The sequence below is a fragment of the Streptomyces sp. NPDC007971 genome (assembly GCF_042958635.1).
Lineage (GTDB): Bacteria > Actinomycetota > Actinomycetes > Streptomycetales > Streptomycetaceae > Streptomyces.
This window is the reverse complement of record NZ_JBIBJK010000001.1, coordinates 1-115,343: the sequence shown is the minus strand read 5'-3', so window position 1 is coordinate 115,343 and position 115,343 is coordinate 1. Positions and strand designations below refer to the sequence as shown.

The window sequence follows — 115,343 nt, the reverse complement described above, 5'->3', positions numbered from 1 at the left end:
GCATCGTCTGCGGCATCGGCCAGCTGCTCGTCTACCTGTCCCCGTTCTGGGACAAGTCCGGCCGCCAGCAGGGCTGGCACGACAAGGCCGCGAGCACCATGGTCGTCCAGAACTGACGCACGCCACGCGACAGAACAGTTCGCGCCATTCACCGTCGAGGGCCGTGTCTCACCCGTCCAGGGGAGACACGGCCCTCGTGTGTCCGCCTAGTCTGGCTGGGTAGCCGTTCCGGCCGGGGCAGCCGTCAGGCACGGGGAGACGCACCTTGTACAGCATCATCGTCGTACCTCCGCCGACCCCGGAGGACCGGAACCACCGCGCCCGGATCCGGCTCGCCCCCGGCGAGCGCCTCACCTTCGGGCGGGCGCCCGGCAACGACCTGCCGATCCCGCACGACGGGGTCTCGCGCCGGGCCGGCGAGCTGAGCGCCCAGGGCGCCTTCTGGATACTGAGCAACCTCTCCGCGCACCAGACGTACGTCGTGGAGAACCCGGAGGGCGCCGGCGAGCACATCAAGGTCGGCCCGGGCCGGCTGGACGCGCCCGTCCCGTTCGAGTTCTCCCGGATCGTGCTGCCCGCCGCCGGGGACCTGCTGACGATCGAGGTGTGGGCGCCGCGCCACGACTACCTGCGCGACGGCGGCCCGGCGGACGGCGACACCACCGCCCCGGCCTTCTCCGTCGACCGCACCAAGCGCTACTTCGCCGTCCTGGCCGCCCTGTGCGAACCGCGGCTGCGCGGCGACCCGCACGCCCCGCTGCCCACCGTGGACCAGGTCGTGGAGCGGCTGCGCCCCGCCTGGCCGGCCGCCTCGCGCACCTCGGTGCAGTGGAACATCGACTACCTGGCCGTGAAGCTGCGTCTCAAGCCGGGCCCGGAGACCGCGGACACCGGTCCGCGCCTCAACGGCAAGAAGGAGTCGTTGGTCTCCCTGGCGCTCCGCTTCGACCTGGTGCGCGAGGACGACCTGGTCGTGCTGTCCGCGTCGACCAGCCGGGCGGCGCGGTGACCGAACCGTTCGCCGTGCCGGTGCCCAGGGGCTACCGGGTCGGCGCCTGGGAGGTGCGCGAGCCGATCGCGACGGGCGCCTTCGGCAGCGTGTACGCGGGCCGGCGCACCGGCGACCGGCCCGCCGCGGGGACACGCCGGCGCCGGGAGGCCGGGCTTGCGGAGACCCGCGAGGCCGGGCGTGCGGAGGCTCGGGAGGCCGAGCACGCGGAGACCCGGGAGGCCGAGCCCGGGCGGGGACGGAAGGCCGAGCACGCGGAGACCCGGGAGACCGAGCGCGGGTGGGGACGGAAGGCCGAGCACGCGGAGACCCGGGAGACCGAGCCCGGGCGGGGACGGAAGGCCGAGCACGCGGAGACCCGGGAGACCGAGCGCGGGTGGGCTCACGGTACCGGCGCCGGCGTCCCGGAGGCGGAGGCGGACACCGGCGGCGGCGATCCGCCCCGGACCGCCGCCCTGAAGTTCCTGCCCACCGGCACGGGCACCCCGCGTCAGCTGGCCCACCTGCGCGAACTCATCGACCGCGAGATCGACCTGCACCGCCGGCTCAGGCGGCCGCGGCTGATCCGGATGTACGAGACCCTCGTCGTCGACGACCCGGAGCACCCCGACCTCGACGGCGCCACCGTCCTCGTCCTGGAACGGGCCGAAGGCTCCCTGTCCGCCCTGCTCGCCGCGTCCCCCCGCCCGGCCGCGGGGCCCGCCCTGCTCGCGCAGGTCTGCGAGGGACTGGCCCAGCTGCACCGGGCGGGCTGGGTGCACGGGGACCTGAAACCGGCCAATGTGCTGCTGATGGCGGACGGCTCGGCGCGGCTCGCCGACTTCAACATGGCCGCCGAGCTGGAGGGCACCCACGCCTACACCCCGGCCTTCTCCACCCCCGACTACACCCCGCCCGAGCTCCTGTGGTCGGAGATCGGCGAACGCGGGCGGCGGATCCGCCCGTCCGCCGACGTCTGGGCCTTCGGCGTGCTCGCCCACCTCGTCCTCACCGGCTCCTTCCCGCTCTCCGGCGGCACCCCCACGGCCCGCCGCGACGCGGCGGCCGCCTACGCCCGCGGCGCCGACGAGCTGCGCCTGTCCACCGAACTGCCGGACGCCTGGCGGGAGATCGTCCGTGACTGCCTGGCGCGCACGCACGCCGCGCGCATCACCACCCAGGCGCTGCTGCGCCGCGTCGAGGCGGCCGCCGGTACGGGCCGCTCGCCGCGCCTGCCCCGTCTGGTCCCGCGCCGCAGACGCCGGCCGGCGGTGATCGCCGGTGCCGCGGCCGCCACCGTCGCCGTCGCGGCCCTCGGCTACGGCATCAGCAGCTGGGCCGGGAACGGCGGCGACCGGTCCCAGGAGCGGACCCACGGTGTCACCCAGGCCGCCTACGGCGCCGCCGAACTGCGCACCGACAGGGGCATCCCGGTGGTCTACCGCAAGCTCATCGTGGACTCCGCGCACGCCTGCGCCCGGCCCGACGTCTCGCCCGCACTCGTCGCGGCGATGCTGAAGGCCGAGAGCGACTTCGACCCGAATCTCTTCGACCCCGGCAAGCAGGAGTACGGCATCGCCCGCTGGACCCCCGCGGTACTGCGCTGGTGGATGCGGGACGACGGCGTCCCCGCGTCGGCGACGCCCACGCCGCCGCTGTCCCCCTCCGTGTCCGTCCCGGCCATGGGCCGCTACCTCTGCTACATCGACTCCCATCTGAAGGCCGGCCTGCCCGGCGACAGGCAAGTGCTGACCGCGGCCGGATACCGGACCTCGTACAAGAGGGTGAACGACGCGGGCGGAGTCCCCCCGGAGTACCGCACCTACGGCGCCCGCGTCGCGCACTACCTCAAGGAGTACACGCCCCCGGGAAAGAAGTGACCCTGAGACTTCCGAGGTACCGGCGGGCGGGCGCCGCTGGGACGGTGGAACCACTCCGCCACGACGGAGTGACCAACTCGTCGTTCACATGGGGGAACACGTGAACATCGCCAAGCCCGCCGCGCTGCTCGTCGCGGCCACCGCCCTGCTCGCCGGCTCCACGGTCGCGGCGACCGCCGCCGTCCCGGACGGAACCCGGGTCACCGCCCTCCAGCGGACGGCCGACCAGGTGCTCGCGGGGCACCCCAAGCCCCTGAAGGTCACCGCCGACACGGTCCGGTACGACGGCCTGACCCTCACCGCCGCCCCGCGCGGGAAGGCCGCCGCCAGGGACCTGGACTGCGCCTACGGTCACCTGTGCATGATCGTCAAGGGCACCAAGTTCGACTTCTACAAGTGCCAGAGCTGGGACGTCCACAACTGGACCGGCGACGGCCCGTTCACCAACAACCAGACGCCCGGCACGGTCGCCAGGTTCTACAACCAGGACGGCAGTGTCCGCTGGACGTCGACGGCCTACCAGGCCGGCACCGCGACCTGGGACCCGATCTGGTCCCTGCGCCCCTGCTGATCCGGCAGGAGGAGCGACGGCCTCCGGCTCCCTCGGGGGAGGGCCGGAGGCCGTCGGCGTGCGTCGGGCGGGACCCCCTGGGGTCCCGCCCGGCGGCATCAGTGGAAGAAGTGGCGCGTGCCCGTGAAGTACATGGTCACGCCCGCCTTCTTGGCGGCCTCCACGACGAGTTCGTCACGGATCGAGCCGCCCGGCTGGACGATCGCCCGGACGCCGGCGCCGATGAGGATCTCGGGGCCGTCGGGGAAGGGGAAGAAGGCGTCGGAGGCCGCGTAGGAGCCGCGCGCCCGCTCCTCGCCGGCCCGCTCGACGGCGAGCTTGCAGGAGTCGACCCGGTTGACCTGGCCCATGCCGACGCCGACGGAGGCGCCGTCCTTGGCGAGCAGGATCGCGTTGGACTTCACCGCGCGGCACGCCTTCCAGGCGAAGGCCAGATCCTCCAGCTCCTCGCCGGTGAGCGCCTCACCGCTGGCCAGCGTCCAGTTGGCCGGGTCGTCGCCGTCGGCCTGGAGCCGGTCGGTGGCCTGGAGCAGCACACCGCCGTCGATCTGCTTGGCCTCCAGCCGGTTGCACGGGCCGTTCGGGGCCTTCAGCACGCGGATGTTCTTCTTCTTGGCGAGGGCCTCCAGGGCCCCCTCCTCGTAGTCCGGCGCCACGATGACCTCGGTGAAGATCTCCGCGACCTGCTCGGCCATCTCCTTGCTGACCGGGCGGTTCACGGCGATCACACCGCCGTACGCGGACACCGGGTCGCAGGCGTGCGCCTTGCGGTGCGCCTCGGCGACGTCCGCGCCGACCGCGATGCCGCAGGGGTTGGCGTGCTTGATGATCGCGACACAGGGCTCGTCATGGTCGTACGCGGCACGGCGGGCGGCGTCCGTGTCCGTGTAGTTGTTGTACGACATCTCCTTGCCGTGCAGCTGCTCGGCGTCGGCGAGGCCGCCATGGCCGTCGACGTACAGGGCGGCGTCCTGGTGCGGGTTCTCGCCGTAGCGCAGGGTGTTCTTGCGCTCGTAGGTGGCGCCGAGGAAGTCCGGGAAGCCCGACTCGTCCACGGGGGCGTAGGAGGCGGCGAACCAGGAGGCGACGGCCACGTCGTAGGCGGCCGTGTGCTGGAAGGCCTCGGCGGCCAGACGCCCTCGGGTGGCGAGGTCGAAGCCGCCGGCCTGCACGGCGGCGAGGACGTCGGCGTACCGCTCGGGGCTGGTCACCACGGCCACCGACGGGTGGTTCTTGGCGGCTGCGCGCACCATGGACGGGCCGCCGATGTCGATCTGCTCGACGCACTCGTCGTCCGAGGCGCCGGAGGCGACCGTCTCGCGGAACGGGTAGAGGTTGACGACGACCAGGTCGAACGGCTCCACGCCCAGCTCGGCGAGCTGCTCGCGGTGGCTGTCCAGACGCAGGTCGGCGAGGATGCCGGCGTGCACCTTCGGGTGCAGGGTCTTGACCCGGCCGTCCAGGCACTCGGGGAAGCCCGTCAGCTCCTCGACCTTGGTGACGGGGACGCCGGCGCCGGCGATGCGCCCGGCCGTGGACCCGGTGGAGACCAGCTCGACACCGGCGTCGTGCAGGCCGCGCGCGAGGTCTTCGAGGCCGGTCTTGTCGTAGACGCTGACGAGCGCCCGGCGAATGGGCCGCTTGGTGCTCTCGGCGGTGGCGGTCACTGGATAACTACCTTTCGTCCCTCAATGCGATAGCCGTTGCGGGCGAGCCGCCCCACGACCTCGACGAGCAGCCTTCGCTCGACTTCCTTGATGCGCTCGTGCAGCGCGCTCTCGTCGTCCTCGTCCCGGACCTCGACCACGCCCTGGGCGATGATCGGGCCGGTGTCGACGCCGTCGTCGACGAAGTGGACGGTGCAGCCGGTGACCTTGACGCCGTACGCGAGTGCGTCCCGCGCGCCGTGAGCCCCGGGAAAACTGGGCAGCAGGGCAGGGTGCGTGTTGACGAACCGCCCGCCGAAGCGCGCGAGGAATTCCTTCCCGACGATCTTCATGAACCCGGCGGAGACCACCAGGTCGGGCTCGTACCCGGCCACGGCCCCGGCGAGGGCGGCGTCCCACTCCTCGCGCGTCGCATGGTCCTTCACCCGGCACACGAAGGTCGGCAGCCCTGCCCGCTCGGCACGGGCGAGCCCCTCGATACCGGTGCGGTCCGCCCCGACGGCGACGATCCGCGCACCGTACGAGCCGGCTCCGGTGCGCTCGATCTCGTCCAGCAGCGCCTGCAGATTGGTGCCGGATCCGGAGACCAGCACGACGAGGCGCTTGGCCGCTGGGCCAGCGGGGGTGGCGGCCACGGTGGGGCCCTTTCTCGGGGAAGCGGGTGTCCGGCCGGCGGTTTGTACAGTCGTACGAATGCATCGCACTCCCGTATACGGGGAAGTCTACGAAGCGGCCGACCGCCAGCAACGATACCGGCACTGCGGAAGGCCCCCACGGGACGGGTGCGTGGCCGGAAGGTAGCGTTCGGGAGGTATCGAGAACGAGCAGCCTCGGGAACGTGGTCGCCGTGCGGCGCGTTCACGGGGTGGAAGCTCTCGTCGGACTGCCGTATCCACCTAGGGGAAGACGCTCTTTTGATGCCCGATCGCAGCCTGCGACTCCTCACGTTCCCCCCGCGCCCGGCCCAGGGGGGCGAGCGTGGCTCCGTGCTGCTGCGGGAACGGCCGGCTTCGCCGCCCGAGGCGCCCACGGGCGGGCAGGACGACGACCGGCGCAGCGGTGAGCAGCAGGACGACAACCCCTTCGCGCCACCGCCCGAGGGCACACCCGACCGGCCGTGGCAGCCCCGCCACCCCGACGGATCGTCCGGCTCCGGGGGCGGCTCCCACTGGGGCAGCCAGTGGAGCGACCGCCAGCCCGGCGGTTCCCCCGACGGCTTCGGCGAGCGCCCCGGCGGCGGCCCCGGAGGCCCGGGCGGCCCGGGCGGGCCCGGCATGCGCTGGGACCCGACGGACCCGGCCCAGCGCCGCGCCCGCTATGCGCTTCTGTCCGGCATGTGGGCCGTCTTCTTCGTCCTGTTCAGCTGGCCGTACGTGGCTCTGCTGCTGGGTGCGCTGGCCGTGTACTGGGGCATCAGCGCCCTGCGCGCCAAGCCCCGCACCCCCGACCCGGACACCCCGAACACCCCGGCCGGCCCGGCGGCCCCCGCGGGCGCCCGTCCCCAGACCACGGCGGCGATCGGCGGCCTGGTCACGGCCGCCCTGGCCCTGGCCCTGGTGGGCACGTCCTTCGCCGTGCAGTTCGTCTACCGCGACTACTACACCTGCGTCAGCGACGCCCTGACCCACGAGGCCAAGCAGTCCTGCGACCAGCTGCTGCCGAAGGAGCTGCGCGGCGTCCTGGGCGTCGGCAACAGCTAGGGCCGCCCAGGCCGCTCCGGTCCGGCGGATCACGCCGGATCCGGGGCCCGCGCGCCTGGATGTGCGGGGTGTGTGCGGGGTGGGGTGCGCGCATGCGTCGGGGCGTGCGCCTGGGGTGGGTGCGCCCTTGCGTTGGAGTCCGCGTGTGGGGTGGGGTGCACGCTTTCGTTCGGTGGGGCGTGCGTGGGGGTTTGGGCACGCGCTCCTGTTGGGGCGGCGTGCGCGTGGGGTGCACGCTCTCGTTGGGGTGCGTGCAGCCTTCGGGTGCGCGCATTCGTTGGGGTGCGCCGTCCACGGGAGGCCTACGGGGTGCCCGGTGAGTCGGGTGGCTCGGCGGGCGGGCGAGGGGCGTCCGTCGGAGGTGACGGCCTCGGCAGGGACGGCCGGTCGGCAGAGGCGGACTGCTCCGCACCGGCGGGCATGGGCGCGTCCGCCGGCGGGCCCGACGCAGGTGATGGATCCGGCAGTGCCGGGGCGGGGGACGGTTCCTGCGGGGCCGGGGGCGGCGGCGACTGTTCCTGCGGGGCCGGGGTGGGCAACGGTTCCTGCGGGGCGGGAGCACGTGACGGATCCCGCGGAGCCGGGGCAGGTGACGGATCCTGTGCGGCCGGGCCGTCGGACGGAGCGGGCGAGGCGGGCGAAACCGGGGGCGCGGAGGCCTGGGACGTCGGGGCTTGGGACGTCGAGGACGGGGACGTCGAGGACTGAGGCGTCGGGGCCGGAGGTGGGGAGGCCTGGGACGTCGAGGCCTCAGGTGTGGAGGCCTCGCGGACGGCCGCCCTGCGGGAGGTCCGGGGGAGGTCGTCGTGCCAGGCCGAGGCGAACGGGTCGGCGGCCGGCAGGAAGTCGTACAGCTCGGCCTCGTCCGGCTCGGCGCCGGTGGAACCGGGCTCCGGACGGGCCCGCCCCTTCCCCGCCTTCTCCCCGGCACCCTGCTGCAAGCTCTCCTGCGCGGTCGCCGTCGCGGCCTTGCCCACGCTCTCCGTCCCCTGTCCGGGAACCGTGACCCGGGCCCGCCGGCCCCGCATTCGCCACGCTCGCACCACGAGCACCACCGGCATCCCGATCACCGCGACCCAGAGCCCGGCCGCCGGCCCGCTCTGCCACCACAGCGGGCCGAAGCGGGCCAGCGCGGCCGCACCCAGTGAGCCGCCGGACAGACAGGCGAGGAGGCCGAAAGCGGCCGCGCACACGAGCGAGGCCATCAGGTGCACCCCGGTGGTCCGCAGTGCCGACCAGCGCACCTGCACCTGCACCTGCCCCACCTCGACCGCCCTGCCGGCGGCCCCGTGGGACGTCCCTTCGGCCTTTCCTCCAGCCTGCCCTTCGACCTCTCCTTCGGTCTTCCCGCCGGGTTTCCCTTCGGCCTTCCCACCCGGTTTCCCTTCGGCCTTCCCGCCCGGCTTTCCTTCGGCCTTCCCACCCGGCCTTCCTTCGGCCGTCCCTTCGGCGGCACGTTCCGGCTGCTCATCGCGTGCCACGGCCGCCCGCGCCACGAACCACGCGACCGTCACCCCGGCCGCCACCGGCACCAGTCCCGCCGCCCAGTTCAGCGGTGTCCCCGCACCCGCGTCCGGTACCGCCGCGAGCAGCGGGAACGGCGGCAACAGCGGCGCGGGGTCGGAGACGAGCGGCTGCACCAGGTGTCCGGTGCCGAGGACGAAGCCGGGGCCGAGGGCGTAGGAGGCCGACCACACCGCCCCGTTGGGGATCAGCGCGGCCCCGAGCAGCAGCACCGCGAACCGTCCGGTCCAGCCCTCGGTCAGCTGCACGAAGGACACCCGCGCCGCCTCCCCGTGCAGGACCAGCGACACCCCGAGCAACACGGCCCCGCCCCCGAAGAGGACCGCCGTCCCGGCAACCGCGGCCCGTGCGGCCGCGCCCAGTCGTGCCCCCGCGTCCGCCCCGGACAGCAGCCGCCGTGCCGGACCCGGCAGCGCCCGCAGCAGGGCGAGGACGGGCTCGCTCGGGCAGCCGTGCGCCGACCAGATCCCGGCCGCCGCCGCGCCCGCGGCGACGAGCGGCAGGCACACCATCACCCAGCCCCACTCGGGCCGCAGTTCACTGGCGGAGCAGTACAGCGCGGCGGCGACGCCGACCGTCAGGTAGCCGAGGACCACCCCCGTCCACGCCGTGCGCGCCAGGACCGGCGGCGGCCCGTCGGGCTCGGGGGACACGTCGGTCGCGTCCCGCGCCGCCCGGTACAGCAGCCACACCGGCACCGCGAGGAGCAGCAGCGGGGTCAGGCCCACCGGCTGGGGCACGCCGGAGAGCGTCTCGGTGCGGGCCAGTTCGACCCCGTGCGCCAGCAGCCACAGCGCGGCGGCGATGTGCAGTGCGCCGCCCGGCCCGCTGTCGGGGTACGGCGAGCTGACCCACAGCGCGAGAACGAGCACGGCGAGCGAGCCGAGTCCGAGCCCCGCGGCGACCGCGCCGCCCACGAAGCTCTCGCCCAGCCCGGGCGAGCGGTTGCGCATCCGGTGCAGCAGGAACGACAGCAGCATGCGGCGAGCGGTCATCAGGGTCACGCCCGCCATGCTCCCAACGACACGCGCTTTCCCGTCGTAACAGGCGAACCCCCGATGTGTCGCTCAATATATGTTTATGTTCTTTTTCGTACGAAGGGGTGTCTTGTGACGGAGAGCCCTGTCGACCGGCTGCCATCGCCGAAGGAACGCCGACGCGCCCGCGAGTCCGGGGCGCTGACACAGACTCAGGACGCGCACGCCCTGACACCCGCTCAGGCCTTCGACGCGCTGTACGCGTTCTGCGCCCCCGCCCTCGTACGGCAGACCTACCTGCTCACCGGGCGCCGGGAGCTGGCCCGGGAGGCCGTGGAGCGTGCCTTCCAACTCGCCTGGCAACGCTGGCCCGAGGTGGCCCGCGACCGGGACCCGGCCGGGTGGGTGCGGTCGCTGGCGTACGAGTGCGCCCTCTCCCCCTGGCACCGGTTCCGTCCGCGCCACCGTTCCCCGGAACCCCCGCCCGCCGATCCCGACGACCGCGCGCTGCTGCACGCCCTGCTGGAGCTGCCGCCGTCGTACCGGCGCACGCTCGTGCTGTACGACGGCGTCGGGCTCGACCTGCCGGAGACCGCGGCGGAGACGGAGGCGAGCACCCCGGCGGCGGCGATGCGCCTGACCCACGCGCGCGCCGCCGTGGCCGCCCTGGTGCCGGAGGTGGCCGACCCGGCCGCTCTGCACCGCCGGCTCGCGGAGCTGGCCGCCACGGAGCACCTGCGCGCCGCCAAGCCGCCGACGGTGCGGACCTGCGGCGAGCGCCGGAGCGCGTTCTGGACCCGGGCGGCCATCGCCTTCACGGTCACGATCGTCGGAGCGACGACACTGACCCTGCGCACGGCTCCCACGCACTACGTACCGCCCATCGCCCCGGCCCAGGCCGTACAGGGCGTTCCCCCGCCACCGGCCCTGGGCCCCCTGTCCCAGGACGACCTGACCCTGCGCACCAAGCTGCACCGGGCCACGGCGAACGGGCCGGAACGCATTGCACCGACGGCACGCTGACGCGCCGTGAGCACGCACGGACGGTCGCGCCTCCCCGGCGTTCCACAGCCCGGGGAACTCGCCGGCGGCGGCACGGGGGGGCGCGGCGGTACCCGCGTGGCGCGGACCGGTGGAAACGGCGGTGGGCCCGCCCCTGCAAAGGGAACGGGCCCACCGACGTGCAGCTGGGAAGCTCAGGCGCTCAGGATCTCCCGCGCCAGCTTCGCCGTCTCGGTCGGCGTCTTGCCGACCTTGACACCGGCGGCCTCCAGGGCCTCCTTCTTCGCCTGGGCGGTGCCGGACGAGCCGGACACGATGGCGCCGGCGTGGCCCATCGTCTTGCCCTCGGGCGCGGTGAAGCCCGCGACGTAGCCGACGACCGGCTTGGTCACGTTCTCCTTGATGAAGGCCGCGGCCCGCTCCTCGGCGTCGCCACCGATCTCACCGATCATGACGATGATGTCGGTCTCGGGGTCGTCCTGGAACGCCTTGAGCGCGTCGATGTGGGTGGTGCCGATGATCGGGTCACCACCGATGCCGACGCAGGTCGAGAAGCCGATGTCGCGCAGCTCGTACATCATCTGGTACGTCAGCGTGCCGGACTTCGAGACCAGGCCGATGCGGCCCGGCTTGGTGATGTCGGCCGGGATGATGCCGGCGTTCGACTGACCGGGCGTGATCAGGCCGGGGCAGTTCGGACCGATGATGCGGGTCTTGTTGCCCTTCTTGCCGGCGTACGCCCAGAAGGAGGCGGTGTCGTGCACCGCGATGCCCTCGGTGATGACGACCGCCAGCGGGATCTCGGCGTCGATGGCCTCGACGACCGCGTCCTTGGTGAACTTCTCCGGGACGAAGATGACCGTGACGTCGGCGCCGGTCTTCTCGACGGCGTCGGCCACGGACCCGAACACCGGGATCTCCGTGCCGTCGAAGTCGACGGTCTGGCCCGCCTTGCGCGGGTTCACACCACCGACGATGTTCGTGCCGGAAGCCAGCATGCGCTTGGTGTGCTTCTGGCCCTCGGAGCCGGTCATGCCCTGGACGATGACCTTGGATTCCTTGGTGAGGAAGATAGCCATGGTTTTCTGTGACCTCGTCCCTTACTTCGCGGCAGCAGCCAGCTCGGCGGCCTTGTCGGCCGCGCCGTCCATGGTGTCCACGCGCTGCACGAGCGGGTGGTTGCGGTCGTCGAGGATCTTGCGACCCAGCTCGGCGTTGTTGCCGTCCAGACGGACGACCAGCGGCTTGGTGACCTCTTCGCCCTTGGACTCCAGGAGCTCCAGGGCCTGCACGATGCCGTTGGCGACGGCGTCGCACGCCGTGATGCCGCCGAAGACGTTGACGAAGACGGACTTGACGTCCGGGTCGCCGAGGATGATCTCCAGGCCGTTCGCCATGACCTCGGCGGAGGCACCGCCACCGATGTCGAGGAAGTTGGCCGGCTTGACGCCCTTGTGGTTCTCACCGGCGTAGGCGACGACGTCCAGGGTGCTCATGACGAGACCGGCGCCGTTGCCGATGATGCCGACCTCGCCCTCGAGCTTGACGTAGTTGAGGCCCTTCGCCTTGGCGGCGGCCTCGAGCGGGTTGGCCGCGTCCTTGTCGTGCAGCTCCGCGTACTCGGGGTGGCGGAACTCGGCGTTCTCGTCGAGCGACACCTTGCCGTCGAGGGCGATGACCTCGCCCGAGGCGACCTTCGCGAGCGGGTTGACCTCGACGAGGAGGGCGTCCGACTTGATGAAGGTGTCCCACAGCTTCACGAGGACGTTGGCGACCTTGTCGGCGACCTCGGCCGGGAACTTGGCGGCCGCGACGATCTCGCGGGCCTTGGCCTCGTCCACGCCGTCGATGGCGTCGATCGGGGTCTTGGCGACGGCCTCCGGACGGGTGGCCGCCACCTCCTCGATCTCCATGCCGCCCTCGACGGAGGCGATGGAGAGGAAGGTGCGGTTGGCACGGTCGAGGAGGAAGGAGACGTAGTACTCCTCGACGATCTCCGGAGCGGTCTCGGCGATCATGACCTTGTGGACCGTGTGGCCCTTGATGTCCATGCCGAGAATGTCCGTCGCCCGGGCGACGGCCTCGTCCGCGGAGGCAGCCAGCTTGACGCCGCCGGCCTTGCCACGACCACCGACCTTCACCTGCGCCTTGACGACAGACTTGCCGCCCAGCCGCTCGGTGATCTCGCGCGCCGCCTCAGGCGTGTCGATGACTTCACCGGCCAGCACCGGTACATCGTGCTTGGCGAAGAGGTCCCTCGCCTGGTACTCGAACAGGTCCACGCGCTTCCGTCCCTATCAGTGATCTCGCGGTTCGTTGGATGCGTGGGCGTGCCGCGAAGGGCAACGTGACGTCCGCTGTCACTAGGGAGGCGCACACGGTGTCCGAGCGCGCGGCATGTCCGTCTCGCAGGTTATCGCCGCTCGCATGGGCTCTCTAAATCAGGGGGTCACACCTGAGCGGTGATACCTGTCACATGATGCCGCGCTTACTGGCACGGCGTGCCGCACAGGCGAGGCCTCACCGGGCTGGGGTTGACCCGGTGAGGCCTCTGTTGGGCCCTACAGGGGCCGAAGCGGCTGATCCCCACCCCAATGGGGACCAGCCGCCCTGTCCCGCGGGGCCCGGCCGAACGGGCCGACGGCATTCGGCCGTCCGGGTCGGTCACCCCGCGGAGTTCTTCCGGGACACTCAGTCCTGCTGCTGCACGCCCCGCTGCTCAATGCCCCGATGCACGTCGCCCTGCACGTCGCGCTGCACACCGTGCGCATACGCGCCGTACGCAGGAACGTCGTGCGCAGGAACGTCGTGCGCGTAAACGTCGTGTGCGTAGAGGCCGTGCGCGTAAAGGTCGTGCGTATTTGCGCCGTGCTCATACGCCAGGCCCTGGACGTGGCCAGGAGTCGCGGACCGGGCCACTGCTCCGGCACCGGTGGCGGCATGCGCAGCCGCCGGACCGCCGGCCACCCGGACCGTGCCGGCGACGCCGTACGCGAAGGACCCGGCCTGCTCCGCGACCGGCCCCGTCGCGCCCACGACCCCGCCGACGAAGGGCTGCACGTCCCCGCCCACGCCGTACACCAGCCCGTCCGCGCTGCCGCCGACACCCTCGACAGCCGGCCGCACGGATCCGGTCACGCCGCCGACGACCGGCCGCACGGTCCCGCTCGCCCTGTCGACGAGGGGCAGCACCGTCCCGGTCACCGCGTCGGCGACCGGCCGTACGGAACCGGTGGCTCCGACCGCGAACACGCCCGCCCGGCCGGCCACGCCCTCCGCGAAGGCACCGGCCTGCCCGGTGACCCCGTGCGCGAGCGGCGGCACGGCGCCCACGACCCCGCCCGCGAAAGGCCGGACGTCGTCGGTCACGCCGTACGCGAGCGTCCCCGCGTCCGCCACGGCATGCCCCGCGACCGGTGCGACCCCGTGCACGGCGGTCCCGGCGACCGGCGGCAGCACGGCGTCGGCGGTGTCATGGGCGACCTGCCCGACCGGCCCGGCGGCGTACGCAGGCACGTCCGCGACCAGCCCACCGTCGACGGAGTACGCATCGCCCGCGGCGCTCGCGGCGACGCCGTGGACGCCGGAAACGGTGCCCGTGGCCGTCCCGTGGACACCCGACACGGCGCCCATGACCGTCCCGTGGACACCCGACACGGCGCCCATGACCGTCCCGTGGACACCCGACACCGCCACCGAGGCGGTGCCGCGGGCGCCCGCCACGGCGGGCCCGGCGGTACGCGTCGCGCCTGCCGCCGTGCGCCCCGTGGTGTGTGTCGCACCTGCCGCCGTCCCGTCGGCCACCGGCAGCGCGCCCGCCACGGCGGCGGAGGCCACCGGCGGCACGGTCGCGGCCGTCGTCTCGCCCACGACCGGCGTGACGGTGCCCGGCACGGCCCGCACGGTGCCGACGACCCGCTGCTCGACGCCGTCGGCCGTACCGGTGACGTGCGCGGGCACGGAGCCGACGGCGGTCTCGGCGGCGCCGGTCGCCCGCGCCGCCGCGCCGCCCGCGAGGCCGGCCGCACCGGCGGTCCGGTCCTGCGCCCCGGCCACGCTCTGGTGTGCCGTCGTCCGTACGGCGCCCTCGATGCCCTCGGCGCGCAGTCGCGCGGCCGCCTGGGTGGCCTGGAACTTGCTCTGGGCAGCGGCCAGGGCCTCCTCCACCTCGGGGGCGAAGGAGGACAGAGGGCCGAAGAGGTAGTCGATCTCGTCCGGGGAGGCGGGCGTGGAGGGCCCGGCGAGGTGGGTCACGGGGTGAGCGGCCTGGGCGGCCTCGGCGGTGGTGGCGGCGGCCATGCCGGTGGCGGTGGTCCGGCTGCCCTCCGCCTGCGCCTTGGCCGCGCGGGCGGCCCGGGCGCCGTTGACGGCCTGGCCGCCCCTGATCTTCGCGGCGGCCGGGACCTTCGCGGCGGCATCACCGCGCGCGCGATCGGCCGAACGGGTGACGGTCCGCGCCTGCTGCCGCGTCCTGGCCACGGTGTCCGAGACGGACGTGGGCGTCGACGGCGCCGAGTGGGCTGCGGCAGCCGTACCCGTGAGGCCGGTGACAGTGTCGTGGACGTCGGCGAGGACACCGTCGACGGTGTCGGCGTTGGTTCCGGTGTCAGTTCCGGTGTCGATTCCGGTGCTGGTGTCCGTGGTGGCGGCACCGGTGACGGTGTCGGTGTCGGGTACGGAGACGGCCGGGGTGGACAGCTCGTCGGCGCTGGCCGCGGCCGAGCCGAGCGCCCATGCGCCGGTGACACCGGCGGCTATCACGATCGAGCGGCGGATGTTCTTGTTCATGTGTGCGTCAAATCCTTCGGAAACGGCTGGGGTTCCGTCCGGAGCGCGCCGGGGAGTCCGGCGGATCCGGCGGGGCGGGCAGTCCTGTTCCGCCCCCGCGCGACAGCTCAGTGGCGGGGAGGAGGGGTCTGCTGCCTAGCCGGGGAAGACCGGGATGTCCCTGTGCCGTTCCAGGGTTCCCGGCGCGTCGGCGCGCGCGGCGGCGCCGGACAGGAGCCGCAGGGGCGCCCGGCCGTCGAAGGTGACGGCCTGTGCGTCACCGTGCCGGGAGGCGGAGCCGTCGGCCGTCTGCTTGCCACCCTCCGTGTCGCCGCCGGGCGCCGGCTGAGCGGGCGCGTCGACGGGTACGGCGGTGCGCTGAGCGCGGATGTGCACCGCCGACTGCGCGGAGACGCGCGTGAAGCCCGGCCCGTACGCGAGGGCATGCGGCCGCGCGGGCACGGCGGTACGGGCCTTCGTACCGGACCCCGTACCGGTGTCGCTGTGACCGGACTTGCCCGGCGCCGGCGCCGGTGCCGAACCGCCGTGCCGGTGGGTCCCGGGTTCCGGGCCGACCGGTACGGGCACCGGATCCGCGGGCAGCTCGGACACCCCGGGAAGCTTCGGCAGAGGCACGGAGGGAGCGGCGGGCAGCGCCGGCGCCTCGGCCCGGGGCTCCTCAAGGGCGCGGGGGGCCGCCGTCCGCGCGACGTGAACGACGTCCCGTACGGGTGTGACGACCCGTTCCGTGACCACGCCTGCCGCGCCTGCCGTGCCCACCGTGTCCCGTACCGCGTCTCGCGTTCCGTCCCGTACGGCATCCGCTACGGCATCCCCTACAGCTTCCGGTGCCGCGTTGCGTGCCGCACTTGGTGCCGCGCCCTGCTGTCCGGTGATCGAGCGCACCGCATGCACCGCGTGCACCGCGTGCACCGCGTGCACCGCGTGCACCGCGTGCACCGCGTGCACCGTGCGCACCGCGTGCACCGTGCGCACCGCGTGCACCGCGTGCACCGTGCGCATCGCGTGCACCGCGTGCATCGTGTGCATCGTGTGTGCCGGGGCCACCGGCGTCCCCTCGGCCGCGTGGGCCTGTTGCCCGCCGAGGAGCCCGAGCAGCGACAACCCGCCGACCAGCAGAATCAGTTGCAGCGTGCGCCGCCCGGACACCGTACGCAGCGCGCGTACAGCGGTACCGAACAGGGCTGCTGACAGGGTCAAGAGGCTGAGCTTTCTCAGGTCGGCGGAAGGCGAGCGCACGTCCCGTGTGAGTTTGCGGGGCTTGCAGGGCTTGCTCGGCGTCGATCCTCGCACGGGCGGACCGAGGTAGCGCAAGCCCCCTGTTACCGATGGGTACTCATGCCCCTTTTGCAGCCCGCCGTCACACGGTGTCCGGTATCGGCAAGGGCCGCTTCTCGATCGCCGCCGCCATCACCTCCGGGAACAGATCGGGCGTGCAGGCGAAGGCCGGTGCGCCGAGCGCCGCGAGCGCCGCCGCGTGCTCCCGGTCGTATGCGGGCGCTCCCTCGTCCGACAGCGCGAGGAGGGCCACGAACTGCACCCCGGACGCCTTCATCGCCGCGACCCGTTTGAGCATCTCGTCGCGTATACCGCCCTCGTAGAGGTCACTGATCAGTACGACCACCGTCTCGGCGGGGCGGGTGATGTGCGACTGGCAGTGGGCGAGCGCCCGGTTGATGTCCGTGCCGCCGCCTAGCTGAGTGCCGAAGAGGACGTCCACCGGGTCGTCGAGCTGGTCCGTGAGGTCCACGACCGCCGTGTCGAAGACGACCAGCCGGGTGCTGATCGACCGCATGGAGGCGAGCACCGCCCCGAACACCGACGCGTAGACCACGGACGCCGCCATCGAGCCCGACTGGTCGATGCAGAGCACGACCTCCTTCTTCACGGACTGCGCGGCTCGCCCGTACCCGATGAGCCGTTCCGGCACCACCGCGCGGTACTCGGGCAGGTAGTGCTTGAGGTTGGCCGCGATGGTGCGGTTCCAGTCGATGTCGTGATGGCGCGGCCGGTTGATGCGCGCGCTGCGGTCCAGGGCGCCGGTGAGGGTGGCCCGGGTGCGCGTGGCGAGCCGTCTCTCCAGGTCCTCGACCACCTTGCGGACGACCGCTCGTGCCGTCTCCTTCGTCGTCTCCGGCATCGCCTTGTTGAGCGAGAGCAGCGTGCCGACCAGGTGGACGTCGGCCTCGACCGCCTCCAGCATCTCCGGCTCCAGCAGCAGGGCGGCCAGTCCCAGCCGTTCGATGGCGTCGCGCTGCATGACCTGGACGACGGAGGAGGGGAAGTAGGTGCGGATGTCGCCCAGCCAGCGGGCCACTGATGGCGCCGAGGCACCGAGCCCTGCCGAACGCTCCCGTCCTGCCTGCGGTTTGTCCCCCTTGCCGTACAGCGCGGCGAGCGTGCCGTCCATCGCCGCGTCGCGGCCGGACAGGGCGCATCCGGTGCCGTCGGCCTGGTCGCCGCCGAGCACCAGCCGCCAGCGCCGCAGCCGCTCCCGGGCGGGGTCGCCGCCGTCGGTCCCGATGTCGTCGGTCCTCGGCCAGGTCGTCATGTGCCCACCCCCGCGTAGCTGTCGGCTTCGGTCGTCTCCTGCGGCTGCCGCGCGTCCAGGCCGAGCAGCAGCCGCAGCACCGGGAGTACGGCGTCGGCGCGCCCGGTGTCCGGTTCCGCGGCGAAGCCGGGTGCGCTGCTGCCCTGAACGGCCGCGCCGGCCGTGTCCTCCGGCCCACGCCGCACCAGTTCGCCGAGGGTTCTGCGCACTCCGGGCTCGTACGCCGAGAACGTGCGCCGCAGCAGCGGCAGCACGTCCGTGAACGCCTCCGCGGGCACCCCGGTCAGCCAGGCGTCGACGAGGCCGAGCAGCCGCTCGTCGTGGACCAGCAGCGTGCCGCCCCCGCCGCCCACGAAACCCTCGATCCACGCGGCCGCGTCGGCGGGCGGTGTCCCCGGCGAGAGCACCAGCCCCATCAGCCGGGCCGCCTCCTCGGGGCCCAGTTCGCCGTCGTCCAGCAGCAACCGCACGGACCGTCCCCGGACGACACCGGGCGCGGTGTCCCGCAGGGCCAGGGCCCGCAGCACGGACCGCCAGCGGGGGCGCAGGTCCCCGTGCCCGGCGGGCGCGGCGCCGGACAGGGTCTCCGACAGCAGCCCCACCGACGTGTGCACGGCGTCCACATGGCCCCGCATCTCCTCCGCCGCGTCCGCGTCCAGGGCGGCGCAGGCCGGCGGGAGGCCGACGAAGACCCGCTCGGCGAGGCCCGCCGCGACGCCGGCCAGGGCGCCCGTGTCGGTGCCGCGCACATCGCCGTACCGCAGGGAGCGGACCAGGGCGGGCAGGGCCTGGGCGAGGTGGCCGACGTCCGTATCCAGCGCCGCCCGGTCGGCGAGCATCCGCATCACCACGGGCAGCGCGTCCGGCAGCCCGGCCAGCAGACAGTGCTCGGCGAGCGCGGTGACGTCGGCCAGGGCCCCCGCGGCCGTCGCGTCCGCCTCGGCCCTGGCCGTCGCGGCCGCGAGCACGGTCGTCCCCCACACTCCCGCCTCGGCGACCCGCACCGACAGCTCCGGCTCCCAGCGCAGCCGCCAGGTCTCCCGGAAGGTGCCCGTACTCCCCCGTGACCGGACCGGCTCGCCCCAGCCGACGCCGAGCAGCCGCAGCCGGTGCAGCAGCCTGCTGCGGCCGGCGTCGGTGTCCTTGCGCAGGTCCAGTTCCAGCTCGCGCTCGCGGGCCTCCGGCTTGAGCCGCAGCCGGCGCTGCTCCCGGGCCAGGTCGCGCTGCAACGGCACCGCCGGTGCCGTCTCCGGCACCTCCCCCAGCACGTCCCCGACCACCAGCCGGTCGTGGACCAGGGCCAGGGGTACGTCCGAGCCGTCGCACATCACCGCCCGTACGGCGTCCGTCATCTCGCTCAGGCCGGGCAGCGGGCGCCCGCGCATCGCCGCGAGGGTCCCTGCGAGCCGTACCGCCTCGATGACGTGCGCGGAGGAGACGACCCGGTCCTCCTCCCGCAGCAGTCCCGCCACCTTGGTCAGCCACCGCTCCACCGGCCGGTCCGGCGCCCGGAACAGATGCCCGTACCAGCCTGGCGAGTCGATCCCGGCGCCGTACCCGCTCGACCGGGCCAGCCGTCGGTGCGTCCACGGCACCCAGGTCAGGTCGGCCTTGAGCCTGGGCAGCCCTTTCAGCAGTGCCCGGTCGGCCGTGACGGCGGCCTTCTCCCGCAGCGCGGGCACATGCCAGGCCCCGCACACCACCGCCACCGCGTCGCCGAACTCGCGCCGGGCCGCCCGCACCTGGAGCCGCATGTGCGCCTCCCGCACCAGGTCCCGGGGCCGCCCGCCGACGCCGTACCGCTCCCGCAGCGCCGTCATGGCCTCCTCCAGAGCGGCGAACGGCGCGAAGGGGTCGCGGCGGCCGGGACCGCGGTGCTCGACGACGTCCTCCCACCACCGTTCGGGATCGTCGTACCCGGCGGCCCCGGCGAGCGCGGCGAGAGGGTCGACCCGGACGTGGTCCTCGGCGCCCCCGACGCCGTCACCCCCTTCGACCCTCCTGCCCTCCCCGGGTCCATCCGTGTCTTTGAGGCTTCCGGGGCTCTCCGCATCCTTGAGGCCCCGGGGGCTCTCGGCGTCCCCGTTGCCCCTGGCGATCTCCGTGTCCTCGTCGGCCGCGGAGCCTTCCGCGTCCTCGTTGCTCTCGGGTCCCTCCGCGTCCTCGGCGTTCGTCGTCCTCCCGGCGTTCCGGGTGTCCGCGAGGCCCTCTGCGCTCTCGGCGGGCTCCGCCTCCCGCGCCGCGGGTGCGGCGGCGGGTCCGGATGCGGAGGCGGACTCCTCCTCCCCCTGCCAGGCCAGGGTGTGCGTGGCCGGCAGGTCGATGAAGCGGGCCGGGACGCCCTGTTCCAGGGCCCAGCGGATGGCCACCCACTCGGGGCTGAACTCGGCCAGTGGCCAGAACGCCGAGCGGCCGGGTTCGTCCACGGCATGGGCGAGCAAGGCGACGGGCGGCCGCAGGTCCGGGTCGGCGGCCAGCGGGATCAACGCGTCGGCCTCGGGCGGTCCTTCGATCAGCACGACGGCGGGCCGGGCGGCCTCCAGGGCGGCCCGCACCGCGCGCGCGGACCCGGGCCCGTGGTGCCGGACGCCGAGCAGCAGGGGTCCGCAGGCGTTGCGCCGTCCCCAGGAGGAGTCGTCCGCGCCGGTGGAGTCGCCGCTCATACGCCCACCTCCCGGCAGGCCCGGTAGAAGTCCTTCCAGCCGTCGCGCTCACGGACGACCGTCTCCAGGTACTCCTGCCAGATCACGCGGTCGGCAGCCGGGTCGCGGACGACGGCGCCGAGGATGCCGGCCGCGACGTCGCCCGGGCGCAGCACCCCGTCACCGAAGTGGGCTGCCAGCGCCAGGCCGCTGGTGACGACGGAGATGGCCTCCGCGGTGGACAGCGTGCCGCTGGGCGACTTCAGCTTCGTCCGGCCGTCGGCGGTCATGCCGTCGCGCAGCTCACGGAACACGGTCACGACCCGGCGGATCTCCTCGATGCCGTCGGGCGCGGCCGGCAGTTCGAGGGAGCGGCCTATCTGCTCGACGCGGCGCGTGACGATGTCGACCTCTGCATCCGCGCTCTCCGGAAGCGGCAGCACCACGGTGTTGAAGCGGCGGCGCAGCGCGCTGGAGAGGTCGTTGACGCCGCGGTCGCGGTCGTTGGCGGTGGCGATGAGGTTGAAGCCACGGACCGCCTGCACCTCCTGGCCCAGCTCCGGGATCGGCAGGATCTTCTCGGACAGGATCGTGATCAGTGTGTCCTGCACATCGGCCGGGATGCGGGTCAGCTCCTCCACACGGGCCGTCATGCCGTCGGCCATGGCCCGCATCACGGGGCTGGGCACCAGAGCGTCGCGGCTGGGTCCGTGCGCGAGCAGCTGCGCGTAGTTCCAGCCGTAGCGGATCGCCTCCTCCGGCGTACCCGCCGTGCCCTGCACCAGCAGCGTCGAGTCGCCGCTGACGGCGGCCGCCAGGTGCTCCGACACCCAGGTCTTGGCCGTGCCGGGCACGCCGAGCAGGAGCAGCGCGCGGTCGGTGGCGAGGGTGGTGACGGCGACCTCGACGATGCGGCGCGGGCCCACGTACTTCGGGGTGATCACCGTGCCGTCCGGCAGGGTGCCGCCGAGCAGATACGTCGCCACGGCCCACGGCGACAGCTTCCAGCGGGCCGGACGCGGGCGGTCGTCCTGGGCGGCCAGCGCGGCGAGTTCGGCGGCGAAGGCGTGCTCGGCGTGCGGTCGCAGCGCCTGCGCCTCCTGGCCCCCGTTCGCTTCGACGGATGTCGTATCCACGGACACAGTCATGGCTGAGGTCCCCTCCAGCTCGGCCGGTTCGGATCTGGCATCCACCGTGCACCACGCCACTGACAATCGCTCGGACCTGCACAAATGCACTCGCCAGACCGATTGTCAGTGGCGGGACCTACCGTCGGTGGCATGACTGAGCAGGGGGTGCGCTGGACCGCGGAGCAGGTGCTGGCACTGGCGCCTGACGCCGCGTCACGCAAGGCGGGAAGCAAGCTGGGTGCGGCCGGGCCGTGGTCCGGGGCGGGCAGCGGGGAGGGGGCGTTGTGGGGACTGTGCAAGGGCAGCGGCAGCAGGCCGTACCAGACGGTGGTGGACCTCGCGGGCGCCGCCGGACCCGGGTACAAGTGCAGTTGCCCGAGCCGGAAGTTCCCGTGCAAGCACGCGCTCGGACTGCTGCTGCTGTGGGCGGACGGGGGCGGCGGCGCGGTGCCGGCGGTGGCGGAGCCGCCGGACTGGGCCGAGCAGTGGCTCGCGGGCCGGCGCCGGCGCGCGGAGACCGGACGGACGGAGAGCGGCGGGGGTTCCGCGTCCGGGTCCGCCGATCCGGAGGCGGCGCGGCGCCGGGCGGAGCGCCGGGCCGAGCGGGTCACGGCGGGTGCGACGGAGCTGGAGCAGCGTCTGGCCGACCTGCTGCGCGGCGGCCTGGCCCCGGCGGAGCAGGCGGGGTACGAGCTGTGGGACGAGACGGCGGCGCGCATGGTCGACGCGCAGGCTCCTGGACTGGCGTCCCGCGTCAGGGAGTTGGGGGCGATCCCAGCCTCCGGGCCGGGCTGGCCGGCTCGCCTGCTGGAGGAGTGCGCCCTGGTGCACCTCCTGGACCAGGGCTGGCTGCGTCGCGACCGGCTGCCGGGAGCGCTCGCGGCCACGATCCGCTCCCGACTCGGCCTGCCCGCCTCGGCGGACGGCCCGCCGGTGCGCGACCGCTGGCTCGTCCTCGCCCAGTACGACTCGGTGGACCCGAAACTCACGACGCGTCGGGCATGGCTCCACGGCGCCGAGTCGGGCCACACCCGGCTCCTCCTCTCCTATGGAGCGGCGGGCCGGGCTCCGGAGCTGTCGCTGCCGGTCGGCCTGGTGCTGGAGGCCGACCTGTCCCTGTTCCCGGGCGCCGGGCAGATACGGGCGGCCCTGGGTGAGCAGTACGCCCCGCCCGCACCGGCGGCGCTCCGCCCGCCGGGCGTGAGCACGGCCGAGGCGATGGCCCGCTACGGCGAGGCGTTGCGCGAGGACCCCTGGCTGGACTCCGTTCCGGTCACGCTGGCCGGGGTCGTTCCGACGCCGGACGCAGAGCCGGGCGGGTGGCAACTGGCCGATGCCGAGGAGGACTCGGCGCTGCCGCTCACCCCGGCGGCCCGCTCCCGCCCGGGCCTGTGGCGGCTGGTCGCCCTCTCCGGCGGCGCCCCCGTCACGGTCTTCGGCGAGTGCGGCCACCGCGGGTTCACCCCGCTGACGGCGTGGCCCCAGGGGCCGGGTGAGCCGGTGACGCTGTGCTGACCGGTCAGCTGACCGGTCCGACGACTCAAGGACACCAGCTGCCCGGTCCGACGACTCAAGGACGCGAGCTGCCCGGTCCGACGACGCAGGGACACCAAGGGAAGGGAACGTGATGGACGCAATCTCGACCGCACCCGACGCCCGGACGACCGACAACACCGCAGGCGGATCCGGGCCGGCGGCCCCCGAGGGCTCCGGCGGCTCCCCGTTCCCGTCCTCCTGGGAGGACCTCGTGACCACCGCGCTCCTCGGCACCGACCGCCGCCCACCGGCGCCCGGCGTCTCGGGCCGGGAGGCTCCGGTACTGCTGCTGGATGCCGCGGCGATGGCGACCGTACGGCGGCGGGCGGGGCTGCGGCCCGCCCGGGCGGCGCGGCGGCCCGAGCGTGCCCCCGAGGACCCGCGTCCGGCGCTGCCCCCTGCCGCGGCCCGCAGGCTCACGATGCTGCTGGCCGACCGTTCCGGCGGCGCGGGCGGAGGCCGGCGGGGCAGCTCACCGGATCTCATGGAGCTGCTCCCGCAATGGCTCGCGACGGCCAACGCCCACGGGTACGCGGCGCCCCCGCAGGCACTGCCCGCCCTGCTGGACGCCGCCCGGGGCCGTACGGACCTGCGGCCGGCGGCGCTGGCGTTCGCGGGGCCGCGGGCGCTGTGGCTGGCCCGGCTGAACGGGGACTGGCGGTTCGCCCTGCGCTCGGCGCCCGGCGGTGGCACGGCGCTGCCGGACACCGAGGACGACGAGGCCGTACAACAGTTGTGGCAGGAGGGGTTGTTCGCCGAGCGGGTCGCCCTGCTGGCCGCGCTGCGGGCCCGTACACCCGCTCCCGCACGGGAACTGCTGACGGCGACCTGGGCGACGGAGCGGGCGGAGGACCGGCTGATGTTCCTCGACTCGCTGCGTACGGGCCTGTCGCCCGAGGACGAGCCGTTCCTGGAACAGGTCCTGAGCGACCGCAGCCGCAACGTCCGGGCGACGGCGGCGGAGCTGTTGTCGGCGCTGCCGGGCTCGGCGCTCGCCGGGCGGATGGCGGCGCGGGCCACGGCCTGCGTGGCCGTCGACCGCACGGAGGCTGCTCCGGCGATCGTCGTGGAGGCACCGCACGAGTGCGATCCGGGCATGGAGCGCGACGGCGTGGCGGCCAAACCGCCCACGGGCCGAGGGGAACGGTCGTGGTGGCTGGGCCAGTTGGTGGAGGCGGCGCCCCTCGGAGCCTGGCCCGCGAGGCTCGACGGGCGCAGCCCGCAGCAGATCGTGGCGCTGCCGGTGGCCGACGGCTGGCAGGGTGAGCTGCACGCCGCCTGGTGCCGGGCAGCGGTGCGGCAGGGGGACTCCGAGTGGTCGAGAGCACTGCTCGGGGCGCCGTCGGCGCCGGAGGCCGGCGGCCCGGGGGCGGTCTCCCTGGCGGAGCGCGCGAAGCTGCTGGCCGCACTGGAGGACGGCGAACGGGCCGCATGGGTGGCGGGTTTCATCGCGACGCACGGCCTGTCGGAGGCGTTCCAGCTGCTCGGAGTGTGCGCGGTGCCCTGGGCCGCACCGCTCGGCCGGGCAGTGGTGGACGCCCTCAACATCGCCCGGGACGCGGGCAGTTACCCCTGGAGCTTCAGCGGGGTGATGGGACTGGCCGAGCGCTGCCTGGATCCGGCGGAGGCCGCGCGCCTGGACGGCCTGCTGGCGATACCGGACGAACGGGAGGACGCGTCACCGGGGGCCGGCGGGTACTGGGCGGAGGCGTTCCAGCGCCTGATGAGCACGCTGCGGTTGCGGGCAGCGATGGCGGACGAGTTGGCACCGGCCGACGGGAACAGCCCGTCCGGTGAGAACTCTTCGTCCGGCGCTTGAGGACGGGGTCGTCCAGGCCGGGAGCAGTGCCCCAGGAGCGGTGACCCGGGAGCAGTGCTTCAGTGGGGTGGTCCGGGCGCAGCGCTTCCGGAGCGGTGGCCCGGGCGCAGCGGCCGGGAGCGCCCCCATGGCCACCACGACAGCTCAGCGCACCGCCGACTCGACAGCCGAGGCATCGGCCCGACCACCGAGGGCCTCAGCCCGACCACCGACAGCCTCGGCTCGCCCCGGAAGGAACCGGCCAGGCCCCGGATGGGCCCGGCTCAGCCTCAGGAAGCAGCCGGCTGGTGCGCGTTCTCCCGTACCCACTCCACGATCGCCCCGGTCGTCGCGCCCGGCGTGAAGATCTCCGCGACGCCCTTCTCCTTCAGCGGCGCAATGTCCTCCTCGGGGATGATGCCGCCGCCGAAGACCAGGATGTCCTCGGCCTCGCGCTCCTTGAGGAGGTCGATGACGGCCGCGAAGAGGGTGTTGTGGGCGCCCGAGAGGATGGACAGACCGATCGCGTCGGCGTCCTCCTGGATGGCGGTGTCGACGATCTGCTCCGGCGTCTGGTGGAGCCCGGTGTAGATGACCTCCATGCCGGCGTCGCGCAGCGCCCGCGCGATGACCTTGGCCCCGCGGTCGTGACCGTCGAGCCCCGGCTTGGCCACCACCACACGGATCGGACCGGCTGCCACACCCATCACTGCCTCCATCAAGCGACCACGGAAGCGACCGCTTCCGCCCGTACCGACAAGTACCGCACATCCGGCGCGTTCCGTCACCCGTCGGCAAGTGAACGAACGTTATCTCCAGCATCCCGCAACCGGCGGTTTTACGGTGCGGAGCGAGGGGGAAATCACACGGTGGGACATGAGGGCACACGGGGGATCGAGCCGTCCCCCTGCGTGCCGACAGGAGGTCGGCCCATGAAGGTCACCGGGGTACTGCCACTCTTCCTCCCGTTCTACCGGCGCCTGTGGCCCGGCAGACTGGCCGACCTCTCCCTGGCCCTCCTCAAGGCGACCGCACTGGAAGCCGCGATCCTCGCCGGTCACCTGGTGCTCTATCCGACCGGTCTCACCCAGGAGCGCCGGATTCCCGCACTTCCGGCGCAGGAGGGGGCCACCCGGCTGCCCGGCAGGACCGCCCCGCCGGTCGTCCTGCTGCACGGGTTCATCGACAACCGCTCGGTCTTCGTCCTGCTGCGCCGCAATCTCGCACAGAACGGCAGGCAGCGCATCACTTCGCTCAACTACTCCCCACTGACCTGCGACATACGCAAGGCGGCGGAGCTGCTGGGCCGGCACATCGAGGAGATCTGCGAGCGCACCGGCAGCAGCCGGGTCGACATCGTGGGGCACAGCCTGGGCGGACTGATCGCGCGCTACTACGCGCAGTGCCTCGGCGGCGATCTGCGGGTGCGCACCCTCGTCACGCTCGGCACCCCGCACTCCGGCACCCGGGCGGTGCCGCTGGCCAGCGCACATCCGATCGTGCGGCAGATGCGGCCGGACTCGGAGCTGATCGAGGAGCTGACCCGGCCCGCGCCCGGCTGCCGTACGCGGTTCGTCAGCTTCTGGAGCGACCTCGACTCCGTGATGGTTCCGCTGGAGACGGCCTGCATCGACCACCCCGACCTGGACGCGCACAACGTCCGTGTCACCGGGATCGGACATCTCGCGCTGCCGGTGCACCCGGCCGTTGCGGCGGGGATACGCGAGGCCCTCGACATCGCGCGTTCCGAGAGCCGGCGCGCCGACGGCCTGACGGTGGCCTGAGGGCGATGCCCCGAAAGGCGGGCCTGAGGAGCGGGGACCTGAGCGCGGTGGGCTGAGCACGGGGAGGAGGGCACTGCCGGGGGCCGCCCGAGGGCGCCCGCACACGCGGGACACAGCCGGGGTACAGCCGGCGCACCGCCACCGGACATCGAACATCACTCGAACACAAGGCCAAACTCGCGTCCGCCGTCCCCCGAATCACGGCCGAATGCCCGTTTCGGTCCAACGCGAAACCAGCCGAAGATTGTCCCGCCCGCATACCGGCGGGTACAGTCGCCGCACTGCTCTGGCAGCCCCTGTTGTCGAGGCGAAAGAGAAGTTGGTGAACGACCGTCACCCGTCGGGGACCATGACCACCCCGGCTCCGGCTTCCGCCGCCTCCGCCGCGCACTACGCGCCGTACGGGGCACAGGAAGTCCCCTACGACGACCTCACCACGTACGGCAGCTACGACGCCACCGGTTTTGCGTCCGCGGCCGGCGCCACCACGGCCTTCGGCACCGACCCTCTCTTCGGCAGCCTCCCGGGCGAGCAGCAGCACACGGGTGCGTACGACACCACCCAGTGGCAGGCCGGCACCGGCCAGACCCTGAACTACGACCCCTACGCGGCCCAGCACCACGCCGCCTACGACTCGGGCGTGTACGACTCCACGGCCTGGACGGTCCCCGCGCAGGCCACGGGCCACGACATCAGCGGTCAGTGGGACGCCAGCGCCTGGCTGCAGCCCGACCAGTCCGCCGGAGCCGCCCCCACCCAGCAGTGGGAGTGGGGCACCCAGACCTTCGACACGGGCGCCTACGACGCCACCCAGTGGAACTCCGACGGCTCGGCCGTGGCGCACGACCAGCTTGCCGAACCGTTCGACCAGCAGGCCACGGCGACGTTCGAGCAGGTCGGCGACGCGCAGCAGACCAGCGCCTTCCAGCAGGTGGCGTACGAGAACCCCGCCGCCGCGGAGTTCGGCGAGTACGACGGCGGGTTCGATGCATCGCCGGCCGATGACGGCGGGCCGGGCGCCACGGGCGAGATGCCCGCCGTGCCGTCCCTGCTCGAGGACCAGGAAGAGCTCTCCCCGGTCACGGCGTCCCGCGCGGGCTCCCGCAGCGCGGCGCGCTCCCGGCGCCGTACGCCCCCCAAGCGGTCCGCACTGCTCACCATCGCCGTGCCCTCGGCCTGTGTGATGGGGGTCGCCGGGATCGCGGCCGCCTCCGTCGGCGGCCTGACCGGCGGCTCGGACGAGACCACCGCCTCCGCCCCGGACGCGCACGCGGTCAAGCCGTCCGTCGCCAACAACAAGTTGGACGACCAGCTCCGGACCCTGTCCGCCGGCGCCGACGACTTCGCCGACCGGGCGAGCCGTACGCAGGACCGCATCGACCTCAAGACCCAGCAGGCGCTGGAGAAGAAGAAGGCCGCCGCGGAGGCTGCGCTCAAGGAACGGATGCGTCCCAAGTTCGTTCTGCCGGTCACGCAGAAGGGCCTCAGCGCGTACTTCGGCCAGGCCGGTGTGAACTGGATGTCCGTGCACACGGGCATCGACTTCCCGGTCTCCTACGGCACCACGGTGATGGCCGCCACCGACGGCGTCGTCTCCACCAAGTGGAACAGCGCCTACGGCAACATGCTGATCCTGACGGCGAAGGACGGCACGGAGACCTGGTACTGCCACCTCTCCAGCTACCGCGTCGCCTCCGGCACGACGGTCAAGGCCGGCCAGCCGGTCGCCTACTCCGGCAACTCGGGCAACTCCACCGGCCCGCATCTGCACTTCGAGGTGCGGCCTGCGGGCGGGGCGGCCATAGACCCGCTGCCGTGGCTGCGCAGCCACGGCCTGGACCCGACCTGAGCCCTGCCACGACGGCGCCCTGCACGAGCCCCGCACCTGCCCCGTACGCGACGAGCCCCGCCGGACCGGCGGGGCTCGCTGCGTCTACAGCTTCTCGACCGGGGCGTACCGCAGCAGCAGTCGCTTCGGCTTGCCGTCCCCGAAGTCGATCGTCGCCTGGGCCTTGTCGTCCGTGCCCGACACCGCGACGACCGACCCGAGCCCGAACTGGTCGTGGGTGACCCGGTCGCCGACCGCCAGGGACACCACCGGCTTCTCGGAGGCCCGCCGAGTGGCGAACCCGGACGCGCCCGCCGCCGACGAGCGCGAGCGGGACGAGGAGAGCGAGGCCGCGATCCCGGAGGCCGGACCGGAGGACACCGGTGCGACCGCTCCCGTCCGCTTCCACTCCACATGGGCGGCCGGGATCTCCTCCAGGAAGCGGGAGGGCGGGTTGTAGGACGGCTGGCCCCAGGCGCTGCGCATCGCCGACCGCGTGAGGTAGAGCCGCTCCCGCGCACGCGTGATGCCGACGTACGCCAGGCGCCGCTCCTCCTCCAGCTCCTTGGTCTGTCCGAGGGCGCGCATGTGCGGGAAGACGCCGTCCTCCATGCCGGTCAGGAAGACGACCGGGAACTCCAGGCCCTTGGCGGTGTGCAGGGTCATCAGCGTGATGACGCCGGAGCCTTCCTCGTCCTCGTCGGGGATCTGGTCGGAGTCGGCGACCAGCGCCACCTTCTCCAGGAAGTCGGCGAGCGTGCCCTGCTCGTCCTCCCCGCGCTCCTGCTCGAACTCCAGCGCGACGGCCGCGAGTTCCTGGAGGTTCTCGATACGGGTCTCGTCCTGCGGGTCGGTGGAGGCCTGCAACTCGGCCAGGTAGCCGGTGCGTTCGAGCACCGCCTCCAGGACGGTCGCCGGTCCTGCCCCGGACTCCACGATCGTGCGCAGGTCCTCCATCAGCGTGTTGAACCGCTTGACCGCGTTGGTGGAGCGCGCGGCCATGCCGTAGGCCTCGTCCACGCGCTTGAGAGCCTGCGGGAAGCTGATCTTCTCGCGCTGGGAGAGGGCGTCGATCATCGCCTCCGCGCGCTCGCCGATGCCGCGCTTGGGGACGTTGAGGATGCGGCGCAGCGGCACCGAGTCCTCGGGGTTGGCGAGGACGCGCAGGTAGGCCAGGACGTCCCGGACCTCCTTGCGCTCGTAGAAGCGCACACCGCCGACGACCTTGTAGGGCAGGCCGACGCGAATGAAGACCTCTTCGAAGACACGGGACTGCGCATTGGTGCGGTAGAAGACGGCGACGTCCCCGGACTTCGCCTCGCCCGCGTCCGTGAGGCGGTCTATCTCGTCGGCGACGAACTGGGCCTCGTCGTGCTCGGTGTCCGCGACGTAGCCGGTGATCCGGGCGCCCTGGCCGGCGTTGGTCCACAGGTTCTTGGGGCGGCGGGACTCGTTGCGCTCGATGACCGCGTTGGCGGCGGACAGGATGGTCTGCGTGGAGCGGTAGTTCTGCTCCAGCAGGATCGTCGTCGCGTTCGGGTAGTCCTCCTCGAACTGGAGGATGTTGCGGATGGTCGCGCCCCGGAAGGCGTAGATCGACTGGTCCGCGTCACCCACGACGCACAGCTCGGCGGGCGGGAGGTCGTGCTCGCCCGGCGGGACGTCGACGTCCACGGCGGCGCGCTCGCCGGTGCCCACCAGCTCGCGCACGAGGGCGTACTGGGCGTGATTGGTGTCCTGGTACTCGTCGACCATGACGTGCCGGAAGCGGCGGCGGTAGTGCTCGGCCACGTCCGGGAAGGCGCGCAGCAGGTTGACCGTCGTCATGATCAGGTCGTCGAAGTCGAGCGCGTTGGCCTCGCGCAGCCGCGACTGGTAGAGCGCGTAGGCCTGGGCGAGGGTCTTCTCGAAGCCGTCGCCCGCCCGGGCGGCGAAGTCCTCCTCGTCGATCAGCTCGTTCTTCAGGTTGCTGATCTTGGCGCTGAAGGACTTGGGCGGGAAGCGCTTGGGGTCGAGGTCCAGATCGCGGCAGACCAGGGCCATCAGGCGCTTGCTGTCGGCGGCATCGTAGATGGAGAAGCTCGACGTGAAGCCGAGCTTCTTGGACTCGCGCCGCAGGATCCTCACGCACGCGCTGTGGAAGGTCATGACCCACATCGCGTTCGCGCGCGGGCCGACGAGCTGCTCGACGCGCTCCTTCATCTCGCCCGCGGCCTTGTTGGTGAAGGTGATCGCGAGGATCTGACCCGGGTGCACGCTCCGCTCGGCGAGCAGATGGGCGATGCGGTGGGTGAGCACGCGGGTCTTGCCGGAGCCCGCGCCGGCGACGATGAGCAGCGGCGAGCCGGCGTGGACGACCGCGGCGCGCTGGTTCTCGTTCAGCCCCTCCAGGAGCGCTGCCGCGTCGATCGCGGGGCGCGGGGCTCCGTCGCGGTAGTAGGCGTCCCGGTCCGGCGGCACGTCGAACTTCCCGCCGAACAGATCGCCCGGAAGCGACTCCGGAGCGTGATCGTCCTCGGGCGGCGGCGGGGGTTCCTCGTCGTTCCCGCGAGGGGGCTGGAGGTCCGCCAGGAAGCTGTCGTCAAAGAGGCTGCTCATCGCTCTCCGAGTCTAGGGTGCCGCACCGACAACCGGTCGCCGTCCCGGGAACACGGCCCCCGCAGGCACCCGCTATCGGACACGGTCCCGGAGAGTCGATCACCACTCCGCTCCGCGCCGATTGCCCCTCACGCTGCGAGAGCGTCTTGTCACGCCTGTATGAAAACGGCCTCAGGTCACGGAAATGTATCGGACATATGACACTCCAACCTTCACAGGAGTCACACGAGTTGGCTAGGTTGCGGTCAGGCCGCACGACCCCCTTCCGGCGAACGTCGCCGAGCGCTGCGGCCTCCGCCGAGTCCGGTACGCCTCCACATGGCCGCCGGAGCCGGGGACCCACCGATCCTGGGGTGAATCGGCCGACTCCCGTCCGGGACGAAGCCGTAGGGCAACCCTTCCGAACCACCCGCCCGAACCCGACAGCTAACCCGGTAGGCGGCCCATTGGAAGGAGTCGCCTCCCTTGGCGTCGCACCGCAAGCCGCGCCCCGGCACAGCCCTCGGAGCGGGCGTCCGCACACCCGCTCTCGCCACCGCCGCCATCACCTCCGTGGCCGTCCTGTCCCAGACGGCCGAGGCCGTCCCCGCACTCGACGGCCGTCCGAGCCCGGCCGAGATCGAGAAGAAGGTCGACGAGTTCTACCGCCGGGCCGACGCGGCGGCCGAGGAGCAGCCGGCGGGCCGGCAGCAGGGGAAGGCGGACGCCCTGGCCGAGGAGAGTGCCCGGCGCCCGGGCCGGCTCGCCAAGGCCCGTGAGGGGCTGGGTTCCTTCGCCACCGCCCCGGACACGACCGCCCTCCTCGCGGAGTTTCCGCAGGACCACTTCGCCCCGCACCGGGTGATGAAGCGGCTGGCCTCGCGTGTGAAGGACGCGGCCGAGCGGGGGCGGACCACCGCGGACCCCGACGCCACCCCTGACGTGGACCCCGGCGTGGCCCCCGAGGCGAGCCCCGAGACTTCGGCGGCACCGTACGACGTGAAGGCGGCCAAGGCCGCCGTCCAGAAGAAGCTCGTCACCGCGCGCGACCTGCTGTCACGGCTCACGGCCCAGGAGAACGCGCAGCCGGCCTCGGCCGGGCAGTGGAACCGGGAGGAGGCCGCATGGCAGACGGCCGAGCAGCCGGACCGGGAAGAGGCCACGTGGCAGACGGCCGAGCCGACGCGGCGGCGGGCACGGGCACGGCAGGAGACCGGGTCGCCGTCCACCGGATCCACCGGATCGCCGTCCACGGCATCCGCCGACTCATCGTCCATCGGATCCATCGGGTCGCGGTCCACCGGGTCGACCGGGTCCACCGGATCCGTCGGCTCGTACGCCAGCCGGGCCGACAAGGCGGTCGCCTTCGCCCGTGCCCAGATCGGCAAGCCGTACGTGTCCGGTGCCAGTGGCCCCGGCTCCTACGACTGCGCCGGCCTGACCCAGGCCGCCTGGAGAGCCGCCGGTGTGGCCCTCCCGCGCACCGGCCGCGACCAGGCCCGGGCGGGCACCCCCGTGCCCCTCGCCGACCTCCTGCCGGGCGATCTGGTCTTCTTCCACGGCGACAGCAGCCATGTCGGCATCTGCACCGGAGACGGCAAGCTGGTCCACGCCCCGACGCCCGGCGGGTGCGTCCGCGAGGAGCCCGTCTACCAGTGGGGCGAATCGGTCGTGCACAGCGTGGTGCGGCCCGTCTGACCGGTGCCCTCCTCCCGACCCGTACCTGCCCGACCCACGCTCTCCCGGCCCGTGCTCTTTTCGAGCCCCACGCGCGCGTGCCCTCCCCCCGCGGGCCGCCCGGCTGCCTAGCATCGGGCGCATGCCCGGCATCTCGGCTCTGCGTGCGTGGTGGGCGGGGCGTCCGCCGGCGGCGGGGGCCGCCGTGATGGCGACCGGCATCGTGTCGGTGGACCTGCACCTGGCAGGCGCCGAGACGCTGTCCCGGGTCTTCCTGTGGCTCGCCTGCATCGCCTGGGTGGCGCTCGCTGCGCACTTCGCCGTACGGCTGGTGGGGCAGTGGGAGCGGTGGGTGACCGAGGCCCGGAGCCCGGGCGCGCTCACCGCCGTCGCCGCCACGACGGTCCTCGGCACCCGGATCTCGGCGCTCGGCCTGCAGCATCTCGCGCAGACGTCACTGGCCCTGGCGGCGCTGCTCTGGCCACCGCTGCTGGTGCTCGTCGTACGGCACTGGCGGCCGCGCATGCCAGGGGCGGTGTTCCTGTGTTGTGTGGCCACAGAGGGGCTCGCGGTGCTGGCCGCGACCCTGGCCGCGGCCACGACGACCGCATGGCTCGCGCGCGCCGCGATGGTGCTGTTCTGGCTGGGCCTGGTCCTCTACGGGCTCGCCCTGGTGCACTTCGACCTGCGGCAGGTCCTGGAGGGGCCCGGGGACCAGTGGATCGCGGGCGGGGCGCTCGCCATCTCGGCGCTGGCGGGGGCGAGGCTGCTGTCCGCCGACAGCGCGCGTCTGTATCTCTGGAACGACGACGACCGCGGTGTGCTGCGTGACACGACGGTCGTGCTGCTGGTGCTGGACCTGGCCTGGTACGTGGTGCTGCTGGCCGCCGAGGCGGTCCGGCCGCGGCCGGGCTACGACACCCGGCGGTGGGCGACGGTGTTCCCGATGGGAATGACGGCGGCGGCCACGCTGTCGGTCGTGGCCGCCGTCGGGGGCGCATGGCTGACAGGGCCGGGGCGGGTGCTGGTGTGGGTGGCCGTGGCGGCCTGGCTCGTGGTCGCGGCGGGCGCCGCGCTCGCGGCCCGCGCCGGGATCAGCCGAGCGGGCTGAGCGTCACGTCCACAGCACGGCGATGAAGATGTTCGCCGTGGTCAGCAGGCCGACCAGCCCGAAGAGGCGCTTGTCGACCTTCTCCTCGTCGCGCTGCACGTAGACCAGCCCGAGGATCACGATCAGCAGGGCCAGCTTCACGCCGATCTTGATGGTGTTGACGTGGTGGTCGTCGGCCTGGTTGAGACCGACCAGGGCGACACCGGTGACCAGCATGGTGAGCGCGCCGTGCAGCATCCCGGGGACGAAGCGGGCGGTGCCCCGGCCCATCGCCTTCATCTGGGTGAGGAAACCGCCGAGCAGGGCCGCGATGCCGATGATGTGCAGGCCGACGAAGAGATGGATGAGTACGTCCATGAGCCCGGAGCCTAATGAGGGGCTCCCAGGGCTCAGGTCACCGGGCCCCCGGAGCATGTGCCGGCCCTGCATATATGCGCCCCATAGCACCCCACGGCCCCCGTGTGTTCCCCGTTCCGCACATCGGTCACCACGCTGCGTGAAGAGGGCGACTCCAGGCGAGCAATTCGGTCACATACCGTCACGGCGCGATCTGTCGCAGCCAGTTCCGTACAGTGCGTTACTTGCCTGTCACAGTCCGGCCTAGCGTCCTCCCCCAGGTGACCGGCTCCCCACCGCCGCCCGGGTCAGGGGCGGCACGCGGCCACCACCCCCGAGAAATCCGGCGGCGGCCCGCTCCCCCTGTACGGGCCGCCGCCGGACGCATCGACCGCTCGGGGCACAGAAGTCCGACGGAAGGACGTGACGGTCCAGGTGGCAGCGCACCGAAAGCCCCGCCAGCGCTCGCTCGGCGGCACCACCGTCCGCACGGCCGCCACCCTCGCCCTGGCGGGCGCAGCCGGCGCGACGGCCTTCGACGGGACGGGACACGCCGAGCCACAGCTGACGCCGGCCCAGGTGAAGACCAAGGTGGACAAGCTGTACCAGGAGGCGGAGGCCGCCACCGAGAAGTACGACGGCACGAAGGAGAAGGCGGACACGGCCCAACGACGTCTGAACTCGCTGCGGGACGAGACCGCCCGCAAGCAGAACGGGCTCAACGCGGCCCGGAACGCACTGGGTTCGTACGCGACGGCACAGTACCGCCAGGGCGGGATCGACCCCGCATGGCAGCTCGCCCTCTCCAGCGACCCGGACCGGTACCTGGAGGGGGCCGCGTTCGCCGAGCGAGCCGACGCGCGGCAGGCCGGGGCGGTGACGCGGGTGCGCGAACAGCTCCGGGAGATCGAGCAGTTGCGCGGCGCCGCCCGCATCGAGGTGAAGTCGCTGCGGGCGCGGCAGACGGAACTGCGGCAGCAGAAGCGGACCATCACCGCAAAGCTGACGGAGGCGCGCAGGCTGCTGGCACGGCTCACACCGCCGCAGCAGGCCCGGGTCACCGGCGACGGCGGCGCAACGGGCCGTGCCTCGCGGTCGGCCTCCGACGCCCGGGCGGCCCTGGAGCACGCCGGGTCCGTCGCCGCCCCCGACACCCGGGCGGCGGCTGCCGTCGCCTACGCCTACCAGAAGCTGGGCAGCCCCTACGTCTGGGGCGCGACCGGCCCGAACGCCTTCGACTGCTCGGGCCTGGCCCAGGCGGCCTACCACTCCGCCGGCATCTCCCTGCCGCGCACCACGTACGCCCAGATCAACGCGGGCCGACGCGTCTCCCGCTCGGAACTCCAGCCCGGCGACCTGGTGTTCTTCTACTCCGGCATCAGCCATGTCGGCATCTACGTCGGCAACGGCCAGATGATCCACGCCCCGAACCCGTCGGCACCGGTCCGGCTCGCCCCCGTCGACCTGATGCCGTTCGCCGGGGCCACCCGGGTGGCGTGAGCCGATGGCCTGGGCCGGTGGTGTGAGCCAGTGGCCAGAGCCGGTGGCGTGAGAGCGGCCGTCGGAGCCGGATCAGACCAGCCGACGGGCAGTCGCCCAGCGCGTCAGCTCGTGGCGGTTGGAGAGCTGGAGCTTGCGCAGGACCGCCGAGACATGGGACTCGACCGTCTTCACCGAGATGAACAGCTGCTTGGCGATCTCCTTGTAGGCATAGCCACGGGCGATCAGCCGCAGCACCTCACGCTCCCGCTGGGTCAGGCGGTCCAGGTCCTCGTCGACCGGTGGGGCGTCGGTGGACGCGAACGCGTCCAGGACGAACCCGGCCAGACGCGGGGAGAAGACGGCGTCCCCCTCCTGCACGCGGAAGATCGAGTCGACCAGGTCGGTGCCGGTGATGGTCTTGGTGACATAGCCACGGGCGCCGCCGCGGATCACACCGATCACGTCCTCCGCCGCGTCCGACACGGACAGCGCGAGGAACCGGACGGGCCGCTCGGCGTCCGCCATCAACGCCGCGCACCGGCGCAGCACTTCGCCCCCGCCGCCACCCGGCAGGTGCACGTCGAGAAGGACCACCTCGGGCCGGGTCGCGGCGATGACCGTGACCGCCTGGTCGACGTCCGCGGCCTCGCCGACCACCTCGACGCCGGTCTGGGCGGTCTGCCCGATCTCGGCCTGGACTCCGGTGCGGAACATGCGGTGGTCGTCGACGAGCACCACGCGCACGTGGCGCCCGCCCGGGCCGCCGGCAGCGGGTCCCGACCCGGCCCCCTCCGCCGCTCCCGCCGTACCGCTCGCCTCGGTCGCGTCGCTCATGACGTCTTCTCCACCCTCTCCATCTCCAGCTCGACCTCCGTGCCGCCACCCGGCACACTGCGCAGCCGTGCGGTGCCGCCGTTGCGCTCCATGCGGCCGATGATCGATTCTCTAACGCCCATGCGGTCGTCGGGTATCGAGTCGAGGTCGAATCCCGGACCGCGGTCACGGACGGACACGAAGACCGTCCTTCCCTCGACTTCGGCGTAGACCTGGACTGCTCCGCCCTCGCCACCGTACTTGGCGGCGTTCACCATCGCCTCGCGCGCGGCCTGCATCTGTGCGGCGGTCCGCTCTTCGAGCGGGCAGTCGCCCACCACCACGACCTCGATGGGCACTCCGTGCTTGTCCTCGACCTCGGCGGCGTTGCGCCGTACCGCCTCGGCGACCGTGTCCGGCTCGTCGGCCTCGTCCTTGCCGGTGCCCTCGGGTTTGTACAGCCAGGTACGCAGGTCGCGCTCCTGTGCGCGGGCCAGGCGCCGCACCTCGTTCACGTTGTCGGCGTTGCGCTGGATCAGGGTGAGGGTGTGCAGGACGGAGTCGTGGACGTGCGCGGCGACCTCGGCACGCTCCTGGGCGCGGATGCGCATCAGGCGCTCCTCGGACAGGTCCTGGGTCATACGGACCAGGTAGGGGCCGGCGAGCAGTGTGATGCCGACCAGGACGGCGAGGGCGGCCTGGAGGACGGCGCCGAGGTGTGCGGCCGAGCCCTGCATGACGAAGATGGCCGAGACACCGGCTGTCACCAGCAGGACGCCGACGCCCGCCCGCAGCAGGCTGAGCGTGCGCCGCCGGCTGCCGACCTCCACCCAGCGGGCCCGGCGGGCGTTGTCCGCCTGGCGCCAGACGAGGGCGACACCGGCCGCGACCAGGACGGCGGGCAGCAGGTACGCCTTCGCCGCGCTGGTCAGGTTGACGCTGCCCACGAAGACCACGGAGACGATGACCATGAGGAGCAGGGCGACGATCTGGCCCTTGTCCGGCTTGCGGGTCACCAGTCTGCGGCGGCCGTCCGGCGAGGTCTCGGTGCCGACCAGTGTCGGCGGCTTGGGCTCGCCGACACCGCCGACGCCGAGCGGGACGAAGAACCAGAAGGCGGCGTAGAGCAGCGCTCCGAGTCCGTTGGCCATGAACAGGCCGACGAAGGCGAGCCGGACCCAGATCACGGGCAGCCCGAGGTGCCCGGCGAGGCCCCGCGCCACTCCACCCAGCCAGCGGCCGTCGCTGCTGCGGTAGAGCTTGCGCGGCGGCTGCGGGTCGTCGAGTGACAGTGATGCGGCTTCCGGCATGCCATCGATGGTCACACGGCCGCGGGGGCGAGGCATCAGGGTCGGCCCCCTAGTCTCCCCTGATCTTCCCTCACCTGCCGCTCTTCCCTTTCGAAACGGCCTGCCGGACAGGGCTCGAACACCTCCCCGCCCCGCCTCGGGGCAGATCTCAGGGTTCGCCCAGGGTCATCCCGACTGCCGTCGCACCCACCGGGCGGTCACCATGGACACATGACGGATCACGAGCACGCCGCGACGGGTCCGGGACCCGGCCCCGGCCCGCGCCCGGCCCCGGGCACCGGACCGACGGATGCCGCGCCCGCCGCGACGGGAAAGACAGGGGCGGCAGAGACGGCAGAGACGACGAGGGCTGCGGCGGGAGCGCCCGTAGCCACCGGCACCGCTGCCGGTGAGCAGCCCACGGGTGCCGACACCGGCCGGCGGAACACCCGCGCCGGCACACCCGGTGCACCCAGTACATCCAGTACGGCCGGTGCGACTCGAGCCGGGAGATCGGTGGCGTCGGAGGAGACGGAGGAAGGGGACGCCGCCGAGGGTCCCCACCGCTTCCGGCGCGACCGCCGGCACAAGATGATCGCCGGCGTGTGTGCCGGGCTCGGACGGCAGACCGACATGGATCCGGTGATCTTCCGGATCACCCTCGCCGTGCTGGCCGCAACCGGCGGCTTCGGCCTCATCTTCTACGGCTTCGCCTGGCTGCTCGTTCCGTACGAGGAGGAAGAGGAGAACGAGGTCCGCAAGCTGCTGACGGGAAGGGTCGACGGCCAGGCCCTGGCGGCCGTGATGTTCGCCCTGGTCGGCTGCGGAATCTTCCTGACCATGCTGAGGAACGGCGGGGTGCTGGCCTTCGCCGTGGTGCTCTCCCTGCTGCTGGCGGGCGCCGGGTACTGGTCGCGGCACCGCGGGGCCCACAGCCCCGACCCGATCACCGCCCAGGCCGCCGCCGACGCCCCGCCGGAGGCCCAGGCACCGCCGATCGCCACCTACTACCCCTCGTGGTGGCGGGACCCGATAGTCAAGGACGGCAGCCATGTCGGCGGCACCGGCTATCTGTGGGGCCCCGGCGACGCCCGGGAGCGGGACCTCGTCCCGGCCATCGACATCGGGATCGCCGATCCCTGGCCGCACGGCGGCTCCCCGCGCCCCTCGCGCACCGAGCCCCCCGTACCGCGCGGGCCCCGCTGGATCGGCGGCTGGACATTCCTGCTCGCCCTGCTGGCCGGGGGCCTGGGTACCGGGCTCACCTGGGACACCCACCCGCTGGGCACCACCCTGCAGACCGGCCTGGCCTGTGCGCTGGGGGTCTTCGGCCTGGGCATCGCGTGCAGCGCGTTCCTGGGGCGGACGGGGGCCATGACGGTGTTCCTGGCGATCGTCACGGCGGCGCTCCTCGCAGGGGCGACGGCTCTGCCCAAGGACATCACGACCCAGTGGAGACGAGCGTCCTGGGCCCCGGCCGCGACGGCGGACGTGCGCCCCGCGTACGAACTCGGCACCGGGGTCGGCACCCTGGACCTGACCCGTGTGCACCCCGCCGGCGGACGGACGGTGACCACGGACGCCGAGGTGGGTGCGGGGCAACTGAAGGTGATCGTGCCGTCGGACGCGGCGGTGCGGATGAAGATCGACGTGGGAGTGGGCGACATCAGGTTGCCCGGCGACAACAGGAGGGACGTGGACGTGCAGCCGGGCAGGCACAGGACCGTGACGCTGTCATCGGTCAAGGGCGGCAAGGACGCGGGGACGCTGGAGATCGGTCTGCGGGTCGGCGTCGGACAGGTGGAGGTCAGCCGTGCTGCGTCATGAGTTCCAGCCCGGGAAGTTGGTCGCCGGTCTCGTTTTCACCACCGCCGGAACCGTGTACGCCGGAGACGCGGCCGGTCTGTGGGAGACCCCCTGGTTCTTGATCGTCCCGCTCGTGGTGGGCGGACTCTTCCTGGCGGGTGCAACCGCGGTCGTGACGCGGGGCATACGCCGGCGCACCGGGGCGAGAAGCAGCTGAAGGGCGCGGCGTCAGCGGCGCCCGGCCCATACCCGCAATCCCCGCCGCACACCAGGAGCCGCCGACCCACGCCTGGAGCGGTCGGCCCGGAGCCGCCGACCGACGGCCGACCCACGCGCAGAGCCGTCGGCCCAGGCCCGGAGCGGTCGGAGCACGCCCGGAGCGGCCGGCCGCCGCGGTGAGCGCGGGGCCTCTCCGGGCGGCCGGCTAGCGGTAGCCGCTGCTGCGCTGTCGCCGTCGTGCGCGCAGGGCGGCGTCCACGGAGAAGTACGGGGCTCCGGCAAGGACGAGGGGCAGCCAGGCCATCAGATAGGCGAGGTCGTTGCCGTAGTAGTAGGGCGTGGAGGACCAGCTCACGGTCAGCCACAGGCTGAGCGAGATCAGAGCGCCGCCGAGGGCGGCCAGGCGGCCGAACAAGCCGATCAGGGTGCCGATGCCGACGGCCAGTTCACCGAAGGCGATGGCGTAGCCGAAGCCGACCGGGTTCTTGAGGGCCAGGTCGACCAGCGCCGGGATGGCGGCGGAGTCACGGGTCGCGCGCATCGTGTCGCCGAGCGAGCCGGCGCCTGCGGACTTCATGAAGGCGCTGTCGGTGAGCTTGTCCAGGCCGGCGTAGATGAAGGTGACGCCGAGGAAGATGCGTAGCGGAAGGAGGGCGAAGCGGGAGGCGAGTTCCCTCCAGTCGTTGCCGCCGTTCAGATAGGAGGTGTGTGTGTCCGTCCGAATGCCGTGAGTCATCGCTCAAGCCCGCCTCTCGCCCATCGTGCCGGACCCCCCATTCGACGATACGCACGGGGGGCTGGGTGCGTTCAATCCCCTCCCGGACGTTTTCCCGGATCCCGGCCCGCTGTACGAGCGAAGGCACGGCCCGCTCCACCACCGCTCGCGCGAGCTGCCGGTGGGGGCCGTCGGTACGACGGACGAAGCGTCGTCGCACCGCCGCACTTCGCGCCGTCGCGTCGTCGCTCATCGGTCGCTCCGACGACTGCGGTTACTCCGTCACCTCGATGATGCACCGGTTGGTCGCCACCCCGGCCGCGGTGATCACCTGTACCTCCGCCGCACCGGGCTCCACCTCGGCCGGTACGGGCACGGTCAGGACGGTGTTCGTCGGGTTGCGGAAGCCACCGGTGACGGGGACCAGCGGGACCTGGACGTCGACCGCGCCGATGCGCACGACGATGCGGGAGAGGCGGTCGGCGTGCTGGGCCCCGGGCGGCACGAAGCCGGTGCCGCGGATCTCGATGTCGTCACCGGTGCGGATCGGGCCGTCCAGGTCGCCGGGCTCGCGGGCGCGGACCACGGAGAGGATCACCGGACGGCCGCCCTCGGCGTACTTGCCGGCCAGGTAGGTCGCGGCCGAGATCAGCACCACGACCGCGAGCCCCCAGGGCAGGTCGGGCAGCTCGTCGGGACGGCGGGCCAGCCGTACGGCGACGAACAGCAGGGCGACGGCGCTGATGACGACGTACTGAAGGTCGGCGAAGGCACCCCGGCCGGCGTCGTCGGTCAGCAGGTCGGCGGCGCGCGGACGGTGGGCGGGCACCTTCTGCACCCGCTGGGCGAGGATGCGCAGCCCGACCACCCGGCGGACCAGCACGGCGATGCCGCACACCACGGCCAGCACGGTCACCACGCCCGCCCCGTGCGCCAGGTCGAGACCAGAGATCAGCGCGTCGCGCTCGGTGTGCTCGGAGGCGAGGGCCAGGCGGCCCGCCAGCACGAGGACCGCGTAGGCCACGACCAGCACCCAGCCGGCCGCCACGGTGCGGGAGGTGGACAGCCGGTTGTCCTCGCCGATCACCGGCGCCAGCACCCCACCGCGCGCCCGGTGGAACCAGGAGGCGGCGCTCAGCGCGCCCCCGACCAGGAGCGCGGCGAGCAGTCCGGCGGTGCGCGCGCTGGTCCAGCCCGCGCCGACCGCGGTCAGCGATTCGGTGAGCAGCAGCACGACGACCGCGCCCCACACCGTGTACACGGTCCGCCGCCACAGCCGGGCGAGCCACACCTCGCCCTCGGCGCGGCCGCGGTCGGCGACCTCCTCCGCCTGCTGGGTCAGCTCCTCGGAGACCCACTGGCGGGAGGCGGAGGCGGAGTGCGCCACGGCCGCCGGCAGGCCCAGCCCGGCCGCGAACTCGTCGCGTGTGCGCAGGAAGGCGGCGACGGCCCGCCGGTGTCCCTCGCGGGCCCCGTGCGGACAGTCCCCGCAGGTGCAGCCGCCGCCGTGTGCCCCGGTGGCACCCGTTGCCGTGCCCTGCCCCGCCTCCCGCACCGCCACGCCCGACGCCCGCCTTCCCCACGACCCGAGACACGGCCGGCGGCCCGCTCCTCGGGCCGTCCCGCAGCCGTGCAACTCCCCTGCGACGACAGCGAATTGTGCCCTACGCGGAGCGGCCCCGGTCCGCCGGACCGGGTCACGGGGGGTGAAGTCCGGGCCTTTGTGTTGACCCGGCTGGGAGAATCTCCCCATGGCCGAGATCATCCAGCGGGACGGCACCTGGGCGTTCGACGGCAGCACGGTGCGGATCGCCCCCGGACTCCACCGCTCGGTACCGCTGTTCCGGCAGACGTACGGAGAGATCTCGGTCCCCCTAGACGCGGTCTCGGGCGTCGTCTACGAACCCGAGCGCAGGCACGGGCGATTGCGCATGCGGCTGCGCGAGGGCGCGGACCCGTTGCTGCAGGCGACGGGCGGGCGGCTGCCGGACGCGGCCGATCCCTACCGGCTGACCGTGGACGCGGACCGTTCCGGGGTCGCCGAATACGTCGCCGAGGAGATCCGCCGCGCGCTGCTGCTCGACGAGGTCCCCAAGGAACCCACGACGGCCTATCTGCTGGCGGGGCCGCCGGTGCCGGTCTCGGTGCGGTCCTCCGACGGTACGGTCTCCTTCGACGGCACCCAGGTGCGCATCGACTGGGCCGACAGCTCCGACCGGGTCAAGCGCGCGACCGGCCCACGGATCATCGCGCTCGGCGACCTGGTCCAGGTCGAGTGGCTGCCCAACTCCGGCTACGAGGACGGCTTCCTGCGGTTCGTGACCCGGGAGACGGTGTTCTCCAAGCTGCCGCCCGAGCGCGACCCCTACACCCTCGACCTGTGGGGCAGCGTCCGGCGTGATCTGCTGACCGCGCTGGTCGCGGCGGCCGTCACCGCCCGGCTGCCGCACCCCTCCGCCCGGGGCGGGGCCGTGTCCGCGCTCCGCGACCGGCCGCAGGCCACCGTGCCGGCGCAGGCGGACCGGGAGCGGGCGGACCACGACCGGACCGGCTACGACGGGGCCGGCCACGACGGGGCCGGCCACCACGATGCGCTGTTGCGCCGGCTGCGGGAGCTGGGCGAGCTGCACCGGGACGGGGTGCTCACGGACGAGGAGTTCGCGATGGCCAAGGCGGTGGTGCTCAGAGGGTTCAGCTGAGCAGGTCCGGTTCGCTGCGGCTGATGTCCTGCCACAGCGGCTGGTAGTTGATCCAGGCCACCAGGTCGCCGCCGAGCTGTTCGCGGGTGGCTACGGCCTGTTTGTGGTCGATGAGGACCGGGCGGCCGGCCGCCCTGGCCATCAACTGCACCTGGCAGGACCGTTCCAGGGACAGGAACCACCAGGCCGCCGCGTCCACCGAGTCCCCGACGGTCAGCGGGCCGTGGTTGCGCAGCACGAGCGCCTTGCGGGAGCCCAGGGCGTCGGCGATGCGGCGGCCCTCCTCGGCGTCGACGGTGACGCCGGTGTAGGTGTCGTAGAGCGCCACGTCCTCGTAGAAGGCGCAGCTCTCCTGGGTGATGGGGTCGACGAGGTCGCCGAGTGCGGCGACGGCCCGGCCGTGCACGGAGTGGCAGTGGGCGACGGCGACGACGTCGGGGCGGGCGGCGTGCACCTGGGCGTGCACGGTGAACGCGGCCTGGTTGACGTGGTAGCGGCCCTCGACCACCTGTCCGTCCTGGTTGGCGAGGACGAGGTCGCTCACGGTGACGTGCCGGAAGGGCATCCCGAAGGGGTTCACCCAGAAGCAGTCGGTGAATTCGGGGTCGCGCGCGGTGATGTGTCCGGACACCCCGTCCTCGAATCCGGCGCGCCCGAAGATCCGCAGGGCGCCCGCGAGCCGCTCCTTGCGGTGCCGGCGTTCGTCCTCGACCGAGTCGTACATCGGCGGCATGGCGAACTGCAGCTGGTCGGTGGGCAGCGGCAGGGGCGGGGTGGGCCCGTGCATAGGTCCTCCAGCGGTGAATGTCTGTACGGGCCGGAAGTTACCGCCGGTCAGCACAAAAAGGCAGAGCTGTTTTGTAAAGATGACGTACGCAGCGAATACACGACAGAGGTTGTCCGGTTTGCCGATGAGACTGGCACGTATGAACTGGGCAGCCTTCACCACCGCAGCACCCGAACTGGCGGAGATCGCCGAGGAGCGCTTCGGCGCCCACCGCCATCACGTCCTCGCGACCCTGCGCAGGGACGGCTCCCCGCGCACCAGCGCTCTGGAGGTCCGTTTCCTGGACGGAGAGCTGTGGCTCGGCATGATGCCGAACTCCCTCAAGGCCCTCGACCTCCTCCGTGACCCGCGCTTCGCGCTCCAGGCCAACCCCGGGCAGGACACCGGGACGGACGGCGGGGACGTCCGGGTCGCCGGACGGGCCTTCGAGGTCGTCGATGCGGCGGTGAAGGGGGCGTACGTGAAAGAGGTGGAACCGCCGCAGCCGTTCCACCTCTTCCGCACCGAGCCGACGGAGGTCGTACGGACCTACGTCGAGGACGACACGTATCTGGTCGCCCAGGTCTGGAAGCCCGGAGAGCCGGTGCGCACTCTCAGGCGGACGTGACCTTCACCAGCAGCGGGACTACTCCCACTCGATGGTGCCCGGCGGCTTCGACGTCACGTCGAGGACGACCCGGTTGACGTCCCGGACCTCGTTGGTGATCCGGGTCGAGATGCGGGCGAGGACGTCGTACGGCAGCCGCGACCAGTCGGCGGTCATGGCGTCCTCGGAGGAGACCGGGCGCAGGACGATCGGGTGGCCGTAGGTGCGGCCGTCGCCCTGGACACCGACCGAGCGGACGTCCGCGAGCAGGACCACCGGGCACTGCCAGATGGCCCGGTCGAGGCCGGCGGCGGTCAGTTCCTCCCGGGCGATGGCGTCGGCGTCCCGGAGCAGGTCCAGGCGCTCCTTGGTGACCTCACCGACGATGCGGATGCCGAGGCCGGGGCCCGGGAAGGGCTGGCGCTGGACGATCTCCTCCGGCAGGCCGAGCTCCTGGCCGACCATGCGGACCTCGTCCTTGAAGAGCTTGCGGAGCGGCTCGATGAGCTGGAACTCCAGGTCCTCGGGGAGGCCGCCGACGTTGTGGTGCGACTTGATGTTGGCGGTGCCGGTGCCGCCGCCGGACTCGACCACGTCCGGGTAGAGGGTGCCCTGGACCAGGAACTCCACGGCGGGGCCCTCGTCGGCGATGATCTCGGCCTGCGCCTGCTCGAAGACGCGGATGAACTCGCGGCCGATGATCTTCCGCTTCTCCTCGGGCTCGGAGACGCCCTTGAGCGCGGTCAGGAAGCGCTCCTCGGCGTCCACGACGACCAGCTTGACGCCGGTCGCGGCCACGAAGTCCTTCTCGACCTGCTCGGTCTCGCCCTTGCGCATCAGGCCGTGGTCGACGTACACGCAGGTCAGCTGGTCGCCGATGGCACGGGCGACGAGGGCGGCGGCGACGGCGGAGTCCACGCCGCCGGACAGACCGCAGATCGCGCGCTTGTCGCCGACCTGTTCGCGGATCGCGGTGACCTGCTCCTCGATCACGTTGCCCGTGGTCCAGGACGGGGTCAGGCCCGCGCCGCGGTACAGGAAGTGCTCCAGCACCTGCTGGCCGTGCGTGGAGTGCATGACCTCGGGGTGGTACTGGACGCCGTAGAGCTTCTTCTCGTCGTCCTCGAAGGCGGCGACCGGGACGACGTCCGTGGACGCGGTGACCGTGAAGCCCTCGGGGGCGGCGGAGCAGGCGTCGCCGTGCGACATCCACACGTGCTGCTCGGCCGGGGTGCCCTCGAAGAGGGTGGAGGACGTGCGGGAGACGTGCAGGTCGGTACGGCCGTACTCGCGGGCGCCGGTGTTGTCGACGGTGCCGCCGAGGACCTGCGCCATCAGCTGGAAGCCGTAGCACATGCCGAAGACGGGGACGCCGGCCTCGAAGATCGCGCGGTCGAGACGGGGGGCGCCCTCCTCGTACACGGACGAGGGGCCGCCGGAGAGGATGATCGCCGCGGGGTTCTTGGCGAGCATCTCGGCGACCGGCATGGTGCTCGGCACGATCTCGCTGTAGACCCGCGCCTCGCGGACGCGACGGGCGATGAGCTGGGCGTACTGCGCGCCGAAGTCGACGACCAGAACGGTGTCGGGGGTGGCGGCAGCGGGAGTCGCTGATGACACGGGGTGCCTTCCGGCGGTGGGGCGGGGGTCTGTACTACCGATTCTAACGGGGCCGGCGTCGGACCCCTCGCCGTCCTCCCGGGGCCCCGCCCCCGACCGACCGGCCTCCGCCCGCCCACCACCCTCCCCACCCCCGGCCCGGTGGGCCCAGAACCGACCGGACCCGCCCGACCCGCCCGACCGAAAAGCAACCGCCCCGCCCTGCTCGACGGGACCGGAGAACCGGGTTCCGCTCGGCCCAGTGGCTCGGGCAGCTCGGTCGGCTCGGCGGACGGGGGACGGCGGACGGCGGACGGGGGGGCGGCGGTCGGCGGTCGGCGGGCAGGGGGCAGGGGGTCGTGCAATACTGGGCCCATGCTTACGCAGACGACCCGCTTCTTTACCTATGGCAACCGGCCCGCCGGCTGCCATGGTCGTGCTGCTTGAGCTGACGCCAAGCGACTTCCCAGGCGCCCCGGGCCGACAAGGCCCGGGGCGCCTGTCGTTTTCCGGGGACTGTCGTTCCGGGGCTTGCACCGATCACCTCCCGAGGAGCCCCGACATGGCCACCGCAACCACCGCAACCACCACGGCCACCACGGCCACCACGGCCACCACGGCCACCACGGCCACCACGGCCACCGGCGCGGAGCAGACCATCGCCGACGCGCGTGAGCGCATCGACGCGCTCGACGACCGGATCATCGGCCTCATCCAGGAGCGGACGGCCGTGTCCACCGTCGTGCAGGAGACCCGTATCGCCTCGGGCGGCCGGCGTGTGCACCTCTCCCGCGAGATGGAGATCCTCGGCCGCTACCGCGAGGCCCTCGGCAAGCCGGGCACCGCGCTCGCGATGGCCCTGCTGGAGCTGTGCCGGGGTCGCATCTGAGTTCGGTCCCGGTCTCACCCGTACGGCGCGTGACCGGTCCGTGCACCGCTTCGTTGAGACGGTTGTCCGTGCCAGCCAGGGGCGGGTCCGAGAGAACCACGCGTGGCTCGCTGGAGCGATGAGACGTACGGGTCGTGCCGTGCGTCGTGGGACCTCGCTCCAGGGAAGTGACCGGACGGCAGGGGACAGCAGCCCGGTCACCGTTGAGAACGGTCGGCTCCGGGGACGCCCGGGGCCGACCGGCGGAAAATTGCAAAAATGCACCAGTGCCGGGTCAAACGGTTGCGGATGCCTCCGCCATCCAGCACGATGCGTAGAAGCCCCCAAGTCCCTGCACAGGCAACGGCATTGCCACACCCGCCTGTCCGCCAGAGGTCGAGACCACAGAGCCGGCGGCGCACCCCCCCCTGCGCCGCTTCCCGGGCACCGGCGCTGCCCTGACGCCGGTGCTGACGAAAGAAGGGCCCCGCGGCTCAAGTCCCGCGGGGCCCTTTCGCCGCGCTCGTCGCGCCCCACAGGCACACCCGGCATGCCCGCCTCGCCCGGCACGCCCCCTCGCCTGGCGCGCCCGCCACATCCGGCACGCTCGCCACGTGCGCCTCACCCGCCTCGCTCGCTACGCCCGGCGCACCCGGCACAGCCGCAATGAGTGACACACCTCACAGAGAAATGGGGCTGGGCGAGGCAACCGTCAGAGGCCCTCACAGATCAAACCTGCTGCCGGATCAAGACGACGGTAAGGAGCGAGTGACCTGCGTTCGGAGGGGGACGCAGGTCACTCGTCGCTTTTCACTCGTCTCTCTCACCCGACGCTCTTCCCGGTCCGGCCGTCGCTTTCCGCTCCCCCGCGCCGGTGCCGGTGCGGCTACAGCTTCTTCGGCGGCACCGTCGGGATCCCCAGGAACGGCAGCTTCAGCGCGCCGAACGCGTCCGCGGGGACCACCGGGTTGCGCGGCTCCACCGGCTTCAGCCGCTCGTACGCCGCTCCCGGCGCCGGACGCGGGTCCTCCTCGCCCTTGTTCGGCCAGTACGACATGGCCCGCTCGGCCTGCGCGGTGATCGTCAGCGAGGGGTTCACGCCCAGGTTGGCCGAGACCGCGGCGCCGTCCACCACCGAGATGCCGGGGTGGCCGTAGAGGCGGTGGAACGGGTCGATCACGCCCGTTCGAGGGGAGTCACCGATGGGGCAGCCGCCCAGGAAGTGCGCGGTCAGCGGGGTTCCCATCAGTTCGCCGACGTTGCTGCCCGCGAAGCCGTTGATCTCGGTGGCGAGGACCGATGCGGCCTGGGAGGCGGCCTTGATCTGCTTGGGGTTGGGCGCGCCGTGGCCCTGCCGGGCCGTGAGCAGCCCCCTGCCCACCCCCGACGGCTTGAGGTACGTGGTCAGCGAGTTGTCCAGCGACTGCATGACCAGGCCGATGATGGTCCGCTCCGACCAGCGCCGGTTGGACAGGGAGCGGGCGAGCATCACGGGGTGGCGGGCCGCGTTCGCCAGCCAGGCCAGGACGCGCGAGGAGCCCTCGGCGTAGGGGACCTGGAGGATCGACAGGCCACCCATCGAGTTCGAGCCCTTGCCGTAGCGGACCGGCTCGATGTGGGTGTTCTCGTCGGGGTGGATCGAGGACGTGATGGCGACGCCGCGCGTGAAGTCGGCCTTCGGCTCCCCGGTGGCCCTGCGGTAGCGGCGGTTGTCGGTCTGCGCGCCGACCAGCGCCTCCGAGTTGGTGCGAGTCAGGTCGCCGAGGCGGGCGGACAGGTACGGCAGTTGCCCGCCGGCCTTCATGCGGTGGAGCAGGGTCTGGGTGCCGTACGTCCCGGCCGCGATCACGATCCGCCGTGCGGTGAAGAGCCGCCCCTCGCCCTTCTTCTTCCGGTCCGTCGGCAGTGTCGCCACCGCGAACCCGCCCCGCGAGTCGTCGGTGACGGACACGACCGTCGTCATCGGGTGGATCACCGCGCCCGCCTTCTGGGCGAGGTGGAGGTAGTTCTCGTTGAGGGTGTTCTTCGCGCCGTGCCGGCAGCCGGTCATGCACTCGCCGCACTCGGTGCAGGCCCTGCGGGCCGGGCCGGCCCCGCCGAAGTACGGGTCCGCGACCTCACCGCCGGGCTTCGCCTTCGCCGTCCCGTCGGAGTCCGCGCCGTCGCCGAAGAAGACGCCGACCGGCGCGAGGTGGAAGGTGTCACCGACGCCCATCCGCTGTGCCGCCGCCTTCAGGTGCACGTCGGAGGGCGTCATGGTCGGGTTGAGCCGTACGCCGAGCATGCGCTGCGCCTGGTCGTAGTACGGCTTCAACTCCTCCTGCCAGTCGGTGATGTCCCGCCACTGGGGGTCGTCGAAGAAGGCCTTCGGCGGGACGTAGAGGGTGTTGGCGTAGTTGAGCGAGCCGCCGCCGACGCCTGCGCCCGCCAGCACCATCACATTGCCCAGCAGGTGGATGCGCTGGATGCCGAACATGCCGAGCTTCGGGGCCCAGAGGTAGTTCTTCAGGTCCCAGGAGTTCTTCGGGAGCGTGTCGCGGGCGAAGCGGCGGCCGGCCTCCAGGACGCCCACCGTGTAGCCCTTCTCGCTGAGTCGGAGGGCGGACACGGATCCGCCGAAGCCTGACCCGACGACGAGGACGTCGTAGTCGTAAGCGTCCTGGGGCACGTTCACTCCTCGTTGAGTTTCGGCTGCGGGTGGGTGGTGGCCTGTCGCGCAGTTCCCCGCGCCCCTGGGTCGGTCACCTGAAACGGAACGCCTTCATGAGCCGGAGACTGCGGCTCATGAACCGGGCGTACTTCTCGTCGTCCATCCCCAGCGACGGCGCCATCGGCAGCAGCCGCTGCTGGGCCACCGTCTGGGCCTCGGTGTACTTGAGGATGCCCTCGGAGCCGTGGCGGCGGCCGAGGCCGGAGTCCTTCATGCCGCCCATCGGGGACTGGACGCTGCCGTAGGCGGGCGCGTAGCCCTCGTTGACGTTGACCGTGCCGGTGCGCAGCCGGGAGGCGACGTCACGGCCGCGGCGGGCGTCCTTGGTCCACACGGACGCGTTCAGGCCGTACGGCGTGGAGTTGGCGCGCTCGACCGCCTCGTCGTCGGTCCTGAAGCGGTAGATCGACACGACCGGTCCGAAGGTCTCCTCCTCGCAGACGGCCATGGAGTCCTCGACGCCGTCGAGGACGGTGGGCTCGAAGAAGTACGGGCCGACGTCCGGGCGGGCCACGCCGCCCGCGAGAACCTTCGCGCCCTTGGCGACGGCCTCCTCCACGTGCCGTTCGACGGTCTTCAGCTGCCGTTCCCCGACCAGCGAACCCATGTCGGCGCCGTAGGCGAGGGAGTTGCCGAGCCGCATGGACCTGGTGCGGGCGGCGAAGCGCTCCAGGAAGGCGTCGGCGACGGACTCGTGGACGTACAGCCGCTCGATGGAGATGCAGAGCTGGCCGGCGGAGGAGAAGCAGGCGCGTACGGCGCCGGCGGCCGCCTTCTCGATGTCGGCGTCGTCGAGCACCAGCATGGCGTTCTTGCCGCCGAGTTCGAGGGAGACGCCGACGAGGCGGGCGGCGGCGCCCTGGGCGACCTCGCGGCCGGTGCGGGTGGAGCCGGTGAAGGAGACGTAGTCGGCGTGCCGGACGACCTCCGGGCCGACGACCGGGCCCTCGCCGAGCACGACCTGGAAGACGTCGGCGGGCAGCCCGGCCTCGATGAGCAGGTCGCGCGCCCACAGCGCCGTGAGGCAGGTCTCGGTGTCCGGCTTCATCACGACCGCGTTGCCGGCGACGAAGGCGGGCAGCGCGTCGCCGACGGACAGCTCCAGGGGGTAGTTCCAGGGCGCGATCTGGCCGACGACCCCGCGCGCGTGGCGCAGTTCGGTGACCTTCGTCAGGGTCGGCATGGCGCCGGCGTGCCGCTTGGGTCGCAGGTAGGCGGGGGCCTTGCGGCCGTAGTGGCGGGCCGCGACGGCGACGGCCTGCACCTCCTCGTGCGCGTGCAGCCGGGCCTTGCCGGTCTCCAGCTGGATGAGGTCGAGGACCTCGGCCTGGCGGGCGAGCACCAGGTCGTGGAAGCGGAGCAGCACGGCGGCCCGCTGCCGCACCGGCGTCCTCTCCCACACCGCCTGCGCGGTGCGGGCGGCCTGGAAGGCCTTGAGGACGTCCTCGGGCGTGGACTCGGGCAGGTCTGCCAGCTTCTCGCCGGTGAACGGGGTGTGGTTGGCGGTACGGCCGGAGCCGACGACGCCCTTGGTCAGCTGGGCCACCAGCTCGGGGGTGACCACGTCGGCGGCGGTGCGGACGCCCTCGGGGGCGGGCGCGAGGGGGTTGGTGCCGGTGATGTCCGGGGCCTGCGAGTCCGTCATGACGCGCAGGGTATGCCGCGGCGAAAGCTTTGGGTACCCGTCGGTAACGGGGATTCACCGAGTGCTCACACAACGCCAGTGATCACTGGCAGCAAATGCGCTGATCAGGGGCTTGGCAGGGTGACGATCACTCGGCCTCGGGTTTTTTCGCGAGAAGGAGACCGAGCGCGGCGAGGGGGGTACGGCGACGGGCCTGCGGGGCGGGGGCGGGGGCCTCGGCGGGAGCGGAAGCCGAAGCGGGAGCGGGAGCCGAAGCCGGAGCGGGCACGGCTACAGGGGTCGAGGTGGAGGCGGGCGCGGAGGTGGCGGCGGGCGTGGAGGTGGCGGCGGGCGTGGAGGTGGCGGCGGGCGTGGAGGTGGCGGCGGGCGTGGAGGTGGCGGCGGGGGTGGGTTCGGGGGGCAGGGGCCGGGGGGCGGTCACCTGCGTCCGCCCCGGCCGCGGCGCACCGTCGCGCGCGGACGCCGCTGCCGCCCCCCGCTCGAACCGGCTCGCCGGAGCGGCGCCGGACGCGGGAGCCGCCCCTGGCCCGGTGCCCTCGCCGGCGAGGGCCGCCAACGCCTCAGCGACCGCCTCCCCGCCCGGCCGTGCCTCGGGCTCGCGCGCGAGCAGCCGCGCCAGCAGCGGCCCGAGGGGGCCCGACTGCGCGTCCTCGACGGCGGCGGCGAGGAGGGCGCCCAGCGACCACAGGTCGGAGGCCGGCCCGGCGCCGGGACCCGAGGCCCGCTCCGGGGCGACGAATGCGGCGGGGGCCTCTTCGGTGTGTCCGTGCCCGGTCCCGAAGTCGGTGAGGACGACCCTGCCGGTCCCGGACTCGACGAGGACGTTGGCGGGTTTGACGTCCCGGTGGACGATCCCGACGGCGTGCGCGGCCCGCAGCGCGCCGAGGACCGCGAGCCCGACCCGGGCGGCCTCGGCGGGCGGGAGCGGGCCGCGCCGAACGATCTCCCGCAGCGACTCGCCCTCCACCAACTCCATGACGATCCACGGGACTCCGTCCTCGCCGACGACGTCGTGGATCGTGACGGCGCAGGGGTGGTGCACCCGTGCGGCGGCCCGGGCCTCGTGGGAGAGCCGGTGTGCGACGCGCCGGCTCTCCTCGTCGTCGGCCGGATCGGCGGGCAGCGCGGGCTCCTTGACGGCGACCTGCCCCTTCCCCCGCTCGTCCGTGGCGCGCCAGACGGTGCCGGTCGGGCCGGACCCGATGCGTTCGACCAGCCGGTAGCGCCCGCCGATCAGACGTCCGTCGGGCGGGAGTTCGCCGTCTGCACTCATGTCACATGAGTACCGTGCGCACCATGCCCTTGTCGAAGCGGACGGTCACGCGGCCCACCGGTGCAGACTGAATCCCCCGTGTCCCGCATGCCTCTTGCGCACCTCCACGGCGCCTCCGCCGCCGAAGTGGGCGGGGACGACCAGGGCGCGCTCGTCGGCGGCGCGTTCCAGCACCCGCTGCCGGGTCCCGGCCGCCTGCCGCGGGTCGAGGCAGAAGCAGCTGCTGCACTCGGGGCGCAGGATCTGCACCGGACTGTGCAGCAGGTCACCGACGAACACGGCCCGCTCGCCGCGCGATGCGAGGCGCAGCACGGAGGATCCCGGGGTGTGGCCGGGGGCGGCCTCCAGGACGAGATGCTCGTCGATGCGGTACTCGCCGTCCCACACCACGGCCTGCCCGGCGCGGTGCACGGGCGCGACGCTGTCCTCGTAGACCAGCCGGTCGTCCACGCGCGCTCCGCCGCCGTAGCCGCCCCCGGGCCCGAAATGGTGGTCGTCCGGGGCCGGAAGGAGGTAACGGGCGCGCGGAAAGGTGGGTACCCATGAGCCGTCGTCGTCCTGGGTGTTCCAGCCGACGTGATCGGCGTGGATGTGGGTGTTCACCACCACGTCGACGTCCCCCGGGTCCACGCCGGCCTGCCGCAGCCGCCCCGGCAGGTCGCCCCGGCGCCGGTGGAACATGGGGCTCCCGGGCCGTTCCCGCCCGCTGCCCACGCCGGTGTCGACCAGGACCGTCCGCCCGGCGCTGCGCACCACCCAGGTCTGGAGCGCGGACACGGCCAGGTCGGCGCCGGGCTCCCAGTGGCCGGGCACGAGGTGTTCCTCGTGCTCCTTCCACACCTGCGGACCGCAGTCCGGGACGAGCTGCCGGGCCGGCGCGAACGGTCCCTGCCACTCGACGACACGGTGGACCTCGACGTCCCCGATCATGAACCTCTGCACGGTTTCTTCCGTCATGACATCGACCGTAGAAGTCCGGGATGAGCATCCCAATGCTCGTCCGGCGCGAGCGAATACGCTGACGTCTCATGGATGTGGTGAGCGATGCGATCTCCGCGATCCGGGTGGGCCGGCCCTCCTCGACCAGGCTCCGGGTGAGCGGCCGCTGGTGCGTGCGGCTGGCGCCGTACGACGGCGCGGGATTCCATGTCGTTCTCGGCGGCGCCTGCCGGCTGCTGCCACAGGGCGGCGGTGATCCGGTGGACCTGGGCACGGGCGACGTCGTACTGCTGCCGCGCGGGGCCGGACACGTGCTGGCGCACGCCGGGGCGGCGCCCGCCGAGGCGCGGCGTGCGGTGCCGTTCGAGGAGGTGCGGGACACGGACGTACGGCTCCCCGGGGGCGGACCCGAGGTGGAGCTGCTGTGCGGCAAGTACCGACTGGACCACAGCCGGGCGCATCCCTTGACGGCGGAGCTGCCGGAGACGGTGCACCTGCGCAACCGGACGGGGGCGCATCCCGAACTGCGTGCCGCGGTGGACCTCCTCGCCAGGGAGCTGACCGGCACCGGGCCGGGGTCGGCGCTCGCCCTGCCGGGCCTGCTGGACCTCCTGCTGATCTACATGATCCGGGCCTGGACGACGCAGGCGTCGGCCGGCGTGTGGCCGGCGGCCCTGAGCGACCCGGCGACATCGGCCGCGCTGCGCGCCCTGCACACCGACCCCGCGGCCCCCTGGACGGCCGACCGCCTGGCCTCGGAGGCGGGCGTCTCCCGCGCCACCCTGGCCCGCCGCTTCACCGCCCTCGTCGGCCGCCCGCCGATGGCCTACCTCACCTGGTGGCGGCTGACCCTCGCGGCCACCCGCCTGCGCGACTCGGACGTACCGCTGGCCACGGTGGCCCGGGAGGCCGGCTACGGCAGTCCGTACGCCCTCTCGCACGCCTTCAGCCGGGAGTTCGGGACGACGCCCGGCCGGTACCGGGAGCGGGCCCGGGCCGCCCGCCCCGCCGTCACGGCTTCCTGAGGTCCAGATCCACGACCGCCGCCTCCGCCACGGCCTGCAGATCTCCAGACCCGCGACCGCCACCGCAACGATCGTCACGGCGTCCTGATCCCCAGACCCGCGACCGCCACCGCGGCCACCGTCATCACGGCTTGCTGATGTCCAGGTTGGCGATGGCCGACTCGGCCACCTCGCGGCCCCGGGCCGTGAAGTCGCCCTTGCCCGGATAGCCGACGGTGAGCCGGTACAGGTCACCGGACTTGCTCCGGTAGTAGAAGATCTGGACTTCGCGGGGGCGCGGGTTCTGGCTGTCCTCGGTCGTGTAGGCGACGGTGTTCTTCGCGGCCTGCCTGCCGTGGTACTCGGCGTTGTCGTCCGGGTGCGTCTTCGCACCCTTGGGCATGTCGAGTTGGTACTCGCCCTCGGTCTTGAACTTCTCGTCGTCGGCCCGCATCTGGGCCACCGCGTTGCTCTTGATGTCGTTCAGCGAGTCGTCCGACTTCCGGGTCAGGTCCAGGACGATCGAGATGCCGCCGCTCCAGTCCGTGTACGACACCCAGGTCCGGTCGGTGGCGTCCTTGTCCGGGTGGCCGGCCTGGTAGGTCGCGGGGACGGCGAGGGTGACACCCAGCCGGGCGTCCGCCCGCTTCGCCCAGCCGTCCGGCAGCGGGCCGGCGAAGGGGTCCGCGAGGACCAGGTATCCGGCCGCGGCGGCCGCGACCACGGCCGCCCCCATGGCCACCCAGGCCTTGCGGCCCGGGCGCCGGGAACGGCCGACGGGTGCGGTGACCTGCACGCGCTGGGTGGGCTCCGGCGCCGGAGGGTTCACGGCCGCCTCCAGCAGGGCCCTGACCTGCGCCGCCGTCGGGCGCCGGGCGGGGTCCTTGTGGAGCAGGCTGTTGATGGCGTCGGCCAGCGGGCCCCGTGCGGCGGCGGGCGCGGCCGGGGTCGCGTGGAGGACGGACTGGAGGGTGGCCGGGGTGTTGCTGCGGCGGAACGGGGAGACGCCCTCGGTGGCCGTGTAGAGGACCACGCCCAGGGACCACAGATCGCTCGCCGGGCCGGGCCGCCGGCCCAGCACGCGTTCCGGCGCGATGTACTCGGGCGAGCCGACGAAGCCGCCGGTCTCGGTCAGGTTCGTCTCGCCCTCGATCTGCGCGATGCCGAAGTCCGTGAGGACGACCCGGTCGTACCGGCCCAGCAGCACGTTGTCCGGCTTCACGTCCCGGTGCAGGACTCCCGCCGCGTGCGCCGCCTCCAGCGCGCCGAGCACCTGCAGACCGATCCGGGCCGCCTCCCGCGCGTCCAGCGTGCCCTCCTGGAGTGCACCGCCCAGCGAGCGTCCGTGCACCAGCTCCATCACGATCCACGGCCGGTCGTCGACCACCGCGACGTCATGCACGTCGACGACCGCCGGGTGGTCGAGCCGGGCCGCGGCGCGCGCCTCGCGGCGCATCCGCTCGTAGGCGTTGGCCCGTTCACGCTCGGGAAGGTGGTCCGGCACCCGGGGTTCCTTGACGGCGACCTCGCGGTCCACCGTCTCGTCCCTGGCCCGCCACACCGTGCCCATGCCGCCGTGGCCGAGCTTGGCCAGCAGCCGGTACCGACCGGCTATCAGCCGCCCGGCTCCAGGGTCCTGGGCCGCCTGCGCGGGCACCGCAGGGGGCTGCGGGGCCTGCGCAGGCGTTACCGGTGCCGGTGCCGGTATCGACTCCGCCACCGGCGCCGCAGGCTCCCGCGGACCCGTCGAGCCGGGGCGGGGCGGTTGCAGAACAAAACTCGTCGTGTCGTCGGCCGTGCGATCCGCGCTGTGATCTCCCATGTGGCCCGCCGTGTGACCCGTGTGGTGATCCGCACCGTGATCCGCGCCGTGGTCCCCCGTGCGGCCCACCATGTGATCCGCCGTGCGGCCGACTCCCCCGTCACTGCTCATGGTTCATCCATATCGCGCCATGTGCGCCCGGAGCCACAGCGAACGCGAAGCGGTCACGAAGCCGTGACCGAGAAGGTGTCCACGGCCACGTCGAAGTACTCGCGCGCCTCCCGTACCTTCCCGACCGGTGCCGACACCCACACGTCGTACATCCGCCCGCGCTCCTGCCAGCACAGGTCGTAGGTGTGGCGGGGGCCCTCCGCGGCGCTGAAGCCGTCCCAGGTGAACTCCCAGAGCGCGGCCGGATGTCCGGCGTGCGTGGTCCCGGTGACCCGGCCGTCGTGGTAGCCGGGGTTGGTGCCCGGTCCGTCGGCCGCCGCCCGGTTCATCACCGCGACGCAGCCGCCCGGTTCGGGCGTCGCGACCTTGATGCCGAGGCGGAAGGTCTGCCCCGCGGACAGGTAGAAGACACGCTCGCCCTGCTGGTCACGGGTGAAGTCCTGCGGCACGGCCAGGGAGAACCCGGCCGGATCCCTGGCGGTGCGGTAACCGGAGGGAGCGGTGTGGGTGCGGGAGGCCGCCGGTGTGCCGCCCGGTGTGGCCGCGCGGCTCGTGGTGGCCGTCGGGGAGGGCGAGGCGCTCCCGGCCGGCCGGGACGGCGAGACGCTCGTCCGCGCCGGCGGGCCGGTCGCCGTACCGCCCGGTGTGCCGCCGCCACCGTCGCCGCCCTTCAGCAGCAGGGCCGCCGCGGAGACGCCCGCCCCGGCCACCGCGGCCACGAGCAGCCCGGCGACCAGCGCACCGCGCGCGGACCGGCCTACTGGCGGGAGCTGTTCGGCGGTCGGCGCCGGCGCGGCGAGGGACTGGTGCGGTACGTCGTGCTCGGTCGGCGTGTAGGGGGTCGTGGGCGTACGGCCCCTGGAGTCATCGCTTCCGGGCGTGCGGCCGGCGCCCGGTGCGCCCGGCGCGTCCGGAGTGCGGCCCGTCTCCAGGAAGGTCCGCAGCATCCGTTCGGCCTCCACCCCGCCCAGCCGCCGGTCGGGGTCGCGCTCCAGCAGGCCCCGTACGACGGGCAGCAGCGGCTCGGCCTGTGCAGGTGGCCGGATCTCGGCGGCGACGACGGCGTGCAGGATGCCGCCGAGCGAGTCGCGCCTGAACGGCGACTCGCCGCTGAGCACCGCGCACAGCAGCGCCCCGACCGACCACAGGTCGGACTCCGGCCCGGTGCGCATGCCCGACATCCGCTCCGGGGCGGTGTATTCGGGCGAGCCGACGAACGAACCGGTCTCCGTGAGTGTGGTGGCGCCCGCGACCTGCGCGATGCCGAAGTCGGTGAGCACGACCCGGTCGGTGCCGGACTCGATCAGCACGTTCGCGGGTTTGATGTCCCGGTGCAGCACCCCGGCGGCGTGCGCGGTGCGCAGCGCGCTCAGCAGGTCGATGCCGATCCGGGCGGCCTGGACGGCGTCGAGCGGGCCGTCGGCGGCGATACGGTCAGCGAGCGAGCCGCCCTCGATCAACTCCATGACGATGTAGGGCCGTTCGTCGTGCTCGATCACGTCGTGCACGACGATGATGTGCGGGTCGCGCAGCTGGGCGACCGCCCGCGCCTCGCGAAAGCTGCGGTCACGGCGGCGACGGGCGTCGTCGTCCGCGAGGGAATCGTCCGGGGCCAGCTCCTTGACCGCCACCAGCCGGCCCAGCACCTGGTCGCTCGCCCGCCACACGATGCCCATGCCGCCACGCCCGATGCGTGCCTCCAGGCGGTAACGGCCCGCGATCAACCGGAAGTCGGCGCCCTCGGTCCCCATGAGCCCATCATGCCCCAGAGGACGCCGGCGTCCTCCAAATCCGGTCGTCGCCCGGCGTCACTCCTGCGGTCCGCCGACCGGTGCGCCTACTGCGGCTGCTGCCAGCTCTGCAGCACCCACTTGAACTGCTTGCTCGTCTTCGCCCAGTCCTTCTCCGGAGTCGACATGTAGATCGCGTACTCGGCGCCCTCCCGCGAGAAGTACGTCTCCTCGACGGCGTGGCGCGGCCCGGCGACGTAGGGCGGGTCCTTGGCCAGCGCGTTCCAGGTGTACTCCCACCGCGCGCCCTTGCAGTCGCGGTAGATGTTCTCCTCCATGGTCACCTGGTGGTAATTGGCGAGCCGTTGGAGCTGCTGTTCCAGGTCCTTCTGGTGGTCCAGGGGGGTGGCGAAGTCCGGGTTGGTGTCGATGGCGATGCGCACGAAGTGCTTGCCGCCGTCGGGCGAGTAGTCGACCTGCCTGATGTCGCCGGGAAGGCCGACGGCCTTCCGCGACCAGCCCTTGGGCAGATAGACGGTGAAGCCCCAGGGGTCGTGGTACGGCTTCCACGAGGCGGGCATGCCCCCGTCGGCACCCGGCGTGGCGCCGCTGCTCGCCGAGGGCGACGTCGTGGCGGGGTTCGCGCCCCCGCTCGTCCCGGTGTTCTGCTCCGAGCCGCCGCTCATCTCCTGGTAGGCGATGGCGGCGGCACCGCCGAGCACCGCCGCGAAGGCGACGACGAGCGCGAGGGTGCGCAGCCGGCGCCGGGGCCGTGCCGCCCCCGAGCCGCCCGCCCGCCTGCCTGCCGGTCCGGACGGGCCCACGGGCGTGGGCCCCACGGCCGTCGGCCCGGTCGCGGTACGGCTCATGCCGGGCGCGGAGTCGGGTCCGTGACCGGGGGTGGTGTCCGCGGAGCCGTGACCGGACGCGGGGGTGCCGGAGTCGCCGCTCGTGTGCACGACCGAGCTCCGGGTCGGGACGAACTCCTGGGCCGAGTACGGGCGGCGGCCCTCCGCCGCCTCGGCGAGCATCTGCTCCGCCTGCTGGGCGCTCGGCCGCTGGGCGGGCTCCTTGCACAGCAGGGCGGCGATGACCGGTCCGAGCGGACCGGCGTGCCGGGGCTCCTGCGCCTCCTCCTCGACGACCGCCTGCATGGTGCTCAGCGGCGAGGTGCGGCGGAAGGGCGAGCGGCCCTCGACCGCCGTGTACAGCGTGGCGCCGAGCGCCCACAGGTCCGAGGACGGGCCGGGGTCGTGGCCGCGCACCCGCTCGGGCGCGAGGTAGTCGACCGAGCCGACCACCTCTCCGGTGCGGGTGATGGTGGTGTCGCCCTCGATCTGGGCGATGCCGAAGTCGGTGAGCAGAACCCGGCCGTCCCGGCCGAGCAGGACGTTTCCGGGCTTGACGTCCCGGTGCAGCACCCCGGCGGAGTGCGCCGCGCCCAGCGCCCGCAGCACCCACAGGCCGATCCGGGCGGCCTCCCGCTGCTCGATGCGGCCGCGCTCCTTGACCGCGTCGGCCAGCGAATGGCCCTCGACCAGCTCCATGACGATCCACGGGCGGCCGTCGTGTTCGAGGACGTCGTGGACCGTGACGACGGCGGAGTGGTTGATGCGCGCGGCGGCGCGGGCCTCGGCCCGGGTGCGGGCGAGCAGGACCGCCTGGTCGCTGTCGGAGACGTAGAGCGCAGCGGTCAACTCCTTGATGGCTACCGTTCGGTGCAGCACCTCATCGTGTGCGCGCCAAACCCGGCCCATGCCGCCGCTGCCGATGGAATCGACAAGCCGGTAGCGGCCCGCTATCAGCAGGCCCTGCATCTGATTCACGTTGCCCCGCAATGCTCTTGACAGGGTCAGACTAAGGACCGGTATGCAAACAGGGAACCAGGGGGGTACCAAGGTGACAGCACTGTGACGGTTGTCGCCGCCGGAATCGGCCAGTACCGGTCACCCCGTATACGGGGCGCTCAACCCGTGTAGCGGTACGTCGCCGTGGCCTGCTCGTACAGCCGCGTCACCTCGTCGCGCTCGGCTTCCGGGCCGCGGACCTGGATCACGTGGTAGCGGCCGTTCAGCAGAACCGCCAGGTTGCGCACGTACAGGTCGCGTCCCTGCCCGTCGGTCCAGGTGAACTGCCCCTCCGCCATGGTCCGTCCACCCACCGTGATGGTTCTCAGGCCGGTCGCCGTGGCCCAGCTGGAGTTCCGGTACGGCTGCAGCTCGCGCTCCTTGTCCCGCTGGTAGACCATCGGGTCGCTGCCGCCCTCCGAGGCGCTGTCCCTGCCCGGCACGACGAGCAGTTCGTAGCCTCCGTGCGCATAGACCACCTGGCCGCTGCCGTTCTTGGGCGTACGGTCCCAGCCCTTCGCAACGGCGATCTGGAAGCCCTCCGGGTCGGTACGCAGGGTGAACCCGTCGGCGACGGAGGGACCGCCGCCGGTCTGCGTCTCGGTGGCGGGCGCGGACGCCGAGGGAGTGCCGTCCGCGGACTGTCCGGAAGTGGGCTGCCGGGTGCGGGAGGGGCTCGCCTGTCCGGCGCTGCCGGTGCGCTCGCTGCCCGCCGCGCCGCTCTCCCCCTGCCTGGGCATGAACAGCATGGCGTACGCGACCGCGCCGGCCAGCAGGAGCAGGATCAGCACGAGCAGCGTCCGGCCGAGACGGCGCGGGGAACGCTCCCCCTCCCGCGCCCGCTTGTGCCGGCCGTGGGCCGCGGGCAGCCCGGCGCGCCGCCGCCGCACCAGCTCGCCGCGGCGCCGGACGATCGGCAGCCGGTTCGGGTCGGCGGGCGGAACGGGGACGACATGGGTGCCTGCGTCCGGTTCGGGTGCGGACCGCACCAGTGAACGCACCCACCCGCTCAGCTCTTCGAAGTCCAGCCGGTCGGTCGGGTCCTGGCGCAGCAGCGACTCCACGACCGGGCGCAGCGGCCCGCACTCCTCGGCGAACGCGGGCGGTTCCGCGCACACCAGCTGGACCAGCTCGGCCGTGGACTCCTCGGGGTAGGGCGCGTGTCCCTGCACGGCCCGGAAGAGCAGGGCGCCGAGGGCCCACAGGTCGGTGGCCGGCCCGATCGGGGCCGCCAGCTGCCAGTTCTCGTGCACGGGCCCGGCCTGCTCCGGCGCCCACCGCTCGGTCACCGGCCCCACCACGGTCATCCGCACCTGCCGCGCCCGCTCGGCGGCCAGCGCGGTGCCCGGCCCCCGGCGTACGGCGTCGCCGGCGCCCGGTCCGTCCCAGTGGGAGGCCGGATGCACCTGGGCGGGGAGAGGCGCGGGAGCCACCCCCGCGGGTACCTGCGGCGTCCGGCCCGGGGCGACGGCAGCACGGTCGGCCGGAGCGGCGCCGGGCGTCGTGCCGGGGCGGCTGCCACCGGCCGCAAGGCCCGGCCGCTGTCCCCCGGCGCCGGGCGCGGTCGAAGGGGCGCCGGGACCGGTGCGGGGCGAGGCTCCGTGCCACGGCGTGCCGCTCACCCCGTACGGGTCGGCTATCCGGCCGGGCGGGGACGTGGCCTGCCCGGTGGAGTAGGGCTGCTGCCCCGTGCCGCCGGCGCGGGTGGCACCGGGGTCGCCCTCGGCGGGCGGGCGGGCCGAGGGCAGGGCGGCGCGGCCGTTCTGCCCGGTCTCCTGGACCCGGGCGGCGGCCCGGGCCCCCGCCCGGTAGGCGGCGATGGCCCCGGCCCGCGCGGCACGGATGTCCTCCCCGCTCTCCAGGGCCTGCCGCCCCTGCGGTGCGGGGGCGGCAGGCCCGCCAGAAGGCCCGTTCGCGCCCGGCACCGGCAGTCCGCCTGCCGCCCGCGCCCGGATGGCGGCCCGTCGTGCGGCCTCGGGGTCGGCATCGGCATCGGCATCGGCATCGGCATCGGGCGAGGCAGCGGGTCCCGCGGCCAGGGCCCCGGCGCTCACCGCACCGGCCGGACCCCCGACGCCCCGGGCACCACGCCCGTCGAAGCCGTCGAACTGCTGCCCGCCGCCGGTGCCGTCACCGGGCCCGCCGCCCGGTCCGAGGGCTCCCGCGGGCCCGTCGTGACCCTCCGGCCCGTCCGGAGCCGGCACCGGGTCGTACCCGCACAGCGCCTCCTCCGCCGCGCCGACCGCGAGGCCGGTCAGCATCACCCGGCCGTCGTCGCAGACGAGGACGGTACGGGCGGTGATGTTGCGGTGCACCCAGCCGTGGGCGTGCAGCACGCGCAGCGCCATGAGGACATCGGAGGCGACCTCGGCCGCCCGGTACGGCGACAGCGGCTGCTCGGCGAGCAGTGCGGACAGCGGGCGCGCCGCCACCCACTCGCTGACGATCCACAGCGAGCCGCCCTCGGCGAAGACGTCGAAGACCTGGTCCAGGCGGGGATGGTCGGGGATGCGGGCCGCCGCCTGCGCGGCCTCGACGGCGCGCCGCACCGCCGGGTCCGAGGGCCGGCGGGTGGCCGTACGGGCCGCCGGGGCCCTGCGGCCCGCGCTCTCACGGGCGGTGAACCCGTCGGGCAGCCCCTCCGCGTCGAGCACCTCGGCCTCGACGACCTCGGGCAGCGGCACCTGACGGACCAGCACTTCCTGGCCGCTGTAGGTGTCGAAGGCCCGGGTCTCGGTCAGCTCGTACTCGTCGGAGGGCGGCAGCGGCAGGCGGTAGCGGTCGGCGAGCACCCGGCCCGCATAGTCGTCCACGTTGCCTCCCCCGGCCGCCTGCCGTTCACATCCGTTCCCTTACGGCCCGTTCCGTATCCACATCCCGCTGCGTACGGTCCGCAATCATTCACGATACGTGCCGGAGGCGAGCCGCATTGAGGGGATGACGGATTCCCACGGCCTCAACCGTAGCCGGACGCCACGGACATGGACCTCACACGCCTCGGCGCCGGGTCCCGCTCCCCGGTCCGGTACGAGTACTCGGGAGTACTCGGATCCGTGCTCCCCGATCCGGTACGAGTGCTCGGATCCGCCCTCCCACTCGTACCGTCCGTCAGCCCGTCAGCTCCCCGAGCCCACTGCTCACTTCTTGGGCTCGAAGGACTCCGTCAGGGTCTTCCAGGTGTCCTTGCGCAGTTCACCGTTCCAGTCCGCGGCCTTCGCGGTGTACATCAGCCCGTAGCCCTGGTGGTCGTTCACCACGAAACCACGGTCGATGGAGCGGTACTCGGTGCCGCCGTCGACGTGGGTGAACTCCCAGTCGGCCGTCTTCCAGCCGTGGTAGTCCGCCTTCTCGATGCGGATCCTGTGGTACTGGGAGAGCACCATGGCGCCCTCCTGGTTCTTCCAGTCCGCAACCGGGTCGTCCTTGGGCGAGCTCGTCCACCCGACGAGCAGCTTCTGCCCGCCCGGCCCCGTGTAGCGGTCACCGGCGCCGTCGGTGGACCGGTACGACCACCCCTTGGGCAGCCCGATCGAATACCCCTGACCGCCCTTGCGGGTGGAGACGGCCGGCGCGCTCCCGCCGCCCTTGGAGCCGGAGGCGGTGGAGTCGTCGCCGGAGTCGGAGTCGTCGGCGGAGTCGGAGCCGGAGTCGTCGGCCGAGGGGCTCGCGCCGGCCCCGGAGGCCTCGTCCGTGCGCGCCCCGCTGTCCGGCTTGCCCGAAGTCCCCTTGTCCTCCTTGGTGGACGGGCCGGTGCTGACCGCGGTCCTGTTCCGGCCGCTGCCCTTGTCGCCCTTGCGGTCGTCGCCGTTGAACGCGAAGGCCAGCACCGTGCCGAGCACCGCGAGGGCGACGACCACGGCGATGATCACCAGCGTCCGCCTGGGCACCACGTCGGTCAGCGGCGCCCTCGGCACCGGCCGCGGCGGCAGGTCCAGGTCCGGCGGCGGCATCACGGGCCAGCCGGAACTCGGCTTGTTCGCGCTGGAGTTCGGCGCTCCGGCGGCACCCTGGGTCGGACCGGTCGGACCGGTCGGACCGGTCGGACCGGTCGGACCGGTCGGACCGGTCGGACCGGTCGTCCTGCCGGGCGTCTTCGCGCCCCCGGCCCCGGCAGACGCCGAGCCCTTGCCGGAGGCTGCGGCGGAGGTACCGGCGGCGGGGGTACCGGCGGGGTTTTTGGAGACGGATTTGCCGACGGAGGAACCGGCCGCCGTTCCGGTGGACGCACCCGCCGCACCGCCCGCGTTCTTCGTGCGTGCGGCGGCCGCCGCACCGGCCGCACCGGCCGCCTTGCGGACCGACCGCAGCGCGCCGCGCAGCTTCTCCCCGGCCTCCTCGCCCCGCTTGCCCTCGGGCCCGCCGGGCGGCGCCGGCAGCGGAACCACTCGCGTGGCGTCCATCGGCTCCGGCTCGGGCGCGTGGATCACCGCGTTGAGCATGGCCCGGGCAGCGGCGTCGTCGAGCCGCTTGGCCGGGTCCTTGCTGAGCAGGCCGTAGATGACATCCCTGAGCGGACCCGCGTTCTTGGGCTCCTCCAGGGGTTCGGTCATCACCGCGGTCAGCGTGGCGATCGCCGACCCCTTGTCGTACGGCGGCGCGCCCTCGACCGCCGCGTACAGCAGGCCGCCGAGGGACCACAGGTCGGCCGCGGGGCCGGGCTTGTGGCCGCGGGCCCGCTCCGGGGAGATGTAGGACGGGGCGCCGACGAGCATGCCGGTGGAGGTGATGGACGGGTCGCCCTCGACCTGTGCGATGCCGAAGTCGGTGAGGACGACACGGCCGTCGTCGGCGATGAGTACGTTGGACGGCTTCACGTCCCGGTGCAGGATGCCCTCGCGGTGCGCGGAGCGCAGCACGTCGAGGACGGCGAGACCGACCTCGGCCGCCCGCCCGGGCTTCAGCAGGCCATCCTCGCGGATGACCTCGGCCAGGGACTTGCCCTCGACCAACTCCATGACGATCCAGGGCCGGTCGTCCTCCTCGACCACATCGAAGACCGTCACCGCGCTGTTGTTGCGGATCCGGGCGATCGCCTTGGCCTCGCGCAGGGTGCGCGTGATCAGGCGCCGCTTCTCCTCCTCGTCGATGTTCGACGGGAACCGCAGTTCCTTGACGGCGACCGTCCGGCCGAGGGTCTCGTCCTCGGCACGCCACACCGTGCCCATGCCGCCCCGGCCCAGCACGTCTCCCAGCCGGTACCGCCCGGCGAGGAGACGACGCTCGCCCTTGTCCCGACGAGTCTCCTGACGGGATGTCCCCGCCCGCTCCGCCTCCGACATGCGTCCCCTCATGCAACCCGCCCTGACAGAGCCTCCATTGTCTCTCACCCGACAAGTGCCCGGCGCCCAGGGTGCCCCTGGGCGCCCGCGGGCCTCCGCGCACCGGCGAACCCGCTGAAGCAATAATTCCGTTTGCCGGAATGACGGGCCCCGACGAGAGAGGGGCCCCGGGCACCGACACCTCCTCACCTTCCGTACGAACACGAAACGCGACCACGGATACCCGGACCGAACCGGCCCCGCCCGCAGCCGAGTTCAACCCGCACACCTGAGGAACGACCGGGGCACGAACAGATATCCCGGACCGGAGCACTCGTTCGAGTGATGGTGGCTGCCCTCACCTGTCGGCCGCCCACGGTCCGGCACCGCCGCGATGTGCCGCCGCGATGTGCCGCCGCGATCCGCCGCCGATCCGTCGCGGCGGCAGGGCCCGTCGCGGCGGAACAGGGCACGCGGTCACAGCGGCACGATGTCCGGTGCCCCCAGGCGTGCCGCGTCCGCCGTCTGGTCGTCCGGCTGGAGCTGGGACTCGCGCTCGGCCTCGACCCGCTTCTCGTAGTGCTCGACCTCGCGCTCGATCTGGCCCTTGTCCCAGCCGAGGACGGGCGCCATCAACTCGGCCGCCTCGCGGGCGCTGCGGGTGCCCCGGTCGAAGGTCTCGATGGAGATACGGGTCCGGCGGGTGAGCACGTCGTCCAGGTGCCGGGCGCCCTCGTGCGAGGCGGCGTACACCACTTCGGCGCGCAGATAGTCGTCGGCGGCCTGCAGCGGCTCGCCCAGGGACGGGTCGGCGGCGACGAGGTCCAGGAGTTCCTCGGCCATCGAGCCGTACCGGTTCAGCAGGTGTTCCACGCGGACCACGTGCAGTCCGGTGCGGGCGGCGGTCCGCGCCCGGGCGTTCCACATGGCCCGGTAGCCCTCGGCGCCGAGCAGTGGGATGTCCTCGGTGACGCAGTCGGCGACGCGCATGTCGAGGCCGTGCACCGCCTCGTCGACGGCGTCCTTCGCCATCACCCGGTACGTCGTGTACTTGCCGCCCGCGACGACCACCAGCCCCGGCGCCGGATGCGCCACGGTGTGCTCGCGGGACAGCTTGCTGGTCGCGTCGGACTCGCCGGCCAGCAGCGGGCGCAGCCCCGCGTACACGCCCTGCACGTCGTCACGGCCGAGCGGGACGGCCAGCACCGAGTTGACATGCTCCAGCAGGTAGTCGATGTCGGCGCTGGAGGCCGCCGGGTGGGCCTTGTCGAGGTCCCAGTCGGTGTCGGTGGTGCCCACGATCCAGTGCCGGCCCCAGGGGATGACGAACAGGACCGACTTCTCGGTGCGCAGGATCAGGCCGGAGGTGGAGTGGATGCGGTCCTTGGGCACGACCAGGTGGATGCCCTTGGAGGCGCGGACGTGGAACTGGCCGCGCTCGCCCACCATGGCCTGCGTGTCGTCGGTCCACACGCCGGTGGCGTTGACGATCTGCTTCGCGTGGATCTCGTACTCCCCGCCGCCCTCCACGTCCTGCACCCGGGCGCCGACGACCCGTTCGCCCTCGCGCAGGAATCCGGTCACACGCGCGCGGTTGGCGACCTTGGCGCCGTACGACGCCGCCGTGCGCACCAGGGTCGCCACGTACCGGGCGTCGTCCATCTGCGCGTCGTAGTACTGCAGGGCACCGACCAGGGCGTCCTTCTTCAGGCAGGGGGCGACGCGCAGGGCGTGACTGCGGGTCAGGTGGCGGTGCAGGGGCAGACCCCGGCCGTGGCCGCGGGCCATGGACATCGCGTCGTACAGGGCCACGCCCGAGCCCGCGTACGCCCGCTCCCAGCCCCGGTGCTGCAGCGGGTAGAGGAAGGGCACGGGTTTGACCAGGTGCGGCGCGAGCCGCTCCAGGAGCAGGCCGCGCTCCTTGAGGGCCTCGCGGACCAGTGCGAAGTCGAGCATCTCCAGATAGCGCAGGCCGCCGTGGACGAGCTTGCTGGATCTGCTGGACGTGCCGGACGCCCAGTCGCGGGCCTCGACCAGTCCGGTGGACAGGCCGCGGGTGACGGCGTCCAGCGCCGTGCCGGCGCCGACCACTCCGCCTCCGACCACCAGCACGTCCAGTTCGCGCTCCGCCATCGCCGCAAGTGCCTCGGCCCGCTGCGCCGGGCCCAGTGTCGCTGTCCTCACCGCTGCCTCCCGCTTCGAACGACTCGCTCGCGTCGGCCGCACCCGGTGGGCGAAGCCCGGTTCATCCCCTCCCCATGCCCAAATTCTGACCGGCTTGCCCGACTTCAGCCACCACGCGCTTTCAACCTGTGGACAACTCGCGCACAACTGCCGGAAGACACACGAACACAATCCCGCATAACGGTCATATTTACTCCTAGTGTGACAGTGCGCTCTCTCAACCCGTCCACAGCGGTTGCGCATCGGTCCCGCTTCGGTTACTCGGAAGGACGGCCCCCTCCATGCCCGCAGACCTCGCCGTCATCGGACTCGGTCCCTACGGCCTGCCGCTCGCGCAGGCCGCCGTGGCCGCAGGCATCCCGACCATCGGGTTCGCCACCGGCCCGGAGGCGAGTTCCCTCAGCCCCTCCGAGCTGCGCCGGATGCATGCCGGGGGCTTCCGGCCGGGCACCGACCCGGCCCAGCTCGGCCGGGTGCGCACCGCGGTGCTCTGCGTACCGACGCCGCGCGGCGCCGACGGCGGGCTCGACCTCGGCCAGCTGGAGGCGGCCGCCCGGAGCCTTGCGGAACGGCTCCGCCCGCACACCACGGTCATCCTGGAGTCCCCCGTGCTCCCCGGAACCACCGAGGACGTCCTGCGCCCCCTGCTGGAGAAGGGCTCCGGACTGCGCGCCGGCCGCGACTTCCACCTCGCCTACTCGCCCAGCCGGATCGACCCCGGCCACCGCGACCGCACCCCGGCCGGCACGCCCAAGGTCATCGGGGGGCTCACCCCCGCCTGCACCGAGTCGGCCGCCGCCTTCTACGGGCGGCTCACCGACAAGGTGGTACGCGCGCGTGGGCTGCGCGAGGCGGAGACCGTGCAGCTGCTGGAGACCAATTTCCGGCACGTCAACATCGCGCTCGTCAACGAGATGGCCGTCCTCTGCCACGAGCTGGGTGTCGACCTGTGGGACGTGATCCGCTGCGCGGAGACGAAACCGTTCGGCTTCCAGGCGTTCCGGCCGGGCCCGGGCGTCGGCGGTTACGGGGTGGCACAGGACCTGACCGGCCACGCGAGCCGCGGCCTGCGCATGGTGGAACTGGCCCAGCAGGTCAACAGCCGCATGCCCCGCTACGTCATCCAGCGCGCCGCCACCCTCCTCAACGAACACGGCAAGTCCGCCCGCGGCGCCCGCGTCCTGCTCCTCGGCGTCACCTACAAGCCGGACGTCGCCGACCTGCAGTGCACGCCCGCCCAGGAGATCGCCGTCCGGCTGATGGAACTGGGCGCCTCGGTCAGCTACCACGACCCGCACGCGGCGTCCTGGAACGTCCTGGACCGCCCGGTCCCGCGCGCGGACTCCCTCTACGACGCCGCCGCCGACGCCGACCTCACGATCCTGCTCCAGCAGCACCGGACGTACGACCTGCAGGGCCTGTCGGTGAAGGCACAGCTGCTGCTGGACACGCGGGGGGCCACACCCACGGGGGCGGCGCACCGGTTGTGAGCGGGGGGCGCGCGGGCGGGCCGGGCCCCGGTGCTGGTGGCACGCGGGACGCACCACGGGTACCTTACGGAAACAGGTGGAGCCCACCGCAGGGGCTAGCTGCGGCAGGCTCCTGGATGGATCACGGAGTGTCCGCCCCTAGGTTCTGTGGGGGCGGCCGCCCACCATCCGGCCGACAAGGTGGAGCCCACCGCAGGGGCTGACTGCGGCAGGCTCCTGGATGGATCACGGAGTGTCCGCCCCTAGTTTCTGTGGGGGCGGCCGCTCACCATCCGAAAATTCGCAAGACCCATCTCCTCCGGCACTTCACCGTCCACAGACGGATCCGGTCCCAGCGGGTGGGCTTGCGGTGGCGACCCATCGGCGCCCCCTTCCACGACGCCGCCCAGTAGCCCGGTGGACGGTCCGTTGGAGATCGGGCCGGGCCCCGAGCAGCCGGGGTCCGGAACAAAGTCCTTGGAAGGGGGCGCCTCGGAAACCTGGGGCGCCGGACAGGGACGCTATCGCCCTCGGCCCTGCTCACCAGCCCGTATTCACCCCGAAGGCAACCGCACGCCCCCACGCCACCCCGCGCGCCCCCACAGGCCCGTCCGGGCATGCGAAAGGGGCCGGCCGCCTCCCCGGGCGACCGGCCCCTTCACGTCGTACGGGCTACCGCTTGTGCTGCGAGTCCGCCACCGTCACCTCGACCCGCTGGAACTCCTTCAGCTCGCTGTAGCCGGTGGTGGCCATGGCGCGGCGCAGGGCGCCGAAGAAGTTCATGGAGCCGTCCGGGGTGTGGGACGGGCCGGTGAGGATCTCCTCGATGGTGCCGACCGTGCCCAGGTCGACCTTCTGGCCGCGGGGCAGCTCCTCGTTGACCGCCTCCATGCCCCAGTGGTGGCCCCTGCCCGGCGCGTCCGTGCCCCGGGCCAGCGGGGAGCCCATCATCACCGAGTCGGCGCCGCAGGCGATCGCCTTCGGGAGGTCGCCGGACCAGCCGACACCGCCGTCCGCGATCACGTGCACGTAGCGGCCGCCGGACTCGTCCATGTAGTCGCGGCGGGCGGCGGCCACGTCGGCGACGGCGGTGGCCATCGGGACCTGGATGCCGAGCACGTTGCGCGTGGTGTGGGCGGCGCCGCCGCCGAAGCCCACCAGGACACCGGCCGCGCCGGTGCGCATCAGGTGCAGGGCGGCGGTGTAGGTGGCGCAGCCGCCGACGATCACCGGGACGTCCAGTTCGTAGATGAACTGCTTCAGGTTCAGCGGCTCGTGCGAGGACGAGACGTGCTCCGCGGAGACCGTCGTCCCGCGGATGACGAAGATGTCCACGCCCGCGTCCACGACCGCCTTGGAGAACTGGGCGGTGCGCTGCGGGGAGAGCGCGGCCGCCGTGACCACACCGGCGTCGCGCACCTCCTTGATGCGGGCGCCGATCAGCTCCTCCTTGATCGGCGCCGCGTAGATCTCCTGGAGGCGGCGGGTCGCCTGCTCGGCGGGCAGCTCGGCGATCTCGTCGAGCAGCGGCTGCGGGTCCTCGTGCCGCGTCCACAGGCCTTCGAGGTTCAGCACGCCGAGGCCGCCCAGCTCACCGATGCGGATCGCGGTGGCCGGGGAGACGACCGAGTCCATGGGGGCGGCCAGGAACGGCAGCTCGAAACGGTAGGCGTCGATCTGCCAGGCGATCGAGACCTCCTTCGGGTCCCGCGTACGGCGGCTGGGGACGACGGCGATGTCGTCGAAGGCGTACGCCCGGCGGCCGCGCTTGCCGCGCCCGATCTCGATCTCAGTCACGTCTTGGCCTTTCCCTGATGCTTGCAGCGTCTTCCAGTATCGCCGACGGGCACGGCAGCGACCCTCCACGGGGACGACAAGGGCGGCCCCGGATGCTCCGGGACCGCCCTTGCACGGCTTCACACGCGCGTGCGTGTCACTTTCACGCGCGTGTGCGCGTCACTTCTTGTTGCTGTAGTTCGGCGCCTCGACCGTCATCTGGATGTCGTGCGGGTGGCTCTCCTTGAGGCCCGCGGAGGTGATGCGCACGAAGCGGCCCTTGGACTCCATCTCCTCGATGGTGGCGGCGCCCACGTACCCCATGGTCTGGCGCAGGCCGCCGACGAGCTGGTGCAGCACGTTGGACAGCGGGCCGCGGTAGGGCACCTGGCCCTCGACGCCCTCGGGCACGAGCTTCTCGTCGGAGGTGACCTCGGCCTGGAAGTAGCGGTCCTTCGAGTACGACCTGCCCTGGCCACGGGACTGCATGGCACCCAGCGAGCCCATGCCGCGGTACGACTTGAACTGCTTGCCGTTGATGAACATCAGCTCGCCCGGCGACTCCTCGCAGCCGGCGAGAAGGCTGCCCAGCATGACCGTGTCCGCACCTGCGGCGAGCGCCTTGCCGATGTCGCCGGAGTACTGCAGACCACCGTCGCCGATCAGCGGGATGCCCGCCGGGCGTGCGGCGAGGGAGGCCTCGTAGATGGCGGTGACCTGCGGGACGCCGATGCCGGCGACCACACGGGTGGTACAGATCGAGCCCGGGCCGACACCCACCTTGATGCCGTCCACACCGGCGTCGATGAGCGCCTGGGCGCCGTCACGGGTGGCCACGTTGCCGCCGATGACGTCGACGTTCACGCTGGACTTGATCTTCGACATCCAGCTGAGCGCGTTGCTGTTGTGGCCGTGCGAGGTGTCGACGACCAGGAAGTCCACACCGGCCTCGGCGAGCGCCTGGGCGCGCTCCAGCGCCTCGGGGCTGGCGCCGACGGCGGCACCGACCAGCAGCCGGCCCTCGGTGTCCTTCGCGGCGTTCGGGTACTTCTCCGCCTTGACGAAGTCCTTGACCGTGATCAGGCCCTTGAGCACGCCCTCGCCGTCGACCAGCGGAAGCTTCTCGATCTTGTGCTTGCGCAGCAGCTCCATGGCCTCGGGCCCGGAGATGCCGACCTTGCCGGTGACCAGCGGCATCGGGGTCATGACCTCGCGCACCTGGCGCGTGCGGTCGCTCTCGAAGGCCATGTCGCGGTTGGTGACGATGCCCAGCAGCTTGCCGGCCGGGTCGGTGACCGGGACACCGCTGATGCGGAACTTGGCGCACAGGGCGTCCGCCTCGGCGAGCGTGGCCTCCGGGTGCACCGTGATCGGGTCGGTGACCATGCCGGACTCGGACCGCTTCACCAGGTCGACCTGGTTGACCTGGTCCTCGACGGAGAGGTTGCGGTGCAGCACGCCGACGCCGCCCAGGCGGGCCATCGCGATCGCCATGCGGGACTCGGTCACCTTGTCCATCGCCGCCGACAGCAGCGGGATGTTGACCCGGACGTTGCGGGAGATACGGGACGAGGTGTCGACTGCGTTGGGCAGCACCTCGGATGCGCCCGGCAGCAGCAGCACGTCGTCGTAGGTCAGCCCGAGTGTCGCGAATTTACCGGGCACTCCGTCGACGTTTGCAGTCATGACACCTTCCCCAAATGGCCTTGATCGGTGCGGATGTCCATGCTAACGGGAAGCGCCGCTAGCAAATTCCACGGTTCCGAGTGAGTTCAGGCTTCGTATGTTCGTACGGAATCGTGGGGACGCCCGTTCAGGTGGGGCGGCGCGGGAGGTGCCGGGGCGGGCCGATGCGGGCCCGGTACCGCTGTTTTGCGCCGTCGTGGCCGACAGTCGTCGCGGCGCGACGTGCGTCGCCTACTGCTCGGCGAGTGCCCTCAGGCGGCTCAGCGCCCTGTGCTGGGCGACCCGGACCGCTCCTGGTGACATTCCCAACATCTGCCCGGTCTCCTCCGCGGTCAAGCCCACGGCGATGCGCAGCAGAAGCAGTTCGCGCTGGTTCTCGGGGAGGTTGGCCAGCAGTTTCTTGGCCCACTCGGCGTCGCTGCTGAGCAGGGCGCGCTCCTCGGGGCCGAGGGAGTCGTCGGGGCGCTCCGGCATCTCGTCCGAGGGGACGGCCGTGGAACCCGGGTGGCGCATCGCGGCGCGCTGGAGGTCGGCGACCTTGTGCGAGGCGATGGCGAAGACGAAGGCCTCGAAGGGGCGGCCGGTGTCGCGGTAGCGCGGCAGGGCGAGGAGGACCGCCACACAGACCTCCTGGGCCAGGTCCTCGACGAAGTGGCGCGCGTCGCCGGGCAGCCGGGACAGCCGGGTGCGGCAGTAGCGCAGCGCCAAGGGGTGGACATGGGCGAGCAGGTCGTGCGTGGCCTGCTCATCCCCCTCCACCGCACGATGCACGAGGGCACCGATCGCCCCGTGGGCCGTGCCCGCCTCGTCGTCGCGCATCGGTCCATGGTGCCTTGTGCCCATCCGGTCCGTCGCATCGTGCTCGTGGTTGTGCACCGAAGCGTTATGAGCAGGTGCGCCGGCACTCATCCCTTGCGCCCTCCCCTTCCGCTCGACCGACTCGTCCCCGAGAGACTCCACACCTCAAGGATGCGGCATCCGCGGCGAAACGAGCAGCGGGCGTCCGGCGGGCCGTCTTGCGCCTCGGCGACGAACACCCCCCGCACCCCGTCTCCCCTCCCCCGCGCCACCCCGAAAACCCTGCCGACACGCCGGTCCGGGGTCGGCGGGAACAGCATGGAGCCCGGAGGGAGCCACATGGGGGATTCGTCCCGCCGAGCGGACCGTGCAGCTGCAGGCCGTACCGGCATGCAGTGGCTCGGAGCTGGTGTCCAGCCACTCCGGGCGGACGTCCAGGGACTCCGGGCGGGTGGGATGCGCCACACGTGCAGGGCGCCGCGGCGGGTCCCGGCTGCCACGGCCCCGCGCGCCGCGGCGCGCGCGGTCCGCCCGCCCCCGCCTGCGTCCGGGCAGGCGGGGATCCCGGGGTGACGGACCGCAGCCCCGGTGCGGTGCACCAGCTACCGGACCAGTCCCCAGCGGAAACCGAGTGCCACCGCGTGGGCCCGGTCCGAGGCGCCGAGCTTCTTGAAGAGCCGGCGGGCGTGGGTCTTGACGGTGTCCTCGGACAGGAACAGCTCGCGGCCGATCTCGGCGTTGGAGCGGCCGTGGCTCATGCCCTCCAGCACCTGGATCTCACGCGCGGTGAGGGTGGGCGCCGCGCCCATCTCGGCCGAGCGCAGACGGCGCGGGGCGAGGCGCCAGGTCGGGTCGGCGAGGGCCTGCGTCACGGTGGCGCGCAGCTCGGCACGCGAAGCGTCCTTGTGCAGGTAGCCCCGGGCGCCGGCGGCGACCGCGAGCGCCACACCGTCGAGGTCCTCGGCGACGGTGAGCATGATGATGCGCGCGCCCGGGTCGGCGGACAGCAGCCGGCGCACGGTCTCGACGCCGCCCAGGCCGGGCATGCGTACGTCCATCAGGATGAGGTCGGAGCGGTCGGCGCCCCAGCGGCGAAGGACTTCCTCGCCGTTGGCCGCCGTCGTCACGCGCTCGACGCCGGGCACGGTCGCGACCGCGCGGCGGAGCGCCTCTCGGGCAAGCGGGGAGTCGTCGCAGACGAGGACGGATGTCATGACCGCCCTCCCCAGCTGATGCGCGTCACCTTGAGCCTCCAGGCTGGTACGGAATCGTCACCTGTGCGGTCGACCGTCTCGGACGCCTGCCCGAGCGCTTGTGTTTTCAACCGCCTCCGCACTCTCAACGACGGTCACTCGAAAGAGTTACGGGGCCGCGTGCCATCTTCGGCACTCTACGTGAGGGCCCCGACACGGTGGAGACATGCCCGACAGACCCTCAACTTTTCATCACAACCTATGCCCCATTTAGTCGTTTTTGCTCCCGTTTCACAGTGTCTGGAGCTAGATTCGCAATGAGTCATATTTTCATCTCCTTAGACCGGAGATGTACGGTCGTTGGCACCGTATCCGCCCAGAACGGCTACAAGGGGTCACGTAATGGCAGATTTCTCCCGCCTTCCCGGACCGAACGCTGACCTGTGGGACTGGCAGCTGCTGGCCGCCTGCCGCGGGGTCGACAGCTCGCTCTTCTTCCATCCGGAGGGCGAGCGCGGGGCGGCTCGGAGCGCTCGCGAGAACTCGGCCAAAGAGGTCTGCATGAGGTGCCCGGTCCGTGCGGAGTGCGCGGCGCACGCGCTGGCGGTTCGCGAGCCGTACGGCGTCTGGGGCGGCCTGACCGAGGACGAGCGCGAAGAGCTGATGGGACGGGCGCGCAACCGCCTGGTGTCGGCATCCACCACCGGCGGGGGCACCGCCCCGAACGCCTGAAGTAACGTTTCTTCACTCCAGCCCGGACGTGCCCACGCACGCCCCGGCTGCTGTCGAGGGCCCCTAGGACCGGACCCCTGCCGGCGCCCCCTGTGCGCGGCCGGCCGCCCGGGCCAGTTGCTCCAGCGTCGCCGCGACGGCCGGCACCTGCGCCAGGTCGGGCAGGGTGAGGGCGACGATCTGCCGCCGCACCAGCGGTTCCAGTGCCACCGTGCGCACCCCCCGGGGCCGCACCGACTCCACCGCGAGCTGCGGCAGCACCGCCACGCCGAGCCCCGCGCCCACCAGACCGAAGACCGCCGGATAGTCGTCGGTGGCGAAGTCGATGCGGGGCGTGAAGCCGGCGCTCTCGCACACCTCCACCAGCTGGCCGCGGCAGCGCGGGCAGCCCGCGATCCAGGGCTCCTGGGCCAGCTCCCCGATGGCGACGGACTCGCCGCGCGCCAGCCGGTGCCGTTCGGGCACCAGGGCGACCAGCCGGTCCGTCAGCAGGGGCCGTACGACGAGGTCGTCCCACTCCTCGGCGGCCGGTGCGCCCTCGTAGCGGAAGGCCAGCGCGAGGTCGCAGTCGCCCTCGCGCAGCAGCTCGACGGATTTCGGGGGCTCGGCCTCCTCCAGGGAGACGCGGGTGCCGGGGTGCGCGGCGCGCAGGGCGGCCAGGGCGGTCGGGACCAGGGTCGAGCTGCCGCTGGGGAAGGAGACCAGCCGGACCCGGCCGGCCCTGAGGCCTGCGATGGCGGCGACCTCCTCCTCGGCCGCGGTGAGCCCCGCGAGAATTCCGGAGGCGTGCCGGACGAGGGCCTCGCCGGCCTGGGTCAGACGCATCTCGCGGCCGCTGCGGACCAGCAGCGGGGTGCCGACCGAGGCCTCCAGTGCCTTCATCTGCTGGCTGACGGCGGGCTGGGTGCAGCCCAGCTCGCGCCCCGCCGCCGAGAAGGAGCCGGTGGTGGCGACGGCGCGCAGGACGCGGAGATGACGGGCCTCGATCACCCTTCGAGCATAAGCCTGACTTGGGTGCGGTTCACAATTCTGCGTCGACGCTTTGGGGTGCGGTCCCGTACCGTGCTGACATGAAGCTTCTCTCGGTCAACGTGGGCCGTCCGCAGCCGGTGCCGTACACGGACCAGGCGCACGGCGTGACGGGCATCGACAAGCGGCCGGTCGAGGGTCCGGTGCGGGTGACGGCTCCCGGCCCCAAGGGGGTCGCCGGGAGCGGGATCGCCGGGGACGCGGTGTGCGACCTGCGCCATCACGGCGGTGACGAGCAGGCGGTGTACGCCTTCGCGCGCGAGGACCTGGACGCCTGGGAGCGGGAGCTGGGCCGGCCGCTGGCCCACGGCTGCTTTGGCGAGAACCTCACGACCGAGGGCCTGGACGTGTCCGGGGCGCTGATCGGCGAGCGCTGGCGGATCGGCTCCGAGGTGGTCCTGGAGGTGACCTCGGGGCGGATTCCGTGCCGTACGTTCCAGGGCCATCTGGGCGAGCGGGGCTGGGTGAAGAGATTCACCCGGAAGGGCGCGACCGGGGCCTACCTGAGGGTGGTCGAACCGGGTGAGATCCGGGCGGGCGACCCGGTCGAGATCGTGCACCGTCCGGACCACGGTGTGACGGCGGCGATGCAGTTCCGTGCGGTCACCACCGAGCGCGAGCTGCTGCCGCGGCTGCTCGCCGCGGGCGACGCACTGCACAGCGAGGCGCTGGCCGCGGCGCGCAAGTACGTCGCCGGACAGAGCCGCTGAGGAGCCGTCACCGGCCGGCGGACGGACAGCGGACGCTGTCGGTCCGGGTCACTACCCTTGGTCCATGACAACGGCTCTGATTACGGGATCGACCGCGGGAATCGGCGCCGCGTTCGCGCGGCGGCTGGCGGCTGACGGGCATGACCTGGTCCTCGTGGCGCGGGACGGCAGACGGCTGCGCGAGCAGGCCACCGAGCTGCACGACCGGCACGGCGTGGAGGCGGAGGTGCTGACCGCCGACCTGTCCGAGGACAAGGGCATCGAGACGGTCGCCGACCGGCTCGGTGACCGGAAGAACCCGGTCGACCTGCTGATCAACAACGCTGGTTTCGGCAACAAGGGCCGCTATCTCGAAGTGTCCATGACCGACGAGCTGAAGATGCTCAAGGTGCACTGCGAGGCGGTGCTCCGGCTGACCTCGGCGGCGGCCGAGGCGATGCGCGAGCGCGGGCGCGGCGGGGTGGTGAACGTGGCGTCGGTGGCGGCCTTCGTGCCCCGGGGCACCTACGGCGCCTCGAAGGCCTGGGTCGTGCAGTTCACCCAGGGCGCGGCCAAGGACATGGCCGGCAGCGGGGTGCGGCTGATGGCACTGTGCCCCGGCTTCGTGCGCACCGAGTTCCACCAGCGCGCCGGGATGGGCACGGACAACATCCCCGGCTGGATGTGGCTGGACGCGGACAAGCTGGTCTCGGCGGCCCTGGCCGACCTCGCGCGCGGGAAGACACTGTCCGTCCCGGATCCCCGGTACAAGGCCCTGATGGGTCTGGTGAAGGTCGCCCCGCGCGGGGTGATGGGCGGAATCAGCTCGCGGACGGGGCGCAAGTACGGGCCCCAGTAGGACGGGTGGCGTCCGCGTTCCGGTGGGAAAATGGGCCTGACGGATCCGGACCCAGGGGGCCGGGAGGCGGCGCCATGACGTTCGTACAGCTCATCGACTGCAGGACCAGCCGGCTCGACGACATGAACCGGCTGATGGACGAGTGGGTCGAGAAGACCAGGGGGAAGAGGACGGCGACGCACGCGGTGGTCGGCACGGACCGCTCGGACGCGACGCATGTCATCGAGATCGTGGAGTTCCCGTCGTACGAGGAGGCGATGCGGAACTCGAAGCTGCCGGAGACCGACACGATCTTCCGGGAGATGCTCGCCCTGTGCGACGGGATGCCGACGTTCACCGATCTGGACGTGGTGCGCGACGAGCCCTTGCAGGCGGCCACCGCCCGCCGGTTCTTCGACACGATCGCGGTCCAGGGGCCGTTGCCGCCGCTGAACGACCTGCTCGCGGAGAACTACCACGACCATGATCCGGCCAACGAGCAGGACACCCTCGGGCTGGACAACATGCGCCGTGAGATCGAGATGTGGCGCAGCGCCTTCGACTACACCTTCACGGCCGAGGACCAGATCACCCAGGGGGACCGGGTGTGCACCCGCTGGACCTGGCACGGCATCCAGACCGGCGAGTTCATGGGCCTGCCCAACACCGGCCGCCAGGTGTCGATGACCGGGACGACCGTCTTCCGCTTCGACGGCCACGGCAAGATCCGCGAGGGCTGGTGGCAGTACGACCGGCTCGGGCTGCTCGGGCAGTTGGGGGCGCTGGACGCACTGGAGAACTAGACGCGCAACGCGCCGGGGAACCAGGAGACTGAACGCACTGGAGGACCGGGCACCGGGCATCCAGGCACTGCACGCACCGGCGCAGCAGGCACTTCACTCGTCGGGCAACCGGGCACCGCACGCGCCGGCGAACCGGAGTGCCGCACCGCGCGCGGCTGCGGACGGAGCGAAGGCCCGGCACCCCCAAGGGGTGCCGGGCCTCAGTGCTCCTCGGTGCCGAGGTGCGTCACTGGCGGGGTGCGTCAGTGGGCGTGGCCGTGACCGTGGCCGTGGCCCGCCTCGGCCGGCTCCTCTTCCTTCTTCTCGACGACCAGGGTCTCGGTCGTGAGCAGCAGGGAGGCGATGGAGGCGGCGTTCTCCAGGGCGGAGCGGGTGACCTTGACCGGGTCGATGACGCCGGCCTTGACCAGGTCGCCGTACTCGCCGGTGGCGGCGTTGTAGCCGTTGCCCTTTTCGAGCTCGGCCACCTTGGAGACGATGACGTAGCCCTCCAGGCCGGCGTTCTCGGCGATCCAGCGCAGCGGCTCGACGGCGGCACGGCGGACGACCGAGACACCCGTGGCCTCGTCGCCAGCCTTGTCGAGGTTGCCCTCCAGGACCTTGACGGCGTGGACCAGGGCGGAGCCACCACCGGAGACGATGCCCTCCTCGACCGCGGCGCGGGTCGCGGAGATGGCGTCCTCCAGACGGTGCTTCTTCTCCTTCAGCTCCACCTCGGTGGCGGCGCCGACCTTGATCACGCACACGCCGCCGGCCAGCTTCGCAAGACGCTCCTGGAGCTTCTCGCGGTCCCAGTCGGAGTCCGTGTTCTCGATCTCGGCCTTGATCTGGGCGACGCGGCCGTGGACGTCCTCGGTCTTGCCGGCGCCGTCGACGATGGTCGTGTCGTCCTTGGTGACCGTCACGCGGCGGGCGGAGCCCAGCACGTCCAGGCCGACCTGGTCGAGCTTGAGGCCGACCTCCTCGGAGATGACGGTGGCGCCGGTGAGGACGGCCATGTCCTGCAGCATCGCCTTGCGGCGGTCGCCGAAGCCGGGGGCCTTGACCGCGACCGCGTTGAAGGTGCCGCGGATCTTGTTGACGACCAGGGTCGACAGGGCCTCGCCCTCGACGTCCTCGGCGATGATCAGCAGCGGCTTGGAGCCGGTCTGGATGACCTTCTCCAGCAGCGGCAGCAGGTCGGCGATGGCGCCGATCTTGCCCTGGGTGATCAGGATGTACGGGTCGTCGAGGACGGCCTCCATACGCTCCTGGTCGGTGACGAAGTACGGCGACAGGTAACCCTTGTCGAAGGCCATGCCCTCGGTGAAGTCCAGCTCCAGACCGAAGGTGTTGGACTCCTCGACGGTGATGACACCGTCCTTGCCGACCTTGTCCATGGCCTCGGCGATCAGCTCGCCGACCTGCTGGTCCTGGGCGGACAGCGCGGCCACGGCGGCGATGTCGGACTTCTCGTCGATCGGGCGGGCCGAGGCCAGCAGCTCGTCGGAGACGGCCTTGACCGCGGCGTCGATGCCCTTCTTCAGGGCGGCCGGGGAGGCACCGGCAGCGACGTTCTTCAGACCCTCGCGCACCAGCGCCTGGGCGAGCACGGTGGCGGTGGTGGTGCCGTCACCAGCGATGTCGTTGGTCTTGGTCGCCACCTCCTTCACCAGCTGGGCGCCGAGGTTCTCGTACGGGTCCTCGATCTCGACCTCGCGGGCGATCGTGACACCGTCGTTGGTGATGGTGGGAGCGCCGAACTTCTTGTCGATGACGACGTTGCGGCCCTTCGGGCCGATCGTCACCTTCACCGTGTCGGCCAGCTTGTTGACGCCGCGCTCGAGGGCGCGACGGGCGTCCTCGTCGAACTTCAGGATCTTCGCCATGACAGCGGGAGCCCTCTCGGGAATCTGTGGGTGAAAAAAGAACTGCGCCCCGGGCGCCCGGCTTCTCAGGTGGTCGCGGGGGCCAGGGGCGCAGCTTCAAGCGGAATGCTTGAGGTGACTACTTCTCGATGATCGCGAGCACGTCGCGAGCCGAGAGGACGAGGTACTCGTCGCCGTTGTACTTCACCTCGGTGCCGCCGTACTTGCTGTACAGGACGACGTCGCCGACCTTGACGTCGAGCGGCAGACGCTCGCCGTTCTCGAAGCGGCCCGGGCCCACGGCGAGGACGGCGCCCTCCTGGGGCTTCTCCTTCGCGGTGTCCGGGATGACCAGGCCAGAGGCGGTGGTCTGCTCGGCGTCGAGCGGCTGGACCACAATGCGGTCCTCGAGCGGCTTGATGGCAACCTTGGAGCTGGTGGTCGTCACGATCCGACCTCCCCCTTCGGAGATCTCACGGGGTTAACTGTCTGAGGTGGCGACCAGGTGGATCCGTCGTCGCGGGTGCCGGACCTGCCCGTCGCGTTTGTTGGCACTCTCCATGGGGGAGTGCCAGAGCCGAGACTATGACCGCGATTAGCACTCGGTCAAGCGGAGTGCCAATGCCGTGCCGCGCGTCGGCGGAATCCCGGGCGACGGGGGTTCTCGGTGACCGGTGTCGCCCCCGCCGTTTCCGGGGTCTGCCGCCCCCGGGCCCCGCTTCGGTCCTGAACGGGTCCTGTCCTCGAACGCCGGACGGGCCGATCGCTGCCTGACGGCGCCGAGAAGGAACTGCTACAGGTAAGACTCCAGGCGGCCCACCGTCAGGCCGCGCGCCTGGATGCGGCGCAGCAGGCGTCTCGTGCGTTCCTTGAGGGTGGGACCCGTCGCCTCGTCGGGGCCGACGAGGACGATGTCGCCCGGGTTCAGGTGCTGGGCGCCGCGCACATAGGTGATGCCGTCGGGGGTCATGGCGGCGCGCCACAGGACGAGCGCGAAGACGCCGCAGTCGGCGGCCGCCCGCAGGGTGGTGGTGTCGAAGGTGCCGTAGGGCGGGCGGAAGAGACGGGGGCGGACGCCGAAGCGGGACTTGAGTTTGTCCTGCTGGCCGCAGATCTCGGCGCGCTGGCCGGCGTACGGCAGTCCGGGCAGCGCCGGGTGGTGGAGGGTGTGGTTCTCGATGTCGGCGCCGACCGCGCGCAGGCGGGCGAAGTGGCCGTACCCGGGGCCGACGACGCTGTCGGTGAGGAAGAGACTGACCGGCAGCTTCAGTTCGCGGACCATGTCGACGAACCGGGGGTCCCGTTCGGCGCCGTCGTCGTAGGTGAGGAAGACGACCTTGTCGGTGGTCCTGATGTGGTCCACGACCCGGGGGCGGGAGGGATCCGCCCCGTGGGCCGTCAGGAGGCGGACCGGGGGGCTGGGCGGGGCGGCGAGGGGGGCGGTCAGGCCCCAGCGGCGGTACGCCTCCCCTGTGGCCGGGCTCGACGGCCGTACCCCCTGCGCCGCCTTCTTGCCCAGGCGTTCGATGGGGTCGACGGACTGGGCACAGCCGGCGAGGAACAGGGCCGGGGCGAGGACGGCGGCCAGCCCGGCCCGCAACCCTCGCGTACGGCCCCGCTCCCCGCGCCTCACAGGTAGTCCTCCAGGCGGGCCACGGCGTAGCCCTCGCGCGTGACCTTGTTCAGGAACCTGCGCATGTCGTCGACCATCGTGCCGTCCCAGTCGTCACGGCCGCGGAAGTGGGTGAGCACGATGTCGCCGGGGTGCAGGCTGCGGTCCCAGTCGCGGTACTCCCAGTGGTCGACGAAGACCTCCTCGTCCCAGATCGGCGCGTACTTGATCCCGCAGGCCTTCGCGGCGCGCAGGGTGTCGCCGTTGTAGTCGCCGTAGGGCGGGCGGAAGACGGTGGGCGCCTTGCCGAACTGCTTCTTCATGATGGTCTGCATGCCGCAGATCTCGTTCTTCTGCTCCTCGTAGGACAGACCGGGCAGGTACGGATGGGTGAGGGTGTGGTTGTTGAGGGTGTGCCCCTCGGCCTGCATCCGGCGGAAGTACCCGTAGTCGTCCTCGACCAGGTAGTTGCTGAGGAAGGCCGTGTAGGGGATCTTCAGGTCGCTCATCATGCGCAGGAAGTCCGGGTCCTTCTCGTGGCCGTCGTCGATGGTCAGGAAGAGGACCTTCTGCTTGGTGGGGACGGTGGTGAAGACCGGGGGCAGGTTCTCCTCCTCCTGGCCGTCCACCTCGAAGCCGTCGCGGGGGGTGATCTGCGGCTTCCTGGCCGGCGGGGCCGGGGGCGCTAGCGGTACCCGGTCCAGTCTCCAGTGCCGGGCTGCGGCGACCAGTCGGGCGTGTTCGGCAGCGCGGCGGGCCTGCGGGTCCAGGGCCTGGGCGCCGCCGTGTCCGGGCGCACGGGCGGGGGCATGGGCGCCGGAGTCCGCGCCGGGGGCGGCGCAGCCGGAGGCGAGGGCGACGGAGGCCAGCGCGGCCACCCCGCAGCGAAGGGCGACCGTCCGGAGCCGTGCCCGAGATTTGTCATTTTGTACTACTAGTCGCATAGCGCCGGATCTTCCCAGGCCCGGGGCCCGAACCCGGCCCGACAGGCCGCCGGAGGCGCAGCATCCACCGACTGGCCCACAATGAGCCGGTGAACGACCTCGCTCCCCTCCTCACCCCCGAAGGCCGCGCCCTCCTCGACGAGGTGCGCGACACCGACCCCGCGCAGGAGCTGGCCGTCGCCACCCGGCTGCGCCGCGACCACCCCGCCGAGCTGGTGTCGGCGGCGCTCGGGCAGGCCCGGCTGCGGCAGCGGGCGGCGGCCAAGTTCGGGGAGGCGGACGCCCGCCGGATGTTCTTCACGCCGAACGGGGTCGAGCAGTCCACGCGGGCGAGTGTGGCCGCCTACCGGGCGGGCCGGATGAAGGAGCTGGGGGTGACCTCGGTCGCCGACCTGTGCTGCGGCATCGGCGGAGACGCGATCGCGCTGGCCCGGGCCGGGATCCGGGTGCTGGCCGTGGACCGGGACCCGCTGACGGCGGCCGCGGCACGGGCGAACACCGAGGCGCTGGGGCTCGGCGGACTGATCGAGGTGCGGGAGGCGGACGTCACCGAGGTGAGCACCGCCGGGTACGACGCCGTGTTCGTGGACCCGGCACGGCGCGGCGGGCGGGGCCGGATCTTCGATCCGGAGGCCTACTCGCCACCCCTGTCGTGGGCGGTCGCCACGGCCCTCGGGGCTCCCCGCGCGGCCCTGAAGATCGCCCCCGGTGTCCCGCACGAGGCGATCCCCGCCGAGGCCGAGGCCGAGTGGATCTCGGACGGCGGGGACGTGAAGGAGGCGGTGCTGTGGTTCGGCACCGAGCCGGGCCTGGTCCGGGCCACCCTGCTGCCCGGACCGCGCACCCTGCGCTCCCTGGGCCTGCCCGACCCCCACGTCCGTTCCGTGGGACGGTACCTGTACGAGCCCGACGGCGCCGTCATCCGCGCCCATCTGGTCGCGGAGGTGGCCCACGAGGTCGGCGGCGGCCTCGTCGACGAGACCATCGCCTATGTCACGGCCGACGAGCTGCGCCCCACCCGCTACGCGTCCGCGTACGAGATCACCGATCAACTCCCGTTCAACGTCAAGAAGTTGAAGGCTCTGCTGCGGGAGCGGGAGGTCGGCACGCTGACCGTGAAGAAGCGGGGGTCGGCGGTGGAGCCGGAGGAACTGCGCAGGAAGGTCAAGCCGCAGGGTCCGCACGCGGCGACCGTGTTCCTCACCCGGGTCGCGGGGGCGCCGACCATGCTGATCGGGGCTCCCGCGCGGCCGGCGGCCCCGGCCGACCCGGCGTCCTGAGCGAGGCGTTCAGGACGTGCACTCGCCGGTCATCGTGAGCGAAAGTTTCAGGACGCGCACTCGGCGGCCCTGCTCAGCAGCAGCGCACGCTCCCTCTCATTGCCGGTCTGCCCCGCCGCCCGGACGAACTCCTCGCGGGCCTCGGCGGTGCGCCCGAGGCGCGCCAGCAGGTCGCCGCGCACGCTGGGCAGCAAGTGGTAGTCGCGCAGGGCGGGTTCGGCGGCCAGGGCGTCCACCAGCTTCAGCCCCTCGGCCGGTCCGTCGGCCATCGACACGGCGACGGCGCGGTTCAGCTCCACGACCGGGGACGGGGAGCGGGCCGCGAGCAGGCCGTACAGGGTGACGATGGTCCGCCAGTCGGTCTCCTCGTAGGTGTACGCATGCGCGTGGCAGGCGGCGATGGCCGCCTGGAGCGCATAGGGGCCGGGCGCGCCGGTGGACGTCGCGTCGGCGCGGCCGAGGGCCCGGATGCCGCGGGCGATGAGCATGCGGTTCCAGCGGCGGCGGTTCTGGTCCTTCAGGAGCACCGGTGCGCCGTCGGGTCCGGTGCGGGCGGCGGCACGGGAGGCCTGGAACTCCAGGAGCGAGGTCAGCGCGTGCACCTCGGGTTCCTTGGGCATCAGCGAGGAGAGCACCCGGGCCAGGCGCAGGGCGTCCTCGCACAGCCCGGGGCGCAGCCAGTCGTCGCCGGCGCTGGCCGCGTACCCCTCGTTGAAGATCAGGTAGATGACGTCCAGGACGGAGCCGAGGCGGGCCCCGCGGTCGGGGCCGTACGGCACCTCGAAGGCGATGTTCTTCGTGGCCAGGGTGCGCTTGGCGCGGACGATGCGCTGGGCGATCGTCGGCTCCGGGACCAGGTGGGCCCGGGCGATCTCGGCCGTCGTCAGACCGCCGAGCAGGCGCAGGGTGAGCGCGGTGCGGGCGTCCGGGGACAGCACCGGGTGGCAGGTGGTGAAGACCAGCCGCAGCAGGTCGTCGTCGATGTCGTCCGGGTCGGCCGGCTCCTCGAAGGGAGCCGTGGTCTCCAGGTCGCGGCCGATCTCGGCGAGCTTGCGGGCGTACGTCTCGCGACGCCGGACCAGGTCGACCGCGCGGTGCCGGGCGGTCGCCATGAGCCAGGCGCCGGGGTTGTCGGGCACGCCGTCCCGGGGCCACTTCTCCAGCGCCGCGACCAGCGCGTCCTGCGCCAGCTCCTCGGCGATGCCGACGTCCCGCACGATCCGGGCGACACCGGCGACGACCCGCGGGGACTCCAGGCGGAAGACGGTCTCGATCGCGTGCGCCGCGGTGGGCTGTGGTTCCACAGCCCACCATGCAACACCCCCGGGCGGCCCGGGGCAAAGGAGGGTTCAGCCTTCGGCGATCTCCCGGACCTCGCAGGTCACGGTCCAGTGCTCCTCGTGGGCCTGCAGGAACCGCTTGGTCCATTCCAGGGCCTCGGCCTTGTCCTTGCACTGCATGATCGCGTAGCCGCCGACGACCTCCTTGGACTCGGTGAAGGGCCCGTCGGTGACGGAGATCTGCCCGCCCTCCCAGTGCATCCGGGTGCCCTGGGCCGTGGGGGTGAGCCCGGCGGTGTCCAGCATGACGCCGGCCTTGGTGACCTCCTCGATCAGCTTGCCCATCCGCTGCATCAGTTCCTCGCTGGGGCCCTCGGCGGGGGCGGAGGCCTCATCGATCTTCACGAGCGACAGGTAGCGGGGCATGGTGACTCCTTCGGCAGGGCGGCGGGGCCTTTCCCCGCCGCTCACCCATGCGTCGAACGGGAGACCCCGGGTTCGACACGCTCACGGAAATTCCCCGAAGTTTTTTTCCGCGGGCGTACGGTCCCGGCTTTCAGCGAGCGTACGGTCCCGGTGTTCCGCGGGCGTGCGGTCGCGTGCCGCTCGGGGTGTCGCTCAGCGCAGGGAGGCCCACAGGTCGTCCGCCGCCGGCTCCTTCGCCACCACCCGGTTGGGGTCCCAGGGCGCCGGGACGACCGGCATCATCACCGTCCTCACCCGGTCGGAGGTCAGGCCCCGCAGGCTGCGGCCGAGCCCGGTCAGCTCGCCCAGGGAGTCCAGGCCGGTGTCCGTGGTGAGGCTGGCGGTGACCGCGTCGGCGACCCGGTAGAGCTTGGCGGGATCGGTGAGCAGGTCGATGGCCGCCATCCGGTCCAGGAGTGCTTTGACGAGCTTCTGCTGCAGGCCTATGCGGCCCAGGTCGCTGCCGTCGCCTATGCCGTGCCGGGTGCGGGCCAGGGCGAGGGCCCGGGTGCCGTCGAGACGGTGGGTGCCGGCTTCGAGGTGGAGATGGCTCTTGTCGTCGTCGATGTCCTGGCCGGTGGTGACCGTGACCCCGCCGAGGGCGTCCACCAGCCTGGCGAAGCCGGAGAAGTCGACCTCGACGTAGTGGTCCATGCGGACGCCCGTCATCGACTCGACGGTCTTGACCGCGCACACCGGACCGCCCACCTCGTAGGCGCTGTTGAACATCGAGTCGTGGGCCACCGCCGTCGAGCCCCCGGAGGACAGCGGGCAGGACGGGCGGGTGACCAGGGTGTCGCGCGGGATGCTGACGACGGTCGCCCGCGTCCGCCCTGCGTCGATGTGCACGACCATCGCCGTGTCCGAGCGGGCTCCGGTGCTGTCGCCGCCGCCCAGGGACCGGTTGGCCCTGCCGCTGCGCGAGTCGGAGCCGAGGACCAGGATGTTGAGGGCTCCGGTCGGCAGCGGTGCGGCGGCGGCCGCGGCGGACGCGGCCGGGCCGGTCAGCGCCCTGGCCGGGCGGTTGTCGCCGAGCGCGCCGTCGATGTCGACGCTCCTGATGTTGTTGTTGAGGTGCCAGTACGCATAGCCGGCCGTGGCCGCGCCCAGCACCAGGAATCCCGCCAGGGCGAGACCGGCGGCCTTCAGCGCTCGCGAGCGCCGGCCCGCTCCTGTGCCCGCGTCACCTTGCTCCTCGTGTCCCGTCACGGGCAGGAACGTAAGTCCGAATTATTAGCGGACTGTTAGCGAAAGCAGTGAGAGACGGTTTTCTTGGGAATTTCTCATCCCGGCACCGCCCTGGGCACCGGGTCTCCGCCGCTCCGGGGGGTGTTGAAGCCGGACGTCGCTCCACGCACCGCCGGGCCGCCGGGGCACTCCCGTACGGCCGCGCGATCGTGGCGGCCGTACGGGCACCGCCCTGCGCCCCGCGTGTCCCGGGGGGAACGGCTTGAGCCAACTGGCGAGCACAGGCGGACGGCTTCCGCAAGACCCGGGGAGGCACGCGTTCAGGATGCGTTCAGGTTGCCGCTGTCAGGGTCGGGTCACGGTCCCCCAAACCGACAGGAGCACCCTTGACGACGACGAAGTCCGTGATGAAGAAACTGCCCGAGGTCACTCTGGCGTTCTGGATCATGAAGATCGCCGCCACGACCCTGGGCGAGACCGCGGGCGATCTGTTCGCGCAGACGCTGAAGCTCGGCTACTTCCTCACCACCATCGCCCTGTTCCTGGTCTTCGTGGTGACGCTGGTGGTCCAGCTCCGCTCCTCGCACTACAACCCGTTCTTCTACTGGACGGTGATCCTGTCGACCTCCATGGCCGGCACCACGATGTCCGACTTCATGAACCGGGACGCCAGCACCAAGTACCTCTCGAACGGCGCCACGAAGCTGGGCTGGGGCCCGCAGGGCCTCGGCCTCGGCTACCCGGAGGGCGCAGCGATCCTGGTCTCGATCCTGCTGCTGATCTTCCTCGGCTGGAAGCTGAGCGGGATGACCTTCCAGATCACGGAGATCGTCTCCTTCCGGGGCGAGGCCCTGTTCTGGTCGGCGATCCTGGTCTCCAACACCCTCGGCACCTCGATGGGCGACTTCCTCTCCGACAGCTCGGGCCTCGGCTACCTGGGCGGCGCAGCCCTCGTGACCGGCCTGCTGCTGGTGCTGCTCGCGCTGATGAAGGCGCCGGCCGTCCCGAACGTCCTGCTCTTCTGGATCGCCTTCGTGCTGACCCGCCCGCTGGGCGCCACGGCGGGTGACTTCCTCACCAAGCCGGTCGCCAAGGGCGGCCTGGACCTGGGCACGGCCGGCTCGTCGGCGGTGCTGCTCGCGATCCTGTTCGGCCTGATGGCGTACGCGCACCTGCAGGAGCGGCGGGCCAGGGCGGTCGAGCCGGAGGGCCCCGAGGCGGAGGCGGTCCGGCCCCAGAGGGCGGGCCGGCCGTAACGCAGAAGCCCCGCCCCCGGGAAACCGGGGGCGGGGCTTCATGTGGAGCGCCGGGCAGGCCTTGCACCTGCATCTCCCCGCAGGAAGCGGGACGTCTTTCCTTGGACCACCAACGCACTGCGTCCGGACCGGGTTTCCGGCCGTTCGCTGTGTGATGATCATAGCGCCTTCACGGCCGTTCGCGCCAATCAGCGCTCCGGCCGCTCCCCGCCGACCTGCTCGAACCGCCAGCGGTGCACCGCCCGGGTCACCAACTCGCCCCCCGGCTCGGGCAGTTCGGGCAGCGTGGCGTCGTACGGGGCTTCCCACCAGGTGATGACGAGGACCCGGTCCTGCGGGGCCCGGAAGGTCTCCCGGCGGGGCGGCTCGGGGGCGAGGCGCTGTTGCCGCACCCAGGCCAGCAGTTCCTCGCCGCGCCCCTCGGCGGCCCGGGCCTCCCACATCAGGGCGACGGTCACGAGTACAGGTTCTCCTTGCTGACCTCGTGCACATGGTCGTGGTCGTGTCCGTGTCCGTGGCCCGGGACGTGAGGGTCGGTCACCGGCAGGGAGGAGTCGGCGGACAGGTCCCAGTCGGACGCGGACCGGCCCCGGGCGACCATCTCGGCACCGAGCGCGGCGACCATGGCGCCGTTGTCCGTGCACAGCTTGGGGCGCGGGACCCGCAGCCGGATGCCGGCCGCCTCGCAGCGCTCCTGGGCGAGGGCCCGCAGCCGGGAGTTGGCGGCGACGCCGCCGCCGATCATCAGGTGGTCGACGCCCTCGTCCTTGCAGGCGCGGACCGCCTTGCGGGTGAGGACGTCCACCACCGCCTCCTGGAAGGAGGCGGAGACGTCCCGCACCGGGACCTCCTCGCCCGCCGCGCGCCTGGCCTCGATCCAGCGGGCCACGGCCGTCTTCAGACCGGAGAAGGAGAAGTCGTAGGCGGGGTCGCGCGGGCCGGTCAGGCCGCGCGGGAAGGCGATCGCGGACGGGTCGCCCTCGCGCGCGTAGCGGTCGATGACCGGGCCGCCGGGGAAGCCGAGGTTCAGCACGCGGGCGATCTTGTCGAAGGCCTCGCCGGCCGCGTCGTCGATGGTCGAGCCCATCGGGCGGACGTCGGAGGTGATGTCCTCGGACAGCAGCAGGGAGGAGTGGCCGCCGGACACCAGCAGGGCCATCGTCGGCTCCGGCAGCGGGCCGTGCTCCAGCTGGTCCACGCAGATGTGGGAGGCGAGGTGGTTGACGCCGTAGAGGGGCTTGCCGAGCGCGTAGGCGTACGCCTTGGCCGCCGAGACGCCGACGAGCAGGGCGCCCGCGAGGCCGGGCCCCGCGGTGACCGCGATGCCGTCGAGGTCCCTGGCGGAGATTCCCGCCTCCTTCAGCGCGCGGTCGATGGTGGGGACCATCGCCTCCAGGTGGGCCCGGGACGCCACCTCGGGCACGACGCCGCCGAAGCGGGCGTGCTCGTCGACGCTGGAAGCGACGGCGTCCGCCAGCAGGGTGGTGCCGCGGACGATGCCGACGCCGGTCTCGTCGCAGGAGGTCTCGATGCCCAGGACGAGGGGTTCGTCAGTCATTGGTCTCGGTTTCTTGTGCGGAGGAGGAACCCGCGGCGGAGCCGCCACCGGATTCCGTGGTCAGGCGCATCACCAGGGCGTCCACGTTCCCCGGCTGGTAGTAGCCGCGTCTGAAGCCGATGGGCTCGAAGCCGAAGCGCTCGTAGAACTTCTGGGCGCGGACGTTGTCGACCCGGCATTCGAGCATGACCTCGGCGCACTCGAAGGCGCTGGCGGCCTTCAGCAGCTCGGTCAGCAGGCGGGCGCCGAGGCCGGTGCCCTGCACGTCGTGGGCGACGGCGATCGTCTGGACGTCGGCCTGGTCGCCCGAGGCGACGAGCCCGGCGTAGCCGACGATGCGGCCGTCGTCCTCGGCCACGAGGTAGCGGCGGGTGGCCTCGGGACCCCGGGAGTGGGCCAGCTCGGACCAGAACATGCCCCGGGACCAGGCGTCCTCGGGGAACAGGCCCTTCTCCAGCTCCAGCACCGGGTCGATGTCCCACCAGCGCATCTCACGCAGTCGAAGGGTTGCCGACTCAGTCACTTGGGGGTGACCACCTTGTAGTTCTTGGGGACCTGGGCGTCGGGGCGGCGCAGGTACAGCGGGCGCGGCGCCGGCAGTTCCTCGCCCGCGGCCAGCTTCTCGGCGGCCAGACGGGCGAGGGCGGCTGCGGACACGTGCTCGGGCTCGTGGACGCTCGGGAACGTGTCCGGGTAAAGCAGCGCACCCGCGCCGACCGCGGGGAGCCCGGCGACCTGCTCGGCGATGTCGGCGGGCCGGTCGACGGCCGGGCCGGTCAGACGGGTGCGGGAGTCGGCGTACTTCGCCCAGTAGACCTCCTTGCGCCGGGCGTCGGTCGCCACGACGAAGGGGCCCTTCTCGATGTCGGCGGCGTAGGCGAGGCCGTCCAGCGTGCACAGGCCGTACACGGGGACGCCGAGCGCGAGACCGAAGGTGTCGGCGGTCATCAGACCGACGCGCAGACCGGTGTAGGGGCCGGGCCCGACGCCGACGACGATCCCGGTGACCGCGTCGAGCTTGAGCCCGGCGTCGGCGAGCACACGGTCGACGGCCGGCAGCAGCAGCTCTCCGTGCCGGCGCGCGTCCACCTGACTCGACGAGGCGATGACGTCCGTGCCGTCGTGCAGCGCGACGGTGACGGCGGGGGTGGCGGTATCCAGAGCGAGCAAGAGCACGCGAACAGCCTACGGCGCCCGCGCCTTGTGCATGGCCGTCCGGGGCGGACCGTGACTGACTGCTACGGTCTGTACGAAGTACGACATATGGCACGAAGCAGAGGCGGTGCACGTGGCAGGTACCAGCTCGGGGATCGTGGCCTGCCTCACCGCCGCGGCCGTCGGCACCGTGGGATTCCTCGCCTACCAGGCGCAGGCGACCGTTCCGCCGGGCCTGGCAGGCCGTCCCGGCACGAACGCGTCCCCCTCGGCGGCGGCCACCAAGGCGCCGCGCGACCGGAGCAGTCCGGGCGCCCTGCCGAACGCCTCCGGTACGGGTGAACGGGTCGTGTACTCGGTGGACGACGACCGGGTCTGGCTGGTCGACGAGAGGGGCCGGGTGCAGCGCAGCTTCGGGGTGCACCCGGGCACCGTCGACCCGCCGCCGGGAAAGTACTGGGTCACCTCTCGCACCCACGCGGCCACCGGCACGGACGGCATCCCGATCGAGCACGTGGTGCGCTTCACCACCATCGACGGCGTGACGATCGGCTTCAGCGCGGCCGTGGGCACCGGCTCCGGCTGGGCCGCCGAGTCGGTGAAGACCGGCGGCATCCGGGAGACGCGGGCGGACGGCGACGCGATGTGGAGGTTCGCGACGATCGGCGTGCCGGTGATGGTGATCCGCTAGGCGCTCATGCGCTCCGCGGGAGCCGGCGAGACACCTCGTCGGCCGTCTGCGGCGCCGTCGTGGCCGGTCGCGCAGTTCCCCGCGCCCCCTCCGGACCCGGCGGCCTGGAAATCACGTCCGCAGCCGCACACGACGCCAGCAGTTCCCGCATGGACAACCTGGCGAGCACGGGCGGCTCGGTCGGCTGCACCGGGGGCCTGGGAACGGGCATGGACGCCTCCTGACGAGCGGGGGCGGGCGTAGTTAGGCACGCCTAACCACGGGCTGGATACCATGTGACCACGCCCGGGACGTCCTGCGCAATATGTTGCCGACGGCCTGTCGGAAAGTCGGCGGACACCGATCTCGTGCCGGACAGCCGACCCGGCGGCGGGACTTCGACCGGTCCCCCTCCCGCCCGGCACGGTCCGGCGCCGGTCGCCTACCGGTCCGGCGCTTCTCCGCCCGCCGGTCCGGCACCGGTCGCCCGCCGTCCGCCGTCCACCCAGCGCCTCAGGGGCTCAGGGGCTCAGGGGCTCAGGGGCTCAGGCCGTGAGCGTCTCCAGGTCCGCTTCCGTCCAGCGCCGCCCGAGCCCGGTCAGCGTCACGTGCCGTACCTCGTCCGTGGTGTCGCCGACGGCTCGGTGGATGACGACCCGCAGCCGGTCGTCGGCCAGCTCCTCGACCTTGCCCTCGCCCCACTCCACGACGATCACCGATTCGGGCAGGGAGACGTCCAGGTCGAGGTCCTCCATCTCGTCGAGGCCGCCGGAGAGCCGGTAGGCGTCGACGTGGACGAGGGGCGGCCCGTCACCGAGGGAGGGGTGCACACGGGCGATCACGAAGGTCGGCGAGGTGACCGCACCGCGCACCCCGAGCCCCTCGCCGAGCCCACGGGTCAGCGTCGTCTTGCCCGCGCCCAGCTCCCCGGTGAGCATCACCAGGTCGCCCGCGCGCAGCAGCTTGGCCAGCCGTCGGCCCAGCTCCCGCATCTGCTCGGGGGAGGTGATCGTCAGCCGGGTCTCAGCGGGGTTGTGCGGTGCTGCTGGTGCTTCCATAGCCACTTACGGTAGCCCCTGCGGGCACCGCCCCGGCGCGGGTGAGCAGGTCGGCGAGCCGGTCGGTGACCGCTTCCGGGTGCTCCAGCATGACCAGGTGCCCGGCGTCCGGCACGAGCACCAGCTCGGCGTCCGGCAGCAGGTCGGCGATGACCTCGCTGTGCTCGCTGGGCGTGATCAGGTCCTGCACCCCGGCCAGCACCAGCACCGGGACGTCCGCGAAACAGGCGAGCGCCTCGGTCTTGTCGTGGTCCGTGAAGGCCGGGTAGAACTCGGCGACCACGTCGATCGGCGTGGACTCGATCATCCGCTCGGCGAACCGCTCGACGGCCGGGTCCACGTCCCGGGACGCGAACGAGTACCGCTTGATGATCCCGGCGAACAGGTCGGCGGTGGCCCGGCGTCCCTTCTCCACCAGTTCCGCCTGCTGCCCGAGCGCCTTCAGCACGCCGGGCAGGACCCGGCGCACCGCGTTGACGCCGGCGACGGGCAGCCCGAAGCTGACCTCGCCGAGCCGCCCCGACGACGTGCCGACGAAGGCGGTGGCCACGACCCGGTCCCGGATCAGCTCCGGATACTGGGCGGCCAGTGCCATGATCGTCATCCCGCCCATGGAGTGACCGACCAGCACGATCGGCCCCTCCGGTACGGCCGCGTCGAGGACCGCCTTCAGGTCGCGGCCGAGTTCCTCGATGGTGACGGGCACCCCGTCCTGGGTCTGGGCCACGCCCCGCCCGGACCGCCCGTGGCTGCGCTGATCCCAGTGCACGGTCCGCACGACCCCGCGCAGGGCTGCCCGCTGGAAGTGCCAGGAGTCCTGGCTGAGGCAGTAGCCGTGGCAGAAGACGACGGTGACCGCAGCGGGCGCCTTGCGGCCGAAGAGCCGGCGGCGGCGCGGGGAGACCTGCGGACCCGGGTCGGGTTCGACGTCGTCGACCTCGTAGTACAGCTCCGTGCCGTCGTCGGCGTACGCCTTGCCGGGGGTGCCGCGCAGGGCACCGTAGGGGCCCGCCGAGTCCAGCGCCAGCCGGGCCCTGCGGCGCATACCGCGGCCGACGGTCATCCGCTCGATGGCCACACCGGCGGCCGCGCCCGCGGCGAGGACGCCTATCGCGGCACCGGCGATGCCGGTCGCCCTGCGCCAGTTCGCCGATCCCGCGGCGGAGGCGACGGCCGCCGCGGCGACGACGTCGGCCATGGCCTCCGCACTGCTCTCGCTCACGTCCGCTCCTCCTTGCCGTACTGCAGTTCGCTGGGTGAATGAAACAGGTGGTGCCGGTGTGGTGCGTGGTGTGCCGGTGGTGACAGGGGGGTGGAGCGCGAGGCGCCCCGTCCTGAAGGGGTTACCCCTCTTGTTCCCCGTTCACATAGACGCGAGGAACGCGCGTTCCGATCCGCGTGACGATTTCGTACGCGATCGTGCCGCAGGCCTGCGCCCAGTCCTCGGCGGTGGGCTCGCCCCGGTCGCCGGGGCCGAACAGCACCGCCCGGGCCCCCACTTCGGGTTCGTCCCCGCCCAGGTCGACCACGAACTGGTCCATGGCGACGCGCCCGGCGACGGTCCGCCACTTGCCGTCGACCAGGACCGGCCCGGTGCCGGAGGCGTGCCGCGGGATGCCGTCCGCGTACCCGACCGGAACGAGTCCGAGGGTGGTCGCGCCGGGTGTGACGTAGTGGTGGCCGTAGCTGACGCCGTGGCCGCCCGGCACGTGCTTGACCAGCGCGAGCGAGGCGCTGAGCGTCATCACCGGCCGCAGGCCGAAGTCGGCCGGGGTGCCCAGCTCCGGGCTGGGCGAGATGCCGTACAGGGCGATACCGGTACGGACCAGGTCGAAGTGGGTCTCCGGAAGGGTCAGCGTGGCCGGGGAGTTGGCGAGGTGCCGCACCTCGGGGCGCACGCCCTGCTCCTCGGCGTACGCCACCATCTCGCGGAACCGGGCGAGCTGCGCGTCGATGGAGGGGTGCCCGGGTTCGTCGGCGCAGGCGAGGTGGGACCACAGGCCGGTGACCCGGACCAGTCCCGCGCGCTCGGCGCGCAGGGCCTCGCCGACCAGTTCCGGCCAGTCGGCGGGCTGGCAGCCGTTGCGCCCGAGCCCGGTGTCGGCCTTCAGCTGCACCCGGGCGGGGCGACCCGCCTGCCGGGCCGCCTCCGTCACTTCCCGCAGCGCCCACAACCCGCTGAGCGAGACGTCGATGTCCGCCTCGACGGCCTGCCGCCAGGGCCCGCCCGGCACCCACAGCCAGCACAGGACGCGTGTGTCCAGACCGGCGGCGCGCAGCGCGAGGGCCTCCTCGGGCGTGGCCGTGCCCAGCCAGGTGGCTCCCGCGTCGACGGCCGCGCGGGCGCACGGCACCGCTCCGTGGCCGTACCCGTCGGACTTGACGACGGCCATCAGGGCCGCGCCCTTCGCGCGGGCACGCAGCGCGCGCACATTGGCGCGCAGGGCGGCCAGATCGATCTCGGCCCGGGCGCGCAGGGGCGCGGTCGGCACAGCAGCAGTCTCAGTCATGGCGCCCCCAGTCTCTCAGAGGGCCGCGGCGGCCCCGGGTGCAGTCCTAGCTACCGGGCCGCCGGCCCCACACGTAGACGTGGTCGCCCTTCTTCAGGACGTCCCAGAGCTTGCGCGCGTCGCCGAGCTTGAGGTTGACGCAGCCCATGGAGCCGACGGTGGTGTAGATGGTGCCGTAGACGGCGTGGAAGGCCTCGCCGCCGTCGAAGAACTGGGCGTACGGCATCGGCTCGTTGTAGAGGGTCGACACATGGTTCTTGTGCCGCCAGTAGATGGTGTGCCAGCCCTTGCGGGTGACGTGGGCCGGGCGCCCGCTGCGCATCGGGACCGGCCCGAACACCACCTTGCTGCCCTTCTGCACCCAGGTCAGCTGCCGGTCCAGGTCGACACAGGCGACGCGGTAGGAGCGGGCCGGGCACTTCTTGGCCGCGTTGGGACTCTTCCTGGCCGAGATCAGCATCATCGTCGACCAGGTGACGGGGCCGGCGAAGCCGATGGCCGGCTTGATCTTGTGCTTGACCTGGAAGGCGCGGATGGCCTTGCAGTCGGCCGAGGACTGCTTGCCGTCCGCCTTCCGCCTCAGCCAGCGCTCCACCTGACGCTGATAGGGCCCGGCCTGCTTGCTGCACGTCACCTTCGCGACGGCGTCGTCGAGCGGCACGTACTCGATGAGGTCGTACGTCCCCGGAGCCGCCTCCTTGGGCTCCACGGCGTCCTCGCTCCTGCTGGGCGTGTAGACCTTCGGCGGCAGCGCCTGGTCGGGCGTGTCGATCTGCCAGGGCCTGCCCGGGCCGGGCGGGACACCGGGGACCAGTTCGGGGGCCGGGGCCGGAGCCGGAGCGGAGGTCGGGGGCGCCGGCTCGGCTGCGGGCCGGGGGGCGCCTACGGCGGTTCCGGCCGCCGGGAGGGCGGTCGCGATGGCGAGCAGCACCGCGACGCCTCGATACGCGATTCGTCTGCTGATCATGCAGTCAGCCAATCGCCCGGGCCCGCCGGATCCGGGGTGCCGCGCGGAGGGATCACCCACGGGGGTTGGGAGCTGCCTCCGCTTGATCGAACTCAAGCGGGTCGTGGCGAGCAGGGATGGGCCAGGGACGAGTCAGGGACGGGCCAGGGGCGGGGCAGGGATGGGGCATGTCTGCCGGCGCCGGACGCGCGGACCGCTCCGCGGGGAAGCGAACGAGAGCGAGAGTGTGTGCTGCGCATACGCGACCTTCGCGAGTGTCCCCCCCACACCCGTTCGGGGCGCGTGGCTGGGCAAGAGCCCTGGCATCAGGACTCGCTCCCGCTCGGCCGCCGGGAACGGTGGACCTGGGTACAGCCCCCTGGGCAACCAGGTGCAGTCCGCGCGTACCGCCCGACCGGCATCGTCGAGGGCATGCGAACGAGACAGCGGTGGAAGACGCAGGCGGGGGTCTGTCTGGCGGTCGCCTTCGTGGCGGCCGGGGCTCTGGGTGCCGTGCAGCCGGCGACCGGGATCCCTGCGGAGGTCGTCCAACTGACCCAGTTCGGCCCGGCGCTGGGGGTGGGCGCGGCGGCGCTGCTGTGGCCCTCCCGGACGCGCAGCCTGCTGGCAGACCCCTCGGGGCGTACGACTTCTCCCCCAGGTCGTACGGCCTCTCCTCCGGGGCGTGCCGTCCCTCTCCCGTGGCTGCTCCTCGCCGTGCCTGTCCTGGTCATCCTCCTCTCGGCGGTGCCGTACGCCCTGCTCACGCACACCGCCCACGTCACGGACCCGCGCACCCTCGGCCACCCCTTCCTCCTCATCGCCCTCGCCCAACTGGTCGGTGCCTGCGGTGAGGAGACCGGCTGGCGCTGCTTCCTCCAGCCCCTGCTGCGCACCCGCTTCGGACCGCTCGCCGCGTCGGCGGCGGTCGGGCTGGCGTGGGGCCTGTGGCACGTGCAGGTGCTGGCGCAGAGCCCGGCCTACGCGGCGGGCTTCCTGCTGGCGACGGTCGCGATCTCCGTCACCCTCGGCCTGGCCCTGGAACGGCTCGGCGGCCTTCGCCGTCTGCTCCTCGCGGGCGGCTTCCACGCCCTGGTGAACCTCGGGATGCTGCTGTTCATGGACGAGGAGACGGGCCGGGCCACCCCGATGGTGCTCTTCGGCCTGGCCTGCGCCCTGACGGCGGCCCCCTGGATACGACGCTCCCTGCGGCGCCCGGCGGTTACGATCCCGGCGACCACGGGGTGAACGGGGCGGGGGCATGAGGGCAGGGTTCTTCGGAAGAGACGGCTGGACCGCGCTCGGCCGGTGTCAGCTGCTGTCGCTGTACGGGTTTCTCGTCGCCGGTGCCGGGATGCTGGCGGGCGGGGCGCTGGTGCTGCTGCCGGCCGGGGTCGGTTTCCGGCTGCTGCCGCCCGCGGCCGGGCTGCTGCGCCGGCTGTCCGACCGGTACCGCGCCCGGGCGGCCCGCTGGAGCGGACGCCCCCTCAGCCCGCCCGACCCCCTCCCGCACGGCGCCTCGGCCCGCCGCGCCGGCGCCGCGGTCCTCGGGGACGACGGATTCTGGCGCGATCTGCGCTGGGCGTGGCTGGAGCCGTGGACGGGCGGGCTGCTGGCGGCTCTTCCGCTCGCGCTGGTCGAGTACGGGGTGTTCGGCGCCCTGGTCCAGCCCTTCGTCTGGCGCCGGCTCGGCGACGGCAACTGGTACGCCTTCGTACCGGTCACGTCCACGGCCACCATGATCACGGCCCTGCTGCTGGGCCTGGCCCTGATCGTGGCGGGCCTCGGCCTGGCGCCGGTCATGACGGCCCTGCACGCCCGCCTCACCCACCGCTTCCTCGCCGCCCCGCGCAGCGTCGAACTGACCCGGCGCGTGGCCCGCCTCACCGACACCCGGGCCGCCGCCCAGGACGTCCACGCGGCCGAACTCACCCGCATCGAACGCGATCTGCACGACGGTGCCCAGGCCCGTCTGGTCGCCCTGGGCCTCACCCTGGACCAGGCGACCCGTCTGCTGGAGAGCGACCCCGGCCGATCCCGCGCCCTCCTCCTGGACGTCCGGGCCGCCTCCGAACGGGCGTTGCAGGACCTGCGCGACCTGGTGCACGGCATCCATCCCCCGGTCCTGGCCGACCGGGGCCTGGCCGACGCGGTGCGCTCCCTGGCGCTGGACAGCCATCTGGACGTGGCGGTGGACGCCCGTCTGCCACCGGCCCGTCTTCCCGCGCCCGTCGAGGCGGCGGCCTACTTCGCGGTGTCCGAACTCCTCGCCAACGCGGCCAAGCACGCCGACGCGACAAGGGTGGACATCGCCCTGGCCCACGACGGCCGACACCTGCGCGTGAGCGTCACGGACGACGGCCGCGGCGGAGCGGACGCCTCCGCCGGGACCGGACTGCTGGGCGTGCGGCGCCGGTTGGATACCTTCGACGGCACGCTCGCCCTGCACAGCCCGCCGGGCGGACCGACCACCGCGACCCTGGAGATCCCGTGCGCGTCGTCCTCGCCGAAGACCTCTTCCTCCTCCGTGACGGGCTGACCCGCACCCTGCGCGAGCACGGCTGCGAGGTCGTCGCCTCGGTGGACAACGGCCCCGCGCTGGTCCGGGCACTGGCGCAAACGGACCTGGACGTGGCGGTGATCGACGTCCGGCTGCCGCCGACGCACACCGACGAGGGCCTGAAGGCGGCCCTTCAGGCCCGCCGCAGCCGCCCGGGACTGCCGGTCCTGATCCTCTCCCAGTACGTCGACCCGCTCTACGCCCATGAGTTGCTCGCCTCCGGCGAGGGCTCGGTCGGCTACCTCCTCAAGGACCGCGTCACCCGCACCGCCCAGTTCATCGACGCGCTGCGCACGGTCGCCGCCGGCGGCACGGTGATGGACCCCCAGGTCATCGCCCGGCTCCTGACCCGCAGCGAGAAGCGGGGCCGCACCGACTCGCTGACCCCCCGCGAGCGCGAGGTCCTCGCCCTGATGGCCGAGGGCCGATCCAACGCGGCCGTCGCCCAGGCGCTGCACATCAGCGAGAGCGCGGTGGCCAAACACATCGCGTCGATCTTCGCGAAGCTGCGGATCGAGCAGTCCCCCGAGGACAACCGGCGGGTGCTGGCGGTGCTGGCGTATTTGAAGGGGTGAGACGGGGATCTCTGCGTCGAGACGGCATCCCTGCGTGGAGGCGGAATCCCTGCGTGGAGGACTGGCGGTGGCCCGGGCGGGGTGACCTCCGTTCGTCAGCGGGTCGGGCGGGCGGGTGGGTAGACGTCCCTCCAGGCCTCGGGAATCCGCGCGGCGACGTCATGCGCCCCCGCCGGCGCCCCCTGTGCCGCGAACCGCCCCGCGAGCCCGTGCAGATACGCCGCCACGCTCCCCGCGTCCACCGCGGACAGCCCCGCCGCCAGCAGCGACCCGGCGAGCCCCGACAGCACATCCCCACTGCCGGCCGTGGCCAGCCACCCCGTCCCGGTGGGGTTCACCCGCACCGCGCCGCCCGCGAAGTCGGCGACCAGCGTCGTCGACCCCTTCAGCAGCACGGTCGCCCGGTACACGGCGGCCAGCTCGCGCACCGCGGCCAGCCGGGCCCCCTCGACCTCCTCCCGCCGCACCCCGAGCAGCGCGGCCGCCTCCCCGGCGTGCGGGGTCATCAGCGTCGGCGCCGTACGCCCGCGCACCGCGTCGCGCGCGGCCAGCCGCAGCCCGTCCGCGTCCAGCAGCACCGGCACGTCGATGCCCAGCACCTCCGCCACGGTGGCCGCGTCGTCCCCGGCGCCGGGACCCACCACCCAGGCCTGCACTCGCCCGGCCTTGGCGGGCCCCTCGTCGGAGACCAGTGTCTCGGGGAAGCGGCCGATGACGGCGCCGCCCGCGGGCCCGACGTACCGCACGGCACCGGCGCCGCCCCGCAACGCCCCGAAGACGGCGAGCACGGCGGCCCCGGGATACCGCGAGGACCCGGCGGCGATGCCCACCACCCCCCGCCGGTACTTGTCGCTCTCCGCCGCGGGCACCGGCAGCAGCCGCGCCACGTCCGCGTGCTGCAACGCCTCCAGCTCGGCCTCGGGCGGCAGTGCGAGCCCGATGTCGACCAGTCGCACGGACCCGGCGTACTCGCGCGCCGGATCGATCAGCAGCCCCGGTTTGTGGGTGCCGAAGGTGACGGTGAGATCGGCCCGGACGGCCGTGCCCCGCACCTCCCCGGTGTCCGCCTCGACCCCGCTGGGCAGATCGACGGCGACGACGACGGCCCGGGACCGATCGACGGCGCCGGCGAGCGCCTGAGCGTCCGGCCGCAGCCCGCCCTTCCCGCCGATCCCCACGATGCCGTCCACGACGAGGTCGGCCCGCCCGATCACGTCCTCGGCCGAGCCGGGAGCGACGACCGCCCCGCCCGCCCGGCGCAGGGCCGCGAGGCCACCGGAGTGGGTGCGCCCGGGCGAGAGCAGTACGGCGGTCACGCCGGCCCCGCGGCGGGCCAGCCTCGCCCCCGCGTACAGGGCGTCCCCGCCGTTGTCCCCGCTGCCGACGAGCAGCACCACCCGGCTGCCGTACACCCGCCCGAGCAGGTCGGCGCAGGCGGCGGCCAGCCCGGCGGCGGCCCGCTGCATCAGCGCCCCGTCCGGCAGCCGCGCCATCAGCTCCCGCTCGGCCGCCCTTACCGTCTCCACGCTGTACGCAGTACGCATGGGTCCGAGTCTGCCCCGGAAGGGCCGGTGCCCGCACCCGGCCCGCTCAGCCCTCGGCGATCACCACGGCCGACGCGACCCCGGCGTCATGGCTGAGCGACACGTGCCAGGACTGCACCCCGAGTTCCGCGGCCCGCGCGGCCACGGTCCCTCTCACCCGCAGCCGGGGCTGCCCGGTGTCCTCCACGTACACCTCGGCGTCGGTCCAGTGCAGGCCGCCCGGCGCACCCAGTGCCTTGGCGAGCGCCTCCTTGGCGGCGAACCGCACCGCGAGGGAGGCGATACCGCGCCGCTCCCCGTTGGGCAGCAGCAACTCGCTCTCCAGGAACAGCCGATCGGCCAGCCCCGGCGTCCGGTCCAGCGACACCCGGAACCGATCGATCTCGGCGACGTCGATACCGACTCCGATGATGCTCATGGGGGGCAGCCTACGGTCAGCCGCCTGCGCCGACGGTTACTGCGCGAGAAGGGTGGCCAGCTCCGCCCGGGCGGCCAGCGTGTCGGGGTGGTCCTCGCCGAGCACCCGCGCGCGGTCCTCGCTCACCTCACGCATCTGTGCCACGGCCGTCGCCACGTCGCCGGTCCGGGCGATGACCCGGGCACGCCCGAACCTGGTTCTGATCACCTCCGGGTGGAGGGGGTTGCCGTAACGGGCCAGCCGGTAGGCGATGTAGTGGCGAGTCTCCAGGGTGCGCGGATCGTCGGCGCCGAACTCCCGGATCTGATCGGCCGACTGCATGCGTTGGAGGCGGGACAAGCCCGTGCCTAGTATTGCTCAGGAGTTTTTTCCTGCGGTACGGCCATTCAGCGGGGAGGAAGAATTTGGGCCGCGGTGCGCATGCGTAGCAGCAGCGCAGCACAGAGGCTCGATGTGGCCACCTACCAAGACGGATCATGCAATTCCACATCGCAGTTGTTGATTCTGGCGAAGGGCAGCGGCTTCGACTACCCGGTCTCGTCGTGGCGCCGGTCGACGTGGTGCAGCCCGTCTGCGCACAGCCTGTTTCCCGGACATCGCTCAAACACATGGAGCGCGCCTTCCTGTTCCGGACACCGCGGCAGCTGACGTCGTGAAGCAGGGCGCAATCCGGCGCTGCGAAAGGACACTCGGATGAAGCGATTGATGGTCGTGTACGGGACCAGACCGGAGGCCATAAAGATGGCGCCCGTGATCGAGGCGCTCCGCCAGTCTCCGCTGTTCCACCCGATGGTGACGGTGACCTCCCAGCACCGCGAGTTGCTCGACCAGGTGCATGCATTGTTCGGCATCCGTGCCGAACATGATCTGGACATCCTCACCCACCGCCAGTCCCTGGCCGACATCACCGTGCGCGTACTCGACGGATTGTGTCCACTGCTGCAGCGGGAGGCTCCAGACGCCGTACTGGTCCAGGGCGACACCACGACCGCGTTCGCGGGGGCTCTTGCCGCCTTCTACAGTCGCGTCCCTGTGGTCCACCTGGAGGCGGGTCTACGCACCGGTGATCGGTATGCTCCCTTCCCCGAGGAGATCAACCGTCGGCTTGCCACCCAACTGGCGTCCCTGCACTTGGCGCCTACCCGTCACGCCCGCGACAACCTGCTGCGGAACGGCATCGCCCCGTCATCCGTCGTCGTCACAGGGAACACCGTCATCGATGCCCTGCGCTGGGCTGTCGGATGCAGGGTGGACTACGGGGACCCAGCACTCGCCGACCTCGACGACACGGCTCGCCGGGTTCTGTTGGTGACGGCCCATCGCCGGGAGGCGTGGGGTAACGGCATGGAGTCCATCGGTGGCGCTCTTGCCGATCTCGCACGAAGCGAGCCCGACCTGCTCATTGTGGTACCGCTGCACCCCAACCCGGTGGTGCGGACGGCGATCCGGCCCTGGGTACAGCATCTGGAGAACGTGCGGCTCACGGAACCCCTCGGCTACGGAGCCTTCGCCCATCTGATGAGCCGTGCGCACCTCGTACTCACCGACAGCGGCGGCGTCCAGGAGGAGGGCCCAGGTCTGGGCAAGCCGGTACTGGTCATGCGGGACACCACGGAACGCCCTGAAGCCCTGAGGGCCGGCACCTCTCGGCTGGTGGGGACCGATCGTGAGCGCATAGTGAAGGAGGTGCGGCGGCTCCTGCACGACGGGGCGGCGTACGCAGCGATGGCGAGGGCCGTCAACCCGTACGGCGACGGGCTCGCTGCGGAACGTGCGGTACAGGCGATCGGCCACTGGCTGGGACTGTGCGCGCAGCCCACGGAGTTCGCTGCCGGCGGCGCATCAGCGCCAGAGGTCACGGGTGTCGAACACGGCCTTCCCGCGCAACGCGGTCCGCTTCACCCCTCGGAAGGCATCGTGGTCCACAAGCAGGACGACGACGTCCGCGTCTCGCACGGCGGTAGTGACGTCTACGAGTTCGACCCTGCCCGTGCGTGCCAGTGACTCGGGGAGTGCCTGGAGGTGGGGTTCCGCCACCAGCAGCCGGCCGGCCTGGCGATCGGCCAGCTGCGTGACGACGTGCAGGGCGGGGCTCCCTCTCAGGTCGTCGATGTTCGCCTTGAAGGCGATCCCGAGGCAGGCGATCACCGGATCCTTGAACCGTGCGGCCGTGTGGACGACCTCGCTGAGGATCTGGTCGGGCCGCTCGTCGTTCACCTCGCGAGCGAGGCGGATGAGCCGCGCCTGCTGGGGCGCGGCGGAGACGATGAACCAGGGGTCCACAGCTATGCAGTGCCCGCCGACGCCCGGCCCGGGGCGCAGAATGTCGACGCGGGGGTGCCGGTTGGCCAGGTCGATGACGTCCCCTACGTCGACGCCAAGCTGATCGCAGACTGCGGACAGCTCGTTGGCGAAGGCGATGTTGACGTCCCGGAAAGCGTTCTCGCTCAGCTTGGCAATCTCTGCCGTCGTGGCGTCGGCGAGCAGGCACTCCCCCCTGGTGAACACCTCGTAGAGCTCTCGTGCCCGCTGGGCACAGCCTTCGCTGACACCCCCCACCACCCGGTCGTTGCTCACGATCTCGATCATCGTGCGACCCGGCAGAACACGCTCGGGACAGTAGGCGATCCGAACGTCCGGCACAGCCGCCGTCTCATGAGCGAACGTCAGATCGGGCCGGCTCTTTCCGAACCACCGGGACAATTCCACGGTTGTACCGGGCGGCGAGGTGGACTCCAGAACGACGAGGTCACCCTTCTTGAGCACCCCCGCCAGCGAGGCTGCGGCGGCACGTACGTACGACAGGTCCGCGGTGCGGTCCTCCCGGAGCGGCGTGGGCACGGCGATGACGAAGGCATCGGCAGCCTCGGGCACCGCAGTCGCCCGCAAACGCCCCGTTGCCACGGCCCCTCTCAGCGCCGCGGCCAGGTCGGGCTCAACGAAGGGGACACGGCCGGCGTTGACGAGGTCGACGGTGACGGAGTTTACGTCGACGCCGATGACATCGATTCCGCCGGCAGCGAGGGCGACGGCGGTGGGGAGGCCGATGTAGCCGAGTCCGATGACGCAGACGGTGGAAAACACGAGGTGAATGCCTTCTTGGGGATGGCCCGACGCTCACCGGCCGGATTATGGTGCCGCAACCTGGTTTTGCTGTACCGACGCCGCGACATCAGATCAACAACAAGACAGGGCCCCTGCTGCGTGATGCCGGCCAGGGAATACACGAACAACAACCGCAACCCTTTGCGCGGAACCGGTTACACATGAACATTCGACGCGCGACGAAGCCGAAAGCACCTCAATCCAGTTCGATCGACGCGTCCACATACGTGCGCATTACTCACGGGAATTCTCCTCCCACCAGGCCCCGACGCCCCGCGATCAGGACATGCTCCCGCTCCCGGCCGCCCTCGCCGTGACCGGTGTTCCGTTGCCCGGCGGGCGCCGCGGCCGGCCGAGGGGCGAACGGCACACGGCCGTTCGCCCCGTTCCTCACTCCACCGTCACGGACTTCGCCAGGTTGCGCGGCTGGTCCACCTCGTTGCCCCGGGCGGTGGCCAGCTCGCAGGCGAAGACCTGGAGCGGCACCGTCGCCACCAGCGGCTGCAGCAGGGTCGGAGTCGCCGGGATGCGGATCAGGTGGTCGGCGTACGGGACCACCGCCTCGTCCCCCTCCTCCGCGATGACGATCGTCCGCGCACCCCTCGCCCGGATCTCCTGGATGTTGGAGACGATCTTGTCGTGGAGGACGGACCGGCCGCGGGGCGACGGCACGACCACGACCACCGGCACGTCCTGCTCGATGAGCGCGATCGGCCCGTGCTTCAGCTCGCCCGCCGCGAAGCCCTCCGCGTGCATGTAGGCGAGTTCCTTGAGCTTGAGGGCGCCTTCCAGGGCGACCGGATAGCCCACGTGCCGGCCCAGGAACAGCACCGTGTTCTTGCCGGCCAGCGAGCGCGCGAGTGCCCGGACCGGCTCCATGGTCTCCAGCACCCGCTCGACCTCGCACGAGATCTTCGACAGGTCCCGGATCACCGCCCCGATCTCGTCGCCCCACTTGGTGCCCCGCACCTGGCCCAGGTACAGGGCCACCAGGTAACAGGCGACCAGCTGCGTCAGGAACGCCTTGGTGGAGGCGACGGCCACCTCCGGACCGGCGTGCGTGTACAGCACCGCGTCCGACTCGCGGGGGATCGTCGAGCCGTTGGTGTTGCAGATGGCCAGGACCTTGGAGCCCTGTTCGCGGGCGTGCCTGAGCGCCATCAGGGTGTCCATGGTCTCGCCGGACTGGGAGATGGCGATCACCAGGGAGCGGGAGTCCAGGATCGGATCGCGGTAGCGGAACTCGCTGGCCAGCTCCACCTCGCACGGGATCCGCGTCCAGTGCTCGATGGCGTACTTGGCGATCAGGCCGGCGTGGAAGGCCGTACCGCACGCGACGATGACGACCTTGTCCACCTCGCGCAGCTCGGACGGGGAGATGCGCACCTCGTCGAGGGTGAGCGAGCCGGACGGGTCGATGCGCCCCAGCAGCGTGTCGGCGACCGCCTTGGGCTGCTCGGCGATCTCCTTGAGCATGAAGTAGTCGTAGCCGCCCTTCTCGGCGGCCGAGGCGTCCCAGTCGACGTGGAAGGAGCGGACGTCGGCGGGGCGGCCGTCGAATCCGGTCACCGTCGCGCCGTCGCGGCGCAGCTCCACCACCTGGTCCTGGCCCAGCTCGATCGCCGAGCGCGTGTGGGCGATGAACGCGGCGACATCGGAGGCCAGGAACGCCTCGCCCTCGCCGATGCCCACCACCAGCGGGGAGTTGCGGCGGGCTCCCACGACCACGTCGGGCTCGTCGGCGTGCACGGCGACCAGCGTGAACGCGCCCTCCAGACGCCGGCACACCAGCCGCATCGCCTCCGCCAGGTCGGCACAGGCGGAGAACTCCTCGGCGAGGAGGTGGGCGACGACCTCGGTGTCCGTCTCGGAGGCCAGGTCGTGGCCCCGCTCGGCCAGTTCCGCCCGCAGCACCGCGAAGTTCTCGATGATGCCGTTGTGGACGACGGCGACCCGGCCGGCGTTGTCCAGATGGGGATGCGCGTTCGCGTCCGTCGGGCCGCCATGGGTGGCCCAGCGGGTGTGGCCGATGCCCGTCGAGCCCGTGGGCAGCGGCCGTTCGACCAGTTCCTTCTCCAGGTTGACGAGCTTTCCGGCCTTCTTCGCCGCGGCCAGCCCGCCGTCCGCCGGCACGGCGACGCCCGCCGAGTCGTACCCCCGGTACTCCAGCCGCTTCAGCCCGGCCATGACGACGTCGAGGGCCGACTGCGTTCCTACGTATCCCACGATTCCGCACATGAGCCGCAGCCTACGGTCCGTCAGCCGCTCGAAGTGGCTGGCGCGTGCCCGAAATCGGAAATTCCCGCCGGGGTTCGAGGACCCCGGCGGGTCATTTTCAGCCGAGCTTGGCGATCTGCGCGTCGACGATCTCGGTCGGGAAGTCGAAGTCCTTGCCGGTGGCGGCCGCGGCGATGTTGAGGACCGGGAAGTAGGCGAGGGTGGCGCCCTTGCGCACCACGGCGCCCTTCACCGGCGCCTTCACGCCTTCCTCGGCGTCGACGAACCAGGTCAGGGCGACCGCCTCGTCCGCGCCCTCGGGTGCGGTGCCCGTGGTCACCTTCACGACCTTGGTCTTCTCGCCGTCCACGGTGAAGGAGAAGCCGCCGGCGCACTTCGTCGCGGCCGCCCGCAGGTCCTTCATGGCCTGCTCGGCGCCGCCGTCGTCGTAGGAGGCCAGCGTCTCGACGGTCTTCGACCGGTCGGTGAGGGCGAGCATCTTCTCCTCGGCGCTCGCACCCGCGGCGGGCTTCTTCGCGTCACCCGCCCACGACCGCTTCACCGTGGCGGCGGGCTTGCCGACGTAGGAGCCGACCTGGAGGTAGGCCAGCGGCTTGCACGCGGGGTCGTCCGCCGTGACCTTGTCCTGCGCGATGTCGTCCTGCGCCGGCACCTTGGTGACGACCTTGCCGCTCTTGACGTCCGCCTGCGTGAGCGCGGCCTTCTCCAGCTCGGCGGCGCTCAGCGCCTTGGCGGGGGCCGCCGGGGCGCTCTTGTCCGCCTGGGCCGCCCTGCCGTCGTCCCCCTTGTCGCCGGACGAACCGCCGCAGGCGGTGGCGAGCAGGGCGAGGGCTGCGGCGGAGGCGGCGACGGCAGCGCGACGAAGGACGGTACGTCTCAAGTGAGTGGCTCTTTCTCTTGCGATCCGCTCGACCCACGGGGAGCGGTCGGAGTCCGCGGCGGCCCCGCTGGATCTTTGCCTGCACTTTAGACACAGCGGACTCACAGTTGATCACGCAATTACCACCCGGTATCCATCCGTGACGCCGACGTGATCTTGCAGCCGTTTCCCCCGGCCGGGGCCCCGCACAAGCCCGCACGTCACGCACCCGCCCGCCCGCACGTGACGCACCCCACCCCGCCACCCTGTTCAAACTCCGTTAACAATGGACTGTGATCTCTCCGGTCTCCTCGATGCCCCGGAGCGCCCACCGGTCCCGGCCGGAGGCGACTCCCTACGTCGACCTCACCCGCGCCGAGTGGAGCGCGCTGCGCGACAAGACCCCTCTCCCCCTCACCGCCGAGGAAGTGGAGAAGCTGCGCGGTCTCGGTGACGTCATCGACCTCGACGAGGTGCGGGACATCTATCTCCCGCTCTCCCGCCTCCTCAACCTCTACGTCGGCGCCACGGACGGCCTGCGCGGCGCCCTGAACACCTTCCTCGGCGAGCAGGGCTCCCAGTCCGGCACCCCGTTCGTCATAGGCGTCGCCGGGTCCGTGGCGGTGGGCAAGTCCACCGTGGCCCGTCTGCTCCAGGCCCTCCTGTCCCGCTGGCCGGAACATCCGCGCGTCGAACTGGTCACCACCGACGGCTTCCTGCTGCCCACCAAGGAACTGCAGGCCCGTGGCCTGATGTCACGGAAAGGATTCCCCGAGTCGTACGACCGCCGGGCGCTGACCCGCTTCGTCGCGGACATCAAGGCCGGCAAGGACGAGGTGTCTGCCCCCGTCTACTCCCACCTCATCTACGACATCGTCGCGGGCGAGAAGCTCACCGTCCGCCGCCCCGACATCCTGATCGTCGAAGGGCTCAACGTCCTCCAGCCCGCCCTGCCCGGCAAGGACGGCCGCACCCGGGTCGGCCTCGCCGACTACTTCGACTTCAGCGTGTACGTCGACGCGAGCGGCGAGGACATCGAGCGGTGGTACCTCAACCGCTTCAGGAAACTGCGCCAGACCGCCTTCCAGGACCCCGACTCGTACTTCCGCAAGTACACGCAGGTGTCCGAGGAGGAGGCGCTCGACTACGCGCGCACGCTGTGGCGCACCATCAACAGGCCCAACCTCGTGGAGAACATCGCTCCCACCCGCGGCCGGGCCGGCCTGGTCGTCCGCAAGGGACCGGACCACAAGGTCCAGCGGCTGCGGCTGCGCAAGCTGTAGGCACCGCCGCTGCCCGGCCCAAAAGCGTCTTCGGGCCGGGCAGCGTGAGTACACCTCGCGGGCGGGCAGCTCCTAGAGCCGCCGCTCGCAGTTCGAGGCGATGTTGTCGCCGGGGTCGGCGAACACCGTGTCGTTGCCGCCGTTGCAGTTCACCGTGTCACCGCCGGCGTGGTCCTCCACGCCGATCGTGTCGTTGCCGCCGTTGGTGGTCACCTTGTCGATGCCCGTGCCGGCGTCGACGGTGGTGTTGACCGGAACATCGGCCGTGGCGGTGTCGTTCTGGTCGTCCAGCGCGATGGCGAGCCGGTTGACGGTGGTGATGCTGCCGCAGTCGGCTGTGGTGGCGGACACCCGTGTGCACCCCGGACCTATCGCGACGCCCGTGGTGTCCGTGAGGAGCAGATGGTTGCTGCCGGACACGGTGGCCGTGACCTGGTTCTGCACGCCGCTGCGCGCCTGGAGTCCGGCAAGGCCACCGAAGATGCGGAACGCCGTGGAGCCCGGTGTCTGGGCGGCGGCCGGAGTGGCGAACGAAACGACGACGAGACCCGCGACGAGGGCCGGACCGGCCGCTCGCCTCAGGGTGCTGCTCATGATCTTCATACTGTGCTGCTCTCTTCCGTCGAGGCAGGGCGCCAGGCAGGCCCCTCTACAGAAGTGAAACAACCAGTGACCACGCATGCACTCTTAGTTGCGTTCCTTCGGGTGACGCAACCGGGGCGGAGCCGTCTTCGGCCCCGCCGTGCGCCGCCGGGGCCGAAGACGGCTCCGCCCCGGACGGGCATCCCGCGGAACTAGCCCAGCGCCGACTTCACCGCGTCGGCCAGACGGCCCGCGACCGACCGCGCCTGGTCGATGTCGGCCGCCTCGACCATCACCCGCACCAGCGGCTCCGTACCGGAGGGCCGGAGCAGCACCCGCCCCGTCCCGCCGAGTTCACGCTCGGCCTCGGCGACGGCGGCGGCCAGGTCGGCGGACGTCCTCACCCGCGACCTGTCCACGTCGGGGACGTTGATCAGCACCTGCGGCAGCCGCTCCATCACGGAGGCCAGCTCACGCAGCGTACGGCCGGTCTGGGCGACCCGGGCGGCCAGCAGCAGGCCCGTCAGCGTGCCGTCGCCGGTCGTCGCGTGGTCGAGGATGATCACGTGCCCGGACTGCTCGCCACCGAGGGCGAAGCCGTGCTCCTTCATCTCCTCCAGCACGTACCGGTCGCCCACGGCGGTCTGCACGAGCCGGATGCCGGCCCGCTCCATCGCCAGCTTGAAGCCGAGATTGGACATGACCGTGGCGACGACGGTGTCGGAGCGCAGCTCGTCCCGCTCCCGCAGCGCCAGCGCGAGCACGGCGAGGATCTGGTCACCGTCCACCTCCTCACCGGTGTGGTCCACGGCCAGGCAGCGGTCGGCGTCCCCGTCGTGCGCGATGCCGAAGGCGGCACCGTGTTCGAGGACCGCGGCCTTGAGCTTGTCCAGGTGGGTGGAGCCGCAGCCGTCGTTGATGTTGAGCCCGTCCGGCTCGGTACCGATCGTGACGATCTCGGCGCCGGCCCGCGAGAACGCCGCCGGCGAGACCCCCGCGGCCGCACCGTGCGCCTCGTCCAGGACGACCTTCAGGCCGTCCAGCCGGTTCGGCAGCGCCGACAGCAGATGGCCGACGTACTGCTCGAAGCCCTCGTCGTACGACCGCACCCGCCCGACGCCGGCACCGGTGGGCCGCTGCCAGGGCTCACCGTGGCGGTGGGACTCGTAGACGGCCTCGATCCGGTCCTCCAGCTCGTCGGCGAGCTTGTGGCCGCCTCGGGCGAAGAACTTGATGCCGTTGTCCGGCATGGCGTTGTGGCTGGCGGAGAGCATCACGCCGAGGTCGGCGCCGAGCGCGCCGGTCAGGTACGCCACCGCGGGCGTCGGCAGCACGCCCACGGTCAGCACGTCCACACCGGCGCTGGCCAGGCCCGCGACCACGGCCGCCTGAAGGAACTCCCCGGAGGCACGCGGGTCCCGTCCGACCACCGCCGTCGGCCTGTGGCCCTCGAAGGTGCCCGCCTCGGCCAGCACGTGCGCCGCCGCGACGGACAGGCCGAGCGCCATCTCGGCCGTCAGGTCCGCGTTGGCGACACCGCGCACGCCGTCCGTACCGAAGAGTCGTCCCACGTGTCCTCCTGAGGAAGCGTCCTGGCTGCCATGAATGGTGGCAGACGCCGGGTCATCCGATCACACCAGCCGTTGAGCGTCTTGTGTCGTTATACGCCCTTGGCCGGGATAAACGAACGCCCCGACGGCACATGTGGCGTGCCGCCGGGGCGTTCGGAGTACGAGCAGGCAGCTGCTGTTTAGCGCTTGCTGTACTGCGGGGCCTTGCGGGCCTTCTTCAGACCGGCCTTCTTGCGCTCGACCGCACGGTCGTCGCGCTTGAGGAAGCCGGCCTTCTTCAGCGGGCCGCGGTTGTTGTCGACGTCGGCCTCGTTCAGCGCACGGGCGACACCGAGACGGAGCGCACCGGCCTGACCGGAGACACCGCCACCGGCGATGCGGGCGATGACGTCGTAACGACCCTCGAGCTCGAGCACCTTGAAGGGCTCGTTGACTTCCTGCTGGTGCACCTTGTTCGGGAAGTAGTCCTCGAGGGTGCGACCGTTGATCTTCCACTTGCCGGTGCCCGGAACGATCCGGACGCGGGCGATGGCGTTCTTGCGACGGCCCAGGCCGGCAGCCGGCTGGGGCTCGCCGAAGCGCGAGGCGAGGGACTCGGAGGTGTACTCACCCTCCACCGGAACCTCGGACTCGGTGGTGTAGCTGTCGATGTCGACGAGCTCAGTCTCTTCGACCGGCTGCTCAACGGTGGTCTCGGCCACGATTCTCCTCAGATTCTCTTCAGTCTTAGGGGGTGGCCGGACTTACTGCGCGACCTGGGTGATCTCGAACGGCACCGGCTGCTGCGCAGCGTGCGGGTGCACGTCACCCTTGTAGACCTTCAGCTTCGAGAGCATCTGACGGCCCAGCGTGTTCTTGGGGAGCATGCCCTTGACGGCCTTCTCGATGGCCTTCTCGGGGTTCTTGTCCAGCAGCTCGTCGTAGCGGACGGAGCGCAGACCGCCCGGGTAGCCGGAGTGGCGGTACGCCATCTTCTGGGTCCGCTTGTTGCCGGACAGGTGCACCTTGTCGGCGTTGATGATGACGACGAAGTCACCGGTGTCGACGTGGGGGGCGTAGATCGGCTTGTGCTTGCCCCGCAGGAGGGACGCAGCGGTGGTGGCGAGACGGCCCAGGACGACGTCCTGAGCGTCAATAACGTGCCACTGACGAGTCACATCGCCGGGCTTAGGGCTGTACGTACGCACTTCGCAGCCTTCTTCTTCAGGGATGGGTGCTGACACATGGCATCACTGAAGCGATCGTGCAGCTGGGGACGACAAATATGCCGGGAACGCTGCCCGTATGCCGCCCACTGGTAACTGCTCCAGGGAACCTAGGTAAGGGCCTCTCGCGTGAGAACGAGCGAGCCAATACACAACGAAGAGGCAGAATACCTGGACGCCCCCGGACGGGTCAAAACGAGGCATGCCGACGGCCGCACGCCGGACAAACAAGGCATGCCGACCGACGCACACCAGCACCCGTCGGCCCCCGTCTAAGATGCGCCCCATGAGTTACGGGCAGGGGGGACCCCAGTCTCAGTGGGATCCCTGGAAACCGCATTCCCAGCAGCCCTGGAGCAGCGGCGGCGACGACGGGACTCCGGACTGGGCCGCGCTCGCCGAGGCCTCGGAGACACGGAACAAGCGCCGCAGGCTGCTGTTCATAGGCGGCGGGGCGCTGGCCACGATCGCGATCGGCACCGCCGTCGCGATGGCCGTCGTCTCCGCGAACGGCGACAACAAGGCCTCCGGTCAGCCCACCAAGCTGCCCGCCACCGCCGCACTGCCGAGCGGCTCGGCCACCGCGCCGTCCTTCGCCCCCACCAGCGCCCCGCCTCCGCTGGACCCGAAGGACTTCATTTCCAGCGTGAAGAAGGACACCGCCCCGCTGAGCCCCGACAGCCTGTTCCCGGGCACCCAGCTGACCATGGGCAGCACGGTGTACAAGAAGGGCCCGACGGCGGACACCAAGAGCTGTGCCACTGCCGCCGGCGGCACCCTGCCCAAGGTCCTCACCGGCAACGGCTGCACCCGCCTGATGCGCGCCACCTACACCGACGGCGGCACCGCGGTCACGGTCGGCGTGGCCGTCTTCGACACCGCGGCCCAGGCGGCGAAGGCCAAGGCCCAGACCAACGACCAGAGCATCGTGCACTCGCTGTTCGGCAAGGGCGTCAAGCCCTTCTGCGACGGGGCGTTCTGCCGCTCGACGAGAAACGCCTACGGCCGCTACGCCTACTTCACGATCACCGGCTTCCTCAACGGCAAGGACGTGACCAAGAAGGACACGAAGGCCTTCTCCGCCGGTGACGACCTGGCGGAGTTCACCTTCCGCCAGATCAACCGCCGTGGCGAGGCACAGGCCTCGGCGGCCGCGGCCCAGTAGCTCTCAGCAGCACCCCGCCGACGGAAGCGAGCGCTTGTTCCGCGCCTCCAGGTTCCGTGCGGCCAGCAGTTCGTCGGCGGGGTAGCCCACCTCCTCCAGCGTCAGCCCGTGCGGTCGCACGACATGCACGGCCGAGTCGCGGACGCCCGCGGCCAGCACCTTTCCGGGCCACTCGGGTCCGCGGTGCCCGTCCCCGACGAACAGCAGCGCGCCGATCAGCGAGCGCACCATGTTGTGGCAGAACGCATCGGCCCGGACGGTCGCGGTGATGATCCCGTCGGCGTCGCGCGCCAGGCTCAGCTCCTGGAGCGTACGGATCGTGGTCGCGCCCTCACGCTTCTTGCAGTACGCGGCGAAGTCGTGCTCGCCGAGCAGCGCCCGCGCCGCCTCGTTCATGGCGTCCACGTCGAGCGGCCAGTCGTGCCACAGGACGTGGCCGCGCAGCAGAGGGTCCACTCCCCCGGGATTGTCGGTGACGCGGTACGCGTAGCGCCGCCAGACGGCCGAGAAACGGGCGTTGAAGCCCGCAGGGGCCTCGGTCAGGCTCCACACCCGCACGTCCTTGGAAAGCCGCCCGGCGAGCCGCTTGAGCAGCTTCTCGCGGTGCTCCGCCCACAGCTCCCCGGGCAGATCGACGTGCGCGACCTGACCGCGGGCGTGCACACCGGCGTCCGTCCGGCCGGCGACGGTCAGCTCGTACGTCTCCTTCGACCGGGTCACCGTGCGCAGGGCGTCCTCGATCTCCCCCTGCACGGTCCGCTTCCCGCCGGCCTGCTTGGCCCAGCCGTGGAAGCCGGAGCCGTCGTACGACAGGTCGAGGCGGATACGGACGTGACCGGGCTGTACTTCACTCACAAACAGATCCTCTCAAGCTCCGGCCTCTGCCCGGTACGCGAAAGCGGGCCCGCCCCGAAGGGCGAACCCGCTTCCCGCGTCAGGCAGAGCCTCAGGCGTCCTTGGACTCCTCGGCCGGAGCCTCGGCGGCGTCCTCGACCTTGGTCTCCTCGACCTTGGCCTCCTCGGCCTCCTTCACCGCACGCTTGGTGGCGGCCTCGGCCTCACCGGTCGCCTGCTGGGCGACGGTCAGCGCCTCGACAAGCTCGATGACGGCCATGGGCGCGTTGTCGCCACGGCGGTTACCGATCTTGGTGATGCGGGTGTAGCCACCGGGACGGTTCTCGTACCGCGGGCCGATCTCGGTGAAGAGCGTGTGGACGATGCTCTTGTCCGTGATGACCTGGAGCACCTGACGGCGGTTGTGAAGGTCGCCCTTCTTCGCCTTGGTGACCAGACGCTCGGCGTACGGGCGCAGGCGGCGCGCCTTCGCCTCGGTGGTGGTGATGCGGCCGTGCTCGAACAGCGACTTCGCGAGGTTCGCGAGGAGCAGCTTCTCGTGCGCGGCGCTGCCGCCCAGACGGGCACCCTTGGTGGGCTTCGGCATGGTTCTTCTCCTGTGTGTCTGCCCCGGCCGTGTCAGGTACCGGAGTCAGTATCCGAGCAGACGGTTGTCTGTCGGAGATCCGGGCAGTGCCCCGAAGGGGCCTGCTCGGAAGGGGCGCGGGGAACTGCGCGACAAGCAGCGTACCCGCGCCCGAAATCGGACCGTGAGGCCCGAGCTCTTAATACTGCTCGGTCTCCACGAAGCCCGCGTCCGCATCGTCATCGGCGCCGAAGGCGTCAGCCGCGGCGGTGGGGTCGAATCCGGGCGGGCTGTCCTTGAGGGCCAGGCCCATGCCGGCCAGCTTCGCCTTGACCTCGTCGATCGACTTCGCACCGAAGTTGCGGATGTCGAGGAGGTCCGCCTCGGAACGCGCAACGAGCTCACCCACGGAGTGGATGCCCTCACGCTTGAGGCAGTTGTAGGAGCGGACCGTGAGCTCCAGCTCCTCGATCGGCAGCGCCAGGTCCGCGGCCAGGGCGGCGTCCGTCGGGGACGGACCCATGTCGATGCCCTCGGCGTCGATGTTCAGCTCGCGGGCGAGACCGAACAGCTCGACCAGGGT

The 115,343-nt window shown here is 72.4% G+C and carries 94 protein-coding genes, 1 pseudogene and 1 riboswitch (1 of these 96 running past the window's edge); of the genes and pseudogenes, 33 read left to right on the top strand and 62 right to left on the bottom strand.

What is annotated here, in order from left to right; translation table 11 throughout:
- The 4 genes from ACFZCP_RS00475 to ACFZCP_RS00460 form a co-directional block, all read left to right on the top strand.
- A protein-coding gene (locus ACFZCP_RS00475) for an RDD family protein (protein WP_362693939.1) crosses the window boundary here: on the top strand, positions 1-116 show its 3' portion. 541 nt of this gene lie to the left of the window's left edge; the window shows 116 of its 657 coding nt (coding positions 542-657); the start codon falls outside the window, past its left edge; its stop codon occupies positions 114-116.
- Positions 117-265: 149 nt separating this feature from the next.
- On the top strand, positions 266-1,009 hold the full coding sequence (locus ACFZCP_RS00470; protein ID WP_391422746.1) for an FHA domain-containing protein: 744 nt from the start codon (positions 266-268) through the stop codon (positions 1,007-1,009).
- The gene (locus ACFZCP_RS00465) at positions 1,006-2,868 is read left to right on the top strand and encodes a protein kinase (RefSeq protein ID WP_391422743.1); all 1,863 of its coding nucleotides are present in this window, start codon (positions 1,006-1,008) and stop codon (positions 2,866-2,868) included. The genes ACFZCP_RS00470 and ACFZCP_RS00465 overlap by 4 nt, the downstream gene beginning before the upstream one ends.
- 100 nt (positions 2,869-2,968) lie before the next feature.
- A complete protein-coding gene (locus tag ACFZCP_RS00460) occupies positions 2,969-3,439 on the top strand; it encodes a hypothetical protein (protein ID WP_391423664.1) in 471 nt (156 codons plus the stop codon).
- Between the two features lie 98 nt (positions 3,440-3,537).
- On the opposite strand, the gene purH is transcribed toward ACFZCP_RS00460, so the two are convergent.
- Together purH and purN are read right to left on the bottom strand one after the other, a co-directional pair.
- Positions 3,538-5,106, bottom strand: a complete 1,569-nt coding sequence (gene purH, locus ACFZCP_RS00455; protein ID WP_391422741.1) for a bifunctional phosphoribosylaminoimidazolecarboxamide formyltransferase/IMP cyclohydrolase — start codon at positions 5,104-5,106, stop codon at positions 3,538-3,540.
- Positions 5,103-5,741, bottom strand: a complete 639-nt coding sequence (gene purN / locus ACFZCP_RS00450) for a phosphoribosylglycinamide formyltransferase (protein ID WP_362693953.1) — start codon at positions 5,739-5,741, stop codon at positions 5,103-5,105. The genes purH and purN overlap by 4 nt, the downstream gene beginning before the upstream one ends.
- A 282-nt stretch (positions 5,742-6,023) precedes the next feature.
- On the opposite strand from purN, the gene ACFZCP_RS00445 reads away from it, so the two are divergent.
- Positions 6,024-6,806, top strand: a complete 783-nt coding sequence (locus ACFZCP_RS00445) for a hypothetical protein (protein WP_391422739.1) — start codon at positions 6,024-6,026, stop codon at positions 6,804-6,806.
- 302 nt (positions 6,807-7,108) lie between these two features.
- On the opposite strand, the gene ACFZCP_RS00440 is transcribed toward ACFZCP_RS00445, so the two are convergent.
- Positions 7,109-9,343 (bottom strand): DUF6350 family protein, encoded by a 2,235-nt coding sequence (locus tag ACFZCP_RS00440; protein WP_391422737.1) that lies wholly within the window; start codon positions 9,341-9,343, stop codon positions 7,109-7,111.
- A gap of 96 nt (positions 9,344-9,439) precedes the next feature.
- Between ACFZCP_RS00440 and ACFZCP_RS00435 the strand changes: the two genes are divergently transcribed.
- The gene (locus tag ACFZCP_RS00435; protein WP_391422736.1) at positions 9,440-10,330 is read left to right on the top strand and encodes a sigma factor-like helix-turn-helix DNA-binding protein; all 891 of its coding nucleotides are present in this window, start codon (positions 9,440-9,442) and stop codon (positions 10,328-10,330) included.
- A 173-nt stretch (positions 10,331-10,503) separates the two neighbouring features.
- On the opposite strand, the gene sucD is transcribed toward ACFZCP_RS00435, so the two are convergent.
- From sucD to ACFZCP_RS00400, 7 genes are all read right to left on the bottom strand, one after another.
- Positions 10,504-11,388 (bottom strand): succinate--CoA ligase subunit alpha, encoded by an 885-nt coding sequence (gene sucD, locus ACFZCP_RS00430; RefSeq protein ID WP_362693962.1) that lies wholly within the window; start codon positions 11,386-11,388, stop codon positions 10,504-10,506.
- A 21-nt stretch (positions 11,389-11,409) separates the two neighbouring features.
- Positions 11,410-12,591: an ADP-forming succinate--CoA ligase subunit beta gene (sucC, locus tag ACFZCP_RS00425; protein ID WP_067299929.1), complete on the bottom strand. Its 1,182-nt coding sequence runs from the start codon at positions 12,589-12,591 to the stop codon at positions 11,410-11,412.
- Positions 12,592-13,000: 409 nt separating this feature from the next.
- A complete protein-coding gene (locus ACFZCP_RS00420; RefSeq protein ID WP_391422733.1) occupies positions 13,001-15,097 on the bottom strand; it encodes a hypothetical protein in 2,097 nt (698 codons plus the stop codon).
- Between the two features lie 135 nt (positions 15,098-15,232).
- Positions 15,233-16,297 (bottom strand): hypothetical protein, encoded by a 1,065-nt coding sequence (locus ACFZCP_RS00415; protein ID WP_391422731.1) that lies wholly within the window; start codon positions 16,295-16,297, stop codon positions 15,233-15,235.
- Positions 16,298-16,457: 160 nt separating this feature from the next.
- Positions 16,458-17,648, bottom strand: coding sequence for a VWA domain-containing protein (locus ACFZCP_RS00410; RefSeq protein WP_391422729.1), 1,191 nt, complete (start codon positions 17,646-17,648; stop codon positions 16,458-16,460).
- Entirely contained in the window at positions 17,645-20,311 is a 2,667-nt protein-coding gene (locus tag ACFZCP_RS00405) for a DUF5682 family protein (RefSeq protein WP_391422727.1), read from the bottom strand. The genes ACFZCP_RS00410 and ACFZCP_RS00405 overlap by 4 nt, the downstream gene beginning before the upstream one ends.
- Positions 20,308-21,438: an AAA family ATPase gene (locus ACFZCP_RS00400; RefSeq protein WP_391422725.1), complete on the bottom strand. Its 1,131-nt coding sequence runs from the start codon at positions 21,436-21,438 to the stop codon at positions 20,308-20,310. The genes ACFZCP_RS00405 and ACFZCP_RS00400 overlap by 4 nt, the downstream gene beginning before the upstream one ends.
- A 132-nt stretch (positions 21,439-21,570) precedes the next feature.
- Between ACFZCP_RS00400 and ACFZCP_RS00395 the strand changes: the two genes are divergently transcribed.
- Together ACFZCP_RS00395 and ACFZCP_RS00390 are read left to right on the top strand one after the other, a co-directional pair.
- The gene (locus ACFZCP_RS00395; protein ID WP_391422723.1) at positions 21,571-22,935 is read left to right on the top strand and encodes an SWIM zinc finger family protein; all 1,365 of its coding nucleotides are present in this window, start codon (positions 21,571-21,573) and stop codon (positions 22,933-22,935) included.
- Positions 22,936-23,047: 112 nt separating this feature from the next.
- Positions 23,048-24,775, top strand: a complete 1,728-nt coding sequence (locus tag ACFZCP_RS00390) for a DUF5691 domain-containing protein (RefSeq protein WP_391422721.1) — start codon at positions 23,048-23,050, stop codon at positions 24,773-24,775.
- 269 nt (positions 24,776-25,044) lie between these two features.
- Here the strand turns inward: ACFZCP_RS00390 and ACFZCP_RS00385 are convergent, their stop codons facing one another.
- A complete protein-coding gene (locus ACFZCP_RS00385) occupies positions 25,045-25,461 on the bottom strand; it encodes a cobalamin B12-binding domain-containing protein (RefSeq protein WP_362693990.1) in 417 nt (138 codons plus the stop codon).
- A 225-nt stretch (positions 25,462-25,686) separates the two neighbouring features.
- On the opposite strand from ACFZCP_RS00385, the gene ACFZCP_RS00380 reads away from it, so the two are divergent.
- Together ACFZCP_RS00380 and ACFZCP_RS00375 are read left to right on the top strand one after the other, a co-directional pair.
- Complete coding sequence (locus ACFZCP_RS00380; protein WP_362693993.1) at positions 25,687-26,538, top strand: alpha/beta fold hydrolase; 852 nt, start codon at positions 25,687-25,689, stop codon at positions 26,536-26,538.
- A gap of 322 nt (positions 26,539-26,860) precedes the next feature.
- Positions 26,861-28,387: a M23 family metallopeptidase gene (locus tag ACFZCP_RS00375; protein WP_362693996.1), complete on the top strand. Its 1,527-nt coding sequence runs from the start codon at positions 26,861-26,863 to the stop codon at positions 28,385-28,387.
- An 84-nt stretch (positions 28,388-28,471) separates the two neighbouring features.
- On the opposite strand, the gene pcrA is transcribed toward ACFZCP_RS00375, so the two are convergent.
- Complete coding sequence (gene pcrA, locus ACFZCP_RS00370) at positions 28,472-30,964, bottom strand: DNA helicase PcrA (RefSeq protein ID WP_362693999.1); 2,493 nt, start codon at positions 30,962-30,964, stop codon at positions 28,472-28,474.
- Positions 30,965-31,249: 285 nt separating this feature from the next.
- Positions 31,250-31,422, top strand: a riboswitch (cyclic di-AMP (ydaO/yuaA leader).
- A 7-nt stretch (positions 31,423-31,429) separates the two neighbouring features.
- Here pcrA and ACFZCP_RS00365 point away from each other — a divergent pair.
- Entirely contained in the window at positions 31,430-32,641 is a 1,212-nt protein-coding gene (locus ACFZCP_RS00365) for an NlpC/P60 family protein (RefSeq protein WP_391422717.1), read from the top strand.
- Positions 32,642-32,762: 121 nt separating this feature from the next.
- On the top strand, positions 32,763-33,731 hold the full coding sequence (locus ACFZCP_RS00360) for a tellurite resistance/C4-dicarboxylate transporter family protein (protein ID WP_391422715.1): 969 nt from the start codon (positions 32,763-32,765) through the stop codon (positions 33,729-33,731).
- A gap of 3 nt (positions 33,732-33,734) precedes the next feature.
- Here the strand turns inward: ACFZCP_RS00360 and ACFZCP_RS00355 are convergent, their stop codons facing one another.
- Positions 33,735-34,088: a hypothetical protein gene (locus ACFZCP_RS00355; protein ID WP_362694007.1), complete on the bottom strand. Its 354-nt coding sequence runs from the start codon at positions 34,086-34,088 to the stop codon at positions 33,735-33,737.
- 414 nt (positions 34,089-34,502) lie between these two features.
- Here ACFZCP_RS00355 and ACFZCP_RS00350 point away from each other — a divergent pair, with 414 nt between their 5' ends.
- Positions 34,503-35,567: an NlpC/P60 family protein gene (locus tag ACFZCP_RS00350; RefSeq protein WP_391422713.1), complete on the top strand. Its 1,065-nt coding sequence runs from the start codon at positions 34,503-34,505 to the stop codon at positions 35,565-35,567.
- A 72-nt stretch (positions 35,568-35,639) separates the two neighbouring features.
- Here ACFZCP_RS00350 and ACFZCP_RS00345 read toward each other — a convergent pair whose 3' ends face one another.
- Positions 35,640-36,383, bottom strand: a complete 744-nt coding sequence (locus tag ACFZCP_RS00345) for a response regulator transcription factor (protein WP_362694013.1) — start codon at positions 36,381-36,383, stop codon at positions 35,640-35,642.
- Positions 36,380-37,672, bottom strand: a complete 1,293-nt coding sequence (locus ACFZCP_RS00340; RefSeq protein WP_391422710.1) for a PspC domain-containing protein — start codon at positions 37,670-37,672, stop codon at positions 36,380-36,382. Before ACFZCP_RS00340 ends, ACFZCP_RS00345 begins: the two co-directional genes overlap by 4 nt.
- Before the next feature lie 210 nt (positions 37,673-37,882).
- On the opposite strand from ACFZCP_RS00340, the gene ACFZCP_RS00335 reads away from it, so the two are divergent.
- Both ACFZCP_RS00335 and ACFZCP_RS00330 read left to right on the top strand, forming a co-directional pair.
- Positions 37,883-39,478, top strand: coding sequence for a PspC domain-containing protein (locus ACFZCP_RS00335; RefSeq protein WP_391422708.1), 1,596 nt, complete (start codon positions 37,883-37,885; stop codon positions 39,476-39,478).
- On the top strand, positions 39,465-39,674 hold the full coding sequence (locus ACFZCP_RS00330) for a hypothetical protein (protein WP_391422706.1): 210 nt from the start codon (positions 39,465-39,467) through the stop codon (positions 39,672-39,674). The genes ACFZCP_RS00335 and ACFZCP_RS00330 overlap by 14 nt, the downstream gene beginning before the upstream one ends.
- Positions 39,675-39,881: 207 nt before the next feature.
- On the opposite strand, the gene ACFZCP_RS00325 is transcribed toward ACFZCP_RS00330, so the two are convergent.
- Positions 39,882-40,412, bottom strand: coding sequence for a DoxX family membrane protein (locus ACFZCP_RS00325; RefSeq protein ID WP_391422704.1), 531 nt, complete (start codon positions 40,410-40,412; stop codon positions 39,882-39,884).
- A 253-nt stretch (positions 40,413-40,665) separates the two neighbouring features.
- On the bottom strand, positions 40,666-41,952 hold the full coding sequence (locus ACFZCP_RS00320; protein ID WP_391422702.1) for a hypothetical protein: 1,287 nt from the start codon (positions 41,950-41,952) through the stop codon (positions 40,666-40,668).
- 190 nt (positions 41,953-42,142) lie between these two features.
- On the opposite strand from ACFZCP_RS00320, the gene ACFZCP_RS00315 reads away from it, so the two are divergent.
- Positions 42,143-43,090: a DUF4429 domain-containing protein gene (locus ACFZCP_RS00315; RefSeq protein WP_391422700.1), complete on the top strand. Its 948-nt coding sequence runs from the start codon at positions 42,143-42,145 to the stop codon at positions 43,088-43,090.
- Here the strand turns inward: ACFZCP_RS00315 and ACFZCP_RS00310 are convergent.
- On the bottom strand, positions 43,083-43,877 hold the full coding sequence (locus ACFZCP_RS00310) for a class II aldolase/adducin family protein (protein WP_391422698.1): 795 nt from the start codon (positions 43,875-43,877) through the stop codon (positions 43,083-43,085). The two genes, ACFZCP_RS00315 and ACFZCP_RS00310, sit on opposite strands and share 8 nt — an antisense overlap.
- A 139-nt stretch (positions 43,878-44,016) precedes the next feature.
- On the opposite strand from ACFZCP_RS00310, the gene ACFZCP_RS00305 reads away from it, so the two are divergent.
- Positions 44,017-44,484 (top strand): pyridoxamine 5'-phosphate oxidase family protein, encoded by a 468-nt coding sequence (locus ACFZCP_RS00305; RefSeq protein ID WP_391422696.1) that lies wholly within the window; start codon positions 44,017-44,019, stop codon positions 44,482-44,484.
- A gap of 18 nt (positions 44,485-44,502) precedes the next feature.
- Here ACFZCP_RS00305 and guaA read toward each other — a convergent pair whose 3' ends face one another.
- A complete protein-coding gene (guaA, locus tag ACFZCP_RS00300; protein WP_391422694.1) occupies positions 44,503-46,083 on the bottom strand; it encodes a glutamine-hydrolyzing GMP synthase in 1,581 nt (526 codons plus the stop codon).
- Between the two features lie 541 nt (positions 46,084-46,624).
- On the opposite strand from guaA, the gene ACFZCP_RS00295 reads away from it, so the two are divergent.
- Entirely contained in the window at positions 46,625-46,951 is a 327-nt protein-coding gene (locus ACFZCP_RS00295; protein ID WP_391422692.1) for a chorismate mutase, read from the top strand.
- Between the two features lie 865 nt (positions 46,952-47,816).
- On the opposite strand, the gene ACFZCP_RS00290 is transcribed toward ACFZCP_RS00295, so the two are convergent.
- From ACFZCP_RS00290 to ACFZCP_RS00275, 4 genes are all read right to left on the bottom strand, one after another.
- Positions 47,817-49,598 (bottom strand): GMC family oxidoreductase N-terminal domain-containing protein, encoded by a 1,782-nt coding sequence (locus tag ACFZCP_RS00290; RefSeq protein WP_391422690.1) that lies wholly within the window; start codon positions 49,596-49,598, stop codon positions 47,817-47,819.
- A 73-nt stretch (positions 49,599-49,671) separates the two neighbouring features.
- Positions 49,672-51,285: a succinic semialdehyde dehydrogenase gene (locus ACFZCP_RS00285; RefSeq protein ID WP_391422688.1), complete on the bottom strand. Its 1,614-nt coding sequence runs from the start codon at positions 51,283-51,285 to the stop codon at positions 49,672-49,674.
- 127 nt (positions 51,286-51,412) lie between these two features.
- Positions 51,413-52,558, bottom strand: a complete 1,146-nt coding sequence (locus ACFZCP_RS00280; protein WP_391422686.1) for a protein kinase — start codon at positions 52,556-52,558, stop codon at positions 51,413-51,415.
- A 45-nt stretch (positions 52,559-52,603) separates the two neighbouring features.
- Positions 52,604-53,515, bottom strand: coding sequence for an MBL fold metallo-hydrolase (locus ACFZCP_RS00275; protein WP_391422684.1), 912 nt, complete (start codon positions 53,513-53,515; stop codon positions 52,604-52,606).
- A gap of 71 nt (positions 53,516-53,586) precedes the next feature.
- Here ACFZCP_RS00275 and ACFZCP_RS00270 point away from each other — a divergent pair, with 71 nt between their 5' ends.
- Positions 53,587-54,522, top strand: coding sequence for a cupin domain-containing protein (locus ACFZCP_RS00270; protein WP_391422682.1), 936 nt, complete (start codon positions 53,587-53,589; stop codon positions 54,520-54,522).
- Between the two features lie 124 nt (positions 54,523-54,646).
- On the opposite strand, the gene ACFZCP_RS00265 is transcribed toward ACFZCP_RS00270, so the two are convergent.
- From ACFZCP_RS00265 to ACFZCP_RS00240, 6 genes are all read right to left on the bottom strand, one after another.
- Complete coding sequence (locus tag ACFZCP_RS00265; RefSeq protein ID WP_391423662.1) at positions 54,647-56,323, bottom strand: protein kinase; 1,677 nt, start codon at positions 56,321-56,323, stop codon at positions 54,647-54,649.
- Positions 56,324-56,487: 164 nt separating this feature from the next.
- Positions 56,488-58,185 (bottom strand): protein kinase, encoded by a 1,698-nt coding sequence (locus ACFZCP_RS00260; protein ID WP_391422680.1) that lies wholly within the window; start codon positions 58,183-58,185, stop codon positions 56,488-56,490.
- Between the two features lie 86 nt (positions 58,186-58,271).
- Positions 58,272-59,981 carry a protein kinase gene (locus ACFZCP_RS00255; protein WP_391422678.1) on the bottom strand — a complete coding sequence of 570 codons (1,710 nt, stop codon included), beginning with the start codon at positions 59,979-59,981 and terminating at the stop codon, positions 58,272-58,274.
- Positions 59,982-60,130: 149 nt separating this feature from the next.
- Positions 60,131-62,824: a protein kinase gene (locus tag ACFZCP_RS00250; protein ID WP_391422676.1), complete on the bottom strand. Its 2,694-nt coding sequence runs from the start codon at positions 62,822-62,824 to the stop codon at positions 60,131-60,133.
- A gap of 324 nt (positions 62,825-63,148) precedes the next feature.
- Complete coding sequence (locus tag ACFZCP_RS00245) at positions 63,149-65,290, bottom strand: protein kinase (RefSeq protein WP_391422674.1); 2,142 nt, start codon at positions 65,288-65,290, stop codon at positions 63,149-63,151.
- A 456-nt stretch (positions 65,291-65,746) separates the two neighbouring features.
- A complete protein-coding gene (locus ACFZCP_RS00240; RefSeq protein WP_391422672.1) occupies positions 65,747-67,453 on the bottom strand; it encodes an FAD-dependent oxidoreductase in 1,707 nt (568 codons plus the stop codon).
- 281 nt (positions 67,454-67,734) lie between these two features.
- On the opposite strand from ACFZCP_RS00240, the gene ACFZCP_RS00235 reads away from it, so the two are divergent.
- Entirely contained in the window at positions 67,735-68,943 is a 1,209-nt protein-coding gene (locus ACFZCP_RS00235) for a nucleotide sugar dehydrogenase (RefSeq protein ID WP_391422670.1), read from the top strand.
- Positions 68,944-69,594: 651 nt separating this feature from the next.
- Here the strand turns inward: ACFZCP_RS00235 and ACFZCP_RS00230 are convergent.
- The 4 genes from ACFZCP_RS00230 to ACFZCP_RS00215 form a co-directional block, all read right to left on the bottom strand.
- Positions 69,595-70,719 (bottom strand): GuaB3 family IMP dehydrogenase-related protein, encoded by a 1,125-nt coding sequence (locus tag ACFZCP_RS00230; RefSeq protein WP_362694082.1) that lies wholly within the window; start codon positions 70,717-70,719, stop codon positions 69,595-69,597.
- A 159-nt stretch (positions 70,720-70,878) separates the two neighbouring features.
- Entirely contained in the window at positions 70,879-72,384 is a 1,506-nt protein-coding gene (gene guaB / locus ACFZCP_RS00225; protein WP_362694085.1) for an IMP dehydrogenase, read from the bottom strand.
- Positions 72,385-72,615: 231 nt separating this feature from the next.
- Positions 72,616-73,203 (bottom strand): sigma-70 family RNA polymerase sigma factor, encoded by a 588-nt coding sequence (locus ACFZCP_RS00220; protein ID WP_362694088.1) that lies wholly within the window; start codon positions 73,201-73,203, stop codon positions 72,616-72,618.
- 581 nt (positions 73,204-73,784) lie between these two features.
- The gene (locus ACFZCP_RS00215) at positions 73,785-74,396 is read right to left on the bottom strand and encodes a response regulator transcription factor (protein WP_003948568.1); all 612 of its coding nucleotides are present in this window, start codon (positions 74,394-74,396) and stop codon (positions 73,785-73,787) included.
- A gap of 381 nt (positions 74,397-74,777) precedes the next feature.
- Between ACFZCP_RS00215 and ACFZCP_RS00210 the strand changes: the two genes are divergently transcribed.
- A complete protein-coding gene (locus ACFZCP_RS00210) occupies positions 74,778-75,107 on the top strand; it encodes a WhiB family transcriptional regulator (RefSeq protein WP_361119645.1) in 330 nt (109 codons plus the stop codon).
- Between the two features lie 63 nt (positions 75,108-75,170).
- Here the strand turns inward: ACFZCP_RS00210 and ACFZCP_RS00205 are convergent, their stop codons facing one another.
- On the bottom strand, positions 75,171-76,097 hold the full coding sequence (locus ACFZCP_RS00205) for a LysR substrate-binding domain-containing protein (protein ID WP_391422666.1): 927 nt from the start codon (positions 76,095-76,097) through the stop codon (positions 75,171-75,173).
- A gap of 80 nt (positions 76,098-76,177) precedes the next feature.
- Here ACFZCP_RS00205 and ACFZCP_RS00200 point away from each other — a divergent pair, with 80 nt between their 5' ends.
- From ACFZCP_RS00200 to ACFZCP_RS00190, 3 genes are all read left to right on the top strand, one after another.
- Entirely contained in the window at positions 76,178-76,846 is a 669-nt protein-coding gene (locus ACFZCP_RS00200) for an MOSC domain-containing protein (protein WP_391422664.1), read from the top strand.
- A 64-nt stretch (positions 76,847-76,910) separates the two neighbouring features.
- On the top strand, positions 76,911-77,684 hold the full coding sequence (locus ACFZCP_RS00195; protein WP_362694098.1) for an SDR family oxidoreductase: 774 nt from the start codon (positions 76,911-76,913) through the stop codon (positions 77,682-77,684).
- 74 nt (positions 77,685-77,758) lie between these two features.
- A complete protein-coding gene (locus ACFZCP_RS00190; protein ID WP_362694101.1) occupies positions 77,759-78,466 on the top strand; it encodes an ester cyclase in 708 nt (235 codons plus the stop codon).
- Between the two features lie 242 nt (positions 78,467-78,708).
- Here ACFZCP_RS00190 and groL read toward each other — a convergent pair whose 3' ends face one another.
- From groL to ACFZCP_RS00170, 4 genes are all read right to left on the bottom strand, one after another.
- On the bottom strand, positions 78,709-80,334 hold the full coding sequence (gene groL, locus ACFZCP_RS00185) for a chaperonin GroEL (RefSeq protein ID WP_391422662.1): 1,626 nt from the start codon (positions 80,332-80,334) through the stop codon (positions 78,709-78,711).
- Between the two features lie 118 nt (positions 80,335-80,452).
- Positions 80,453-80,761, bottom strand: coding sequence for a co-chaperone GroES (gene groES / locus ACFZCP_RS00180; protein WP_066995800.1), 309 nt, complete (start codon positions 80,759-80,761; stop codon positions 80,453-80,455).
- A 345-nt stretch (positions 80,762-81,106) separates the two neighbouring features.
- Complete coding sequence (locus tag ACFZCP_RS00175; RefSeq protein ID WP_391422659.1) at positions 81,107-81,946, bottom strand: polysaccharide deacetylase family protein; 840 nt, start codon at positions 81,944-81,946, stop codon at positions 81,107-81,109.
- On the bottom strand, positions 81,943-82,869 hold the full coding sequence (locus ACFZCP_RS00170; protein WP_391422657.1) for a polysaccharide deacetylase family protein: 927 nt from the start codon (positions 82,867-82,869) through the stop codon (positions 81,943-81,945). Before ACFZCP_RS00170 ends, ACFZCP_RS00175 begins: the two co-directional genes overlap by 4 nt.
- Before the next feature lie 89 nt (positions 82,870-82,958).
- Here ACFZCP_RS00170 and ACFZCP_RS00165 point away from each other — a divergent pair, with 89 nt between their 5' ends.
- Positions 82,959-84,149 carry a methyltransferase domain-containing protein gene (locus ACFZCP_RS00165; protein WP_391422656.1) on the top strand — a complete coding sequence of 397 codons (1,191 nt, stop codon included), beginning with the start codon at positions 82,959-82,961 and terminating at the stop codon, positions 84,147-84,149.
- Between the two features lie 47 nt (positions 84,150-84,196).
- On the opposite strand, the gene ACFZCP_RS00160 is transcribed toward ACFZCP_RS00165, so the two are convergent.
- The 3 genes from ACFZCP_RS00160 to ACFZCP_RS00150 form a co-directional block, all read right to left on the bottom strand.
- A complete protein-coding gene (locus tag ACFZCP_RS00160; RefSeq protein WP_391422654.1) occupies positions 84,197-85,453 on the bottom strand; it encodes a sigma-70 family RNA polymerase sigma factor in 1,257 nt (418 codons plus the stop codon).
- A 45-nt stretch (positions 85,454-85,498) separates the two neighbouring features.
- Positions 85,499-85,855, bottom strand: coding sequence for a YciI family protein (locus ACFZCP_RS00155; RefSeq protein WP_391422652.1), 357 nt, complete (start codon positions 85,853-85,855; stop codon positions 85,499-85,501).
- A gap of 192 nt (positions 85,856-86,047) precedes the next feature.
- On the bottom strand, positions 86,048-87,103 hold the full coding sequence (locus ACFZCP_RS00150) for an LCP family protein (RefSeq protein WP_391422650.1): 1,056 nt from the start codon (positions 87,101-87,103) through the stop codon (positions 86,048-86,050).
- A gap of 365 nt (positions 87,104-87,468) precedes the next feature.
- On the opposite strand from ACFZCP_RS00150, the gene ACFZCP_RS00145 reads away from it, so the two are divergent.
- Complete coding sequence (locus ACFZCP_RS00145; RefSeq protein WP_391422649.1) at positions 87,469-88,338, top strand: hypothetical protein; 870 nt, start codon at positions 87,469-87,471, stop codon at positions 88,336-88,338.
- A gap of 188 nt (positions 88,339-88,526) precedes the next feature.
- Here the strand turns inward: ACFZCP_RS00145 and ACFZCP_RS00140 are convergent, their stop codons facing one another.
- Genes ACFZCP_RS00140 through tsaB form a run of 4 tightly spaced genes read right to left on the bottom strand, consistent with a single transcriptional unit; the run spans position 88,527 to position 91,072 of the window.
- Positions 88,527-88,796, bottom strand: a complete 270-nt coding sequence (locus ACFZCP_RS00140; RefSeq protein WP_391422647.1) for a hypothetical protein — start codon at positions 88,794-88,796, stop codon at positions 88,527-88,529.
- Entirely contained in the window at positions 88,793-89,896 is a 1,104-nt protein-coding gene (gene tsaD, locus ACFZCP_RS00135) for a tRNA (adenosine(37)-N6)-threonylcarbamoyltransferase complex transferase subunit TsaD (protein WP_391422645.1), read from the bottom strand. The genes ACFZCP_RS00140 and tsaD overlap by 4 nt, the downstream gene beginning before the upstream one ends.
- Positions 89,889-90,386 carry a ribosomal protein S18-alanine N-acetyltransferase gene (gene rimI / locus ACFZCP_RS00130; RefSeq protein WP_391423660.1) on the bottom strand — a complete coding sequence of 166 codons (498 nt, stop codon included), beginning with the start codon at positions 90,384-90,386 and terminating at the stop codon, positions 89,889-89,891. The genes tsaD and rimI overlap by 8 nt, the downstream gene beginning before the upstream one ends.
- A gap of 29 nt (positions 90,387-90,415) precedes the next feature.
- Positions 90,416-91,072, bottom strand: a complete 657-nt coding sequence (tsaB, locus tag ACFZCP_RS00125) for a tRNA (adenosine(37)-N6)-threonylcarbamoyltransferase complex dimerization subunit type 1 TsaB (RefSeq protein WP_391422643.1) — start codon at positions 91,070-91,072, stop codon at positions 90,416-90,418.
- A gap of 112 nt (positions 91,073-91,184) precedes the next feature.
- On the opposite strand from tsaB, the gene ACFZCP_RS00120 reads away from it, so the two are divergent.
- A complete protein-coding gene (locus ACFZCP_RS00120) occupies positions 91,185-91,742 on the top strand; it encodes a hypothetical protein (protein ID WP_391422641.1) in 558 nt (185 codons plus the stop codon).
- Between the two features lie 524 nt (positions 91,743-92,266).
- Here the strand turns inward: ACFZCP_RS00120 and tsaE are convergent.
- From tsaE to ACFZCP_RS00100, 4 genes are all read right to left on the bottom strand, one after another.
- A complete protein-coding gene (gene tsaE, locus ACFZCP_RS00115) occupies positions 92,267-92,779 on the bottom strand; it encodes a tRNA (adenosine(37)-N6)-threonylcarbamoyltransferase complex ATPase subunit type 1 TsaE (RefSeq protein ID WP_391422639.1) in 513 nt (170 codons plus the stop codon).
- Complete coding sequence (locus ACFZCP_RS00110) at positions 92,745-94,001, bottom strand: alpha/beta fold hydrolase (RefSeq protein WP_391422637.1); 1,257 nt, start codon at positions 93,999-94,001, stop codon at positions 92,745-92,747. The genes tsaE and ACFZCP_RS00110 overlap by 35 nt, the downstream gene beginning before the upstream one ends.
- A gap of 121 nt (positions 94,002-94,122) precedes the next feature.
- Complete coding sequence (alr, locus tag ACFZCP_RS00105; protein WP_391422635.1) at positions 94,123-95,289, bottom strand: alanine racemase; 1,167 nt, start codon at positions 95,287-95,289, stop codon at positions 94,123-94,125.
- A gap of 46 nt (positions 95,290-95,335) precedes the next feature.
- On the bottom strand, positions 95,336-96,256 hold the full coding sequence (locus ACFZCP_RS00100) for a L,D-transpeptidase family protein (protein WP_391422633.1): 921 nt from the start codon (positions 96,254-96,256) through the stop codon (positions 95,336-95,338).
- 411 nt (positions 96,257-96,667) lie between these two features.
- Between ACFZCP_RS00100 and ACFZCP_RS00095 the strand changes: the two genes are divergently transcribed.
- From ACFZCP_RS00095 to ACFZCP_RS00085, 3 genes are read left to right on the top strand one after another with little or no spacing between them, the layout of a single operon-like run.
- On the top strand, positions 96,668-97,483 hold the full coding sequence (locus ACFZCP_RS00095; protein WP_391422631.1) for a type II CAAX prenyl endopeptidase Rce1 family protein: 816 nt from the start codon (positions 96,668-96,670) through the stop codon (positions 97,481-97,483).
- A gap of 13 nt (positions 97,484-97,496) precedes the next feature.
- Positions 97,497-98,774 carry a sensor domain-containing protein gene (locus ACFZCP_RS00090; protein ID WP_391422629.1) on the top strand — a complete coding sequence of 426 codons (1,278 nt, stop codon included), beginning with the start codon at positions 97,497-97,499 and terminating at the stop codon, positions 98,772-98,774.
- Positions 98,726-99,370 carry a response regulator transcription factor gene (locus tag ACFZCP_RS00085; RefSeq protein WP_362694154.1) on the top strand — a complete coding sequence of 215 codons (645 nt, stop codon included), beginning with the start codon at positions 98,726-98,728 and terminating at the stop codon, positions 99,368-99,370. The genes ACFZCP_RS00090 and ACFZCP_RS00085 overlap by 49 nt, the downstream gene beginning before the upstream one ends.
- Positions 99,371-99,465: 95 nt before the next feature.
- Here ACFZCP_RS00085 and ACFZCP_RS00080 read toward each other — a convergent pair whose 3' ends face one another.
- The 3 genes from ACFZCP_RS00080 to ACFZCP_RS00070 are packed head-to-tail and all read right to left on the bottom strand — an operon-like array spanning position 99,466 to position 101,653.
- Positions 99,466-100,914 (bottom strand): NAD(P)H-hydrate dehydratase, encoded by a 1,449-nt coding sequence (locus tag ACFZCP_RS00080; protein ID WP_362694157.1) that lies wholly within the window; start codon positions 100,912-100,914, stop codon positions 99,466-99,468.
- Between the two features lie 46 nt (positions 100,915-100,960).
- Complete coding sequence (locus ACFZCP_RS00075; protein ID WP_362694160.1) at positions 100,961-101,332, bottom strand: holo-ACP synthase; 372 nt, start codon at positions 101,330-101,332, stop codon at positions 100,961-100,963.
- Between the two features lie 36 nt (positions 101,333-101,368).
- On the bottom strand, positions 101,369-101,653 hold the full coding sequence (locus ACFZCP_RS00070) for a hypothetical protein (protein WP_391422626.1): 285 nt from the start codon (positions 101,651-101,653) through the stop codon (positions 101,369-101,371).
- A gap of 372 nt (positions 101,654-102,025) precedes the next feature.
- Between ACFZCP_RS00070 and wecB the strand changes: the two genes are divergently transcribed.
- On the top strand, positions 102,026-103,336 hold the full coding sequence (gene wecB, locus ACFZCP_RS00065) for a non-hydrolyzing UDP-N-acetylglucosamine 2-epimerase (RefSeq protein ID WP_391422624.1): 1,311 nt from the start codon (positions 102,026-102,028) through the stop codon (positions 103,334-103,336).
- Here wecB and wecC read toward each other — a convergent pair.
- The 3 genes and pseudogenes from wecC to ACFZCP_RS00050 form a co-directional block, all read right to left on the bottom strand.
- Positions 103,238-104,416 (bottom strand): annotated as a pseudogene (wecC, locus tag ACFZCP_RS00060) (UDP-N-acetyl-D-mannosamine dehydrogenase); the annotation flags it as partial. The gene wecB and the pseudogene wecC sit on opposite strands and share 99 nt — an antisense overlap.
- A 411-nt stretch (positions 104,417-104,827) precedes the next feature.
- Positions 104,828-106,675: a glutamine--fructose-6-phosphate transaminase (isomerizing) gene (glmS, locus tag ACFZCP_RS00055; RefSeq protein ID WP_362694172.1), complete on the bottom strand. Its 1,848-nt coding sequence runs from the start codon at positions 106,673-106,675 to the stop codon at positions 104,828-104,830.
- Between the two features lie 97 nt (positions 106,676-106,772).
- The gene (locus tag ACFZCP_RS00050) at positions 106,773-107,555 is read right to left on the bottom strand and encodes a hypothetical protein (protein ID WP_391422622.1); all 783 of its coding nucleotides are present in this window, start codon (positions 107,553-107,555) and stop codon (positions 106,773-106,775) included.
- Positions 107,556-107,848: 293 nt separating this feature from the next.
- On the opposite strand from ACFZCP_RS00050, the gene coaA reads away from it, so the two are divergent.
- The gene (coaA, locus tag ACFZCP_RS00045) at positions 107,849-108,817 is read left to right on the top strand and encodes a type I pantothenate kinase (RefSeq protein ID WP_391423658.1); all 969 of its coding nucleotides are present in this window, start codon (positions 107,849-107,851) and stop codon (positions 108,815-108,817) included.
- 72 nt (positions 108,818-108,889) lie between these two features.
- On the opposite strand, the gene ACFZCP_RS00040 is transcribed toward coaA, so the two are convergent.
- The 4 genes from ACFZCP_RS00040 to rplM form a co-directional block, all read right to left on the bottom strand.
- Positions 108,890-109,411 (bottom strand): hypothetical protein, encoded by a 522-nt coding sequence (locus ACFZCP_RS00040; protein ID WP_391422620.1) that lies wholly within the window; start codon positions 109,409-109,411, stop codon positions 108,890-108,892.
- A 200-nt stretch (positions 109,412-109,611) separates the two neighbouring features.
- Positions 109,612-110,970 carry a phosphoglucosamine mutase gene (glmM, locus tag ACFZCP_RS00035; RefSeq protein WP_391422618.1) on the bottom strand — a complete coding sequence of 453 codons (1,359 nt, stop codon included), beginning with the start codon at positions 110,968-110,970 and terminating at the stop codon, positions 109,612-109,614.
- 179 nt (positions 110,971-111,149) lie between these two features.
- Positions 111,150-111,671, bottom strand: a complete 522-nt coding sequence (gene rpsI, locus ACFZCP_RS00030; protein ID WP_030950653.1) for a 30S ribosomal protein S9 — start codon at positions 111,669-111,671, stop codon at positions 111,150-111,152.
- 42 nt (positions 111,672-111,713) lie between these two features.
- Positions 111,714-112,157, bottom strand: coding sequence for a 50S ribosomal protein L13 (rplM, locus tag ACFZCP_RS00025; RefSeq protein WP_317444892.1), 444 nt, complete (start codon positions 112,155-112,157; stop codon positions 111,714-111,716).
- A 304-nt stretch (positions 112,158-112,461) separates the two neighbouring features.
- Here rplM and ACFZCP_RS00020 point away from each other — a divergent pair, with 304 nt between their 5' ends.
- A complete protein-coding gene (locus ACFZCP_RS00020) occupies positions 112,462-113,340 on the top strand; it encodes a hypothetical protein (RefSeq protein ID WP_391422615.1) in 879 nt (292 codons plus the stop codon).
- A gap of 3 nt (positions 113,341-113,343) precedes the next feature.
- Here ACFZCP_RS00020 and truA read toward each other — a convergent pair whose 3' ends face one another.
- From truA to ACFZCP_RS00005, 3 genes are all read right to left on the bottom strand, one after another.
- Positions 113,344-114,195: a tRNA pseudouridine(38-40) synthase TruA gene (truA, locus tag ACFZCP_RS00015; protein WP_362694192.1), complete on the bottom strand. Its 852-nt coding sequence runs from the start codon at positions 114,193-114,195 to the stop codon at positions 113,344-113,346.
- Positions 114,196-114,286: 91 nt separating this feature from the next.
- Entirely contained in the window at positions 114,287-114,781 is a 495-nt protein-coding gene (gene rplQ, locus ACFZCP_RS00010; protein WP_362694195.1) for a 50S ribosomal protein L17, read from the bottom strand.
- Between the two features lie 178 nt (positions 114,782-114,959).
- On the bottom strand, positions 114,960-115,343 hold a 384-nt coding region (locus ACFZCP_RS00005; protein ID WP_324612174.1), incomplete at its 5' end, for a DNA-directed RNA polymerase subunit alpha C-terminal domain-containing protein.

Coding starts and splice junctions, on each gene's coding strand:
- ACFZCP_RS00040 (WP_391422620.1), bottom strand. CDS start 109,411: ATGAGCAGCACCCTGAGGCGAGCGGCCGGTCCGGCCCTCGTCGCGGGT.
- ACFZCP_RS00170 (WP_391422657.1), bottom strand. CDS start 82,869: ATGCGACTAGTAGTACAAAATGACAAATCTCGGGCACGGCTCCGGACG.
- ACFZCP_RS00200 (WP_391422664.1), top strand. CDS start 76,178: ATGAAGCTTCTCTCGGTCAACGTGGGCCGTCCGCAGCCGGTGCCGTAC.
- ACFZCP_RS00360 (WP_391422715.1), top strand. CDS start 32,763: ATGCCCGGCATCTCGGCTCTGCGTGCGTGGTGGGCGGGGCGTCCGCCG.
- ACFZCP_RS00285 (WP_391422688.1), bottom strand. CDS start 51,285: ATGACGGACTCGCAGGCCCCGGACATCACCGGCACCAACCCCCTCGCG.
- glmS (WP_362694172.1), bottom strand. CDS start 106,675: ATGTGCGGAATCGTGGGATACGTAGGAACGCAGTCGGCCCTCGACGTC.
- ACFZCP_RS00385 (WP_362693990.1), bottom strand. CDS start 25,461: ATGGGTGTGGCAGCCGGTCCGATCCGTGTGGTGGTGGCCAAGCCGGGG.
- sucD (WP_362693962.1), bottom strand. CDS start 11,388: ATGGCTATCTTCCTCACCAAGGAATCCAAGGTCATCGTCCAGGGCATG.
- ACFZCP_RS00075 (WP_362694160.1), bottom strand. CDS start 101,332: ATGAGCATCATCGGAGTCGGTATCGACGTCGCCGAGATCGATCGGTTC.
- coaA (WP_391423658.1), top strand. CDS start 107,849: ATGCCCCGGAGCGCCCACCGGTCCCGGCCGGAGGCGACTCCCTACGTC.
- ACFZCP_RS00400 (WP_391422725.1), bottom strand. CDS start 21,438: ATGACTGTGTCCGTGGATACGACATCCGTCGAAGCGAACGGGGGCCAG.
- ACFZCP_RS00275 (WP_391422684.1), bottom strand. CDS start 53,515: ATGACGGAAGAAACCGTGCAGAGGTTCATGATCGGGGACGTCGAGGTC.
- ACFZCP_RS00070 (WP_391422626.1), bottom strand. CDS start 101,653: ATGCAGTCGGCCGATCAGATCCGGGAGTTCGGCGCCGACGATCCGCGC.
- ACFZCP_RS00380 (WP_362693993.1), top strand. CDS start 25,687: ATGAAGGTCACCGGGGTACTGCCACTCTTCCTCCCGTTCTACCGGCGC.
- rimI (WP_391423660.1), bottom strand. CDS start 90,386: ATGCGCTGGTGGGACATCGACCCGGTGCTGGAGCTGGAGAAGGGCCTG.
- ACFZCP_RS00310 (WP_391422698.1), bottom strand. CDS start 43,877: ATGCACGGGCCCACCCCGCCCCTGCCGCTGCCCACCGACCAGCTGCAG.
- ACFZCP_RS00210 (WP_361119645.1), top strand. CDS start 74,778: ATGGCAGATTTCTCCCGCCTTCCCGGACCGAACGCTGACCTGTGGGAC.
- ACFZCP_RS00220 (WP_362694088.1), bottom strand. CDS start 73,203: ATGCGCGACGACGAGGCGGGCACGGCCCACGGGGCGATCGGTGCCCTC.
- ACFZCP_RS00420 (WP_391422733.1), bottom strand. CDS start 15,097: ATGAACAAGAACATCCGCCGCTCGATCGTGATAGCCGCCGGTGTCACC.
- ACFZCP_RS00295 (WP_391422692.1), top strand. CDS start 46,625: ATGGCCACCGCAACCACCGCAACCACCACGGCCACCACGGCCACCACG.
- ACFZCP_RS00215 (WP_003948568.1), bottom strand. CDS start 74,396: ATGACATCCGTCCTCGTCTGCGACGACTCCCCGCTTGCCCGAGAGGCG.
- ACFZCP_RS00445 (WP_391422739.1), top strand. CDS start 6,024: ATGCCCGATCGCAGCCTGCGACTCCTCACGTTCCCCCCGCGCCCGGCC.
- ACFZCP_RS00355 (WP_362694007.1), bottom strand. CDS start 34,088: ATGGACGTACTCATCCATCTCTTCGTCGGCCTGCACATCATCGGCATC.
- ACFZCP_RS00020 (WP_391422615.1), top strand. CDS start 112,462: ATGAGTTACGGGCAGGGGGGACCCCAGTCTCAGTGGGATCCCTGGAAA.
- ACFZCP_RS00395 (WP_391422723.1), top strand. CDS start 21,571: ATGACTGAGCAGGGGGTGCGCTGGACCGCGGAGCAGGTGCTGGCACTG.
- ACFZCP_RS00155 (WP_391422652.1), bottom strand. CDS start 85,855: ATGCCCCGCTACCTGTCGCTCGTGAAGATCGATGAGGCCTCCGCCCCC.
- wecB (WP_391422624.1), top strand. CDS start 102,026: ATGAAGCGATTGATGGTCGTGTACGGGACCAGACCGGAGGCCATAAAG.
- ACFZCP_RS00345 (WP_362694013.1), bottom strand. CDS start 36,383: ATGAGCGACGCGACCGAGGCGAGCGGTACGGCGGGAGCGGCGGAGGGG.
- pcrA (WP_362693999.1), bottom strand. CDS start 30,964: ATGAGCAGCCTCTTTGACGACAGCTTCCTGGCGGACCTCCAGCCCCCT.
- ACFZCP_RS00255 (WP_391422678.1), bottom strand. CDS start 59,981: ATGCAGGGCCTGCTGATAGCGGGCCGCTACCGGCTTGTCGATTCCATC.
- ACFZCP_RS00305 (WP_391422696.1), top strand. CDS start 44,017: ATGAACTGGGCAGCCTTCACCACCGCAGCACCCGAACTGGCGGAGATC.
- ACFZCP_RS00325 (WP_391422704.1), bottom strand. CDS start 40,412: ATGACTCACGGCATTCGGACGGACACACACACCTCCTATCTGAACGGC.
- ACFZCP_RS00340 (WP_391422710.1), bottom strand. CDS start 37,672: ATGCCGGAAGCCGCATCACTGTCACTCGACGACCCGCAGCCGCCGCGC.
- ACFZCP_RS00100 (WP_391422633.1), bottom strand. CDS start 96,256: ATGATCAGCAGACGAATCGCGTATCGAGGCGTCGCGGTGCTGCTCGCC.
- ACFZCP_RS00410 (WP_391422729.1), bottom strand. CDS start 17,648: ATGACGACCTGGCCGAGGACCGACGACATCGGGACCGACGGCGGCGAC.
- ACFZCP_RS00095 (WP_391422631.1), top strand. CDS start 96,668: ATGCGAACGAGACAGCGGTGGAAGACGCAGGCGGGGGTCTGTCTGGCG.
- ACFZCP_RS00335 (WP_391422708.1), top strand. CDS start 37,883: ATGACGGATCACGAGCACGCCGCGACGGGTCCGGGACCCGGCCCCGGC.
- ACFZCP_RS00315 (WP_391422700.1), top strand. CDS start 42,143: ATGGCCGAGATCATCCAGCGGGACGGCACCTGGGCGTTCGACGGCAGC.
- tsaE (WP_391422639.1), bottom strand. CDS start 92,779: ATGGAAGCACCAGCAGCACCGCACAACCCCGCTGAGACCCGGCTGACG.
- ACFZCP_RS00270 (WP_391422682.1), top strand. CDS start 53,587: ATGGATGTGGTGAGCGATGCGATCTCCGCGATCCGGGTGGGCCGGCCC.
- ACFZCP_RS00280 (WP_391422686.1), bottom strand. CDS start 52,558: ATGAGTGCAGACGGCGAACTCCCGCCCGACGGACGTCTGATCGGCGGG.
- ACFZCP_RS00390 (WP_391422721.1), top strand. CDS start 23,048: ATGGACGCAATCTCGACCGCACCCGACGCCCGGACGACCGACAACACC.
- ACFZCP_RS00190 (WP_362694101.1), top strand. CDS start 77,759: ATGACGTTCGTACAGCTCATCGACTGCAGGACCAGCCGGCTCGACGAC.
- ACFZCP_RS00440 (WP_391422737.1), bottom strand. CDS start 9,343: ATGGCGGGCGTGACCCTGATGACCGCTCGCCGCATGCTGCTGTCGTTC.
- ACFZCP_RS00235 (WP_391422670.1), top strand. CDS start 67,735: ATGCCCGCAGACCTCGCCGTCATCGGACTCGGTCCCTACGGCCTGCCG.
- ACFZCP_RS00195 (WP_362694098.1), top strand. CDS start 76,911: ATGACAACGGCTCTGATTACGGGATCGACCGCGGGAATCGGCGCCGCG.
- ACFZCP_RS00080 (WP_362694157.1), bottom strand. CDS start 100,914: ATGCGTACTGCGTACAGCGTGGAGACGGTAAGGGCGGCCGAGCGGGAG.
- ACFZCP_RS00405 (WP_391422727.1), bottom strand. CDS start 20,311: ATGAGCGGCGACTCCACCGGCGCGGACGACTCCTCCTGGGGACGGCGC.
- rplQ (WP_362694195.1), bottom strand. CDS start 114,781: ATGCCGAAGCCCACCAAGGGTGCCCGTCTGGGCGGCAGCGCCGCGCAC.
- ACFZCP_RS00265 (WP_391423662.1), bottom strand. CDS start 56,323: ATGGGAGATCACAGCGCGGATCGCACGGCCGACGACACGACGAGTTTT.
- guaB (WP_362694085.1), bottom strand. CDS start 72,384: ATGACTGCAAACGTCGACGGAGTGCCCGGTAAATTCGCGACACTCGGG.
- ACFZCP_RS00245 (WP_391422674.1), bottom strand. CDS start 65,290: ATGTCGGAGGCGGAGCGGGCGGGGACATCCCGTCAGGAGACTCGTCGG.
- alr (WP_391422635.1), bottom strand. CDS start 95,289: ATGACTGAGACTGCTGCTGTGCCGACCGCGCCCCTGCGCGCCCGGGCC.
- ACFZCP_RS00260 (WP_391422680.1), bottom strand. CDS start 58,185: ATGGGGACCGAGGGCGCCGACTTCCGGTTGATCGCGGGCCGTTACCGC.
- tsaD (WP_391422645.1), bottom strand. CDS start 89,896: ATGACTGACGAACCCCTCGTCCTGGGCATCGAGACCTCCTGCGACGAG.
- ACFZCP_RS00090 (WP_391422629.1), top strand. CDS start 97,497: ATGAGGGCAGGGTTCTTCGGAAGAGACGGCTGGACCGCGCTCGGCCGG.
- groL (WP_391422662.1), bottom strand. CDS start 80,334: ATGGCGAAGATCCTGAAGTTCGACGAGGACGCCCGTCGCGCCCTCGAG.